A 114,653-nucleotide genomic window follows, 5' to 3' on the forward strand; every position below is an offset into this window, starting at 1 on the left:
GGCCCTTGTAGAAGCTGACGTAGACGGTGTCGAACAGCCCGGCGATCTCGGCCGGCGTGCGGTCGTAGCCGGCGGACGCCTCCCACAGGCGCGCGCCGGCCAGGTGCGCGGCCGGGCCCCCCGCCCGCGCCCACCCCCCCACCCCCCCCCCCGCCCCCGCCCCCGGCCCCCGCGCGGGGGGGGGGGCGGCGCCCCCCCCCCCCCCCCCCCCCCCCCCCCCCCCCCGGACCGATCTCCCGGCCGGCACCCCTGCCCGCCGTCCCCCTCCCCGAGGAGCACCCCCATGTCCACCCCCGCTTCCGCGCACGGCGACGACACCGGCGTCGGCCCGGACGGAGCGCACGTCACCCGCGGCGCCGGCCGTGACGCCGTCGACGCGCAGCACTCCCGCTACGGCGGCATCAAGTGGGGTGCAGCGTTCTTCGGCTGGCTCTCCGCGAACGGGCTGGCCGTCCTGCTGATCGCGCTGATCAGCGCCGCCGGTGTCGCCGTCGGCCTCACCGAGGGCGTCCCGACGGTCGAGGAGGCCACCGAGCAGGCGAGCACGATCGGCATCGTCGGCGGCATCGTCCTGCTGGTCGTCCTCTTCCTCGCCTACCTGGCCGGCGGCTACGTCGCCGGCCGGATGGCGCGCTTCGACGGGGTCCGCCAGGGCATCGCCGTGTGGGTCATCGGCCTGCTCGTCGTCCTGGCGCTCGCCCTGGCCGGCCTGCTCTTCGGCTCCGAGTACAACGTGCTCCAGCAGCTGAACCTGCCGCGCATCCCGATCGACGAGGGCACCGCCACGACCGGCGGCATCATCGCCCTGGTCGCGGTCCTGGTGCTGACGCTGGTCGGCGCCATCCTCGGCGGCAAGCTGGGCGAGCGGTACCACCGCAAGGTGGACCGCGCCGGCTTCGACGCCGTCTGACAGCGGGTCCCTGCCGCGGCGCAGGGGCCCGAGCGCCCACGACGACGGGGGCCGTCCCACCCGGGGCGGCCCCCGTCGTCGTCGGTCGTGGTCGAATTCGGGGGTGACCCCTCCCGGCCCGATCGTCCGGCGGATCGACGACCCGGACGAGCCCGGGCCCGACGTCCGCGTCGCCGAGCAGCGGGACGTGCCCGCCATCGCCGCCACGCTCACGGTCGCGCTGGCCGACTCCCGCTGGACCCGCTGGGCGCTGCCCGACGACGGGCGGATGCAGCGGCTGACCCGGCTGCACGAGCTGGACGCCGCCCACCGCGGGGTCTCCACCGGCACGGCCTGGGTCACCGAGGCGTTGGACGCCGTCGCCGTCTGGGAACCACCGGCCGGCGCCGCCGGCACCCGCCCGCTGGCCGACGACGTGCGCGCCGCCCTCGCCCGGGAGCTGCCGTACCTGAGCGGGCCGCGGGCCCGCGCGGTGGCCGAGACCGACGCCTTCCTCACCGCCGCCCGGCCCGACCGGCCGCACTGGTGGCTGCGCCACCTCGGGGTGCGCCCGTCGGCCCGCCGCCGGGGGCTCGCCGCTGGCGTCCTCGCGCCCGTGCTGGTGCGCTGCGACGAGGAGAAGACCCCGGCCGCCGCGGCCGTCTTCGGCTGGGCGAACGTGCGGTTCCTCCGCGGCTTCGGCTTCCAGGTGACCGAGACGACCCGCACCACCGACGACGAACTGCCGCTGTGGGTGCTCGTCCGCGAACCGCTCTCGCTCAGCTGACCGCTGTCCGGGACGCCGACCGCACCCCCGGCCTGACCGACCCCGGAGGTTCCGTGCCCAGCATTGCCGGCCGCCTGCTTCCCCCGCTGATGCGCCTGCTCCGCTTCCGGCGGGAGTTCGAGCACCCGGAGCTCATGCTGCGGGGCGTGCAGGAGCGCCTGCTGCGCCCCGTCCCGTACGGGCCGCCCCGCCGACTCGGCCCGGTGGAGGTCGTGGTGGACGTCGACCACGCGACCGGCTGGCCGGTCTACCGCGTGCTCCCTCGCGACCGGACGCCGGACCGCGCCGCCGTCTACGTGCACGGCGGCGCCTGGGTGAACCAGATCCACCCGTTGCACTGGCGCCTGGTCGCCCGGCTCGCCGCCCGCAGCGGCACCGCGATCACCGTGCCCGTCTACCCGCTGGCGCCCGTGGGCACGGCGGCGACGGTGGTGCCTCCCGTGGCGGACCTCGTCGGCGCGCTGGCCGACCGGCACGGCGCCGGGCGGGTCACCGCGATGGGTGATTCGGCCGGCGGTCAGATCGCGCTGTCCGCCGCGCTGCTGCTCCGCGACCGGGGCCTGCCACCGCTGCACCGGACGGTGCTCGTCTCGCCCGCGCTGGACCTGACCCTGGCCAACCCGGAGATCGACGTCGTGGAGCCGCAGGACCCCTGGCTGGCCCGCCCCGGCACCCGGGCGGCGATCGAGCTCTGGCGGGGTGACCTGCCGCTGACCGATCCGCTGGTCAGCCCGCTGTTCGGCGACCTGGCCGGGCTCGGCCCGCTGACCGTCTTCAGCGGCACCCGGGACATCACCAGCCCTGACACCCGGCTGCTGGTCGACCGCGCCCGAGCGGCCGGCGTACCGGTCGACCACCACGAGGAGGAGGGCCTCGTCCACGTGCACCCGCTGCTGCCGGTGCCCGAGGGCCGGCGGGCGCGGCGGTTGATGGCCGCCGTCCTCGCCGGCTGACGCCGCGCCGCGGCCGATCCCGCCAGCCGGTCCACCCCCGGTCGCTCCGGACGTGCTGGCGCCGCCGGTGCCCGTGCTGAGAAAGTCGCGCCACGGTGTCGATCAGGCCGGTCCTCGCTCGTACAGAGGGTGAGCGACCGGCACGGGCCGGCGCCCGGCCCCAGGAGGCAACCATGGCGCAGTACCTGCTCAACATCGTCCAGCCGGTCGGCGAGATCCCCTCGCCGGAGGACCTGGCGCCGGTGATGGCGGAGCTCGCGGCTTTGAACGCAGAGATGCAGGCGGCGGGGGTCTGGGTGTTCGCCGCCGCCCTCCACCAGCCGGAGGCGTCGACCGTCGTCCGCGCCGAGGGCGGCGACGTGCTCGTCACCGACGGCCCCTACGCCGAGGGCAAGGAGTTCATCGGCGGGTTCGACGTGATCGAGGCCGAGGACCTGGACCAGGCCCTGCTCTGGGCAGGCCGGCTCGCCCGCGTCCTCGGCGGCCTGCCGGTCGAGGTCCGGCCCGTCGCCCAGCGCTTCTGACCCCCGTGCCCGACGCCGTCGCCGAGATCGAGCGGGTCTTCCGCGAGCACCACGGCCGGGCGGTGGCCGTCCTGATCCGCCTCCTCGGTGACGTCGACGCCGCCGAGGAGGCGGTGCAGGACGCCTTCCTCACCGCCGTCGCCCGCTGGCCGGCCGACGGCGTCCCGCCCAGCCCGGCCGGCTGGATCATCACGACCGCCCGCAACCGGGCGATCGACCGCCTGCGGCGGGAGAGCACGCGCACGGACCGGTACGTGCAGGCCGCGCTGCTGCTCGACGACTCGCCCGCACCCGAGGAGGGGCCCGTGCGCGACGACCGGCTGCGGCTCGTCTTCACCTGCTGCCACCCGGCCCTGGCCGTGCCGGCCAGGGTGGCGCTGACCCTGCGGCTGATCGGCGGGCTCACCACGGCCGAGATCGCCGCCGCCTTCCTGGTGCCCGAGCCCACGATGGCGCAGCGCCTGGTCCGGGGGAAGGCCAAGATCCGGGACGCGCGCATCCCCTACCGCGTCCCCACGGACGCCGAGCTCCCCGACCGGCTGCCGGCCGTGCTCGCCGTCGTCTACCTGGTGTTCTCGGAGGGGTACGCCGCGTCCTCGGGGACGCACCTGGTGCGCGAGGACCTGTGCGCCGAGGCGATCAGACTGGGGCGGCTCCTCGCCGAGCTGATGCCCGACGAACAGGAGGTTCTCGGGCTGCTGGCGCTCATGCTCCTCACCGAGGCCCGCCGCCCGGCGCGGACGACCGCCGACGGCGACCTCGTGCTGCTGGCCGACCAGAACCGGTCCCGGTGGGACCGGGGGCTGGTCGTCGAGGGGCAGGACCTGGTGCGCGGGTGCCTGCGACGCAACCGGCCCGGCCCCTACCAGGTGCAGGCGGCGATCGCGGCGGTGCACGCCGACGCCGCCGATGCCGCGGCGACCGACTGGGCGCAGGTGGTGGCGCTGTACGACCTGCTGATGACCCTGGCGCCGAGCCCGGTGGTCGCCCTGCACCGCGCCGTCGCCGTCGCCGAGGTGGCTGGACCGGACGCCGGCCTCGCGCTCACCGAGGGGCTGGACCTGCCCCGCCACCACCTGCTGCCGGCCGTCCGCGCCGATCTGCTGCGCCGGTTGGGCCGCACGGCCGAGGCGCTGGCGTCCTACGAGGCGGCGCTGGCGCTGGCGGGCAACGACCGCGAACGCGCGTTCCTCCGGCGGCGCTGCGATGAGTTGTCGCCGCACCGAGGGTCGGTAGGGGTATGAGCAGCCCGATCCCCCTGGACCTCACGTTCACCGCGCCCATCGAGAAGGACGGCGCCTTCCCCACCTACCTGGTCGTGCCCGGCTCGGCCGAGCTGCTGGGCACCCGCCGGGCGGTCAAGGTGACCGGCACCGCCGACGGGCACGCCTTCGCGGCCACGCTCATGCCGTCGGGCACCGGCCCGCACTGGCTGCCGCTGCGTGCGGCGATCTGCTCGGCCATCGGCAAGAGCCGCGCGGGCCAGGAGGTCACCGTGCACCTGCAGCAGCGGCTGAGCTGACCGACTGACGGCGGGACGTCCCTGCGGAGACGTCCCGCCGTCAGTCCCAGCTGCGGCGCTGCTTCTTCAGCTGCCCGCGCTGCTTCTTCGCCTCGATCCGGCGTTCCTTCGACCCCCGGGTCGGCTTGGTACGGCGCCGGGCCGGAGCCGGCGGGGTGAGGGCGGCACGGAGGACGGCCGCCATGCGCTCGCGGGCGGCCTGCCGGTTGCGCAGCTGCTGCCGGTGCTCGCTCGCGACGACGGTCAGGACGCCGTCGACCATTCTGTTCTCGAGCCGCGCCGCCAACCGGGCGCGCTGGGGGTCGCCGAGGCCCGGGATGTCCAGCGGCGACACCGACAGCTCCACCCGGGAGTCGGCGGTGTTGACGCCCTGACCGCCGGGGCCCGACGACCGCGAGAACCGCCAGGTCAACGCGGCCGCGGGCACGACGAGGGAGCCGGTGACCGGGAGGTCACCGGAGGCGTCGTCGGTCCCGGGCACGGGGACAGTGTGGCCGACGCGGCTCACGCCCGGGACGCCAGCGGGCCCGGCGCCAGGTGCCGGGCGGTCCAGCCGGGCACCTGCCCGTCCCACTCGGCGCGCTCGTCGGCGTGGACACCCCGCAGGATCCGCCGCCAGGTCAGCGCACGCTGCAGCGGGCCGACCCGCAGGGCCAGGTCGCACAGCTCCCGGAGCTCACCGGGCGCGCCGAGGTCCCGCCGCTCCTCGAGGTAGGCGTCGCGCAGGCGGAGCAGGTCGGGGTCGCCGTCGGGCAGGCCGAGCACGCGGGCGGCGAACCGCAGCGTCACGACCAAGGTCAGGAAGGGGTGCGACACCGAGGAGTCGCCCCAGTCGAAGAACCGGTGGCGGCCGCCGGCGACGAAGACGTTCGCGTCGTGCAGGTCGTCGTGCTGAAGCGTGGCCGGCACCGGGCCGGCGGCCAGCGCGTGCCACGCACGCACATACCCAGGGAGGTCGGCGAGGACCCGGTCGCGGTCCGCGAGCGACAACCCGCCAGGGTGACCGGGGCGCTGGGCCTCGTCGTCGCCGAGCAGCTCCGCCACGAGCCCGGGCAGCCGTTCCGGCCGGTGGTCGGGCACGCCGAGCTCGAGCAGCGCCCGGGCGTGCGGCACCAGGGCGAGCTGCAGCCGCGCGCGGGAGCGGAGCATCGCCTCCCAGGCGGTCAGGTCCGCCGGGCCGGTCGCCCGCAGCGTGCGGCCTCCGTCGGGCAGGAGGAGCAGCCGCCGTCGCCGGTGCACCGCGAGCGGCACCAGGACGTGCCCGGGCACCCAGCGCCCGAGCGCCCCGGCCAGCGGCGGTTCGTGCGCCGAGCCCGGGCCGACCGACTTGAGCCAGACGGCACCGCCGCCGCGCAGCGGCAGCCGGAACGCCGTCGACCAGGCCCGGACGTGCGGCTGCTCCGGCGCTCCGTCGAGCTGCCGTCCCGTGCGGTCCAGCTGCTCGACGGCCCAGTCGAGGGCCGCCGAGCGCCAGCCGGGGTCCCGCCACGTCGCCACGCCGGCCGTGGCGTCGGTCTCCGCCTCGGACTCGGCCTCGGACTCGGCCTCGGAAGCGGGGATCACGGTCGGACCGTAGGCGAGGCCCACCGCCCGGCACAGCCGAGTTCCCGGCAGCGGGTCAGGCGGGCACCGGGTCGGCGCCGCCGGCCGCCCCCGGGCGGCAGCGGACCAGCCGGCGCAGGGTCAGCCAGGAGCCGCGCAGCGCGCCGTGGGTCTCCAGCGCCTCGATCGCGTAGGTCGAGCAGGTCGGGGTGAAGGAGCAGCACGGTCGCCGCTTCGGGCTGATCTCGCGCTGGTAGAAGCGGACGGCGGCCACCAGGCGGGCCGCCGCTCCGGTGCCCTGCTGACCGGCCCGGATCGCGGGCAGCGACCGCGGGGCGACGAGCATCAGCTCCAGTCCGCAGCCGACGGCGTTGGCCAGGCAGCAGCCGGTGTTGAGGAAGAGCAGGTCGCGCAGGCAGGAGTCGTTCCGCCGCCGGTTGCCGTAGCCGTACCCGGGTGGCCGGCCGTACCCGCGGCCGTAGTGGCCCGCGTAGTGCCCGCGATAACCGCCGCCGTAGCGCGGACCGCGCCGCCGTCGTCGCGGACCCATGCCACTGCTCCAGATGAACACCACGGCAGGGAGGTACCGCAGGAAGATGGCAGCCATGCCTGATCTCGCTGCCGCCTTGGCCGCCGGGACCGTCGTGCTCGACGGTGGATTGTCGACCGAGCTCGAATCACGGGGCGCCGACGTCTCCTCGGCGCTCTGGTCGGCGCGGCTGCTTCGTGACGACCCGGCTGCGATCGTGGCGGCACACGCCGCCTTCGCCGCCGCGGGCGCCCAGGTGGCGACGACCGCCAGCTACCAGGCGACCCTCGAGGGGTTCGTGGGCACCGGGCTGACCCGGCGGCAGGCGCAGGAGCTGATCGAGCGCTCGGTTCTCCTCGCCCGGGAGGGGCAGGGAGACGGCTGGGTCGCCGGATCCGTCGGCCCCTACGGCGCGATGCTGGCCGACGGTTCCGAGTACACCGGCGCCTACGTGGCCGAGGTGGGCGTCTCCGCACTGCGCGCCTTCCACCGGCCCCGGATGGAGATGCTGGCGCAGGCCGGCGCGGACGTGCTGGCCTGCGAGACCGTGCCCGCAGCCGCCGAGGTCGAGGCGCTGGTCGCCGAGGCGGTCTCCCTGGGTGCGCCCATCTGGCTGTCCCTGACCACCGTGCTCGACGACGCGGGGGTGCCCCGCACGCGCCGGGGTGAACGGGCGGCCGACGTGTACGCCATGGTGGCGGACGTCCCCGAGGTCGTCGCGGTGGGCGTCAACTGCACCGCGCCCGCCGCGGTCGGCCCCACGATCGCCGCAGCGGCCGCGGCGGGGAAGCCGGTCGTGGCCTACCCGAACAGCGGCGAGGTGTGGGATGCGACCACCCGCCGCTGGGCGGGTTCCCCCGGCGTCGCCCCGGACGCCGTCGTCGCCTGGATCGGGGCCGGCGCCCGCCTGGTCGGCGGCTGCTGCCGGGTCCGCCCGGCCGACATCGCCGCGCTCGCCACGACGATCAGGTGACCTGATCGCTGGTGGTCCTGGCTCGGCACCGGTGGTGAGCCAGGACCCGGAACGATCAGGTCACCTGATCATCAGCGACCTGCGTCAGAGGATCGGCTTGCCGCCGGTGACGGCGATGCGCGCGCCGGAGACGTAGGAGGACTCGTCGCTGGCGAGCAGCACGTAGACCGGCGCGAGCTCGGCCGGCTGCCCGGGCCGGCCCAGGGGCACCTGCTGGCCGAAGCTCTCCACCTTCTCCTCGGGCATCGTCGAGGGGATCAGCGGCGTCCAGATCGGCCCGGGCGCGACGCTGTTGGCCCGGATGCCCTTCTCTGCGTAGAGCTGGGCGAGGCTGGCGGTGAAGTTGGCGATGCCGGCCTTCGTCATCGCGTAGGCGATGAGGTTCGGGCTGGGGTTGTCGGAGTTCACCGACGACGAGTTGATGATCGAGGCGCCCGGCCGCATGTGCGGGATCGCGTCCTTGGTGAGGGTGAACATCGCGGAGAGGTTCGTGGCGAGGGTGTGGTCCCACTCCTCGTCGGAGATCTCCTCGAGGGAGTCGTGGCTCATCTGGAACGCGGCGTTGTTGACCAGGACGTCGACCCGGCCGAACTCCTCCACCGCCTTGGGGATGATCGTCTTGGCGTGCGCGCGGTCGGAGAGGTCGCCGGGGACGAGGACGCACCGGCGACCGGCGTCCTCGACGTACTTCGCGGTGTCCTGCGCGTCCTCCTGCTCGTTCAGGTAGGAGATGAGGACGTCGGCGCCCTCCCGGGCGAACGCGATCGCGACGGCGCGGCCGATGCCGCTGTCCCCGCCGGTGATGACCGCGACCTTGCCGGCGAGCCGGCCGGAGCCGGTGTAGCTCTCCTCGCCGTGGTCGGGCTTGGGGTCCATCTCCCCCAGCGTGCCGGGCGGGGTCTGCTGCTGGACGGGCTGCGATTCGGGACGGGGCGACGACATGGTTCTCCTCCGGTGCGGTAGGGCGGGCCGGCCCGGGCTGTGCTCACCGGGACCGGCCTCCGCGCGCTACCCGCCGGAGCCCGCGAGGAACCTGCGCGTCGCGGGTGTCAGGCGGCGCGGGCCAGCGACTCCGTGGCCGGGGCGCCGATCGGCAGCTGCCACCGCATCTCGAACCGACGTCGCCCCGCCTTGTCGACGACCTGCACCCACCGGCACTCCGGGCAATCCTGTCCGCGCATGTTCCCGCCACCTCTCGTTCACCTGTTGTTCACCTTCTCCCCACATCGGCGGGCGGTATCCGTTCTCCCAGGTTCCGTTATCGATCCGTGACCTGGCGCGGACCGCCGGTCGGGTGCGGGAAGGCAGGAGGCGTCGGGCACGCTGTCGCTCACGATGACCGCCCCGCCGCTGATCGACGACCCGACCGACCTCTCCGCGCTGCGCGCGAGAGGCGGCGATCCCGACGAGCTCTTCGCCTCCTTCGCCGCCTGGGCCGAAGCGGGCGGCACGACGCTGTACCCGGCGCAGGAGGAGGCGCTGATCGAGCTGGTCAGCGGCGCCAACGTCGTCCTCGCCACCCCCACCGGCTCGGGCAAGTCGCTGGTCGCCACCGGCGCGCAGTACGCGGCCCTCGCCGCCGGCCGGCGCAGCTACTACACCGCCCCGATCAAGGCCCTGGTCAGCGAGAAGTTCTTCGCCCTGTGCGGCGTCTTCGGGGCGGCCAACGTCGGGATGCTCACCGGTGACGCGAGCGTCAACGCCGGTGCGCCGATCATCGCCTGCACCGCGGAGGTCCTGGCCAACATCGCGCTGCGGGAAGGGGCCGACGCCGACATCGGCCTGGTGGTCATGGACGAGTTCCACTTCTACGGCGACCCCGACCGCGGGTGGGCCTGGCAGGTGCCGCTGCTGGAGCTGCCGAGGGCGCAGTTCCTGCTGATGAGCGCCACCCTCGGCGACGTCACGTCGCTGCGCGAGGACCTGACCCGCCGCACCGGCCGCCCGACGGCGCTGGTCGCCAACGCCGAGCGCCCGGTGCCGCTGCACCACTACTACGCGACGACGCCGATGCACGAGACGATCCAGGAGCTGCTGGACACCTCGCAGGCGCCGGTCTACGTCGTCCACTTCACCCAGGCCTCGGCGCTGGAGCGCGCGCAGGCGCTGATGAGCGTGAACGTCTGCAGCAAGGAGGAGAAGGCCGCGATCGCCGACATGATCGGCGGCTTCCGGTTCTCCTCCGCCTTCGGGACGACGCTGTCGCGGCTGGTGCGCCACGGCATCGGCGTCCACCACGCCGGCATGCTGCCCAAGTACCGGCGGCTGGTCGAGCAGCTGGCGCAGGCCGGGCTGCTCAAGGTCATCTGCGGCACCGACACCCTGGGCGTCGGCATCAACGTGCCGATCCGCACCGTCGTCTTCTCGGCGCTGTCCAAGTACGACGGGACGCGCACCCGGCTGCTCCAGGTGCGCGAGTTCCACCAGATCGCCGGCCGGGCCGGCCGCGCCGGCTACGACACCGCGGGCACTGTCGTGGTCCAGGCGCCGGAGCACGAGGTGGAGAACCTCAAGCAGTTCGCCAAGGTCGCCGACGACCCGAAGAAGCGCCGCAAGCTGGTGCGCAAGAAGGTGCCCGACGGCATGGTGCCGTGGAGCGAGTCGACGATGAACCGCCTGGTCGAGGGCGAGCCCGAGAAGCTGACCAGCCACATGCGGGTGACGACGGCGATGGTCCTCGACGTCGTCGACCGGCCGGGTGACCCGTTCCTCGCCATGCGTCGGCTGCTCACCGAGAACCACGAGCCGCGCCCGAAGCAGCTCAAGCTGATCCGCGACGCCATCGGCATCGCGCGGTCGCTGCTGCAGGCCGGCGTGCTGGAGCGGCTGCCCGAACCGGAGCCCGACGGCCGCCGCTACGACCTGACGCTGGACCTGCCGCCGGACTTCGCGCTCAACCAGCCGCTGTCGACGTTCGCGCTCGCGGCGATCGACCTGCTGGACCCCGAGTCCGACACCTACGCCCTCGACGTCGTCAGCGTCATCGAGGCGACCCTCGACGACCCCCGGCAGATCCTCTCGGCGCAGCTGAACAAGGCCAAGGGCGAGGCAGTCGCGCAGATGAAGGCCGAGGGCATCGAGTACGACGAGCGGATGGAGCTGCTGGAGGAGGTCAGCTACCCCAAGCCGCTGGAGGAGCTCCTCGGGCACGCCTACGACGTCTACCGGCAGAGCAACCCGTGGGCGGCCGACGGGCAGCTGTCGCCGAAGGCCGTCGTCCGCGAGATGTGGGAGCGGGCGTTCACCTTCCGGGAGTTCGTGAACACCTACGGGCTGACCCGCGCCGAGGGCGCCGTGCTCCGGTACCTCTCCGACGCCTTCAAGGCCCTGCGGTCCGGCGTGCCCGCCGCGGCGCGCACCGAGGAGGTGACCGACCTCGTCGAGTGGCTCGGCGAGCTGGTGCGCCAGGTGGACAGCTCGCTGCTGGACGAGTGGGAGCAGCTCACCTCGCCGGACCAGCCGCTCGACGTACCGGTCGCCGTCCCCGCCCGCCCACGGCCGCTGACCGGCAACGAGCGCGCCTTCACCGCGATGGTCCGCAACGCCCTGTTCCGCCGGGTGGAGCTGTGGGGCCGCCGCCGCTGGTACGACCTGGGCGAGCTGGACGCCGGCTCCGGCTGGGACGCCGACCGCTGGGGCGAGGTGGTGCAGGCCTACTTCGCCGAGCACGCGGAGGTGAACACCGGCGCCGACGCCCGCGGGCCCGCGCTGCTCATCTGGGACAAGGCCGAGCCCGGCGTCTGGAAGGTGCGGCAGATCGTCGACGACCCCGCGGGCGACCACGACTGGGGCTTCGACGTCGAGGTCGACCTCGAGGCCTCCGACGAGGAGGGCGCCGCGGTGATCCGCCTCGTGGACGCCGGCCGCAAGGACTGAGCGTGCGGCACCGGCAGACCCCCCGGCTCACCCTGGACGCGGTCGTCGAGGGCGACCTCGACGAGCACGTCGCCCTGATGTCCGACCCCGGCGTCTGGGCGCACCTGCCGTCGGGCCGGCACACCTCGGCGGAGCAGACGATGCGGGGCATCCGGCACTCGCTGGGCCACTGGCAGCGGGACGGCCTGGGTTACTGGACGGCGCGGCTGCGCGCGGACCTGCCGGGAACGGACCTGCGTGCCGGTGACGTCGTCGGCACCGGCGGGTGCGCCCTCCGCGTCGGGACGGCGTGGTGGAACCTCTACTACCGCTTCACGCCTGCGGCCTGGGGCACGGGGCTCGCGGCCGAACTGGTGAGGGCGGCGATCGACGCGGCCCGCACCGTCGCCCCGGAGCGGCCGGTCGTGGCGTACCTGCTGGAGCACAATCTGCGGTCCAGGGGCCGGGCCGAACGGGCCGGGCTCTCGCTGGCCTGGCGCGGGCCCGACGCCGGCAACCCCGACCCCGACGCCGTCCGGCTGGTCTACACCGACCGCGACCTGGACGACGGGCTGCTGGCCCGCGTCGCCGCGCACGGCTGACCGGCATGACGGGGTGGGAGATGGTCGCCGTGGCGGCCGCCGGGTTCGCCGCGGGCGGGATCAACGCCGTCGTCGGCTCGGGGACGCTGGTCAGCTTCCCGGTGCTGCTCGCCGTCGGGCTGCCGCCGGTGACCGCCACGATCAGCAACTCCCTGGGGCTGGTGACGGGCAACCTGAGCGGCTCGATCGGCTACCGGCGGGAGCTGCGCGGCCAGCGGCGGCTGCTCCTGCGGCTGATGCCCGCCTCGCTGCTCGGCGCGCTGACCGGCGCGTTCCTGCTGCTCCACCTCCCCGCCGCCACCTTCGAGGCGGTGGTGCCGGTGCTCATCGGCATCGCGGTCCTGCTCGTGGTGGTCCAGCCGCTGGTGGCGCGCCGGCTACCGGCCCGGGGTACGGACGAGCCGGCACCGGTCACGGGTGGGCGGCTGGCCGCCCTGTTCGCCGGCGCGTACGTCACCGGCACCTACGGCGGCTACTTCGCCGCGAGCCAGGGCGTGCTGCAGATAGGCATCTTCGGCCTGCTGCTGCGCGAGTCGCTGCAGCGGCTCAACGCGCTCAAGAACGTGCTGACCCTCACCGTGAACGCGGTGGCCGCCGGCGCCTACGTCGTCGTGGCCACCGACCGGATCCACTGGGGCGCCGCCGGGCTGCTGGCCGCCGGCGCCCTCGTCGGCGGGGCGGTCAGCTCCCAGTACGGCCGCCGGCTCCCCGCCGCGGTGCTGCGGACGGCGATCGTCGTCCTCGGCATCGTCGCCATCGCGGTGCTGCTGACCGGATGAGCGCCCTCGAGTTCGGCTTCCTCCTGCTGGCCGGGGTCGGCGCGGGCCTGTCCGGCAGCATCGCGGGGCTCGCCTCCCTGGTGAGCTACCCCGCGCTGCTGGCCACCGGGCTGTCGCCGGTCACCGCGAACGTGACCAACACCGTCGCGCTGGTGCTGAGCGCGGTGGGCTCGGTGAGCGCCTCCAGACCGGAGCTCGGCGGGCAGGGCCGGAGGCTGCGGCCGCTGCTGCTGGCCGCCGTGCTCGGCGGCGTCACCGGAGCGGGCCTGCTGCTCCTCACGCCCCCGGACGCGTTCGAGCGGCTCGTCCCCTGGCTGATCGGCGGGGCCTCGGTGGCCATCCTCGTGCAGCGGCCGCCGCGCGAGCTGGCCGCCGCCGGGGCGCAGCACGCGCCCGCGCCCGACCCGCGGTGGCTGCCGCTGGGCACCTTCGCCGTGGCGGTCTACGGCGGCTACTTCGGCGCCGCCGCGGGGGTGCTATTGCTCGCCATGTTCCTGCTGGCCACCGGTGAGGGCCTGCCGCGGGGCAACGCGATGAAGAACGTGGTCCTCGGGGTCGCCAACGGCGTGGCGGCCATCGGGTTCGTCGTCCTCGCCGACGTCGCCTGGGCGGCGGCGCTGCCGCTGGCGATCGGCTTCTTCCTCGGTGGCCGGCTCGGCCCCCGGGTGGTGCGCCGGGCCCCGCAGGCCGCGCTGCGCACGGTCATCGCCGTCGCCGGGCTCGCCCTGGCGGTGCACCTGGGTGTCCAGGCCTACACCTGACGCGCGCTCCGCCCCGCCCACGCCATCGGGGCGTGGGACGGGGCGGCACCGGCTCCGTCAGCCGCGGCTGACGTAGGCGGACAGGAAGAGCACGAACGCGCTGACCAGCAGCAGCAGCCGGGCCGGCGTCAGGCCGTTGACCAGCGTCGCGGTCGACTCGACCCACTGCGGCCGGACGCCGGCCTCCCGCGCGCGCTGCCGCACGATGCGGACCTCGTCGGCGAGCAGGACGCCGGCGGCCCCGAGCAGGCTCAGCCCGACGACGGCGAAGGCGAGGGCCAGCCGGTCCTCGAAGACGTCGGCCGAACCCCCGAGCACGAGGACGACGATCAGCCCGACCAGCAGCCCCAGCAGCCCGCCCGCGACCGGGGCCCACGGCCCCATCACCGTCAGCGGTCCGCGGCGCGGCATGCGCGGCATGCGCGGCCGGGGGCGGCTGCTCACCGGCGCCGTCGGGTGCATGCCGGGGACGACGTCGTCGCCCTCCCCCGCGGGGCCGGCCGCGCCCTCCGGCGCGGTCGCCGCCTCGGACGTCGGCGCGGACGTCGGCGCGGTCGCCGGCTCGGGCACCGGAGGTGCTGTCTCCGTCGCCGGGGCGGCGGGCCGCACGACCGGGATCTCGGCGGTCCCGGGGCCGGCGGCGGTACTTCCGTTGCGTTCACTCATGAATCGATCACCTCGTACGCCACGCTAGGCCCACCCACCCCAGGAGCGGGGGACGCCGCCCCGGCGGGCTCCTCACGCACCGTGATGCCGCGCCGGAGCCTGCCCACGCAGCTGGCTACGCTCCCCCGGTGAACGCGGCTGCGCTGGTCCTGCCGGAGTTCGCGCTCCTCCTCATCGGCCTGCTCCTGCGCCACTTCGCCTGGCGGTCACCGGGCTTCTGGGTCGACCTGGAGCGCCTGGTCTACTTCGTGCTCTTCCCCGCCCTGCTTCTCCGCACCACGCTGTCGGCGGACCTGGCCGCGGCCGGCTCCGGAGGGGCGGTGCTGGCCGCGCTGGGGGCGCTCGCCGCCGGCGCCCTGCTGGGTGCGGTGGTCCGGTGGCTCCCGGGCGTCGACCGGATGACGGCGGCCTCGGGGTGGCAGACGGCGTTCCGCTTCAACACCTTCATCGCCCTGGCGCTGGTCGACGACCTGGGCGTCCCCGCCCTCGCGCTCATGGGCGTGCTGCTCGGGGTGACGGTCCCGCTGGTCAACGTCCTGGCGGTCACGGCGCTGGCGCGCAGCGCGCCCGGCGGAGCGGCCGGCGGGCACGGCCCCCGGGTGCTGGCCGCCGTGGCCCGCAACCCGCTCATCCTCGCCACGGTCGCGGGCCTCGGCGGCAACGTCCTCGGGCTCACGCTGCCCTCCCCCGTCGACGCGACGCTCTCCCGGCTGGCCGCCGCCGCGGTGCCCCTGGGCCTGCTCGCGGTCGGCGCGGCCCTGCGCCTGACCGGCCTGCCGCGCGGGCAGCGCCTCATGGCCGTCTACCTGGGCGCGGTCAAGCTGCTGGCCGTGCCCGCGGTGGCCCTGGGTCTCGCGGCACTGCTCGGGGTGGAGGGCGACCAGCGGTTCGTCGTCCTCGCCCTCGCCGCCGTGCCCCCGGCCACGGCGGCCTACGTCCTGGCCGCGCGGATGCAGGGCAACGGCGCGTTCGTGGCCGCCCAGGTGTCGGCGACGACCACGGCCGCGCTGCTGACCCTGCCGCTGTGGCTGGCGCTGACCGGCTGACCCCCCGCCGTCGGGCGTCCCGGGCCGGCGCCCGCCCCGCTCACAGCAGCCGGCGGCTGTCCTGCCCGACCACGCGCAGCCAGCGGTAGCCGTACCCCTCCAGCGCCATCTCCGCGGCGCCGTCGTCCCCCAGGGCGGTGCTGCCGGAGGTCAGCAGGTCCTCCAGCCGGTGCCCGGCGTCGCACCCGGGAACGGTGATTGGCACCGTCCGCGGCTCGGGCCCGAGGTTGTGCAGGGTGACCAGCGCGGCGTCGTCCCACGTGCACAGCAGGGCCAGCACCCCGGGGTGCGGCTGGTCGAGGACGGCGAACTCGCCCCAGCCGAGCTCCGGGGACTCCCGGTAGCGCCGGACGAGCAGCTTCATGAACGACAGCAGCGACTCCGGGTCCCGGCGCTGGTCGGCGACGTTGACGAACTCCGGGCCGAAGCCGCCGTCGACCACCGGCCGGGTCAGCTCGTCGGCCGGGGCGCGGGAGAAGCCGCCGTTCGCCTCGCCGGTCCACTGCATGGGGGTGCGCACCGACAGCCGGCTGCCGGCCGAAAGGTCCTCCCCCATGCCGATCTCCTCGCCGTAGAAGAGCACCGGGGTGCCTGGCAGGGCGAACAGCAGGCTGTAGACCATCCGCACCCGGCGCGGATCGCCGGACAGCATCGGGGGCAGCCGCCGGATCAGGCCCCGGTCGTAGACCTGCATCCGCGGCTCGGGGCCGAACGCGGCGAAGACCTCCGCGCGCTCGTCGTCGGTGAGCTTGTCGAGGGTGAGCTCGTCGTGGTTGCGGACGAAGGTCCCCCACTGGCTGTCCGGGGAGATGGCCGGGCGGGCGGCCAGGGAGGCGGCCAGCGGCCCGGCGTCCTCGCGGGCCAGCGACAGGTAGGTCTGCTGCATCGTGTTGAAGTCGAACTGCATGGTCAGCTCGTCGCCGTCGTGGCCGCCGAAGAAGCGCACCTGCTCCTCGAACGGCAGGTTCACCTCGCCGAGCAGCACGCCGGAGCCGGTCCGCCGGCCGAGGAAGGCGCGCAGCGAGCGGAGGTACCCGTGGGGGTCGGGCAGCTGCGCGGCGGTGTCCTCGTCGAGCCCCGCCGTCTCCAGCAGGAACGGCACGGCGTCCACGCGGAACCCGGACAGGCCCAGCTGCAGCCAGAACCCCATGATCTTGGCGATCTCGTCGCGGACCTTCGGGTTGGCCACGTTGAGGTCGGGCTGCTCGGAGTAGAAGCGGTGCAGGTACCACTCGCCGGTCTCCGGGCTGTGCGACCAGATCCCACCCTCGGCGTCCGGGAAGACCACCTGGTCGCTGGTGTCCGGCGGCTCGTCGCCGCGCCACACGTAGAAGTCCCGGTACGGGGAGTCCTTGCTCGCCCTCGCCGACCGGAACCACGGGTGCTGGTCGGAGGTGTGGTTGACCACCAGGTCGGCGATCACCCGCATCCCCCGGTCGTTCGCCGTCCGGATCACCTCGACGAGGTCGCCGTGGTCGCCCAGCCGGGGGTCGACCCCGTAGTAGTCGGTGATGTCGTAGCCGTCGTCGCGTCCGGCGGTCGGGTAGAAGGGCATCAGCCACAGGCAGGTGACGCCGAGGTCGGCGAGGTGGTCCAGCCGCTGCGCCAGGCCCTGGAGGTCGCCCACCCCGTCGTCGTTCCAGTCCATGTAGGTCTGGACGTCGAGGCAGTAGACGACGGCGTTCTTCCACCACAGGTCGCTGGTGTCGGTGATCCTCATCGCTGCACCGCCACCGCCGGGGACGGCGCGGTCACGCCGAGCTGCGGCAGCACGTGCGCGCCGAAGGCGTCGAGGAACGCCCGCTGCTCGACGCCGACGTGGTGCAGGTAGATGTGGTCGAACCCGAGGTCCACGTACTCCTGCAGCCAGGCGGTGTGCTGCCCGAGGTCGGCGGAGATGCGGACCGGGCCGGCCATGTCCTCCGGCGTCACGTGCGCGCTGGCCTGCTCGAACGCCTCCGGGCTGTCGAGGTCCCAGCACAGCGGGGGCGGGAAGACGTTGCTGCGCCACTGGTCGTGGGCGATCCCCAGCGCCCGGTCGGGGTCGGGATCCCAGGACACGTGCACCTGCAGCGCCAGCGTCCCCTGGCCTCCGGCGTCCCGGTAGGCGGCGATCACCTCGCGGAGCTTGTCGTGCGGCTGGTTGATGGTGACCAGGCCGTCGGCCCAGGCGGCGCCGTTCCGGGCGGTGGCCGCGCTGACCGCGGGGGCGACGAGGGCCGGCTGCTGCTCGGGGGTGGTGTAGACCTTGGCGCGGTCGACGGTGACCAGCCCGTCGTGGCTGACCTCCTCCCCCGCCAGCAGCGCGCGGATGACCGCCACGCACTCCAGCAGCCGGGCGTCGCGCACGTCCTTGCGCGGCCACTTGTCACCGGTGACGTGCTCGTTCATGGCCTCGCCGCTGCCCAGGGCGACCCAGAAGCGCCCCGGGAACATCGCGCCGAGGGTGGCGATCGCCTGGGCCACGATCACCGGGTGGTAGCGCTGGCCGGGAGCGTTCACCGCACCGAACGGCAGGGACGTCGTGGCCATCGCCGCGCCCAGCCACGACCAGGCGAACCCCGACTCACCCTGCCGGGGGTTCCAGGGGGTCAGGTGGTCCGAGCACATCGCGGCGGTGAAGCCGACCTCCTCGGCGTGCCGGACGGCGTCCAGCAGTGCGGTGGGGTGGACCTGCTCGTGCGAGTTGTGGAATCCGATCACCGGCATGGCCGATGCCTACCGGACCGTCGGCGCTCCGGCCAGCGGGGACGTCGGCGTCAGGCCGTGGCGCCGTCGCCGGCGGCCGTCGTCGGCGCCGGTCGGGCGAGCAGGAACAACTCGGCGTCGTCGGCCCCCATGGGGGCGGCGAACAGGTACCCCTGGGCCAGGTCGCACCGGGCGTCGCGGAGCCGGTCGCGCTGGACGTCGAGCTCCACGCCCTCCGCGACGATCTCCAGGTCGAGGGTGCGGCCCAGGTCGATCAGCCCCCGGACGATCGGCGGCAGCGCCGCCCCGTCGATGGTGGCGATGAAGGAGCGGTCGATCTTGAGCACGTCGACGGTGAACTGCCGGAGGTGGCTCAGGGACGAGTAGCCCGTGCCGAAGTCGTCGAGCGCCAGGCGCACGCCGAGGGCCCGCAGGACGGCCAGCCGCTCGGCCGTGCCGTCCGGGTCGCGGACCAGCGCCGTCTCGGTCACCTCGAGCACCAGAGCGCCGGCGGGCAGCCCGCTCACCGCCAGCGCGTCGGTGACCTGTGCGACGAAGTCCGGCGCGGACAACTGCACCGCCGACACGTTGACCGCCATGGTCAGCCCGGCCGCCGCCGGGTACCGGGCGCGCCACCGGGCGGCGGCCGCGCACGCCTCCCGGAGCACCCAGGAGCCGATCCCACCGATGAGGTCCAGGTCCTCGGCGACGGGGATGAACCGGTCGGGCGGCACCGTGCCGAGCACCGGCGAGTGCCAGCGCAGCAGGGCCTCGAAGCCGACCACCGAGTTCCCGGCCAGGTCGACGACCGGCTGGTAGACCAGCCGCAGTTCCCCGCCGGCCAGGGCGCCCTGCAGCTGGCCCTCCATCGCCCGCTGCTCCAGGACCGCCGCGCGCATCGCCGGGTCGAAGACGGCGACCTGCCCGCGCCCGGCGGACTTCGCGCTGTACATGGCGATGTCGGCGTCCCGGACCAGCGAGTCGCTCGTCGAGGCGGGATCGCTCAGCGCGACGCCCACGCTGCCCGAGACGGTGACCGCCTGGCGGCCGATCAGGACCGGTCGCTCCAGCTCGGCGAGCAGGCGGTCTCCCGCCGCGGCCGCCTCGGCGCCGTCCCGGACGTGCTCGACCAGGACGGCGAACTCGTCGCCGCCGAGGCGGGCCAGCGTGTCCTCCTCGCGCACCGCCGCCGCCAGCCGCCGCGCCACCTGCTGCAGCAGCGCGTCCCCGGCCTGGTGGCCCAGGCTGTCGTTGACGGCCTTGAAGCCGTCGAGATCGATGTAGACGACGGCGGCGGTCTCGCCGTGCCGGGCGTTCCGGCGCAGGGCCTGCTGGATCCGCTCGGTGAACAGCGCCCGGTTCGCCAGACCGGTCAGCCCGTCGTGGAAGGCCTGGTGGGCCAGCGTCTGCTCGGCCCGCTTGCGCTCGGTGATGTCGGTGGCGTGGACGACGACGCCCTGCACGTCCGGATCGGCGGAGAGGTCGACCAGCCGGACGCCGAGCCACAGCTCCTGGCCGTGCCACTGCCGGCGCAGTTCAGCGCTCACCACCGCGCCGTCGGCCACCAGCGCCTGCCGGAAGACGTCCCGAGCCGCGGCCACGTCCAGCCCGGCCCCGCGCACCAGGTCACCGCCCATGAAGCCCGGCGTCACCTCCACCCCGAGCAGGGTGGCCAGCTGCGTCGGGTCCCCCCGGAGCCGGCCCCCGCGGTCGATGACGACGACCGCGTCGGAGGAGTGCGCGGCGAGGGCCGCGAAGTGCCGTGCCTGCGCCCGGACCAGGGCGCGCGCCTCCGCCTCCGCCGTCAGCAGCCGGGCGGTGCGCGCGAACACCAACAGGACGAGCAACAGGGTCGCCCCGAAGAGCGTCAGCGGGGTCTCGTCCCGGCCGGTCAGGTCGTGGGCCAGCTCGAGGCCGCCCGGGACGAGCAGCGCAGCGAGGCACACCGCGAGCCGGCCGTGGCCGGCCCGTCCCGCGCTCGGGCCGGGCTCGGTCCCGGCCGGGGCCGGCCGGGACCGAGCGGCCACGGCCAGCAGCACGGCGCCCAGCATCCAGCCGGTCTCCAGCGCCGCCGGGGTCGACTCCGGGTCGGCGGCGAGCAGGTAGGCGACGTCGGAGGCCAGCCAGCAGGCGGCACCGGCGGCGACCGCCAGGGCTCCCCGGTCCTGGCGCCCGCTGCCGGCCATCACCCGGAACACCAGCGCGATGAGCGCGGCGTCCAGGGCCGGGTAGAGGGCCCACACCAGGCGGGCGGCCAGCGGCTGGGACGAGTCGGCCATGGTCTCGGCGACGGTGAGGTCCCACATCACGAGCAGCACGGCGACGAAGACGACGACGGCGTCGATCCAGCCGTCGAAGCGGCGCCGGGAGGACTGCCCCTGGGTGCCCGCCATGCTGGTGAGCGCGGCGGCGAGGACGACGTAGGAGGCCAGGTACGGGATGTCGGCCACGGAGAGGTCCACGTCCGCGCCGAGCCGGGCCAGCAGCTCCCAGAGCACGTCGCCGAGGGCGGAGGCGGTCAACCCGAGCGCGATCAGCAGCCGGGCGGGCCCCCCGGGGCCCCTGCGGACGCCGGACCAGGCCGCGGTGGACGCGCCGAGGAGGACGACGAGGTAGAGCAGCTGCGCGAACGGCGTCCCGTCCAGGGCCAGGTGCGCGCCCAGCACGAGGACGGCGACGACCAGCCAGCCGCCCACGCGGGCGCGCCGGCCTGACCATCGCGGAGCTCCGTCGGCCATCGGTACCGCCCTCTCCCGGTCCCCGGGGTCTTCGACGGCGGGGCCGGGCGGCTGAACCGCGGGACGACCCGCGCTCCCCCAACGGGTGAGCGCCGGGGCACCGCCGGCACCGTCCCCGCGGCGGACCGGATCCACGCGAGACTGGACCCGTGCTGCCACCGCCCGGGACGCCCGGCACCGATCTGCCGGTCCGCTCCGCGCTGCCCGCGCTGGCGGACGCGCTGTCCGCCCGTGGGAGCGCCGTGCTGGTGGCCCCGCCCGGGACCGGGAAGACGACGCTCGTCCCGCTCGCCCTGGCCGGTGCGGTGGCCGGCCGCGTCGTCGTCGCCGAGCCGCGCCGCGTCGCCGCCCGCGCCGCCGCCCGCCGGATGGCCGCGCTGCTGGGCGAGCCCGTCGGCGGACGGGTGGGGTACAGCGTGCGCGGGGATAGCCGGCGCAGCGCCGCCACCCGCGTCGAGGTGGTCACCACCGGCCTGCTGGTCCGTCGCCTGCAGGCCGATCCGGAGCTGGCCGGCGTCGACGGGGTGGTCCTCGACGAGTGCCACGAACGGCACCTGGACACCGACCTGGCGCTGGCGTTCTGCCTCGACGTGCGCGACACGCTGCGCCCGGACCTGCGGCTGCTCGCCATGTCGGCGACCGCCCAGGCGGAACGGCTGGCCGCCCTGCTCGGCGGGGACGGCGCACCGGCCCCCGTCGTCGCGGCGACCGGGGCGCTGCACGAGGTCGACGTCCGCTGGGCCCCGCCTCCCGGCCCGGTCGATCCACCCCACGGCCTGCGGGTCGACCCGCGCCTGCTCGACCACGTCGCCGCGACCGTCCGCCGGGCGCTGGCGGAGCAGGCCGGGGACGTGCTCGTCTTCCTGCCGGGCGCCGGCGAGATCGGCACGGTCGCCGGCCGGCTGGGCGGACCGGACGCCGACGTGCTGCCCCTGCACGGCCGGCTGCCCGCCGCGGCGCAGGACGCCGCGCTGCGACCGGGGCCCCGCCGCCGGGTGGTCCTGGCCACGGCGCTGGCGGAGAGCAGCCTGACCGTGCCCGGGGTCCGCGTCGTCGTCGACGCCGGGTTGTCCCGGGTGCCGCGGGCCGACCTGTCGCGCGGCCTCGGCTCGCTGGTCACCGTGCGGGCCTCCCGCGCGGCCGTCACCCAGCGGTCCGGCCGCGCCGGCCGGGAGGGGCCCGGTGCGGTCTACCGCTGCTGGACCCCCGCCGAGCACGACCGGCTCCCCGCCCACGACGAACCGGAGGTGGCCGTCGCCGACCTCACCGCCTTCGTGCTGGAGCTGGCGTGCTGGGGAGCGCCCGGAGGGACGGGCCTCGCCCTGCTCGACCCGCCACCGGCGGCGGCCCTGACCGTGGCCGGGCAGACGCTGCACGACCTCGGCGCGGTGGACGACGACGGCCGGGCGACCGCCCGGGGCCGCACGCTGACCGCCGTCGGGGTGCACCCCCGCCTGGCCCGCGCGCTGCTCGACGGTGCTCCACTCGTGGGCCTCCGCCGGGCGGCGGAGGTGGTCGGGCTGCTCTCCGCCGACCTCGCGTTCCGCAGCGACGACCTGGTCGCGACCTGGCGGGGACTGCGGGCAGGGAGCGACCGCGGCGCCACCGGCCGCTGGCGGGAGGAGGTCACCCGCCTGGAGCGAGCCGTCCCGGACACGGCAGCGCCCCGCCTTCCCGACGACACCGTGGCCGGCCTGGTGGTCGGCCTGGCCCACCCCGAACGGATCGCCCGGCGCCGGCCGGGGACCACCGGCACGTACCTCATGGCCGCCGGCACCGGCGCCGAGCTGCCGCCCGGCACGGCGCTCACCGCGGCGCCGTGGCTGGCGATCGCCGTCGCCGACCGGTCCCCCGGCCGGCGCGACGCCCGGGTGCGCGCGGCCGTGGCCATCGACGAGGCGACCGCGCTGGAGGCCGCCGGGGCGTTGCACCGGGAGCAGGACGAGGTGTCCTGGCGCGACGGGGACGTCCGCAGCACCCGCGTGGAGCGGCTGGGCGCGATCGTGCTGACCGAGCGCCCGCTGCGCGATCCCGACCGCGCCGACGTGGCCGCCGCCGTCGCCGAGGGGCTGCGCCAGGAGGGCCTCGGGCTGCTCCGCTGGACCCCCGCCGCCCGACGGCTGCGCGAGCGCCTGGCGGCGGCCCACAGCGGGCTCGGGAGCCCGTGGCCGGCCGTCGACGACGCGGCGCTCCTGGCCGCCGTCGACGTCTCCGGTGCGCGCAGCCGGGCCGACCTGGCCCGCATCGACGTCGTCGCGGCCCTGCGGGCGCTGGTGCCCTGGCAGGTGGCCGGCGAACTGGACACCGTGGTCCCCGACACGGTCCCGGTACCCACCGGATCACGGATCCGGGTCGACTACACCGATCCGGACGTGCCCACCCTCTCGGTGCGGGTCCAGGAGGTGTTCGGCTGGACACGGGCCCCGCTGGTGGCCGGGCGGCCGCTGCGGCTGCAGCTGCTCTCCCCCGCCCAGCGACCCGTGGCCACCACCGCGGACCTCGCCGGCTTCTGGGTCACCGGGTATCCCACCGTCCGCAGCGAGCTCCGTGGCCGCTACCCCCGGCACCCCTGGCCCGAGGACCCGGCGGCCGCTCCGGCCACGAAGCGAGCGACGTCACGCGCCCGGCCCCGCACCTGAGGCTGCGGGCTTCCTCCGCCCCGGCGAGGATCGCGGGGTGACGACGAAGCCGACGACCGACGACCGGGGCATCGACGCGAGCTGGCTCGACGCGCTCGACGAGGAGCACCAGGTAGCGCAGGAGACCATCGAGAAGCTGCGGGCGATCATCGGCGAACCGCCGGCCGACCTCGAGGAGCGGGCGCCGATCGTGGCCCGTCCCGGGGACGTGCTGGAGATCGACGAGGCCGACGTCGTGTGCGAGGACGGCGAGGTCCGGCACGTCGACGGCGAGCTGCCCGACGACTTCCCGCTCGGGTACCACTGGCTGCAGTCGCCGCAGGGCCACCGGCGCCGGCTGATCGTGTCGCCGGGCCGCTGCTGGCTGCCCGACGACCGGGCCTGGGGCTGGGCCGTGCAGCTGTACGCCGCTCGCGGCCGGGACAGCTGGGGCATCGGCGACCTGGGCGACCTGCGCAGCATCCGGCACATGGCCGCCGAGCAGGGCGCGGGGTTCGTGCTGATCAACCCGCTGCACGCCGTGGCGCCGATCGCCGAGCAGGAGGCGAGCCCCTACCTGCCGGCGACCCGCCGGTTCCGCAACCCGATCTACCTGCGGGTCGACGAGGTGCCCGGCGCCGAGGGCGTCGACCTGGAGCCCGACGCCGGCCGGGCCCTGTCCGACGGCGCGCTGATCGACCGGGACGCGATCTGGGCACGCAAGCGCGAGGTGCTCATGCGGATCTTCTTCGCCCACGGCGGCGGGGAGGCCTTCGCCCGCTGGCGGGAGGAGCAGGGGCCGACGCTGCAGGACTGGGCCACCTGGGCGGCGATCAGCGAGGAGCACGGCGCCGACTGGCACACCTGGCCGGCCGATCTGCGCCGGCCCGACGGCCCCGGCGTGACCGCCTACGCCGAGCAGCACGGGGCGGTCGTCGCGTTCCACGCCTGGCTGCAGTGGGCGCTGGAGCTGCAGTTCACCGCGGCCACCGACGGCATGACCGTCATCCAGGACCTGCCGATCGGGTTCGCCGGCGGCGGCGCCGACGCCTGGGCGTGGCAGGAGGTGCTCGCCGACGGCGTCAGCGTCGGTGCACCGCCGGACGCGTTCAACTCCGCCGGCCAGGACTGGGGCTCCCCGCCGCTGATCCCCTGGCGGCTGCGCGACGCCGACTACGAGCCGTTCGTCCAGTCCATCCGGGCCACCATCGCCGGCGCGGGCGGGCTGCGCATCGACCACGTCATGGGCCTGTTCCGGCTGTGGTGGGTGCCGTCGGACGGCAGCGCCGCCGACGGCGCCTACGTCCGCTATCCGGCCGAGGACCTGCTGGACATCGTCGCGCTGGAGAGCCACCGGGCGCAGGCCCTCGTCGTCGGCGAGGACCTCGGCACCGTCGAGGACGGCGTCCGCGAGGCCATGGCCGAGCACGGGGTGTTGTCCTACCGGCTGCTGTGGTTCGAGGACGACGCCCCCGCGCAGTGGCCGGCCGAGGCCATGGCCGCGATCACCACCCACGACCTGCCGACCGTCGCGGGGCTGTGGACCGAGGCCGACGTCGACGAGCAGCGGGAGCACGGGACCGGCACCGACGAGGAGCTCGAGCGCGGGCGCAGCTCGCTGCTGGCGCACCTGCCGGGGCTCTCCGACGACGCCACGGTGGAGCAGGCGGTGGAGCAGGCGCACGCCCTGCTGGCGACGGCGCCGGCGTTGCTGCTGTCGGCGACGCTGGACGACGCCGTCGGCGAGCAGCGCCGGCCGAACATGCCCGGAGCCGGGGACCGGCCCAACTGGTCGCTGCCCCTCCCGGTCCTCGTGGAGGACCTGCCGGCGCACCCCCTGCTGCAGACGGTCGCCCGCACCCTCGCCGAGGGCCTGGCCAGCGACTGACCTCCCGAACGCGACCGGCGCGGCACCTCGACGAGGTGCCGCGCCGGCGCGCGTCAGGAGCTGGTCAGGTCAGGACTCGGCGCCGTCCGGCGTGTGCGTGCCGGTCCCGCGACCCTGCTCGAGCCGGTCGGTGCCCGGGCCACCGACGAGCACGTCGTCGCCGTTGCCGCCGTAGAGCACGTCGTCGCCGAAGCCGCCCGACAGCACGTCCTCGCCGTTCTCACCGGCGAGCCGGTCGTTGCCGGCGCCACCGCAGATGACGTCCTCCCCGTTGCGGCCGCGGATCTCGTCGTTCCCGCCGAGGCCCATGATCACGTCCCGGCCGTTCCCGCCGGAGAGGACGTCCTTCCCCTCCGTGCCGAGAATGGTCGGCAGCAGCCCCTGGCAGCGCTCCTCCAGGTCGATCCCCAGCACCAGCGGGTCGTGGTCGCTGGAGCGGTACGGGGTCGGGGCGTAGAGCGCCGGGTCGCCCGAGTACTGGTAGGCGAACGACTCCACCGAGTTGATGTTCCAGTGCGCGACCTCGGTCACCTTGGCGGTGAGCTCGGCCGTGGCCAGCGCGTGGTCCAGCGAGCCGGAGAGCGCGTCGAACACGTAGCTGTAGCGGCCCGGGTCGAACTGCTCACCGAGGTCGACGAAGCCCTCCTCGCGCAGGGTCTCGATCGGGTCCTCCTGGGTGTAGGCGTTGAAGTCGCCCATCAGCAGGACGTCCGGGTCACCGGTCTGCGCCTCCAGCTGGTCGGCGAAGGCCGCCAGCGACTCCGCCTGCCGCACCCGGTCGCCGTTGAAGCTGCCCTGGCCGGTGTCGGCGTTGTCACCGGTGCCGGTGCCGCCCTTGGACTTGAAGTGGTTGGCCACCACGGTGAAGGCGTCGCCGTCCTTGGTGAACGTCTGGGCGATCGGCTCGCGGGCGTTGCCCCAGACCGTCTCGTCCACGAGGCCCACCGGGTCGCCGACCGGCAGGACGACGTCGTCCTGGTAGATGATCGCGTTGCGGATCACGTCCCGCTCGACCGCGTACAGCTCCTCGGGGAACGGCACGTAGGCCCACTTCTCGGAGCCGGCGTCGGCGTTCAGCCGGGCCACCAGGTCGGCCAGCGCGGTGTCCGCGTTCCCCGGGGTGAGGCCGCTGGAGTCGGTGTCCTCGATCTCCATCAGCGTGACGACGTCGGCGCCCAGGGCGTTGATCGCCGGCACGATCTTGCCGGCCTGCTCCTCGAGCTCGGCCTGGTTCGGGGCACCGCGGCCGACCCCACCGAAGGTGAGGAAGTAGTTCAGCACGTTGAACGCGCCCACCTGGACGTCACCGCCCACCGCCTCCGGTGCCGCCGGGCGGGTGTTCTGCGGCGCGAAGACGCCGTCCGCGGTGCCGTCGGCCGGCTGCAGCCGCCAGGCGTCGAACCCGTAGCCGAGCACCAGCGGCTCGGTGAAGGTCAGCTCGTCGCCGACCCGGACCGGGGTCTCCGGCGACAGGTAGGGGGCGGTGGTGACGCTGACCCGGCTGCTCACCGCGTCGTCCAGGGTGATGCTGCGCAGCGCGTTCTCCGCCGCGATCGCCTCCGCACCGGCTCCGGGACGGGCCAGCTCGGTCGGCTGCACCAGCAGGCCGCCCTCGGACAGGGTGAGCTCGCCGTAGCTGGTGAGGTCGTAGACCTCGCTGACGGTCAGGGTGTCGGCCGGGGCGACGCGCATGCCCTCGAGCCGCTCGCGGGCGGCGTCGTCCGCGGGCAGGTCCAGCGGGGCCGGCGCCGGCAGGTCCGCGGCGGTGCCGTCGGCGCAGACGCCGACGGCCGACCCGGCGCTGACCTGGGTCTGCTCGTAGTACTCCTCGGCAGCTCCGGTCACCGCGACCGTGTCGCCGAGGTCCACCTCGACCGAGGAGAAGACGAAGACGCCGTCGGAGGTGGCGTCGTCGCCGTCACCGTCGACGTCCTGCAGGTAGAAGCCGGAGAGCCCGGGGACGTCGCCCACGACGACGCCCTGCACGGTCACCGTGGAGCCGGCCAGCGGGGTGGTCGCGCCGGTGCCCTGGACCTCGCCGATCTCGTGGCTCACGGGGGTGCCGCAGACCTCGCCGGCGGCCGGCGGCGGCTCGACCGGGGTCGGTGCGGCGTTCACCGCACCCGGGGTGGCCGCGGCCGGGCCGGACCAGACGAGGGCGTCGGTGGCGGCGTCGTAGCTGCGGGACAGCGACTGCCCGACCGGCTCGCTGCCGGCCTCGCTGACGCCGATCTCGGTGCTGGTCGTCCCGTCGGCCGGACCGCCGACGGCGGTCATCGTCCCCTCGTAGGAGAGGAACTCGAGAACGGTGCCGTCCGCGGCCACCAGGGCGAGGCCGTCCGGGGCACCGTTCTGGACGCCGTTGGCCGGGTACTCGACGACGGCGACGGCCGGGGCGTCCGCGGGCGCGGTCACCACGGGCAGCGCGTCGGTGTCGTACACCGCGCCGTTGTTGCCGTTGTAGAGGACCACGGACAGCCCGGCCGAGGTGGTGCCGGCGGGGAGCTGCACCTCGACGAACTCGCCGGCGTCGGTGCCGGTGTTGTCGTAGTGGAGCTCGGAGATGAACGGGGTGGTCGGCGGCGCCGCCAGGGCGAAAGCGGGCAGGCCCACCACCGCCATGGAGGCGGCGAGGGAGCCGAGAGCAGTGCGGCGCGCGACGACGCGCGGACTGCCGATGCGTACGAGCACGGAGTAGTCCTTCCGGACGGTCGGGGAGACGCCGAGACGGTAAGCCGATCGGGTGACGAGCCGCACCACGGAAGGTGACGTTCACGTGACGGAACGGTCCTGCTATGCAATGCATCACAGATCGTTAACCGGTCATGCGCCGTTCACCTTTCGGTGTGACGCTCGCCCCGCCTGCCCCACCGACCTCGGAGCGTCATGTCCCTGACTCACCTGCGCCGCGGCACCGTCGTGGCGACCGTGGCTGCCGCCGCCCTCGCCGGCAGCGGCCTCGCGGGCACCGCCACGGCCGCGCCCGCTGCAGCCCCCCAGCCCGACTTCACCCTCACGCTGCTGCACGCCAACGACCTCGAGTCCGCGCTGCTGCCCACCACCGAGGACGGCGAGACCTACGGCGGCGTCGACCGCTTCGTCGAGCTGATCCGGCAGCAGCAGATCCTGGCCCTGACCGGCCCGCGGACCGAGGGCCAGGCCAAGAAGCGCGGCGTCGTCACCATCTCCGCCGGCGACAACTTCCTCCCCGGGCCGCAGCTGGCCGCCAGCGAGGACTCCCGGCGCCCGATCTACGACGCCACCGCGTTCAACGCGGCGCGCTTCGACGTGTCGATCCCGGGCAACCACGACTTCGACCTCGGCCCGGACTTCTTCGCCGAGTGGATCGGTGACCTGCGCCCGCAGACGACGATCGTCTCCAGCAACCTCGGCTTCGCGGACGAGCCGGCCCTCCTGGCCCAGGTCGAGGACGGCACCATCGTCACCTCGCACGTCGTCACCGAGCGCGGGGAGCAGATCGGCTTCATCGGCCTCACCACGCCGGAGCTGCCCCGGCTCACCAGCTCCCGCGGCGTGACGGTGGACCCCGACCTCGCCGCGATCGCCAACGCCCAGGCCGCCGCGTACGAGGCCGCCGGCGTCGACAAGGTCGTGCTCGTCTCGCACCTGCAGGACATCGACAACGAGGTGGCCCTCGCCGGCCAGCTCAGCGGTGTCGACGTCATCGTCGGCGGTGGCGGCCACGAGCTGCTCGCCGACGAGGGCGACCCGCTGGCCCCCAACGGGGGAACGCCGTACGGCTCCTACCCGCTGACCCCGACCGACGCCGACGGCGAGGTCGTCCCGGTCGTCACCACCAACGCGCTCTACAGCTACGTCGGCCGCCTGGTCGTGACGTTCGACGCGGCCGGCGAGCTCCTGACGGTGCACGACGACGTGTCCCGCCCGATCCCGGTGGTGGCCCAGGGACCGGACGCCGTCGCGCCGAACCAGGGTGTGCTCCGGCAGGTCGTCCGGCCGGTGGAGGAGTACGTCGCGGACCTGGCCGAGCAGGTGGTGGCCACGTCGGAGGTCGACCTCAACGGCATCCGCGACGACGTCCGCAGCCAGGAGACCAACCTCGGCAACCTCGCCACGGATGCCCTGCTCGCCGCCGGTCAGCGCGAGGCCGACGCCCTCGGCGTGACGGCACCGGTCGTCGCCCTGCAGAACGGCGGCGGCATCCGCAACGCCTCGGTCATCCCGGCCGGCGAGATCACCGCTCTGGACACCTACACGGTGCTGCCGTTCTCCAACTTCGTCGGCGTCGCACCGGCCATGCCGGTCGAGACGTTCATCGCCGGCGTCGAGCACGGCCTCTCCGGCGGCGTCACCGACGGGGTCCTGCAGCCGGCGGGTTCCTTCGCCCAGGCGGCCGGCTACCAGGTGAGCTACGACCCCGCGCAGCCCGCGGGCTCGCGGATCGTCGACCTGGTCCTGGACGACGGGACCGTCCTGGTGGAGAACGGCGCGCCCACCGGCGCGCTGGCGACCATCTCCGTCGCCACGATCGACTTCCTGCTCCGCGGCGGTGACGGCTACCCCTTCGACGGCGTCGAGTTCACCGTCCTGCCGGTGACCTACCAGGAGGCCCTCGAGACCTACCTGGTCGAGGACCTCGGCGGCCTCGTGAGCGCGGCCGACTACCCCCTCGGCGGCGAGGGGCGGATCACCCCCGTCTCCTGACCCGCTGACCCGGACACGGGCGCCCTCCGCACTGTGCGGAGGGCGCCCGTTGCCGTTCCGGGGCACGACGGGACGTCGTCGAACGTGTGTTCGATCGACGTGCGAGACTTCCTCCATGGCAGGCGGGATGCAGCGGGGACGCGGCGGCCGGTCCCTGGGCGAGCGGGCGGCGGAGTCGGGGGTCGGTCCGCAGCTCCCGCGCCCCGCGCTGCCGGAGCCCCCACCGCTCCCCGCCGCGACCGGCCGGCCGGTGGGCGGGGGCGGCGAGGGCCGGCACTGCTGGGTGCACGACCCGCCGGAGGCCCCGGGCACCTGGCCCGGCCTGCTCGTGGAGTGGCAGCAGCGCGACGGCGGCTGGCAGGGCCGCGTCACCTACGCACTGAGCGGCCCGCACGGACCGGCACTGGTGGAGGCCTGGCTGCCGGCTGCCCGGCTGGAGCCGAGGTGATCGTCCTCCCGGTTAGCCGGGGCGGGTCGCGGCTATGGCCCCTCCCGACCCACATCCCGACAGACCGGAGGACGCCACGATGACCGGCCCCCACGACACCCCGAACCTCGACGACGTCATGGAGCCGCAGGAGCACCCGACCCGCGACCGCACGCAGCACGCGAAGGACCCGCACCCGAACGACGAGGTGCTCGAGCACCGCACCGAGCAGGAGCGCCAGGCGGTCGGGTCCGACGACGCCGACCCCGCCGGCGCCGAGCTGCACTCGGCCACCGACTGAGCGCGGCGCCCGGGTGGTGCGCTCCCGGCCCGCGTGCGCCGGGACCGCACCACCGGCGCACGGGGGGCTGACGACGTGGCCCGGCTGACCCCGGGGGACGTCGCCTGCTGGGTGCTCAAGACCGCCACCGACCCCCGGGAGCTGTCCCCCGGGTGGCGCGCCGGGGAGGAGCGGCTGCTGGACCGGTGCGTCCGTCCGTCCTACCGGCTCGACCTCCTGACGCCGGGACAGCCGTGCCTGCTGTGGCTCAGCGGCCGGCAGCGCCCCGGCGTGCACGCCCTCGGGACCGTGGCCGACCACGTGGACGAGGGGCCGGGCGGCCCGTCCGTCGCCGTCCGCGTGCGGCTGCTCGACGAGCCGGTCCCCCGGGCCGAGCTGCTGGCCGACCCGGCGTTCGCCGGTGCGGAGGTCGTCCGCATGGCCGCCGGCAGCAACCCCTCCTGGCTGTCGGCGGGCCAGTTCGCCGCGGTCCTCGCCCGGGTGGGCGGAGCCCGCCTGGGACCATGGCGGGCGTGATCCCGAACCGCCTGCGCTGGGGCGCCCTCGTCTGGCTGCTGACCCTCCAGTTCTTCGTCGTGGAGGCCGTCGCCCAGGCCCGCTACGCCGGCCCCTACTCGCGCATCGACGACGTCATCAGCGCGCTGGGCGCGAGCGACTCCGCGGCCCGGCAGCTGATGAACGCCTCGTTCGTGGTGCAGGCGGCGCTGATCCTGGGCGGCGCCCTGCTGCTGGGCCCCGCGCTGCGCGGCAGCGCGGCCCGGGCGGTGCCGGTCCTCCTGGGCGCGTCGGCCCTGGGCGTGCTGCTGGTCGGGGTGTTCCCCACCGACGGCAACAGCACGCTGCACGCCGTCGGCGCCGTCCTCTACCTGGTGGGCGGCGGGCTGGGTCTGGTGACGCTGGCCTACGCGGTCCGGCCCCGGTCCGAGGCCGTGGGCACGATCGTCGTCCTGCTCGGCATGGTGGCGATCGCCGCGACGATCTTCTTCCTGACCGGCGTCACCGGGTTCCTCGGCGAGGGCGGCACGGAGCGCGCCGCGGCGTACCCGCTGCCGCTCGGGCTCGCGCTCACCGGGGGCGCGCTGTGGTGGCTGGCCCGGCGCGGCGACGCGGCGCCCGAGGAGTCGTCGATGCGGGCCGAGCGGGAGCGGGAGCAGCTCCGCCGGTCCGAGGAGGCCCGTGCGCGCGATGCCGCGCTGGAGAATGCCGCGCTGGAGAACGCCGCGGGACGGGGCGCGGGGGCGTCCCGGGTCGGGGACGCCCCCGCCGGCGGAGCCCGCACCGGGGAGCCCGGGCCGGACGACATCGATCCGGACGACCCCTGGGCGCCCGCTCCCCGGCAGCGGTGACCGGAGCCCTCCGGATCAGCCGGCGGGCTCGTAGCGCAGCACGTCACCCACCGGCCGCCGGCCGCTGACCGCGGGCGGCGGCGCGTCCGGGTCGGGCTGCCGCGGGTACCCCATGCGCAGCAGCATCTGGGGATGGCCGACCAGGGACAGCCGGGACTGCATCCGGGTGCGGGTTGCCGGCCAGTCGAGGGCTTGGGTGAGCGGCGAGGCGACCAGGCCGGCGGCGGTGAGCTGCAGCAGCACCCGGCCCAGCGCCCGCCCCGACCGCAGCCAGGCAGCGCGGTCGTCGCCGTCGGTGCCCATCAGCACGACAGCCGGGCGTTCCACCTCCGGCGGCGGGGCGGCGGGGTCGCCGGCGGCCCGGAACACGTGCTGCTCCCGGTGGCCGGCGACGAAGTCCCGGATCAGCCAGTTCGAGGCCCGCTCGTGCGGGTCCCCGCTCGGCACCGCCCCGAGCGGCACCCCGTCCACGGCGGCCGGGTCGGTGCGCAGCCAGCTCTCCAGCTCGGCCAGGTAGGCGGGGTCGCCCTGCTCCATCTCCTCGGCCCGGGAGATCAGGAAGACGGTGGCGACCTCCTCCTCGGAGCGCGTGATCGGCTTCAGCCACGCGCCGAAGGCGCGTGCCTCGCCCTGCAGCCGCGCCACCAGGTCGTCGGGCACGGCGCGGGCCTCGAACGGCGCGCGCACGGTGTGCCGGTGGTCGATCGCCTCGGCCAGCGCCCGGTCGCCGGGAGACGCGTCGCCCCCCAGCGCCACCCGGACGCTCGCGAGCCGGGTGGGCTCGGTGGCGTCGGGCAGCTCCTCGACGTCGGCGGCCCACCCCCGGACCGCGAGGGCGACCACCGCGAACTCCAGGGCGATGCCGCAGCTGATGACCTGCTGCCGCGCGCTCGGGTCCAGCACCGGTAGCGCGCGGTCCGGGTCGAGGAACAGCTCGAGCCGGTCGGGCCGGGCCACGAACCGCCACGGCTGCGTGTTGTGGATCGACGGCGCCCGCGTGGCCGCCGCCACCACCTGCGCCCAGTCCTGCTCCTCCACCACGAACCTCCCGGCCGCTCGCCTCGATCGGCCATCGACGATGACCCCGGTGCGTGCCTACCCCATCGCTCCGGCGTCCTGCACACCCGGTCGCCGAACCGCGCCCGCCTACCTGGGATCGGCGGCACCGGCCCGGGCCGGGGGCGCACCCGCCGCCGGGACCAGCGGTCGGGGCCGCCGGCGCGACACCGCCACCCCGGCCAGGCACACCGCTCCCCCGGCCAGCGCCAGCGCCGGCGGCGTCTCCCCCAGCAGCAGCCAGCCGAGCAGGATGACCAGCGGCGGCACCAGGTAGGTCGTGACGCCCAGCCGGCCGGCGTCCATCCGGGACAGCGCGTAGGCCCAGGTGCTGAAGGCCAGCGCCGTCGGCACGACGCCCAGGTAGACCATGCCGGCCACCGAGGCCGCCGGCGCAGCGCCCAGGTCGGCGACCAGGGCGCCGGCCCACGGCAGGCAGCACAGCGCCCCGATCGCGCAGGCGGTGAAGGTGACCTGCAGCCCGGGCAGGCGGCGCAGCAGCGGCTTCTGCGCGACCACGCCCACTGCGTAGGTGACCGCGGCGACGACGCAGAGGACGACGCCGGCCAGGTCGGCCTCGGCGCCCCGGGTCGCGGCGCCGATCAGCAGCACGCCGCCGAACGCGACGGCGAGCCCGACCACCAGCCACCGCGGGAACCCCTCGCCGAGCCACAGCCCGGCGAAGACGGCGATGAGGATCGGCCCGATGTTGACCAGCATCGCCGTCGTCCCGGCGTCGAGGTGCTGCTCGGCGGCGTTGAGCGCCACGTTGTAGACGGCGAACCAGCCGACGCCGCAGACGGCGAGCAGGCGCCAGTCCCGCGCCGTGGGCCGCACCCAGCCGCGGCGGGCGACCAGCAGGCCCAGCACGAGCGTGCCGACGAGCAGCCGGCCCAGCGCGAGCGCACCGGGCGAGAGGTCGTCCCCGACGGCGCGGATGCCGACGAAGGCCGAGGCCCAGGCGAGCACGGTGACGACGACGGCGAGGAGCGTGCGGCCGTCGGGAGCGGCTGCGTCGGGGCTGGTCACGACCGGACCCTAGGACGGGCGGACGACGGAACACCGGCGGTTTCCGGACACCGCATCCGGGCTGGCGCACCTGCTCCGGGGACTGGCAGGAACGCTGCGGTCGGGGGGGGCTCAGCCGTGGAGGTGCTCGGCCCAGGTGCGCCGGCCGCGGGCACCGCGCACGGGCAGCGCCGCGCCGTCGCGGAGCGCGGCGCCCAGCCGGCCCGGCACCGGGGTGGCCACGACCCGCGCGTTCGGTGCCCGCACCTGGGCCCATGCCCGGGCGAGGTCGGCGACCGTGTGCTCCTCGGGGCCGGCGAACTCCACCACCCCGCCCGAGGGCGCCGCGGCCGCCAGCCCGGTCAGGTGCGCGGCCGCCTCGGCGACGTCGACCGGGCACACCCGCCACCCCATGGGCACCGGCAGCAGCCGGCCGCGCCGTGCGGTGCCCAGCAGCTCGTCGACGAACCCGTGGAACTGGGTGATCCGCACCAGCGTGACCGGCAGCCCGGAGGCCAGCAGCACCTGCTCGGCTGCGTACTTGGCCCGGTAGTAGCCGAGCGGCACCCGGTCCACGCCGACGATGGACACGTGGACCAGGTGGCGCAGCCGGGACCGGTCGACGGCCTCCACCAGGCGACGGGTGCCGGCGACGTCGACCTCCCACGGGTTCCCGCGGGGATCGCTGGCCGCGTGCACGACCACCTCGGCACCGGCGAGCGCCGCCCCGAGGTCGCGTCCCGTGGCCAGGTCGCCCCGCACCCCGCCCGGGCCGGTGCCCCGGCGTGACATCTGCCGAACCACGTGCCCGGCGTCCCGCAGCTGCGGCACCAGGTGCCGCCCGAGGCGGCCCGTGCCGCCGGTGACCAGTACGTCCACCGCAGCAGTGTCCCGCGGTCCGGTCCAGCGGCGCACGGGCCCGCCGGGCAGGTTGCCGCGATCGCGTCGTCGCTCCGGGCCGCGGAGGAGGAGCTGGACGGCCCCGGCGTGGACAGCGACGCCGGCGTGCACCGCCGCACCTACCGTCGGGTGTTCGCCCGGCTGGGGCTGGACGACGCCCTGGCGGAATCCCTCTACGCCGTGGAGTCCGACCCGTTCCGCAACGCCTTCGCCACCGACGTCCCGGAGACCCTGCGTGCCCTGCGCGCCGGGGGGCTGCGGCTCGCGGTGGTGAGCGACGTGCACGTCGACATCCGTCCCGCCTTCGCCGCCGCCGGCCTGGATGGGTGTGTCGACGTCTTCACGCTCTCGTTCGAGCAGGGCCTGCAGAAGCCCGACCCGCGCATGTTCACCCGCACGCTCGACGCGCTCGGCGTCCGTGCCGCCGAGGCGGTCATGGTCGGTGACCGGTCCCGGCCCGACGGGGCAGCCGTGGACGCCGGGGTGCCGACCCTGCTGCTCCCGCCCCTGACCGGGCCCGGTGACCGGCGGCTGCACCTGGTGACCGCGCTCTGTGGCGTGCAGCCCTCATCTCAGCTGTGAGATAACGTGACGCGGTGCACCCTCTCGACTCTGCGTCCGACACCGGCATGCGACGGATCGGGGCCCTGGTCCGCGACGCCCGCCGGCATCGCGGGCTCACCCAGCAGCAGCTCGCCGACCGGCTGAGCACCAGCCAGAGCGCCGTCGCCCGGATCGAGCAGGGCAGCCAGAACCTCACCCTCGACTTCCTCGGCCGGCTCTCCGCGGCCCTCGACAGCGAGCTGATCAGCCTCGGCCCGGCCGGCCCCGCCCACCTGCGGGTGACCGGCGGGCGGCCGCTGCGGGGCCGGGTCGCGGTGAAGTCGTCGAAGAACGCCGCCGTCGCCCTGCTGTGCGCCGCGCTGCTCAACCGCGGCCGGACGACGCTGCGCAACGTCTCCCGGATCGTGGAGGTCGAGCGGATCCTCGACGTGCTGCGCTCGATCGGCGTCTCGGCGACGTGGGACGAGGAGGGGCACGACCTGACGCTGCTCGTCCCCGAGGAGCTGGACCTCGACGGCATCGACGCCGACGCGGCCCGCCGGACCCGCAGCATCATCATGTTCCTGGGCCCGCTGCTGCACCGGGAGGCCACCTTCCGGCTGCCCTACGCCGGCGGCTGCGACCTGGGCACCCGCACCGTCCAGCCGCACATGATCGCGCTGCGCCCCTTCGGGCTGGAGATCGAGGCGCACGCCGGCGAGTACCAGGCACGCGTCGAGGGTCCGGGCGCCGCCGACCGCACGATCGTCCTCACCGAACGCGGGGACACCGTCACCGAGAACGCCCTGCTGGCCGCGGCCCGCGCGGACGGCACGACGACCATCCGCAACGCCAGCTCCAACTACATGGTCCAGGATCTCTGCCTGTACCTGCAGCTGCTCGGCGTCGGGGTCGAGGGGCTGGGCTCCACCACCCTGGTCGTGCACGGCCGCCCCGTGCTGGACGCCGACGTCGACTACACGATCAGCGAGGACCCGGTGGAGGCGATGAGCCTGCTCACCGCCGGCATCGTGACCGGGTCGGAGTTGACCGTGGCGCGGGCGCCGGTGGAGTTCCTCGAGGTGGAGCTCGCGGTGCTGGCCGAGATGGGCCTGCGCTACGACCTCTCCCCGGAGTACCTGGCCGACAACGGGCACACCCGGCTGGCCGACATCACCATCCACCCGTCGGAGCTGAAGGCGCCCATCGACAAGGTGCACCCGATGCCGTTCCCGGGCCTGAACATCGACAACCTGCCGTTCTTCGCCGTGATCGCGGCGCAGGCGCACGGCTCGACGCTCATCCACGACTGGGTCTACGACAACCGGGCGATCCACCTCTCCGACCTCACCCGGCTGGGCGCCGACGTCCGGCTGCTCGACCCCCACCGGGTGCTGGTCACCGGCCCGACGCGGTGGTCGAGCGCCGAGGTGGTCTGCCCGCCGGCGCTGCGGCCGGCCGTGTGCATCCTGCTGGCCATGCTGGCGGCGAAGGGCACCTCGGTGCTGCGCAACGTCGACATCATCGCCCGCGGCTACGAGCAGCTCTACGAGCGGCTGGTCGAGATGGGCGCCGACATCGAGGTCTTCCGCGACTGACCCGTGATGATCAGGTGACCTGATCACCACGGGTCCTGGCTCACCACCGACCCTGAGCCAGGACCCCACCAGGTGAGCCAGGACGCCCTGGAGCGGGCTCAGCGCTCCTGGTCGGTGGGGCGGACCAGCACCTCGTTGACCGCCACGTGCGGCGGCTGGGTGACCAGGTAGAGGACGGCCCGGGCGATGTCCTCGGCGTGCAGGGCGCGCATGCTCGTGTACATCCGCTCCGAGGCCGCCTTGGCCTCCGGCTGGGTGATGTGCTCGGTGAGCTCGGTGCTGACCGCGCCCGGCTCCACCAGCCCGATCCGCACGCCGCGGCCGGTGACCTCCTGCCGCAGCGACTCGCTGAACGCGTTCACCGCCCACTTGCTGGCGTTGTAGACGCCGGCGCCCTTGCGGGCCTGCCGTCCGGCGACGCTGGACATGTTCACGATGTCGCCGGAGCCCTGCTCGACCATCCCGTCGAGGGCCGCGTGGGTCATGTACAGGACGCCCATGACGTTGGTCTGGATCATCCGGCGCCAGTCCTCGGTGTCCGCACCGGCGATGGTGCCCAGCAGCATCACGCCGGCGTTGTTCACCAGGACGTCGAGGCCGCCCAGCTCCGACCGCGTGCGCGCGACGGCGTCGGCGCAGGCCCGCTCGTCGGTGACGTCGAGCGCCAGCTGCAGCAAGGACGCGCCCTCGTCGCGGAGCCGCCCGGCCAGGGCGTCGAGCCGGTCGGTGCGCCGGGCCCCGATGGCGACGGCGGCACCGGCCCCGGCGAGGGCGACCGCGGTCGCCTCCCCGATCCCCGACGACGCCCCGGTCACCAGGGCCACCTTGCCCGCGAGCGGACGTTCGGCCTCGGTCATGCGGATCTCCTCCCGGGCCGCCCCGTGCGGCACCCCGCACCACCCTGCCCGGCCCTTGGCCGCCCCGCTCCCCGGGCACGGCCCCGCGGTGGCCGGGCGCTCAGACCAGGGCCTCGAACCCGTCGTCGGGCAGCGCCAGCCCGCCGTCCAGCGGCGGCCGGGCCGGCTGGTCCAGACCGCGCATCCGGGCGGCGTGCAGCGCCAGCAGCAGGTTCAGCCGCAGGGTCGGGTCGGTGGTGAAGGGGCCGAGCATGCGCTCGAGCTTCCCGATCCGGTACCGCATGGTGTTGTAGTGGAAGTGCAGCCGGCGGGCCGACTCCGCGACGTTGAGGTTGGTCTCGAGCAGCACCCGGAGCGTCTCGCGCAGGTCGGCGGAGTCGGCGTCGCCGGCGTCGGCCAGCGAGCCGAGCACCTCGTCGACGTAGGAGCGCAGCTCGGTGCTGTCGGGGATCAGCGACAGCAGCCGGAACACCCCGAGCTGGTCGAAGTGCGTGACCGCGGAGCCGCCGTGGATCTCCTGGCCGACGCCGAGCGCGCGCTGCGCCTGCCGGTGCGCCTCGGCGAGCTCCGACAGCGAGCCGCCGGGGCGGCCGATACCGGTGCCGAGCAGCCGGCCCACCCGGCGCAGCCGCCCGTTGACCCGGGAGGTCACCGCCGACACCAGGGCAGACAGCTCCTCCGGCGTGCGGCCGTCCAGCGGCAGCAGCGTCACGATCTCGGTCGCCAGCCCGGCGACGGCGGCCCCCGCCACCTCCGACTCCAGGGCCGCCCGCCAGCCGTCGGCCAGCCGGTCGAGCACGTCGAGGGCGCGGGTCGGGTCGGCCGCCGCGTCGGCGACGGTCTCCGTCGCGGTGACGAGGACGGCGACCGGCCCGTCCAGGCGCCAGCCGAAGGAGCGGGTGTAGGCCAGGGTCCGCTCGGTGTGCCCGACCGAGCCGCCGACCAGCCGGCGCACCAGGTCCCCCTGGAACCGCAGCTCGACCGAGTGCACCGCCTGCAGGCGGATGACCGACAGGGCGGCGATGACGGCGGCCCGCTCCAGCACACCGCCGGCGCCCAGCATCATCGCGCCGGTCCGGTGCACCGCGACCAGCCAGCCGTGCCGCTGGTCCCCGGCCATGATCGGCGCGACCGCGTACTCCCCCACCCCGCCGGGCAGCTGGTGGTGGCCCGGCACGAGCAGGATGCCGTCGGCCGGCGAGAGGTCGGCGTCGGCGAGCACGTCGGCCGGGGTGACGACGGTCTGGTCGGCCCGGACGCCGGAGAGCCGGCGGGACGGGGTCAGCTCGGCGAGCGCGTCGTCGGCGGCAGCGTCGAGGAGCCACAGCCAGTCGCTGATCTCGGCGACGTCCTCCCGCGGGCCCGCGCTGGTGACCACCTCGCGGTCGGGCCCCAGGCCGAGCACGGCCGCGCCCTCGAGCATCACGGCCAGCCGCTGGGTCACCTCGGCCAGCCCGCCGCCGGTGAGGGCCACCCCGATGAACTCGTGGTCCATGCGCGAGGACAGCGCGAGCGCCTGCCCCTGCTTGGCGACCACCGCGCCGAGCACCGCGGAGACGATCTCGTCCAGCCGGGCGTTCGGGGGCAGGGCCAGCACCGGCAGGCCGCGGCGGTCGGCCTCGGCGAGCACCTCGGGGGGCAGGGGCACGGGCCCGTCGGTGCGCCGGTAGGCCAGCGCCGCGGTACCTGCGACGTCGAGCCGCTCGACCAGGGCCCGGTAGTTCGCCGGGTCGGCCGGCGGGAGGCGGGCGCCCAGCACGACGAGGACGTCGGGACCGGCGGCGGCCAGCGGCTCGGCCGGGTCGTCGACCACCATGTGCCGGATCGCCCGGCTCAGCCCGGAGGCGCCGGCGGTCACGGTGGCGCCCTGGAGCACCGCGAGCCCGAGCGCCTCCTCGACGGTGAGGCCCATCCGGTGCTGCCAGCTCGCGCGGTCGTCGCGCGGCTCGATCCGCGGCGACTCGGCGACAGCCCAATTGCGACGGAACGGGGCGGTTCCATTACCCTGAGTCGCTGTTACGTCCGACACGTCACTCCGGGTCACGAGGCATCCCCTTCCAGTCGTCGTCCAGGGTGCCACACCACAGGATCCTGTCAGGTGTCCCTGGACGCCGAAGCCCATTCTTGGCGACATCCGCCATAAGAGGGCGTGCGACGCGCCGCTTAGGTTCGACCTCGATCCACCCGCTCGCTGGATGGTAGGCGCTCCGTCAGCGGTCGCGCGCATCGTCCCGGCAGGCGGGGTGGACCGAGGAGCGGGGGCCGATCCACCGGTCTCCGTCGTCCCGTCGGGTGGAGGGCGACACATGCGCGCGATCGACGACACCGAAGTCCGTACCGGCCCCGACTCGGGCCCGGCACTCCGAGGCCGCGCAGCACGCGCCGGGCTGCCGACGATCCCCCTGCCCCGCGAGTCGGCCCGTGCGGCGGCACGGATGGCAGCGGCGGCCGGGACCCCCGCCGCGGTCCCGGCCGCGGCGAGCACGGGCGTCGCAGAGCTGCTGCGGGGCCCGGTGCGCCCCGCGCGGGTGCTGCTCACCGGGCCGGCCGCGGTCTACGTCCAGGTCACGGGCGAACGCGGCGGCGGCGACGTCGTCGGCATTCTCACCAGCGACGCCGCGCGCCTCCCCCTGGGCTGCGTGCTCTTCCGGCCGAGCAACGGCCGGCCGCTCGTGGCCGTGCCCACCGGCGCGCCCGCCGAGGTGGGGGCCGGACGGGTCGTCGTGGGCGACCTCGCGGTCAGCGCGGCCGCGTGGTGGGACCCGCGGCCCCGGCTGCCCGGTGGCCGCCCGGCGCTCCTGCCCGAGGGGGTGCGGCAGCTGCGCACCACCCTCTACGGCGAGGGCGTGCCGCACAGCTCGTTCACGCTGCCCGGGCTCCCCACCGGTCCCGGTGGCCCGCTGGCGGCCCTGCGCGGCGCCGTCCGCCGCGCCGACCTCGAGGCCGCCCTGCGCACGGCCACCCGGCTGGTCGGGCTCGGGCCGGGGCTCACCCCCGCCGGTGACGACGTCATGGCCGGCACCATCGCGGGGCTGGTCCTGCTGGGGCACCCGGCGGCCGACCGGTTCGCCGCCGGTGTCTGCTCGCTCGCCGCCGGCCGCACCACGGAGCTCTCCCGGGCGCTGCTGCGGCACGCGGCCGCCGGCCAGGTGAGCGGCGAGTACGCCGCGGTCCTGCGCGGGCTGGTCGGCGAGCGCCCGCTGGCACCCGCGATCGAGCGGCTCCTGGCCACCGGGGCCACGAGCGGCCGCGCCATGGCTCTGGGCCTGTGCACCGCGATCGACCTCGTCGACCGGACGATGCGCACGCGCTGAGCGCCCCGCAACCGGTCAGCCCAGCGGCGCCGGGAGACCCCCCACGGCGCCGTCCCCGCCGACGTCGACGGGGAGGACCGGTCCGAAGCTGTCCCACTGGGTGATCCGGCAGCGGTCGACGCGGGAGAGCTGGAGGTCGACCGGCTCGCCGCGCCACCGGCCGGTGATGTGGGCGGTCTGCGGACCGCCGTACTGCTCGGTGCACATCATGTCCTCCGGCAACGGGGCGAACGGCTCCGTCATGCCGTCCAGGTGCGCGCACGCCGCCTCCGGCTCCGGGTGGCTGCCCTCGGCGACGCCGACGCAGGTGAGCGTCCACGTCCGGGGCGGCGTGCCGTCGCCGAGGTCCACCTCGATGCGGAGGTCGGTCTCGGCCTGCGCGATGCCCGATCCGGCGCCGTCGTCGGTCGCGGTGCCGCCAGCCGACGAGCCGGTGCTGGTGCCGGTGGAAACGTCGTCCCCGCCCTCCGTCCCGGCGCCGCAGGCGCCGAGCACGAACGCCGGGAGCAGGAGGGCCAGGAGCAGCACACGTCGCATACCCCACCGACGTCCCGCTCCGCCGCGGGGTTCCACCGCTGCCCCCACGGGGGTGACGAGCAGCGCGGCCCCGTCCCTCGGGACGGGGCCGGCTAGATGCGGGAGGCGTGGATGCTGGTGACCAGGATGGCGCGGGCCCCGAGCTCCCACAGCTCGTCCATCACCCGGTTGGTCTCGGTCCGGGCGATCATCGCGCGCACCGCCGACCAGCCCGGCGTCTGCAGTGGGCTGACCGTGGGGCCCTCGATGCCCGGGGTGACGGCGGTGGCCTTCTCGAGCAGGTCGTTCGGGCAGTCGTAGTCGAGCATCACGTACTGCCGGGCGACCAGGACACCGCGCAGCCGGCGACGCAGCTGGGCGACGGCCGGGATCTCCTCGGCGCCCTCCCGGCGGACGAGCACCGCCTCGCTGGTGAGCACCGGGTCCCCGATGATGTGCAGCCCCGCGGCCCGCAGCGTCGTCCCGGTCTCGACGACGTCGCAGACGGCCTCGGCCACCCCGAGGCGGCAGGCGGTCTCCACGGCGCCGTCGAGCTTGACCACGCCCGCGGAGATGCCGGCGTCGTCCAGGAAGCGCTGCAGCAGCACCGGGTAGGCGGTGGCGATGCGCTTGCCGGCCAGCTGGTCGACCCGCTCGATGCCCGACTCCACCGGGGAGGCGAAGCGGAACGACGAGCGGCCGAACCCCAGCGGCATGACCTCGACGGCGGCCGGACCCTCACCGTCGGCCGGCGCGGTCTCCAGCAGCATGTCGCGGCCGGTGATGCCGACGTCCAGCGTGCCGGCGGCCACGTACACCGCGATGTCGCGCGGCCGCAGGTAGAAGAACTCGGTGTCGTTCTCCGGGTCGAAGACGGCGAGGTCCTTGGTGCTGCGGCGCTGGCGGTAGCCGCTCTCGGTGAGCATCTCCGCCGCAGGCTCGCTCAGGACGCCCTTGTTGGGCACGGCGATGCGCAGCACGGCAGAACTCCTCGGACGGGGACGGCGGGCGGGATGATCAGAGGTGAGCGTAGACGTCGTCCAGCGTCAGGCCCCGGGCCAGCATGAGCACCTGCACCCGGTAGAGGAGCTGGCTGATCTCCTCGGCCGTGCGGTCGGCGCCCTCGTGCTCGGCCGCCATCCACGACTCGGCGGCCTCCTCCACGACCTTCTTGCCCGCGGCGTGCACGCCGTCGCGCACGGCGGTGACGGTGCCCGACGCGGGATCACCGGCCGCGACCTTGCCGGCCAGCTCGTCGAACAGGGTGTCGAAGGTCTTCACGGACGGGCCTCCTGGCCGGCGGGGATCGCGGAGAAGCCGGTCTGCCGGGGCGCGCCGCGCAGCTCGCGCAGCGTCAGGGCGGTGGCCAGGGCGGCGATCGCCGCCTCCCAGCCCTTGTCCTCGGCCGATCCGGGCAGGCCCGCGCGGTCGCGCGCCTGCTCCTCGGTGTCGCAGGTGAGGACGCCGTTGCCGACGGGCTTGCCGGCGTCCAGCGCCACCCGGGTGAGCCCCGCCGTGACGGCGTCGCAGACGTAGTCGAAGTGCGGTGTGCCGCCGCGGACGACGACCCCGAGCGCCACCACGGCGTCGTGCCGCTCGGCCAGCGCCTGGGCGACGACGGGCAGCTCGACCGCACCGGGCGCCCGGACCACCGTGGGGGCCGGGATGCCGCTGGCCCTCGCCGCCTCGACCGCGCGGGCCAGCAGGGTGTCGGTCAGCTCGGCGTGCCAGGTCGTGGCGACGATGCCGAGGGTCAGGCCGGCGGCGTCGACGGCACCGACCTGCGGTGCGCCGGCGCCGCTCACGACGGCTGCTCGTTCCGACGGAGCGGGACGTCCGTGCCGGGCACCGTCGTGGCCCCGGGGGCGTCGGCCGGCGCGGGCACCGGGCTGTCCGCCGGGCCGGACTCGGTCTCCGGCTCGATGATGTCGAGCAGGTGGCCCATGCGGTCCCGCTTGGTGCGCAGGTAGCCCAGGTTCTCCGCGGTCACGTGGCTGGGCAGCGGCACCCGCCCGAGGACGCGCAGGCCGTAGCCCTCGAGCCCGGCGCGCTTGGCCGGGTTGTTGGTGAGCAGCCGCATGGTGTGGATGCCGAGGTCGACGAGGATCTGCGCGCCGGTGCCGTAGTCGCGGGCGTCGGCCGGCAGGCCGAGGTCGAGGTTGGCGTCGACGGTGTCCGCACCGAGGTCCTGCAGCTGGTAGGCCTGCAGCTTGTGCAGCAGGCCGATGCCCCGGCCCTCGTGCCCGCGGATGTAGAGCACGACGCCGCGGCCCTCCTGGGCGACGGCGGCCAGCGCGGCCTGCAGCTGGGGGCCGCAGTCGCAGCGCAGCGAGCCGAACACGTCGCCGGTGAGGCACTCGGAGTGCACCCGGACGAGCACGTCCTCGCCGTCGCCGATCTCGCCGTAGACGAAGGCGACGTGCTCCCGCTCGTCGTAGGAGCTGCGGTATCCGACGGCGGTGAAGGTGCCCGGGGCCAGCGGCACGATCGCCTCGGCCTCGCGCTCGACCAGCTTGTCGAAGCGCTTGCGGTAGGCGATCAGGTCGGCGATGGAGATCAGGCACAGGTCGTGCTCGTCGGCGAAGACGCGGAGCTCCTCGCTGCGCGCCATCCCGATCGGATCCTTCTCGCTGACGATCTCGCAGAGCACGCCCGAGGGACGCAGGCCGGCCAGCAGCGCCAGGTCGACGGCGGCCTCGGTGTGCCCGGGGCGGCGCAGCACGCCGCCGTCCCGAGCCCGCAGCGGGACGACGTGCCCGGGCCGGGCCAGGTCGGCCGACGTGGTCTCGGCCGCGGCCAGCGTCCGGATGGTGTGCGCCCGGTCGGAGGCCGAGATGCCGGTCGTGACGCCCTCGCGGGCGTCCACGGTGACGGTGTAGGCGGTGCCGAGCCGGTCCTGGTTCACCCGGTGCATCGGGGGCAGGTCGAGCCGGTCGGCGTCGGCCTCGGTCACGGCCACGCAGACGTAGCCGGAGGTGTACCGGACCATGAACGCGACCAGCTCGGGGGTGGCGAGCTCGGCGGCGAAGATCAGGTCGCCCTCGTTCTCGCGGTCCTCGTCGTCGACGACGACGACGGGCCTGCCGCTCTTGATGGCGGCCAGGGCCGACTCGATGGAGTCCAGCCGGGGACCCTCGCTCATGCGCGGGCCTCCAGCAGACGCTCCACGTACTTGGCGATCACGTCGACCTCCAGGTTGACGGGCTCCCCCGTGGCGCGCGCACCGAGCGTGGTCTCGCGGAGGGTGGTGGGGATGAGGCTGACCTCGAACCAGGGCTCGGGGTCGGCCAGGGAGCTGACCGCGCTCACGGTGAGCGAGACGCCGTCGACGGCGATGGAGCCCTTCTCAACGACGTAGCGGCCGAGCCCGGCCGGCAGGCCGATGCGGACGACCTCCCAGTGCTCGGCGGGGGTGCGGGACACGACCCGGCCCACGCCGTCGACGTGGCCCTGCATCAGGTGGCCGCCGAGCCGGGTGTGCGGGCTGACGGCGCGCTCCAGGTTGACCGGCGCGCCGTCGGTGACCGAGCCCAGGCTGCTGCGACGCAGCGTCTCGGCCATGACGTCGGTGGTCCACTCGCCGGCGCCGTCGGCGTCGGGCCGGACCCCGGTGACGGTGAGGCAGACCCCGTTGACCGCGATGGAGTCGCCCAGCGAGACGTCCTGCAGGACGGTGCGGGCGCGGATCCGGAGGACGGCGGAGTCGCCCTGGTCCTCACGAGCCGCCAGGGTGCCCATCTCTTCGACGATGCCGGTGAACACCTCAGCTCCTCCCGTCCGTGCTGCCCCCGCTGGTGCGGGCCACCCCACCAGTGTGCCGGGTGGGGTGCAGCCGGATCTGCACGTCCCCGCCCAGGGGGGTGAGATCGGTGACCGAGTAGGACAGCGCCGAGCCGATCCCGCTGATTCCCAGGTCGCCGACCAGCGACGGGCCGGCGCCCAGCAGCTTCGGTGCGAGGTGCACGACGGCCTCGTCGACCAGCCCGGCCCGCAGGAAGGCCGCGGCGAGCGTCGGCCCTCCTTCCAGCAGCACCCGGCGCACGTCGCGGGCGAACAGCTCGGCCAGCAGCGCCGCCGGCTCCGCGGCCCGGCTCACATGGGTCTGCGCGGCGTCGTCCAGGACCCGCGCGGTGGCCGGCAGCCGGTCCCGGCGGTCGACGACGACGCGCAGCGGCTGCCGCACCGTGTCCCGGCCATCGGCGTCGCGGACGGTCAGCTGCGGGTCGTCGGCGAGCGCGGTGCCCGAGCCGACCACGACGGCGTCGCAGCCGGCCCGCAGCCGGTGCACCTCGGCGCGCGCCTCGGGGCCGGTGACCCAGCGGCTGCTCCCGTCGACGGCGGCCACCCGCCCGTCGAGGGTCGCGGCCACCTTCCAGATCACGTAGGGGCGCTGCTCCCGGACCCCGGTCAGCCAGCCGGCGAGCGCCCCTCGTTCGGCGGCCTCCTGCTCGACGCCGACGACGACGTCCACCCCGGCGGTTCGCAGCCGGTCCGCTCCCCCGCCGGCCAGCTCGGTCGGCTCGGGGACGGCGACCACGACCCGGGTGATCCCGGCGGCGAGGAGGGCCTCGGCGCACGGTCCGGTGCGGCCGGTGTGCGCGCAGGGCTCCAGGGTGACGACGGCGGTGCCGCCGCGGGCCCGCTCCCCGGCCTGCGCCAGCGCGGCGACCTCCGCGTGCGGGCCACCGGGCGGGGCGGTCGCCCCCTCCCCCGCGACGCTGCCGTCGGCGGCCAGGACCACGGCTCCCACGGCCGGGTTGGGGCTGGTCGTGCCGAGCACGGTCGTGCCGAGCTCCCGGGCGCGCCGCATCGCCTGCAGCTCGGCCGGCAGGACGCTCATCCGCGCATCGCCGCGGCCGCCTGCGCGCGCAGCGCGGCGATGGCCCGGGCGGGGTCGTCGGCCCCGTAGACCGCGGACCCGGCGACGAACATGTCGACGCCGGCCTCGGCCGCCTGCTCGATGGTGTCGGCGTTGATGCCGCCGTCGATCTCGACGAGCAGCCTGAGCTCCCCGGCGTCGACGAGCTCGCGGGCCCGCCGCACCTTGGGCAGGACGTCGGCGATGAAGGACTGGCCACCGAAGCCCGGCTCGACGCTCATGACCAGCAGGGTGTCGAAGTCGGTCAGCACGTCGAGGTGGTCCTCGAGCGGTGTCGCCGGCTTGATCGCCAGCCCGGCCAGCGCCCCGGCGGCCCGGATGTCGCGGGCGACGGCGCGGGGGTCGGTGCAGGCCTCGGCGTGCACCGTCACGTTGCGCGCCCCGGCCTCGGCGTAGCCGGGTGCCCAGCGCTCCGGGTGCTCGATCATGAGATGGCAGTCCAGCGGCACCGGGCTGACCTGCTGGATCGCCTCGACGACGGGCAGGCCGAGGGTCAGGTTCGGGACGAAGTGGGCGTCCATCACGTCGACGTGCAGCCAGTCGGCGTCGGCCACGCGCGCGACCTCGTCGGCGATGCGGGCGAAGTCCGCGGACAGCAGGCTGGGCGCGATCATCGGTTGCCGGGACACGTCCGCGAAGTCTAGGTGCGCAGGTCGGCGGAACCCGAGCCGACCGCCGGTCGTCAGGCGTTCAGGAGCACGACCGTCGTCGCCACCCTGTGCGCACCCGGAGGAGCTGCCATGCCGACGTCCGCCGTCATCGCCCTGGTCGTCGTCGTCTGGATCGCGATCGGCTGGAGCGCCGCGCTGTTCCTCGGCCGCCGGGGGTACCGCGATCCGCAGTGGTACTTCCTGGGGGCCGTCCTGGGGCCGCTCTTCCTGCCCATGGCGCTGGAGCGCGGACGGCGCCAGCACCGGGTCGTCGAGCGCACCCCCCGCGCCGACGGGGACGTCCCGCCGACCACCGGGTCGGTGACGGCGGTCGTCGGGGTCGACGGGTCGGCGGAGTCCGACCGCGCGGTGCGGGACGCGGCGGCCCTGCTTCCCGGCGAGGGCACCCGGGTGGTGCTGGTCATGGCCGTCGACCCCGACGTCGTCGAGTTCGCCGACGACACCGAGCAGGCCCGGTGCCGGACGCTGCTGACCGACCGGGCCGGCTGGTTCCCCGGGGAGTCGCCGGTCGTCGAGCTGGTCAGCGGTCAGCCCGGCACCGCGTTGCTCGACGTGGCGCGGCAGGAGGGCGCCGACGTCGTCGTCGTGGGCCGCCGGGGCCGGGGGCTGTCGCACCGGGTGCTCGGCAGCGTCGCCGAGCACGTCACCCACCACTCCCCCGTGCCCGTGCTGCTCGCCGGTCCCCCGACCGGCTGATCCCCTCCGCGAGCCGCGTCGGCGTGCGGACCGGCGCCCTAAGCTGCGCCGGTGAGCGGGACGCCCCGGAGCACGCCGATGACGGACGACGACACGGGCGCTGCGGTGCGCGAGCGGGCGCGGCAGGAGCTGCGCCTGCTGGCCGTCACCGTCCCCTCGTTCCTCGCCGGCTTCGCACTCCTCCGGCTGGAGCCGGGGAGCTGGTCGGCGGCCGGCTGGTTGATCGCCGGGGTCGTCCTGCTGGGCCCCGCCGGCCTCGCCTGGGCCCTGCTCGGCACCGACCGCGGCCGACGTCTGAACACGGATCGCTACGTCACCGAGCACGCCGTCCTCCACCACGTCGACCCAGGGCCCGGCCGCCGCCAGCGCGCCGACCGGGACGCAGCGGCCATGGCCAGGCAGCCGTTCGCCGCCTGGCTGATCGCGCTCGGTCTGCTGCTCCCCCAGGCCGCCCTGGCCGAGTGGGACGACCCGCGAACGGCCGTACCCGGGGCGGTACTTCTCGTGGTCGGCGTGACCGCGTTCCTGGTCGACGCCCACCGGCGGGCCCGCGCTGGGCGGCGGTGGCGCGCGGACCCGCCCGGTCCGCCGCGGGACTGAGCCGATCGTCCCTGCCGTGCGTGTTCGTGGCACACGACCGGGTAGGGCCCGATGCATGGCTTCCGACTCCTCGGCCCCCGCCCCCTACGACGGCTTCGACCGCATGCCGATCGGCGACACCTGGCGCGCCGGCAACGCGGGGAAGACCGCCACCGACACCGACCCCTACACCGGCGAGACGCTCACCGAGATCCCCCTCGCGAACGCCGACGACCTCGACGAGGCCTACGCGACCGCCAAGCAGGCGCAGCGCGAGTGGGCCGCCCGACTGCCCAGCGACCGCGCCGACGTGATGCGCCGCGCCGCCCGCATCATGGAGGCGCGCAAGGACGAGATCGTCGACTGGCACATCCGGGAGAGCGGCGCCGCTGCGCCGGCCGCCGAGTTCGAGTACGCGATCACCCTCCGCGACTTCCACGAGGCGTCGTCCTACCCGTACCGGATGGAGGGCCGGATCCTGCCGGCCGACATCGAGGGCAAGGAGAGCCGCGTCTACCGCCGTCCGGTCGGGGTAGTCGCCGTGATCAGCCCGTGGAACGTGCCGATGCACCTGTCCAACCGCTCGGTCGCGCCGGCGCTGGCGCTCGGCAACGCCGTCGTCCTGAAGCCGGCCGGTGACACCCCGGTGACCGGCGGCCTGCTGCTGGCCAAGATCTACGAGGAGGCCGGGCTGCCCCCGGGCGTGCTCTCGGTGGTCATCGGCGCCGGCCGCGACATCGGTGACGCGATCGTCAGCCACCCCACCCCCCGCGTCGTCTCCTTCACCGGGTCCACCCCGGTGGGCAAGGGGATCGCCGAGAAGGCGGGGCTCAAGAAGCTCTCGCTGGAGCTCGGCGGCAACGGCCCACTGGTGGTGCTGGACGACGCCGACCTGGAGTACGCGGTGGACGCCGCCGTCTTCGGGAAGTTCTTCCACCAGGGCCAAGTCTGCATGATCACCAATCGCATCGTGGTGGACGCCGCGGTGCACGACGAGTTCGTCGACCGCTACGTCGAGCGGGTGCGGGGGCTCAAGGCGGGCAACCCGACCGAGGCCGACACCGTGATCGGCCCGATCATCAACGCCAAGCAGCTCGAGGGCATCCAGGAGAAGGTCGCCCAGTCGATCTCCGACGGCGCCGAGCAGCTGCTCGGCGGCGACCCCACGGGCCCGATCGGCTCGGTGCTGCCGCCGCACGTGCTGCTGGGCACCAACGACGTCGCGACCGCCCGGCAGGAGGTCTTCGGCCCGGTCGCGACGATCATCCGGGCCCGCGACGAGGCCGAGGCGCTGAGCATCGCCAACGACACCGAGTACGGGCTCTCCAGCGCCGTCTTCACCCGGGACACCCTGCGCGGGGTCAACTTCGCCCTGCAGGTCGAGGCGGGCATGACGCACGTCAACGACTCGCCGCTCAACGACGAGAACAACACCGCGTTCGGTGGCGAGAAGGACTCGGGGCTCGGTCGCTTCGGCGGCGAGTGGGCGATCGACGAGTTCACCACCGACCACTGGATCAGCGTCCAGCACACCCGGCGGCAGTTCCCCTTCTGAGCCGCCCGGGCGGGTGGCAGGACTGACCGGCTGATCCGCGGGTGCCCGACCCGCGAGAAGTGTCGTACCCCCTGCCTAGCCTGCGGGTATGTCGTCGGGTGGCGGGTTCGCGATCGGGGTGGCCGTGGTGCCGGTGAGCCCGCCGTCGGGGTGGGAGCTGCTGGATCCGGAGCCGTCGCCGGCGCTGGGTGAGCCGCTGAGTGCCTGGTTGCCCGTCCGGCGGAGCGCTGCGGAGGCGGCGGGGTTGCTCCAGCAGATCGTGGCGGCCGAGGCGCAGCTGGCCGCGCTGCGGGCGGAGCTGGTGACGGATCTCGCCGCCGCCCGCCCCGCCCCGGCCGATCCGCCGCCCGGGGGCGAGGGGGCCGGGGCACACGGGCCGGCCGGTACGAGCGAGTTCGTGCCCGATGAGCTGGCGATGGTGCAGAACTGCAGCCGGGCGGCGGCGGTCACCCTGCTGGAGCACGCCGGGCTGCTGACCACGGTCCTGCCACGCACGTTCTCCGCGCTGCGGACCGGCCGGCTGGACTGGCCCCGGGCGCGGGCGATCGCGGCGGAGGTCGCCGCGACCGGGGCCGACACCGACCCGGGCGTGATCGCCGCGGTGGAGGCCGCGGTGCTGCCCCGGTCCACCGAGCTCTCGGTCCGCCGGCTGCGGGAGGCGGTCCGGGCCGAGCTCGTCGCGCGCGACGCCGCCGCCGCGGACCGGCGGCGGGCGCAGCGCCGCCGCGGGGCGGATGTGACCGTGCGCCCGGTCGGGGACGGCATGAGCGAGTTCCGCGCGCTCATGCCGCATCCCGAGGCCCGGGCCTGCCGCGACACCGTCGACCGCCACGCCCGCGCCGCGAAGGACGCCGGCGACCTGCGCCCGATCGGGATGCTGCGCGCCGGGGCGGCGGCGGACCTGATGCTGCGCCCCTGGCAGGAGCAGCCGTCGGTGACCGCCCAGCTGACCGTGGTGGCGCCGCTGGGCGCGCTCACCCCGGCCCGCCTCCTGGCCGCCGGTGCGCCACTGCCCGCCGAGTTCACGGTCGCCGGCGCGTCGCCGGGGACCCCCGCCCCGGTCGGGGTGGTCGACGGGGAGCCGATCACCGCCGCCCACCTGCGCGAACTGCTCACCGCACTCGACGCCGCCGGCGTGCGGGCACCGGCCGGCGGCCGCCTGGAGATCGCGATCACCGACGCCACCGGGGCGCTGCTGGCCCTCACCACCCCCGGCGAGGCGGCCCGGCTGGCCCGCCGCGGCTGCCCCGACCACCCCGACCACCCCGACGGCAACGGCGGCTGCGGCTGCCCGGTGCTCGGGGTGCCAGGCCCGGTCGACCGCTACCGACCCTCGGCCACCCAGCAGCGGTTCCTGCGCGACCGCGACCGCACCTGCCGCCACCCCGGCTGCACCGCACCGGCCGCCCGCACCGATCTGGACCACGTTCTCCCACACGCCGACGGCGGCGAGACCGCCTGCGACAACCTGTGCTGCCTGTGCCGCCGCCACCACCGGCTCAAGACCTTCGCCCCCGGCTGGCAGCACACGATGAGCGACGACGGCGTCCTCACCGTGATCACCCCGTCCGGCGTCACCCGGACCAGCCGGCCACCCGGCTACCGGGTGCTCAGCGAGCCACCCCGACCACCGAAGCCCGACCCGGAACCGGCGGAGGACCCACCACCCTTCTGACCCGACCGTCAGGACGGGCAGCGGCCGCGTCGGTCAGCTGGTGCGGCGGAGCAGCGCCATGAACATCGCGTCGGTGCCGTGCCGGTGCGGCCACAGCTGCCCGAAGTCGCCCCGCCCGATGCCGGGGACCTCGGGGAACAGCGGGGCCACCGGGAGCACCTCCACGTCGTCACGGGCGGCAGCGGCGTCCACCACCGCCACGGTCTCCGCCGTGTGCGGCGAGCAGGTCACGTAGGCGACCACCCCGCCGACCCGCACCGAACGCAGGGCGCTGTCCAGCAGCGCCGTCTGCAGCTCGGCCAGCGGGGCGACGTCCTCGGCCGTCCGGCGCCAGCGCACCTCCGGACGGCGGCGCAGCGCGCCGAGCCCGGTGCACGGCGCGTCCAGCAGCACCCGGTCGAACGAGCCGGGCTCCCACGGCGGCTGCGTGCCGTCGGCGGCCAGCACCTCGACGTCGTCCTCACCGCGCAGCGTCTGGGCGACCAGCTCGGCCCGGTGCGGCGCCCGGTCCGCAGCGGTCAGCCGCACCCCCTCGGGCCGGGTGACGGCGAGCAGCCCCGCCTTGCCGCCGGGCCCCGCGCACATGTCCAGCCACGCGCGCTCCGGCCCCTCCACCGGCGCACGCGCCAGCAGGAGGGCGGCGAGCTGGCTGCCCTCGTCCTGCACCGCCGCGCGCCCCGACCGCACCGACGCCAGCCGGCCGGGGTCGCCCCCGCCCAGGCGCACCGCGAACGGCGACCACGGACCGGGCTCACCGCCGGACTCCTCGGCGAGCTCCTCGCGGGCCACGCGCCGGGCGACCAGGTGCACCTCGGGGGCGACGTCGTCGGCCAGCAGCGCGGGCTCCAGCTCCGCCTCGTCGCCCAGCGCGTCCCGCCAGGCATCGACGATCCACCGCGGGTGGTCGGTGGCCAGCGCCAGCCGCTCGTCGCCCTCCGCGCCGAGCACGGCCAGCCACGCCGCCCGGTCCCCGCCGCCGGCGACCTTGCGCAGCACCGCGTTGACCAGCCCGGACGCGCCCGTGCCGACGATGCCCCGGGTCAGGTCCACGGTGGTGTCCACGGCCGCGTGGGAGGGCACCCGCAGGTCGATGAGCTGGTACGCCCCGAGCCGCAGCAGGTCCAGCACGCGCGGGTCCAGCTCGGTCAGCGGGCGCGACACCAGCCCGGCCAGGACGGCGTCCAGGGTGCCCTGCGCCCGCAGCGTCCCGTAGGCCAGCTGGGTGGCGAAGGCGGCGTCCCGCGGATCCAGCTGCCGCTCCCGCAGCAGCTGAGGCAGCAGCAGGTTGGCGAACGCCTCGCGCGAGGAGACGGCGTCCAGCACGTCGTAGGCGGTCAGCCGGGCGCCGTCGAGCACCGGCCGCCGGGTGGCGGGGTGCCGGCGCCGTCCGGAGCCGCCCTTCCGCGGCGGGCGGGTCACTCGCCGCCCAGCCGCTCGCCCGGGGCGGGGCGGGCCCCGCGGGCCCAGTCCGCAGCCGGGAACATCCGCTTGCCCGCGGGCTGCACCTGGTCCAGCCGCACCGGGCCGGTGCCGGTGCCCACGAGGACGCGTCCGTCCTCGACCAGCAGCCCACCCGGTGCCAGTGACGGGCCCTCCGGCTCCGGGACGACCGGCCCCAGCCGCATCCGCTCCCCCCGCCACGTGGTCCACGCACCGGGCGCCGGCGTCACCCCGCGGACCCGCCGGTCGACGACGTGCGCGGGCAGCGCCCAGTCCACCCGGGCGTCCGCGGTCTCCACCTTGGGCGCCAGGCTGACGCCGTCGGCCGGCTGCGGCTGCGGCTCCAGCGCGCCGGCGGCGATGCCGTCCAGGGTGGCCACGAGCAGCGCGGCGCCGCTGACCGCCAGCCGGTCGAGCAGGTCACCGGCGGTGTCCCGGGGACCGATGGCCTCGGTGAGGGTGCCGTAGACCGGCCCGGTGTCGAGCCCGGCTTCCAGGAGGAACGTCGAAGCGCCGGTGATCTCGTCACCGGCCATGATCGCGTGCTGCACCGGCGCGGCGCCGCGCCAGGCCGGCAGCAGCGAGAAGTGCAGGTTCACCCACCCGTGCCGCGGCAGGTCCAGGGCCGCCCGGGGCACCAGGGCGCCGTAGGCGACGACCGGCGCGCAGTCGACCTGGAGAGCGGCCAGCTGGTCCAGGAACTCCGGCTCCCGGGGCGAACGCGGCTGCAGCACCGGGAGGCCGGCGGCGTCGGCGTGCTCGGCCACCGGGGAGCGGCTCACCTTCCGGCCGCGGCCGGAGCGGGCGTCGGGCCGGGTGAGGACGGCGACGACCTCGTGGTCGGAGGCGAGGAGCGCCTCCAGCGAGGGGACGGCGGGCGCCGGGGTGCCGGCGAACAGGAGCTTCAGTGGGGGCTCACCTTCACGACGGGGAGGTAGCTGCCGTAGCCGGCCCACTCGGCGGCCTGGATCTCGGCCAGCGCGGCGGTGCGGTCGACGTCGGCGAGCCGGTCGACGAACAGGACGCCGTCGAGGTGGTCGGTCTCGTGCTGGATGGCGCGGGCCAGCAGCTCGGAGCCCTCGACCCGCACCGGGTCGCCGTGCATGTTCCAGCCGGAGGCGACCACGTGCAGGTGCCGACGGCAGTCGTAGCGCAGGTCGGGGATGGACAGGCAGCCCTCCGGGCCGTCCTGCACCTCCTCGCCGACGGGGACGACGTCGGGGTTGACCAGGTGGCCCACCTCGCCGTCGACGTACCAGGTGAACACCCGCAGGCCGACGCCGATCTGCGGTGCCGCCAGCCCTGCGCCACCGGCCGCCTGCATGGTCTCGGTCAGGTCGGTGACGAGCTGCCGGAGCTCCTCGTCGAAGTCGACGACCGGCGCCGCGGGCCGGTGCAGCACCGGGTCGCCGAACAGCCGGATGGGGGTGACGCTCACCCGGTGATCGTAGGCGGCCGCCGGTTCACACCAGGATGAGCGGGTCCAGCTGCACCCGGACGTGCTCGGGCACCTTGCGCGCGCTGCGCACGCCCTGCACCTCCGCCAGCGCGTGCGCCAGCGCCGCGCCCTCGGTGCGCGGCACCCGCACCAGGTATCGCTCCCGCTCGCCCCCCTGCCCCTGCCGAGGCGGCTCCGGGACCGGCCCCAGGAGGTCGGCGTCGGCGGGCAACCGCGCCGCGGCCAGGAATTCGCCCAGCGCGGCCGGTGACCCGACCAGCGACGCCATGCGGGTGACCGGCGGGAAGCCGAGCTCGCGGCGGTCGGCCAGCTCGCGCTCGGCGAGCCAGCCCGGGTCCCAGCGCACCAGCGCCTGGACGACGGGGTGCCCGGCGTCGGCGGCCACGACCACCTGTCCCCCGGCCGAGGCGGGCCGCACCAGCGACGCGGCGTTGGTCCACCGGCGCAACGCCTCCTCGCCGGCGCGCAGGTCCGCCCGGCCGAGCAGCGCCCAGGAGTCCAGCAGCAGCGCGGCGCCGTACCCGCCGTCGGCCACCGGCTCGGCACCGGGCGTGGCCACGACCAGCGCGGGACCCGCCGGCACCGTGGCCAGGACGCCGGAGGTGCTGCCGGAGGTGCGCACCGTCGTGCCGGCGAAGGCCCGCGCGAGCTCCTCGGCGGTGCGCGACTCCCCCACCACCGAGGCCCGGAGCTTCGTCCCGTGGCAGTGCGGGCAGTCGAACGTGGCGGCGGGGCGGGCGCACCAGCGGCAGGCCGGGATCCGCCCGCCGCCCGGGCCCGGCCGCGGCGAGATGCCCAGCGGGCCGGCGCAGGCGGCGCACCGGGCCGGCGCCCGGCAGCGGGCGCAGGCCAGGGACGGGACGTAGCCGCGCCGGGGAACCTGCACGAGCACCGGTGCGCCGGCGGCGAGCGCCTTGCGCGCCACGTCGTAGGCCAGCGAGGGCAGCCGCGCGGTGCGGGCCGCGGCGTCGCGGGCCAGCTCGAAGTCCTCCCCCAGCGCCTGGACCCGGGGGGCGGCCGTGCGGAGCACCGCTCGGTCGGCGACCAGCTCGTGCGCCCACCCGGACTCCACCAGCAACGCCGCCTCGGCGGTGCGCGACGTGCCGGCGACCACGGAGGCGCAGGAGTCCAGCCAGGCCCGCTGGACCAGCACGTCGCGCGCGTGCGGGTAGGGGGCGCGCTCGTCGGAGTGCAAGTCGTCGCCGTCGTCCCAGACGACGACCAGCCCGAGCTCCCGGACCGGCGCGAACATCGCCGCCCGGGTGCCCAGCACCACCTGCGCGGCGCCCCGCGAGGCGGCGAGGAACCGGCGGTAGCGCTTCTCCGGCGAGTCGTCGGCCCGCAGCACGGTGAACGAGTGCTCGGGCAGCAGCCGCTCCGCCGCCGCGGTCAGCCGGTCCAGGTCCCTGCCGTCGGGCACCACGACGAGCGCCCCACGGCGGCCGGACAACGCCGCCCGGCACAGCTCGACCAGCCGCGTCGGCCAGTCCTCGCCGGGCAGCGCCGTCCACACGGCGCGCGCCGGCCGCCCCTCGGCCAGCGCATCGAGGAGCGCGGGGCCGGCCGGGTAGCGGGCGAAGCCGGCCGGGTCGGGTGGCCCGGGCAGCTCCTCGGGGGTGGGCGAGGGCCGCTTCTCGGCGGCGGCCCGGCGCGGCGGCAGGGCCAGGCGCAGCACGTCGCTGGCGGTGCCCGCGTACCGGTCGGCGACGGCGCGGACCAGGCGCGCGACCTGCGGGGTGAGCACCGGCTCCCCGGAGGGCACGTGGGACAGCGGCTGCAGCCTGCCGGCGAACTCGGTGGTGTCCGTCAGCTCCCACACCACGCCGTCGACCAGCCGGCCGTGGAACCGGACCCGTACCCGGCAGCCGGGCTGCACCGTGTCGGCGTACTTCTCCGGGACCGCGTAGTCGAACGGCCGGTCCAGGTGGGCCAGCGGGACGTCGACGACGACCCGGGCGACCTGCACCGGGCCAGTCTCCCCGGCCCCACCGACAGGACCGCGCTCCTCCCCCGGCCCCGCGGCGGGCGGGCGGGGCCGGGGGGCGGGCTCGGTCCTCAGGCCCCCACGGCCGAGCGCAGCGCCTCGACGCGGTCCAGCCGCTCCCACGGCAGGTCCAGGTCGCTCCGGCCGAAGTGGCCGTAGGCGGCGGTCGGCCCGTAGATGGGGCGCAGCAGGTCCAGGTCGCGCACGATGGCGCCCGGGCGCAGGTCGAACACCGAGCTGACCGCCTTCTCCAGCACCTCGTCGGCCACCGTGCCGGTGCCGTGGGTGTCGACGAAGAGGCCGACCGGGTGCGCGGCGCCGATCGCGTAGGCGACCTGCACCTCGCAGCGGCGGGCGAGCCCGGCGGCGACGACGTTCTTCGCCACCCAGCGCATCGCGTAGGCCGCCGAGCGGTCGACCTTCGACGGGTCCTTGCCGGAGAAGGCGCCGCCGCCGTGACGGGCCATGCCGCCGTAGGTGTCCACGATGATCTTGCGGCCGGTCAGGCCGGCGTCGCCCATCGGGCCGCCGATGACGAACTTGCCGGTCGGGTTCACCAGCAGCCGGTGGCCGGTGGTGGGCAGGCCGAGGGCGGCCAGCTCCGGCTCGACGACGAGCTCCTCGATGTCGGGGGTCAGCAGCGTCTCGATCGAGATGTCCTCGGCGTGCTGCGAGGAGACGACCACGGTGTCGACCGCGACCGGCCGGTCGTCCTCGTAGACGACGGTGACCTGGGTCTTGCCGTCGGGCCGCAGGTAGGGCACCGAGCCGTCCTTGCGCACCGCGGACAGCCGGCGGGAGAGCCGGTGAGCGAGCGCGATCGGCAGCGGCATCAGCTCGGGGGTCTCGTCGGTGGCGTAGCCGAACATCAGGCCCTGGTCACCGGCGCCCTGGCGCTCGATCGCGTCGTCCTCGGAGCTGCCGCCCGTGCGCGACTCGTACCCGGTGTCGACGCCCTGGGCGATGTCCGGCGACTGGGCGCCGATCGACACGCTGACGCCGCACGACGCGCCGTCGAAGCCCTTGCGGGAGGAGTCGTAGCCGATGCGGAGGACCGTCTCGCGGACGATGGCCGGGATGTCGACGTAGCCGGCGGTCGTGACCTCACCGGCGATGTGCACCTGGCCGGTGGTGATGAGGGTCTCGACGGCGACCCTGCTGCGCGGGTCCTGCGTCAGCATCGCGTCCAGGATCGAGTCGCTGATCTGGTCGGCGATCTTGTCCGGGTGGCCCTCGGTCACCGACTCGGACGTGAAGAGGCGGCGTGGCATGTCGGTACTCCTGGGTCGCGGGACACGATTCGGCGAGCCGCTCGGTGCCACGACTCGTGGAGGGACGTTACCCGGGCGAGACCGGGCGCCCCTCGGCGCGGGTGGACCCGTGCCAGGGCCTCGGCGCCGGCGCCTCCGCGCCGCAGTGCGCCCGCGTCCGCGTCCGTGCGGGAGCCCGACCCGGTCCGCGCCGGACCCCGCCGAGGAGGCGGCCCCGCCCCGGTCGCGTGAAACCACCGGGGGCGGGGCCTGGGCCCGCCGCTCATGGCGAGTGGGCGGAGGACCTGGACCCGACCGTACGTGCCGACGGCCCCGCCCGTGGACGGGTGGGGTCGGGCACGGGAACGCGCGGTGGCGGGAGAACGCGCCCGGCACGGTGACTAGACAGAGCGTCTGAGTAGAGCCACTATCGAGTCATGACCGGCTCCGCCCAGCCCAGTGAGTGGCTGCGCGGGGTCCTGGAACTGTGCGTGCTGCGCGTCATGGCCGACGGACCGACCTACGGCTACGCCATCGCCAGCGAGCTGGCGGCCGCCGGTTTCGGGGACGTCAAGGGCGGCACGCTGTACCCACTGCTGGCCCGGCTGGAGAAGAACTCGCTGGTCACCGTGGCCTGGCGGACGGGAGACGGGGGGCCGGAACGCAAGTACTTCACGCTCACCGACGCCGGGCGCCGCGAGCTCGAGCACGGCCAGGACCGGTGGCAGAGCTTCTCCGCCCGGGTCACCGACCACCTGTCGGCCGCCGACGCCATCCCCCCGAGGAGCAGATCGTGAACGAGACCCCGCGCGTCCAGGAGCCGCACCAGGAGGTCTGGCAGCGTCCCTTCGTCCTCGCTCAGCAGGAGTGGTGCGGCGCGTTCGTGCTCGAGCTGCGGCTGCGCGACGTCCCCGGTCCGGTGATCGGGGAACGCCTGGCGGAGGTGGAGCGGCACTGCGCGGAGAGCGGCGAGACGCCAGCCGAAGCGTTCGGCGATCCGACGTCCTACGCCCGGCAGATCGACACGGAGAGCTCGCCCGAGCGGGTGTCCGGGGTCTGGACGGTCGCGGCGCTGGGCGCGGCGCAGGTCGTCGCCCTGATCGTGGGCACGGCAGCCACGCGGACCTGGGCCGAGGGTGGCGTCCTGACCTGGAACGGCGTCCAGGTCGGCTGCCTCGCCCTGGTCCTGCTCGTGGTGCTGGCCGTCCCCCGACTGGTCCGTCCGCTGATCACCCACACGTGGGTGGTCGGCCCCGCCGCGGTTGCCCTCGTCGTGCTGGCCTCGCTGGGCTCGGCGGTGTCCGGCCGGTTCGTGACGTCGTCGGTCCTGCCCGTGCCGGCGGCCGTGGTGGCCGTCGGGTTGTTCGGCGTGGTCGTGGTCCTGGCCTGGCTCGAGTACCGGGAGCTGGCGAACGACGACCTGGTCACCTCACCGCTGCCCCCCGCTGCGGGCGACGGGGCGCAGCAGGTCCGGCGTCGCTGGAACGCGCTCGTGCCGACAGCGCTGGTCCCGGTCTGCTACCTCGCCCTGGGGGCCGCTCCCTGGTTCGTGGGCTGAGCCTCGTCGCCGGGCCCCCCGGGCGAGCTCCGGGCCGTGCTAGGCCCACCGGACGGGTCAGCGGCCCGTCAGCCGGGCTGCCGCCACGGTCCAGATTCCGGCGGCGATGCCGTCCTTGGGGCCGAGCGCGATCTCGGTCGCCGACCCGTCGGCGGCGAGGACCACCACGGCGTTGTTCGCCTTGCCGAACACCTGCCCGGCGGAGACGTCGTTGACCACCAGCAGATCGCAACCCTTGCGGGCCAGCTTCGCGCGGGCGTGGGTGAGCACGTCGCCGTCGTCGTCACCGGTCTCGGCGGCGAAGCCGACCACGAGCCGGCCCGGCGCGCGTTCGGCGACCAGCTCGGCCAGGACGTCGGGGTTCCGGACGAGCTCGACGGCGCTCGGCTCGCTGGCCGCGCCCTTCTTCAGCTTGGTGGCGGCGACGCCGGCCGGCCGGAAGTCGGCGACCGCGGCGCTCATGACCACGACGTCGGCGGCGCTCGACTCCGCCAGCACCGCCGTCCGCAGCTCCTCGGCCGTCCCGACCGGCACCACCCGGACGCCGAAGGGCGCGGGCAGCTCCACGTTGGCGGCCACCAGGACGACCTCCGCGCCGCGGGCGGCGGCGACCCGCGCCAGGGCCCAGCCCTGCTTGCCCGACGACCGGTTGCCCAGGTAGCGAACCGGGTCCAGCGGCTCGCGGGTGCCGCCGGCGCTGATGACGACCCGGCGGCCGGCGAGGTCCTGCGGCAGCGCGTCGGCGCCCCCGTCCAGCACGACCGCGGCCAGCGCGGCGATGTCGGCGGGCTCGGGCAGCCGACCGGGGCCGGAGTCGGGACCGGTGAGCCGGCCGACGGCGGGCGGCAGGACGACCGCGCCGCGGCGGCGAAGCGTGGCCACGTTGTCCTGCGTGGCGGGGTGCAGCCACATCTCGGTGTGCATGGCCGGGACGAACACCACCGGGCAGTGCGCGGTGAGCAGCGTCGCGGTCAGGAGGTCGTCCGCCCGGCCCGCCGCGGCGCGGGCCAGCAGGTCGGCGGTGGCCGGGGCGACGACGACGAGGTCGGCGGTCTGGCCGATCCGCACGTGCGCCACCTCGGGGACGTCGGACCAGACGTCGGTGGTGACCGGGTTGCCCGACAGCGCCTCGAACGTCGCCGCGCCGACGAAGTGCAGCGCGCCGGGGGTGGGGACGACGCGCACGTCGTGCCCGGCCTCGGTGAGGGCGCGCAGCAGCAGCGCGGCCTTGTAGGCGGCGACGCCACCGCTGACACCCAGCACGATCCGACTCACGCGGTCATCCTCCCGACACGAGAACGCACCCGGCAGCGCCTGCCGGGTGCGTTCTCATCAGTTCTGGGGTGCCCGCCCAGGCGGGCGGACGAGATCCTGCCTCAGTTCTCGCCGGCGGTGTGCGCCAGGAGCCCCTCGTTGATCTCGCGGAGGGCGATCGACAGGGGCTTCTCCTGCGGCGCGGTGTCGACCAGCGGGCCGACGTACTCCAGCAGGCCCTCGGAGAGCTGGCTGTAGTAGGCGTTGATCTGGCGCGCGCGCTTGGCGGCGAAGATCACCAGCCCGTACTTGCTGCTGGTGCGCTCGAGCAGCTCGTCGATCGGCGGGTTGGTGATGCCCTCGGGGGCGGGTGCGACTCCGGACACGGGCGGGCGTGCTCCTCATTCGATAGCGGGAGGAAGGCGCCGGCGGGTCCACCGGCGAGGCTCTTCCTCGTGGGCACTACTCCCCCGGCACGAGTCCGGGTGAGGGCGCAGTCAGCAAGCCTACCAACTCGTCCGCGGCGCGGGCCACGTCGTCGTTGACCACCACCACGTCGAACTCCCCGGAGGAGTCCAGCTCGGCCTGCGCGATGGCCAGCCGGCGCTCCTGCACGGCGGCCGGCTCCGACCCGCGACCGGCCAGCCGGCTGACCAGCTCGGCCCACGACGGCGGCGCCAGGAAGACCAGTTGTGCCTCCGGCGCCCGGGCCCGCACCTGACGGGCGCCCTGCAGCTCGATCTCCAGCAGCGCCGGCCGGCCGGTGGCCAGCTGGGCGCGGACGGGCGCCACCGGGGTGCCGTACCGGTTCCCGGCGTACTCGGCCCACTCCAGCAGCCCGTCGGCGGCCACCAGCCGGTCGAACTCGGCGTCGTCGACGAAGTGGTAGTGCACCCCGTCGACCTCACCCGGCCGGGGACGACGAGTGGTGGCCGACACCGACACCCACACGTCGGGGTGCCGCCGCCGGACCTCGGCGACCACGGTGCCCTTGCCGACCCCGGAGGGTCCGGAGAGCACGGTCAGCCGTGCCGGTGTCGCTGCAGCCACTCGTCGTCCTCGCCCGCGTTCGTCGGCGGCGCCGGCGACTCCTCAGACGGAGCCGTCGGCAGGAACCTGCTCGGCGACGACCTGGTCGCCGCCGAACTCCGATTCCAGCGCCCGCCGCTGGTTGGCGCCCAGTCCCCGCACGCGTCGCGTCGGGGAGATCTCCAGGCGTTCCATGATCTTCGCAGCCCGGGCCTTGCCGACACCCGGCAGGGATTCCAGCACCGCGGAGACCCGCATCTTGCCGATGACTTCGTCGGTCTCGCCCTGCTTGAGGACGTCGCCGACCGTGGCGCCCTTGCTCTTGAGTCGCTCGCGCAGTTCGGCACGTGCCTTGCGAGCTGCGGCCGCCTTCTCCAGGGCGGCCGCCCGCTGTTCCGGGGACAGGTCAGGCAGGGGCATGGTGCAACCCAATCGTGTCGTCGCCGGCCGTGTTCCGGCCGGCCGTCGTTCGGTTCGTCGAGACGTGGTGCGCCTCCGTTCCGAGCCTCACGGTCTGTCTGGTTCCCGGCAAATCCGCTGGTCACGCACGGACTGGGAGATCACCTGGCGCGCCGTCCCACGTGGGCTCGCCACCGTAGCCACGCATCGCATCACCGTGCGTAATCGGACCAGGTCAGTGCGCCCATGCGGACGGTCTCGTTCCGTCGGCCCGGGTCACGCGCCTGGTCGGCACGCCGCCACCGACACGCCGACGACACGACACGCCGGACCGTCGAGCCCGCCGGGCTCAGCCCCCCGCGGGCGGCGCCCCGCCACCCTCGGACCGGGGCCGGACGGCGACCATCGCCACGTCGTCCTGACCACCGCGCGGCACCATCCGGGCGAGGACGGCGTCGCAGAGGTCGTCCAGCTCGTCGCCGGCGTGCCGGTCGACCGCCGCCAGCAGCGACCGCAGCCCGTCGTCCAGGGTGTGGCTGCGGCTCTCCACGAGACCGTCGGTGTAGAGGAGCAGGGTGGCGCCCCGGGGCAGCTGGACCTCCGCGGTGTGCCGCGCCGCCCGCGGGTCGACCCCCAGCAGCAGGTCGGGCCGCCGGGCCGGGTACTCCAGCAGTCGCGGGGGGCCGTCGACCGGGACGAGTACGGGCGGCGGGTGGCCGGCGTTCGACCACCGCACCCGCGCACCGCCCGGCACGGGCCGGATCACGGCGAGCACCGCGGTCGCGAGGGTGGACAGCTCCAGCCCCTCGACGGCCTCGTCGACCACGCTGAGGACCTGCCCGGGCGTGCCGGCGGTGGTGTAGCCGATGCCGCGCACCAGCGAGCGCAGCTGGCCCATCGCCGCCGCGGCCCGGATGTCGTGACCGACGACGTCGCCGATGACGACCGTGAGGTCGCCGTCGCGCTGGCGGAAGGCGTCGTACCAGTCGCCGCCCACCTGGGCCTCCCGCGCCGCCGCGACGTAGCGCACGGCGACCTCGGCGAACGGGAGGGCCGGCGGGTCGGTCAGCAGGCTGTTCTGCAGCTCGGTGGCCAGGTGCCGCTGGCCGGTGTAGAGCCGGGCGTTGTCCAGCGCGATGCCCGCCCGCCGGCCGACCTCGCGGGCCACGGGCAGGTCACGCTCGCCGAACTCCTCGGCGTCGGCGCCGCGCACCAGCAGAACCGAACCCAGGACGCCTTCCCGGCCCGGCACGGGGACGGCGAGGACGCTGGCCGTACCGAGCCGCGCCGCCAGGTCGCGGAGCTCGGGATCGGGCACCTGCTCGGCCAGCGCCTCCTCGTCGAGCACCGGGAGCAGCACCGCTTCCCCGGCGGATGCCCGGCGGCTGGCCCGGCTGCCGGCACCCCGTTGGGCGACGGCCTGCTCGAGCCGGCGTACCAGCGGGGCCAGCGCCGGATCGCGGTGCCGGGCGACGTGGGCGGCGAGCTGATCGCGCTCCCCGCGGACCTGGATGCTCACCCAGTCGGCCACGGCCGGCACCAGCGCGCCGGCCAGCCGGGCGATCGACTCGTCGACGTCCAGCGACCCCACGAGGGACTCCGACACCCGAGCGAGGAGGCCGACCTGGCCGGCGAGCCGGTCCCGCTCGCGCTCGGCCTCCCGCCGCGCGGTCACGTCCACGGCCAGCAGCAGCACGACCGGCCGCCCGTCGTCGGTCCGGCTGCGCACAGCCGTCAGCTCGACGTCGACCCGGCCGCCGACGAGGACGTGGGCGGCCGCCGGCGCGGCCTCGGGCACGCGGTCCGGGCCATCGGGTGCGACGACGGGCGCCATGACGGCGGTGGCACCCGGGAGGACGGCGTCCACCGGATGCCCGGTCGGCGTCCGGGCCAGGTCGAACAGCACCTCCGCGCGGCGGTTCCAGCCCAGCAGGGCGCCACCGGGGTCGACGACGAGCGCGGCGATCGGCGCGTTCTCGAGCAGTGCCCCGACATCGGTCGTGCCGCGGGGGACGACGTGGTCGCCGCCGGTGGCCCGCCGCACGACCGCGGCCAGCACGGCCCGGTGCCGGCGCCGGTCGGCCGTCGTCCGGCGCACCTCGCGGAGCCGGGCGATCAGGTCGGGGGCGTCGGGCTCCGCGACCAGCAGCTCCAGGGGCACCCCGGGTGCGTAGGACGCCTGCCGTCGCACGGCGACCGGGTCGGTGGTGAGCACGGCGACACCCGCCTCCGGGGCGAGCCGGTGGACCCGCTGGGCCAGCGCCACCGGACTCGGGGCCTGGGACCCGACGACGACCAGGTCCACCGGCTCCGCCGGGTCCTGGAGCCGGGTCTCCAGCTCCCCCGGGGAGATGTGGTCGGCGCCCGGGAGCGCCCGGAGCAGCGCCAGCTCGGCGGTGGACGGGTCGAGGAGGACCCAGCGCCCCTGGCCGTCGGGGCCGCTCACTCGCCCAGCAACGGCAGCCCCAGGGCCGCCCGGCCGGTCCAGGTGCGCAGGATGTCCGTCGTCGGGCTCATCACGTCCGCCGCCCGGGCGTCGCGCAGGTGCCGTTCCAGCGGTGAGCGGTCGCGGTAGCCGATGCCGCCGACCAGGGTCATGGCCTCGTTCGTCACCTCGACGACGCACCGGGCGACCTCCGCCTTGGCCGACGTGAGACCGGGCAGTGCTGCGGGGCCGCCGGCGTCGCCCTCCTCCGCCGCCCACAGCACCAGCCGGCGGGTGCGCTCGACCTGCGCCCACAGCACGCCCAGCCGGTGCTGCAGCACCGGATCACCGGCCAGCCGCCGCCCGGTGTGCGCGTGGGCCCGGCGGGACAGGTGGGCGGTCGCCTCGTCCAGGGACGCCTGCGCCACCCCCAGGTAGGTGCCGGCCATGGCCATCAGGAAGTACGGCGCCACGACCTCGAAGACGTACCAGATCTGGTCGCCCTCGGTGCCGAGCAGGTGGTCCGGGCCGAGCCGGACGTCGTCGAGGCGGAGTCCCCGGGAGGAGTTGCCCCGCATCCCGATGCCGGTCCACTCGTGACCCCATACCAGCCCGTCGGCCGCCGCCGGCACCAGGACGCAGGAGAACTGCCCGACCGGTGCACCCGGGTCGGCGGCCACGGTGCTCACCACGTAGGAGTCGGCCTGCGACCCGTTGGTCACGAACGATTTCTCGCCCGAGACGACCAGCTCGCCTCCGTCGCGGGTCATCCGGGTCTGCGGCAGCCAGAACTGCGCGCCCGTCCCGGGCTCGGAGAGCGCCAGCGTGGTCAGGTGCTCGCCGGCGACGATCGCGTCGAGGAACGCCGTCCGCTGCCGGTCGGTGTGCTTGGCGGCCAGCACCGCGGTGGCCACGGAGTGCATCCCGAAGCACAGCGCCGTCGAGGCGCACACCCGGCCCAGCGCCTCGCAGACCGCGGCCACCCCCCGCAGGCCCAGCCCGGCGCCGCCGACGGCACGCGGCGCGGTCAGCCCACCGAGCCCCGCCGCCTGCAGGGCGCGCACCGCCTCGGCCGGCCAGACACCGGAGTCGGTGCGCTCCACGAGCGGCGCTGCGACGGTGCGCGCCACGTCCTCGGCACGGGCGACGGCGTCCGCGACGCTGGTGGGGATCGTCGTCACGGTCGCCGAGGATAGGCCGACGGGCACGGGAGGTGATCACACCCGGCCGTCCAGCTCGCCCGCGCGGGGGCGCGACGGGCAGCCGTCACGCCGTCAGCGCCTCCGCCCAGCGCTCGGCCGCGGCCCGCAGCGCAGCCGCGTCCGGGCCTGCGCCGAGGACGTCGCGCGAGACGGTCGGGACCACCGCCGCGCCCGCGCCGAACAGCCGCCGCAGGTCGCTCGCGGTGCCGCCCTGCGCACCGAGCCCGGGTGCCAGGACCGGTCCGCCGAACCCGGTCAGGTCGACGTCGAGCTCCCGCAGCGTGGCGCCGACCACCACCCCGAACGACCCGGTCGGTGTCCCCTCGTTCCAGCCGCGCACCGTGTCGACGACGACCTGGGCGACCGACCGCTCCCCCACCACGGCGTGCTGCAGCGTGCTCGCGTCCGGGTTGGACGTGCGGGCGAGGACGAACAGACCGCCGCCGGAGGCCGTGGCCGCGGCGACCGCCGGTGCCAGGGACTCCGGGCCCAGGTACGGGCTCACGGTCATGGCGTCCACCTGCATCGGGTGGTCGTTGCGCAGGTAGTCGGCGTAGGCGGCCATCGTCGAGCCGATGTCGCCGCGCTTGGCGTCCAGCAGCACGAGTGCCCCCGCCGCCCGGGCCCGGGCCACGCCTTCCTCCAGCGCGGCGAGGCCGCGGGAGCCGTACCGCTCGTAGAAGGCGATCTGCGGCTTGAGCACGGCGACGCGGCCGGCGAGCGCGTCGACGACGGTGTCGGTGAAGCGCCGGAGCCCGTCGAGCGAGTCGCCGACGCCCCAGTCGAGCAGCAGCTCCGCGTGCGGGTCGATCCCCACGCAGAGCGGGCCACGTGCGGCGACGGTCTCGGCCAGGCGCTGCCCGAAGGGCGCGGTCACGGGGCCTCCACGGCTCTCGGCAGGGTGTCCCCCAGCGCGGCGATGCAGTCGCGCGCCAGGAAGGGGGCGGCGAAGGCGCCGGAGGCCGACTGCACCGCGTCGGCGCCGAGGGCGAACAGCGCCGCGAACGAGCCGGGGTCGGTGACCCCGCCCATCGCCAGGACGTCGAAGGGGACGCCGCCGGCCTCTCGCAGCGCCACCAGACGCCGGGTGAAGTCCAGCGCCGGGTCGCGCACCGCGATGCCGGAGAGCCCGGCCAGCTCGCGGCCCGGGAAGGTCGGCTGCCCGTCGCTGCGACGCACCCGGCTCTGCACCGTGTTGATGCCCGCGATGCCGTCGACCAGGGGCGCCAGCCGAGGCACCAGCGCGGCCAGGGCCGGCTCGTCCAGCCAGGACAGCTTCGCCACCAGGCCGGTGCGGTCGTCCAGCGCCCGGCGCACCGCCGCCACCACCGCGACGGTCGCGTCGGGGTCCAGGCACAGCGGGGGCTTCACGCCGGACGACGACCGGTCGAGGGTGTTCGGGCAGGAGAGGTTGAGCTCGACGACCGGGGCGCCGGCCTCCTCGGCCAGCCGCGCGGTGCGGGCGAAGTCGTCGGCCAGGCCGGTGCCCTCGGGGTCCTCCCCCATCACGCTGACCAGGAGCAACTGCTCGTCGCCCACGGCGGCCACCGCGCGCGACAGGTCGGCCATCCACTCCTCGGGGTCCGGGGACGGGACGCCGAAGGAGTTGACCGAGCTGACCGTCGTCGAGCCGGGCGCCACCCAGTCCCACGGGTCGGAGACGACGTCGGCGGCCTCGCCGGGGGCCAGGCTCGCCGTCCGGTGCGGGGCGAAGGTCCAGTTCGGCTGCTCGTTGGGCGGGTGGGCCCGGCCCCGGACGGTCTTGTACGTGAGCACGTTCCAGCCGTTGGCCACGTTGTGCCGCACCCAGGCCTCGCTGCCGTTGAGCACGCACGCGGGGACGCCGATCGGGAAGCCGACCGTCCGGCCGAGCAACCGCCACCGCCGTCCCCCGGCGGAGGGGCGCTCGGCCGCCCGCGGGCCCAGCGGCCGGGCGAGGTTCTCCCGGAAGGAGCCGAGCACGTCGTAGGCCGGGGTGGGCAGCCCGTGCGCCGACAGGAGGTCCGCCTGGCCGGCGAAGAACAGCACGCGGGTCAGCAGCGGCCCGTCCGCCTCGCCGACGTCCCCGGCGGCGAGCCGCGCTGCCAGGCCGGCGGCGGCCGCGGAGAGCTCGTCGAGCTCCGCCTGCGGCGGCCGGGCGAAGCGGGTGACTCCCGCTGTGAACGCCGCGGGCAGCCCCTCGACCAGACCGCGGGCGACGAGGTCGTCCCGCAGCCGGGCCACGGCGCCAGGTGGCACCGAGGTCACTCCCCCGTCCCGGCGAACGTGCTGGGGCCACCGTGCGTACCGCCGGCCAGGGCCGCGTGCACCTCCTGCAGGCTCCGGACGCCGATCCCGCCCTGGCGGAGCGCCTCGATGCCCTGCACCGCGGCCGCCATGCCCTGCACCGTGGTGATGCACGGGATGCCGGCGCTCACGGCGGCGGTGCGGATCTCGTAGCCGTCCAGCCGCGGTCCGCTGTTGCCCGGTGCGCCGAACGGGGTGTTGAACACCAGGTCGACCTCGCCGGCCTGGATGCGCTCGACGATGTTGCCGGGGCCCTCGCTGAACTTGCCGACCACCTCGGCGGCCACCCCGTGGCGCCGCAGCACCTGCGCGGTGCCGGTCGTGGCCAGCAGGCGGAAGCCGAGGTCGGCCAGCCGCTTGATCGGGAAGACCGCCGAGCGCTTGTCCCGGTTGGCCAGCGAGACGAACACCGTGCCCTCGGTCGGCAGCGATCCGTACGCGGCGGCCTGCGACTTCGCGAACGCGGTCCCGAACTCGGCGTCCAGGCCCATCACCTCGCCGGTGGACTTCATCTCCGGCGACAGCACGGTGTCCACGCCGTGCCCCTCGACGGTGCGGAAGCGGTGGAACGGCAGCACCGCCTCCTTGACCGCGATGGGGGCGTCGTCGGGGAGGTCGGTGCCGTCGCCGGTCGGCGGCAGCACCCCGGCGGTGCGCAGGTCGGCGATCGTCTCCCCCACCGCGATCCGCGCCGCGGCCTTGGCCAGCTGCACCGCGGTGGCCTTGGAGACGAAGGGCACCGTCCGGCTGGCCCGCGGGTTGGCCTCGATGACGTAGAGGATGTCGTCCTTGATCGCGTACTGGACGTTCATCAGCCCGCGGACGCCGATCCGGGCGGCGAGCTTCTCGGTGGCCGCCCGGATCTTCAGCAGGTCCGCCGACCCCAGCGTGATCGGCGGCAGGGCGCACGCCGAGTCGCCGGAGTGGATGCCGGCCTCCTCGATGTGCTCCATGACCCCGCCCAGGTAGAGGTCGGTGCCGTCGTAGAGCGCGTCGACGTCGATCTCGACGGCGTCCTCCAGGAACCGGTCGACCAGCACCGGGTGGTCGACGCTGACGTCGGTCGCCTTGGCGATGTAGGCCTCGAGCGTGGCGTCGTCGTAGACGATCTCCATGCCGCGGCCGCCGAGCACGTAGGACGGCCGGACCAGCACCGGGTAGCCGATCCCCGTGGCGATCCGGTGCGCCTCGGCGAACGTCGTCGCCGTGCCGTGCTTCGGGGCGAGCAGGCCGGTGTCGGCCAGCACCCGGGAGAAGGCCCCCCGGTGCTCGGCGTCGTCGATCGCCTCCGGCGAGGTGCCCAGCACCGGCACCCCGGCGTCCTTGAGCCGCTGCGCCAGGCCCAGCGGGGTCTGCCCGCCGAGGGTGCAGATGACCCCGGCCACCGGGCCGGCCGCACGCTCGGCCTCGACCACCTCGAGGACGTCCTCGAAGGTCAGCGGCTCGAAGTACAACCGATCGGCGGTGTCGTAGTCGGTGGAGACGGTCTCGGGGTTGCAGTTGACCATCACCGCCTCGTAACCGGCGTCCTGCAGCGCCATGACGGCGTGCACGCAGGAGTAGTCGAACTCGATGCCCTGGCCGATCCGGTTGGGCCCGGAGCCGAGGATCAGCACCGCCGGCTTCTCGCGCGGCTGCACCTCGGTCTCCTCGTCGTAGGAGGAGTAGTGGTACGGCGTGCGGGCGGCGAACTCCGCGGCGCAGGTGTCGACGGTCTTGTAGACCGGCCGCACGCCCAGCCGCCAGCGCAGCATGCGGACGCCGTCCTCCCCGGCGAGCTCCGGCCGCAGCGCGGCGATCTGCCGGTCGCTCAGTCCGTGCCGCTTGGCCCGCCGGAGCAGCTCCGGGGTGAGCGACGGCGCATCGCGGACGGCGACCCCGACCTCGCGGACCAGGACGATCTGGTCGACGAACCACGGGTCGAAACCGCTGGCGGCCGCGACCTCCTCGACCGTCGCACCGGCGGCGAGGGCCTGCTCGGCGGTGTACAGCCGGCCGTCCACCGGCGTGCGCAGCGCCTCGAGCAGCTCCTCGGCCGAGCGGGTCTCCGCCTGCCCCGTCCAGAAGCCGGCGACCTTGGTCTCGGTGGAGCGCATGGCCTTGCCCAGCGCCTCGGCGAAGTTCCGGCCCATGGCCATGATCTCGCCGACGCTCTTCATCGTCGTGGTCAGCCGCGGATCGGCCCCGGGGAACTTCTCGAACGCGAACCGCGGGATCTTCACCACGACGTAGTCCAGCGTCGGCTCGAAGGCCGCCGGGGTGACGCCGGTGATGTCGTTGGTGATCTCGTCCAGGGTGTACCCGATGGCGAGCTTGGCGGCGATCTTGGCGATCGGGAAGCCGGTCGCCTTCGACGCCAGCGCGCTGGAGCGGGAGACCCGCGGGTTCATCTCGATGACGACCAGCCGGCCGGTCTCCGGGTGGACGGCGAACTGGATGTTGCAGCCACCCGTGTCCACGCCGACCTCGCGCAGCACGGCGATGCCGACGTCGCGCATCTGCTGGTACTCGCGATCGGTCAGCGTCATCGCCGGCGCCACGGTCACCGAGTCGCCGGTGTGCACGCCCATCGCGTCGATGTTCTCGATCGAGCAGATGACGACCACGTTGTCGCTGCGGTCGCGCATCAGCTCCAGCTCGTACTCCTTCCAGCCCAGCACCGACTCCTCGATGAGGACGGTGTGCACCGGGGAGTCGGCCAGGCCGTGGGCGGCCATCCGGCGGAGCATCGGCTCGTCGGTGGCGATGCCGGAGCCCAGCCCGCCCATGGTGAAGCTGGGCCGGATGACCACCGGGTAGCCGACGTCGGCGGCGGTGGCCAGCGCCTCCTCGACGGTGCCGCAGACCGTGGACCGCGGCGCGTCGGCGCCGATCGACCGCACGATGTCCTTGAACAGCTGCCGGTCCTCGCCGCGGTTGATCGCCTCGACGTCGGCGCCGATCAACTGGACGCCGTACTTCTCCAGGACGCCGTTCTCGTACAGCCCGATCGCGATGTTGAGCGCCGTCTGCCCGCCCAGGGTGGCCAGCAGCGCGTCCGGCCGCTCCTTGGCGATGACCTTCTCCACGAACTCCGGCGTCAGCGGCTCGATGTAGGTGGCGTCGGCGACCTCGGGGTCGGTCATGATCGTCGCCGGGTTGCTGTTCACCAGGCTGACCCGCAGGCCCTCGGCGCGGAGGACCCGGCAGGCCTGGGTGCCGGAGTAGTCGAACTCCGCCGCCTGCCCGATCAGGATCGGCCCGGAGCCGATGACCATGACGTGCTTCAGATCGGTGCGCTTGGGCATCAGGCCGTCTCTCCCGTGCTGGACTGGACCTGCAGCGCCGGTCCCCCGGCGGAGGCCTCCCCGGTGCGCGCGGACTCCATGAGGTCCACGAAGCGCTGGAACAGCGGCGCGGCGTCGTGCGGACCGGCCGCGGACTCCGGGTGGAACTGGACGCTGAACGCCGGGACCTCCAGGCAGCGGAGGCCTTCGACGACGTCGTCGTTGAGCCCGACGTGACTGACCTCGACCTGCCCGTAGGGGGTGTCGGTGGGCCGGTCCAGCGGGGCGTCGACGGCGAAGCCGTGGTTGTGGCTGGTCACGCGGACGGTGCCGCTGACCCGGTCGAGCACCGGCTGGTTGAGCCCGCGGTGCCCGAAGCGCAGCTTGTAGGTGCCCAGCCCCAGCGCCCGGCCGAGGATCTGGTTGCCGAAGCAGATGCCGAACAGCGGCCGGCGGGCGTCGAGCACCCCGCGCACCGCCTCCACCGCGTAGTCGGCGGCGGCCGGGTCGCCGGGGCCGTTGGACAGGAAGACCCCGTCCGGGCCGGCCGCCAGCAGCTCGTCGGCGGTCGCCGTCGAGGGCAGCACGTGGGTCTCCACGCCGAGCTCGGCCAGGTGCCGGGGCGTCGCGGTCTTGATCCCGAGGTCGAGCGCGGCGATGGTGAACCGCTTCTCCCCCACCGCCGGGACGACGTAGGCCTCACCGGTGCTCACCTGCGGCGCCAGGTCGGCGCCGGTCATGCTCTGCGCCTCCACCACCTGCGCGAGCAGCGCGTCCCGGTCGGTGAGCACGCTGCTGATCCCGACCCGCATGGCACCCCGGTCGCGCAGGTGCCGGGTCAGGGCGCGGGTGTCGATGCCGCTGATCCCGACCACGCCCTGCCCGACCAGCTCGTCGTCCAGGCTGCCCGTGGCCCGCCAATTGGCCGGGCGGCGGGCCGGATCGCGGACGACGAGCCCGGCCACCCACATCCGCCGGCTCTCGTCGTCCTGGCGGTTCACGCCGGTGTTGCCGATGTGCGGGGCGGTCATCACGACCACCTGGCGGTGGTAGCTGGGGTCGGTCAGGGTCTCCTGGTAGCCGGTCATCCCGGTGGCGAACACCGCCTCGCCGACCGTCGTCCCGATCGCCCCGTAGGCCTCGCCCCGGAACGTGCGCCCGTCCTCCAGGACGAGCAGTGCCTCTGTCACCGTGTTGCCTTTCCGTCCAGAACTGTCGGCGTTCCCCGCAGGAACGTCGCGACCACCCGGCCGGGGAGCTCCCGGCCGGCATAGGGGCTGTTGCGGCTGCGGCTGGCCAGCGCGGCGGGGTCGACCGTCGACCGGCTCGCGGGGTCCAGCAGCAGCAGGTTGGCCGGCTCGCCCGGCGCCAGCGGCCGGCCGTGACCGTCCAGCCGGCCGATGGCCGCAGGGCGGACCGACATCCGGTCGGCGACGCCGGCCCAGTCGAGGCGGCCCGGCTCGACCATCGTCTCGATGATCACCGAGAGCGCCTGCTCCAGCCCGAGCATCCCGGGCCGGGCCTGCGCCCACTCGCTCTCCTTGTCCTCCACCGCGTGGGGGGCGTGGTCGGTGCCGACCGCGTCGATGGTGCCGTCGGCCAGGCCGGCCCGGAGTGCATCGACGTCGGCGTCGGTGCGCAGCGGCGGGTTCACCTTGAACACCGGGTCGTAGGACTCGGCACACGCGTCGGTGAGCAGCAGGTGGTGCGGGGTCACCTCGGCGGTCACCTGCACGCCGCGGGACTTCGCCCAGCGCAGGATCTCCACCGATCCCGCGGTCGAGACGTGGCAGACGTGCAGGCGGGCGCCGACGTGCTCGGCGAGCAGCACGTCGCGGGCGATGATCGCCTCCTCCGCGGCGGCCGGCCAGCCGGTCAGCCCCAGCCGGGCGGAGCGGTCGCCCTCGTGCATCTGCGCGCCGGCGGTGAGCCGCGGCTCCTCCGCGTGCTGGGCGACGACGCCGTCGAAGGCCTTCACGTACTCCAGCGCCCGGCGCATCAGCGCGGGATCCGCGACGCAGTGCCCGTCGTCGGAGAAGACGCGCACCCGGGCGGCGGAGTCGGCCATGGCGCCGAGCTCGGCCAGCCGCTCACCCTTCAGCCCGACGGTGACGGCGCCGACCGGGACGACGTCGACCAGCCCGGCCTCCTGGCCCAGCCGCCACACCTGCTCGACCACGCCGGCGGTGTCGGCGACCGGGTCGGTGTTGGCCATCGCGTGCACGGCGGTGAACCCGCCGAGCGCCGCGGCGCGGCTGCCGGTCTCCACCGTCTCGGCGTCCTCGCGGCCCGGCTCGCGCAGGTGGGTGTGCAGGTCGACCAGGCCGGGCAGCGCGACCAGGCCGTCGGCCTGGACGACCTCGGCGCCGGTCGCCGACAGCGAGTCGCCGATCGCGGCGATCCGGCCGTCCTTGATCAGGATGTCGGCCGCCTCGCCGCCGTAGGGCTTCGCGCCCTTGATCAGGTAGTTCGTCATGCTGGCGACCCTCCGAGCAGCAGGTACAGGACGGCCATGCGGGTCGAGACGCCGTTGGCGACCTGCTCGACGATCGTGGAGCGGACCGAGTCGGCGACGTCGGCGGCGATCTCCATGCCGCGGTTCATCGGTCCGGGGTGCATGACGATGGCGTCGTCGGGCAGCGCGCCCATGCGCCGGCCGTCGAGGCCGTAGCGGCGGCTGTACTCCCGGGCGCTGGGGAAGTACGAGGCGTTCATCCGCTCGGCCTGGACGCGCAGCATCATGACGACGTCGCTCTTGGGAAGGGCGGCGTCCAGGTCGTAGCCGACCTGAGCCGGCCAGCTGCCCACCCCGACCGGCAGCAGGGTCGGCGGCGCGACCAGGGTGACCTCCGCGCCGAGGGTGTGCAGCAGCCCGACGTTGGAGCGGGCCACCCGGCTGTGCAGCACGTCGCCGACGATCGTCACGCGGACGCCCTCGAGCCGGCCCAGCCGCTGCCGGATCGTGTAGGCGTCCAGCAACGCCTGCGTCGGGTGCTCGTGGGTGCCGTCGCCGGCGTTGACGACGCTGCCGCGGACCCAGTTCGCCAGCCGGTGCGGGGCGCCCGAGGAGCCGTGCCGGACGACCACGGCGTCGCTGCCCATCGCCTCGAGGGTGAGCGCGGTGTCCTTGAGGCTCTCGCCCTTGGAGACGCTGCTGCCCTTGGCGGAGAAGTTGATGACGTCGGCGGAGAGCCGCTTGGCGGCCAGCTCGAAGCTGATCCGGGTGCGGGTGGAGTCCTCGTAGAAGAGGTTGACCACCGTGCGCCCGCGCAGCGTCGGGAGCTTCTTGACCTCGCGGCCGGCCAGCGCCTGGTCGATCTGCGCCGCCGTGTCGAGGACCAGCGTCGCGTCGTCCCGGTCGAGGTCGGCCGCCTCCAGCAGGTGCCGCCTCACTGCGCCTCCCGCCCGGTGCCGCCGTCGGTGACGAGCACCTCGTCGTCCCCGTCGATCTCCGCGAGGTGCACCTTCACCTGCTGGGTGCGCGACGTCGGCACGTTCTTGCCGACGAAGTCCGCCTTGATCGGCAGCTCGCGGTGCCCGCGGTCGACCAGCACCGCCAGCTGGACGGCGCGGGGGCGGCCCAGGTCCCGCAGGGCGTCGAGCGCCGCCCGGACCGACCGACCGGAGAAGAGGACGTCGTCGACGAGCACCACCAGCCGGCCGTCGATGCCGGCGTCGGGCAGGACCGTGGGCTCCAGCGCGCGGACGCCGCGGAGCCGGAGGTCGTCGCGGTAGAGCGTGATGTCGGCGGTGCCGACGTCGACCGGGCTGCCGGTGAACGCCTCGATGCGGGTGGCCAGCCGGCGGGCGAGCGGGGCGCCCCGGGTGGGGATGCCGACCAGGACCAGGTCGGACAGCCCTCCGTCGGGCGACCCGGGATCGCCGGTCGCGGCCCGTTCGATGAGCTGGTGCGCCATGCGGTCGACGACGCGGGCGACGTCGGCGGAGGAGAGCAGGGTGCCGGGAGACGGACTCCGGGCAGGCTCGGGAGCGCGGGCCATGAGGCCTCCTTCCCCGCCTCACTGGACGGGTCGTTAAAGGAGTGGTCGGACCGGGGACGACGGTACTGCACCGCCGCGGCCGGCCATCGGGCACCCGGGTGGCGCCGACTCCGGCCGGTCACGGCTTCAGGGCCCTCACCTGCCCGATCGTGTCGCCCCGCCTGTTGTGATCCCCGCGTTCCACGTACGCTGCGTGACGACCAGCAGCGATCGGAGACGACGGACAGTGAGCAGACAGCGATGAGCACCGACTACTCGCGGGCCCTCGGCGCCCGGCTCCGCGCCATCCGCAACCAGCAGGGCCTCTCCCTGCAGGGCGTGGAGGACAAGTCCCACGGCCGCTGGAAAGCGGTCGTCGTCGGCTCCTACGAGCGGGGGGACCGCGCCGTCACCGTGCAGCGCCTCTCCGAGCTCGCCGTGTTCTACGGGGTCCCGGTGTCCGAGCTGCTGCCCGACCCGCGACCGAGCTCCGCGGTCACCTCCACGAACAAGATCGTGCTGAACCTGGAGTCACTGGGCTCGCTGCCCGCCGACGAGGCCGGCCCGCTGGCTCGCTACGCCTCGACCATCCAGGCGCAGCGGCACGACTACAACGGCAAGGTCCTGTCGATCCGCGCCGAGGACCTGAAGTCGCTGGCGATCATCTACGACATGAGCCCCGACGAGCTGACCTCCCGGCTCATCGAGTGGGGGGTGCTCTCCCCCGGCATGGAGGGCATCGTCAGCAGCGGCGGCGACGAGGACCTCGAGGACGATGTCGACGAGTCCGCCTGGGGTGACCGCCGGCGCGCCCCGCGCTGACGACCGGCTCCACCCAGCGAGTCACCAGGGCCCCCGCCGATCGGCGGGGGCCCTCGTCGTTTACGGCCCGGCCCGGTCTCGACACGCAGGTCAGGACACTGTTCCCGCAGCACCGCGTGTGCCACTGTGCTGCCAGCCGGGTGCCCGGCCCGGACGAGCAGGGAGGCCGCATGGCGGCGGTGCAGATGGCGGGGGTCACCAAGACCTACCGCGGTAAGGGCGGCCAGCCGCACAAGGCGCTGGACGGGCTGGACATGACCGTCGACGCCGGCGGCGTCCACGGCCTCCTCGGCCCGAACGGCTCCGGCAAGACGACGTCGATCCGGGCGCTGCTCGGGCTGGTGCGCATCGACGCCGGTGACATGCAACTGCTCGACCGCCCGGTGCCCGCCGGCCTGTCCGGCGTGATCGGCGACGTCGGCGCCCTGGTCGAGACACCGCTGTTCTTCCCCGGTTTCTCCGGCCGGCGCAACCTGCGCCTGCTGGCCGAGACCGCCGGCGTCACGCGGGCCCGCGTCGAGGAGTGCCTGGAACTGGTCGACCTGCGCGAGCGGGCCGACGACCGGTTCAAGGGCTACTCCCTCGGCATGAAGCAGCGCCTCGGCATCGCCGCCGCGCTGCTCAAGGCTCCCCGGCTGCTGATCCTCGACGAGCCGAGCAACGGGCTGGACCCCGCCGGCATCCGCGACGTCCGCGAGCTCATCCGGCGGCTGGGGTCCGACGGCCGGACGACGGTGCTCGTCTCCTCCCACCTGCTCGCCGAGATCCAGCAGGTGTGCGACTCGGTGACGATCCTGGCCCGCGGCCGGCGGGTGGCCTCCGGGCCGGTCGCCTCGGTGCTCTCCCAGGCCGGCACCGGCGACGTCCGCGTGGCGGTCCCCGACCCGGCGGGCGCGGCCGCGGTCCTCAGCGCCGCCGGGTTCAGCGTCTCCCCCGCGCCCGACGGCCAGGTGCTCGTGCACGGCGCGCCCGCGACCGGAGAGATCACCCGCGTGCTCGCCGAGCACGGCCACTACCTCGAGGAGCTTGTCCGCGTGACCCCCGACCTGGAGAGCGCGTTCCTCGCCATCACCGGGAGCCAGGCATGAGCGCGGTGACCGAGCAGCCGACGGCCTCGCCCGAGCCGACGTCGGCCCGGCGGGGCGGCAGCCTGTTCCGGGCCGAGCTGCACCGGTTCACCGCCCGCCGGTTCATCCAGGTCCTGCTGGGGCTGGCCGTCCTCGGCTGGCTGGCCGCGATCGTCATCGGGTTGCTCCAGTTCGGCGAGCCGACGGACGCCGACTACGCCGCCGCCCGCGAGCGCATGGACGAGATCATCGCCAGCGAGGAGGCCTGGCGCGCGGACTGCGCGATCGAGGCCGAGAACGTCGGCGAGCCGGTCGACCAGTTCTGCGGCCCACCGCTGGATGCCTCCACCTGGCGCGTCGAGGACTTCCTCGACAAGGCCCCCTTCGACCTCGGCGCGCTCGGGGAGCCCGGCGCGATCGGCTTCGCGGCCGCCGCCGCGGTGCTCGCCTTCCTCGTGGGCGCCACCTGGATCGGCGCGGAGTGGTCCACCCGGACCATCGTGGCGCTGCTGTTCTGGGTGCCGAACCGGCTGCGGGTCATCGGCACGAAGATCGGCGTCCTGGCCCTGGCCGCGCTGGTCATCGGCGTGGCGGCCCAGGTCGCCTGGCTGGTCATGGCCTGGGTCCTGCGGACCTTCGTGGGCACCGACCAGGCGCTGCCGGAGGGGTTCTGGGGAGAGCTGCTGGCCGCGCAGGGGCGCGGGGTCCTCCTCGTGGTGCTGATCGCACTGATCGGCTTCGGGCTGGCCAACCTGGTCCGCAACACCGGGGCGGCGCTCGGCATCGGGTTCGTCTACTTCGCGATCGTCGAGACCGCGCTGCGGATCTACGACCCGATGCTGGAGCGCTGGCTGCTGTCGACCAACGCGGTCGCCCTCGTCGTCCCCGGCGGCGTCCCGGTCATCGACTACAGCGTCATGAGCACCGGGCCCGAGGGACCGCCGACCTACCTGGTCACGAACCTGCAGGGCGGCCTGGTCGTCGGCGCGTTCGCCGCGGTGATCCTCGGCGCCGGCATCTGGCTCTTCGCCCGCCGCGACCTGCAGTGACGGTCAGGCGGTGGGGACCTCGGCGGTGAGGATGGCGCCCAGGACGCCGTTGACGTAACGCGGGGACTCGTCGGTGGACAGCGCCTTGGCCAGCTCCACCGCCTCGTCGATGACGACCGCGTCGGGCACGTCGTCGGCCCAGAGCAGCTCGTAGGTCGCCATCCGCAGGATCGCCCGGTCCACGTCGGGCAGGCGGTCCAGCGACCAGCCGGCGGTGTGCGTCTCGATCAGCTCGTCGATGCGCGCGCCGAACTCGTCGACACCCTCGACCAGGCGGATCGCGTGGTCCGGCACGGGCGGGTTGCCGTCGGCGACCCGCTCCCGGAGCAGCTCCATCCGGTCCCGGCCGCGGACGTCCGCCTCGTACAGGACGTCGACGGCGCGCTTGCGCGCCTTGGAGCGGGCAGCCATGGGATCAGCCGGCGCTCAGTTGACGCGGCCGAGGTACCGGCCGTCGCGGGTGTCGACCTTCAGCTTCTCGCCGGTGGTGATGAACAGCGGCACCTGGATCTGCGCGCCGGTCTCCAGCGTCGCGGGCTTGGTGCCACCCGTGGAGCGGTCGCCCTGCAGGCCCGGGTCGGTGTGCTCGACGACGAGCTCCAGGGTCACCGGGAGCTCGACGTACAGCGGGGTGCCGTCGTGCACCGCCACGACCACCTCGGTGTTCTCCAGCAGGTAGTCCGCACCCCCGCCGACGGTCTCGGCAGGCACGTAGATCTGGTCGAACGTGTCGCCGTCCATGAAGACGAAGTCGGTGCCGTCCTTGTACAGGTACGTCATGTTCCGCTTGTCCACGTTGGCCGTCTCGACCTTGGTGCCGGCGTTGAAGGTCTTGTCCACGACCTTGCCCGACAGCACGTTCTTCAGCGTCGTCCGCACGAAGGCGCCGCCCTTGCCGGGCTTGACGTGCTGGAAGTCCGTGACGGTCCAGAGCTGGCCGTCCAGGTTGAGGACGATGCCGTTCTTCAGGTCGTTGGTGGTAGCCATCTAGAGAACCAGCAGTTCCTTGCTCGTGAGGGTCAACAACTCGGGCGCGTCGTCGGTGACGATCAGCGTGTCCTCGATCCGGACACCGCCGTGGTCGGGCAGGTACACGCCCGGCTCCACGGTGACGGCCATACCGGCGGCCAGCCTACCCGCGCCCTGCTGGCCGATGCCCGGCGCCTCGTGGATCTCCAGGCCGACGCCGTGCCCGAGGCCGTGCGTGAAGTGGTCCCCGTGGCCGGCCGCGACGATGACGTCGCGCGCCGCGGCGTCCACCGCGACGACGTCCGCACCGACCGCCAGCGCGGCCCGTCCCGCCGCCTGGGCGGCCGCCACCAGCTGGTAGATCTCCCGCTGCCAGTCGGCCGCATGCCCCAGGACGACGGTCCGCGTCATGTCCGAGTGGTAGCCGTCGACCGTCGCCCCGAAGTCGAGCTTGAGGAAGTCGCCGGCGCGCAGCTCGGTGCGGTCGGGCCGGTGGTGCGGGATCGCCGAGTTGGCGCCGGTGGCGACGATCGTCTCGAACGACGGCGCCTCGGCACCGAGCGCCAGCATGCGGGCGTCCAGCTCGCGGCCGACCTCCAGCTCGGTGCGCCCCGGCCGCAGGGCGCCCTCGGCGGCCAGCTCCGCGAGCGCCTGGTCGGCGACGGCGCAGGCGCGGCGCAGCGCCTCGATCTCGTCGTCGTCCTTGATGGCGCGCTGGCCCTCGACGGCACGCCGGACCGAGGCCAGCTCGGGGACGGCGCCGCCGGCAGCGGCGTCGGCGAGCACCCGCTCCAGGCCGTGCAGCCCGTCGACGGTGAGGTCGTGCGACTCGTAGCCGATCCGCCCCGCGCCGCGCTGCACCGCCGCCCGGGCCAGCGCGGGCGTCGTTGCCCGGTCGACGACCAGCTCCACGTCGGGCACCTGGACCCCGGCCTGCGTGGTGTACCGGCCGTCGGTGCCGAAGACGTCCCCGCCGTCGACCCGCACCAGCAGTGCGCCGTTGGAGCCGGTGAACCCGGTCAGGTAGCGGACGTTGAGCAGGTTCGTGACCAGGACGGCGTCCAGCCCGCGCTCGGCGGCGGTGGCCCGCAGGACGTCGCGCCGGGCGGCGGTGCGCTCGCTCACCGGTGCCCCCGCAGCGACATCCACTGGAGCGCCAGCACGTACCCCTCCACGCCCAGCCCCGCGATCACGCCGTCGGCGACCCGGGAGACGTAGGAGTGCTGCCGGAACTCCTCGCGGCGGTGGATGTTGCTGATGTGCACCTCGAGGACCGGCGCGGTCACCGCGGCCAGTGCGTCGTGCAGCACCACCGAGGTGTGCGACCAGCCGCCGGGGTTGACCACGATCGGGTCGCCGGCGTCGGTGGCCTCGTGGATCCAGCGCAGCAGCTGCCCCTCGTCGTCGGTCTGGCGCACCTGCACCTCCATCCCGAGCTCGCGCGCCGCCGTCTCGATGAGATCCACCAGCTGGGCGTGGGTCGCCGAGCCGTAGATCTCCGGCTCGCGGGTGCCGAGCCGGCCGAGGTTGGCCCCGTTGAGCACCTGGATGGTCATGCCTTCTCCTCGCGCACGGCGTCCCAGGCGGCGTCGAGCCAGGCCTGGTCGGGATCGGTCAGGATCGTGGGGGCGCCCAGCCCGTCGAGGACGACGAACCGCAGCGACGCGCCCCGGGCCTTCTTGTCCACCCGCATGACCTGCTGCAGCTGCGCCCAGTCGCCGGCGTACCGGGTGGGCAGGCCCATGGCGGCGACCAGGTCGCGGTGCCGGGCCACCTCCGCGGAGGTGAGCAGGCCGGCCTGCCCGGCCAGCTCGGCGGCGAAGACCAGCCCGACGGCGACGGCCTCACCGTGCCGCCAGCCGAAGTCCTCCACCCGCTCGATGGCGTGCGCGAGGGTGTGGCCGTAGTTGAGGAACTCGCGGACACCCGTGTCGAGCAGGTCCTCGCCCACCGCCGCGGCCTTGACCCGCACCGCGCGCTCGATGAGCTCCGCGGTGTCCCGGCGCCCGCTGGGGTCGGCGTCGAGCAGCTCGAGGATCCGGGCGTCGGCGATGAACCCGCACTTGACGACCTCGGCCAGCCCCGAGCGGAACTCCACGTCCGGGAGCCCGGCCAGCAGGTCGGTGTCGGCGAGCACCGCCGCCGGTGGGTGGAACGCGCCGACGAGGTTCTTGCCGGCCGCGGTGTTGATGCCGGTCTTGCCACCCACGGCGGCGTCCACCATGCCGAGCAGGCTGGTGGGCACCTGCACGACGCGGACGCCGCGGGTCCAGGTGGCGGCCAGGAAGCCGGCCAGGTCGGTCACCGCTCCCCCGCCCACGCCGACGACGGCGTCCGCGCGGGTCAGCCCCAGCCGGCCGAACTCCTCCCAGACCTCGGCGGCGACCCGGGCGGTCTTCGCGGCCTCGCCGTCGGGGACGACGACGGCCTCCGCGGCCACGCCGGCGGTCTGCAGCGTCTCGACGGCCGCACCCGCGGCGGCGGCCAGCGGCGGCGCGTGGACGACGGCGACCTTCGGGGTACCGGCGAGGACCAGCCCGAGCTCGGCCTGGGCCCCGGGCCCGATCCGCACCTCGTAGGGCCGCTCCCCCGCGACGGGGACGCGGCGGATCACCGGGCCCCCTCCGGCGTCAGGACGGCGAGCACCTCGGCGACGACCTCCTCCGGGGAGCGCCCCGCGGTGGCCACCGGGTGGGTGGCCACCTCCGCGTAGAGCGGGGCGCGCTGTTCGAGCATGGTCCGCAGCATGGCCCGCGGGTTGACGGCCAGCAGCGGGCGGTCGCGGGACAGGCCCACCCGCCGGGCGGCGGAGGCGACGTCGACGTCGAGCCAGACGACCGTCCCGCCCGCCCGGCCGTAGGCCACGAGCAGCTCCCGCGTCGCCGCGCTGGTGACCGCGCCCCCGCCGAGCGCCAGGACGCCGTCGTGCTCGTCCAGGGCGCGGGCGACGGCCCGCTCCTCCAGCGCGCGGAAGTGCGGCTCACCGCGCTGCACGAACAGGTCCGCGATGCTGCTGCCGGTCTCCAGCTCGACGTCCCGGTCGGTGTCCCGGAAGGGCAGGTCGCGGGCGGCGGCGACGGCCGTGCCGACCGTCGTCTTGCCGGATGCCGGGGGGCCCACCAGGACCAGTGCCGGGGAGGTCATCGGTAGGGCAGCGCGTCGAGGTAGGCCTGCGCGTTGCGCCGGGTCTCGGTGACCGAGTCGCCGCCGAACTTCTCCAGCACGACGTCGGCCAGCACCAGCGCCACCATCGCCTCCATGACCACGGAACCGCGGGGCACCGCGCAGGCGTCGCTGCGCTGGTTGATCGCCACCGCGGCCTCCCCGGTGGCCACGTCGACGGTCTGCAGCGCCCGGGGCACCGTGCTGATCGGCTTCATGGCGGCGCGGACGCGCAGCACCTCGCCGTTGGTCATCCCGCCCTCGATGCCGCCGGCGCGGTCGGTGAGCCGCTGCACCCGCGTCCCGCCGTCGGCCAGCACGATCTCGTCGTGGGCCACCGAGCCCCGGCGGCGGGCGGTCTCCAGCCCGTCACCGACCTCCACGGCCTTCACCGACTGCACGCCCATGAGGGCGGCGGCGAGCCGGGCGTCGAGCCGGCGGTCCCAGTGCACGTGCGTGCCCAGGCCCGGGGGCAGGCCGTGCACCACGACCTCGATGACGCCGCCCAGGGTGTCACCGGTCTTCCGGGCGTCGTCGATCTCGGCGACCATGCGCTCGCTGGTCGCCGGGTCGGCGCAGCGCACCGGGTCCTCGTCCAGCCGCGGGTTGTCGTCCGGCCCCGGGAGGAGCCCGTCGGGGGCCACGACGGGGCCGATGCCCACGACGTGGCTGACCACGGAGACGCCGAGCGTCTGCCGCAGGAAGGCCTGCGCGATCGCGCCGAGGGCCACCCGCGCCGCGGTCTCCCGCGCGCTGGCCCGCTCCAGCACCGGCCGGGCGTCGTCGAAGCCGTACTTCTGCATGCCGGCGAGGTCGGCGTGGCCGGGGCGCGGCCGGGTGAGCGGCGCGTTGCGGGCCTGGCTGGCCAGCACGTCGGCGTCGACCGGGTCGGCGGACATGACGGTCTGCCACTTGGGCCACTCGGTGTTGCCCACCTGGACGGCGATCGGGCCGCCCTGGGTGCGGCCGTGCCGCACCCCGCCGGTGAGCGTGACGAGGTCCTGCTCGAAGGACATGCGGGCGCCCCGCCCGTGCCCCAGCCGGCGGCGGGCCAGCTGCAGGTCGAGGTCGGAGGTCTGCACCTCGACCCCGGCCGGGAGTCCTTCGAGGATGGCGGTGAGCTGCTGGCCGTGCGACTCACCGGCGGTCAGCCAGCGCAACATGCCGGGGATTGTGCCAGGCCGCTCCCGAGCGCCCCGCCGGGATCGCTCACCCGGGTGGGACACCACCGACCAGGAGGGCGAGCACGGCGCCGACGAGCAGCGGCGGGCCGAAGGGGACGGAGCTGCGCCAGCCCGCGCGGCGGCTCGCCACCAGGGCCACCGAGACCACGGCGCCGGTGAGCAGGCCGAGGAAGACCCCGGCCAGCAGGACCCCCCAGCCGAACCAGCCCAGCACCAGCCCGATCAGGCCCAGCAGCTTGACGTCACCGAAGCCCAGGGCCGCGGGAGCCAGCAGCCGCGCCGCCGCCGGGATCGCGAACGCCGCGGCGCCCGCACCCACGGCCCGCGCCAGCGGCAGCCAGGTGCCCAGCACGGCGGCGTCGGCCAGCAGGGCCGCGCCGCAGACCCCCAGCGCCGGCAGGAGCACCCGGTCGGGCAGCCGGTGGGCGGCCAGGTCGACCGCGGCGAGGACGACGGCGGCGCCCGCCGCCCAGGCGAGGGCGACCGTCGCCGGCCGCACCCCGCAGAGCAGGACCGCCCCGGCGAGCCCGGCGGCCAGCAGGCCGGTCGCCAGCGCGGTGGTCCCGGGTGCGGCCCGGGCCCGGACATCGTGGGCGGCCAGCCGGGCGGCGGTGCGCGCCAGCCAGGGGCCGACGCCCAGCGCCACGACCAGGGCCGCGCCGACCAGGAGCGGGCGGGAGACCTCCACGGTGGCGGTCAGCGGGCGTCGAGCGCGGCCCGCATGGCACCGATCGGTGCCGGCTGCCCGGTCATCAGCTCCACCTGCTCGGTGGCCTGCCAGAACAGCACCTCGAGGCCGCTGACGACCGTCCCGCCGGCCGCGGTCACCCGGTCGGCCAGCGGTGTCGGCCACGGGGAGTACAGGACGTCCAGCACCGTCTGGCCGGGCCCCCACTCCAGCGCCGCCACGGCGGGCTGGCCGTCGACGGGCACGGTGCTCACGACGACCGGGACCTCGACCCGCGCGCCGGCCAGCGGGAGGACGCGGCTGCCCACCCCGAGGGTGTCCAGCACGCGCACCAGCTCACCGGCCCGGGACGGGTCCCGGACGACGACGTCGACCCGGCGGGCGCCGAGCGACGCGAGCGCCACGGCGGCGGCCGCGGCCGTGCCCCCGGCGCCGAGGATCGCCGCGTCCTCCACCTGCTCGACCCCGGCCAGCTGCAACGCCATGCCGACGCCGGTGACGTCGGTGTTCTCCGCGCGCCAGCCGGCCTCGGTGCGGACCAGCGTGTTGGCCGCCCTCAGCAGCCGCGGCAGCGGCTCGACCACGTCGGCGACCTCGACCGCCGCCTGCTTGCACGGCATGGTGACCGAGAAGCCGCGCCACTCCTCGCCCAGCCCGGCCAGCAGCACCGGCACGTCCTCCGCGCCCACGTCGAGGGCGTCGTAGGTCCAGTCGAGGAGCCCCAGCTCCGCGTAGGCGGCGCGGTGCAGCAGCGGGGACAGCGAGTGGGTCACCGGCCGGCCGAGGACCGCCGCCCGCTGGTGCCGCTCAGCCACCGCAGCCGAGACCGGCCGCGGCGCACCGCTGCCGGGCGGCCTGGAACTCGCTGTAGTCGCTGGTGAAGAAGTGCGCACCCTCCTCCGACTCCAGCACGTAGTACAGGAGGTCGCCGCTGCTCGGGGCCAGCGCCGCCTCCAGGCTGGCCTCGCCGGGCGAGCTGATCGGCGTCGGCGGCAGGCCCTGGCGGTTCCGGGTGTTGTACGGGTTGTCGGACGCCAGATCGGTCACCGTCAGCTCGTTGCCGCTCTTGTCCAGCCCGTAGGCCAGCGTGGCGTCGATGCCGAGGGCGATCCCCTGCTCGAGCCGGTTGTAGATCACCTGGGCCACGTCGGGACGCTCCTCGTCCAGCCGCGTCTCCGACTGGACCATCGACGCGACCGTGACGACCTCGTACGGGGTGAGGCCCAGCGCCGCGGCGCGCTGCTCGAGCTGCAGCCGGCCGGCCGTCGCGGTGAACGTGTCGACCATCTGCTGCAGCATCTGCTGCGGCGTGGTGTCGGGCTCGAAGTCGTACGTCGCCGGGAACAGGAAGCCCTCGAGCTGGCCGTTGGCGTACCCGGGCAGGGTGAGGGCCGCCGGGTCGGCCGCCGCCGTCAGCTCCTCGATCGGCCTGCCGGTCTCCTCCGCCAACCGGGCGAGGATCTGGTCCACCGTGAACCCCTCGGGGACGGTCACCCGCGACACCTGGCGCGCGGCCGGGTCCAGCAGGAGGTCCAGCGCCGCCTCGCCGCTCATCTGCAACCGGACCGTGTAGACGCCGGGCTGGATGCTGGTCGCATCGGGATTGGCCGACGCCGCGTCGATGAACGGTCCGGTGGAGGCGATGACGTCGGCCTCCTGCAGCGTGCGGGCGATGTCGCTGAGGGTGTCCCCCTCCTCCACGCGCACGTCCACGCTGCCGGTACCCGTACCGGCGTAGTCCTGGGAGGCGGGGTCGATCAGGGACAGCAGCTGCTGGCCGCCGAGCACGATGCCGGCCACGAGGCCGCCCAGCACCAGCAGCGCCGCGGCGATGGCGAAGGGACGACGGCGCCGGCGACGACGGCGACGGTCGCCGCGGGGGTCGTAGGGCGCGATCGGGATCTCGTCGTCGGTCAGCGCGCCGTCGTCGGCGGTGCCGTCCGAGGCGCCCAGCAGGTCGTCGTCGGAGGCGAGGACGTCGTCATCCGGGTGGGGGCCGGCGTCGTCGGCGGGGACGGGGGCGGCGGCGCCGCGCCGGCGGCGCAGGCCACGCCGGCGGGGGCGCTCCTCGTCCACGTTCGCACCGATCACGTCCAGCCCGCCGGTCTGCTCCTCCCAGATGGAGGAGCCGGCCGGGGTCCCGGCCTCGTCGGGGTGCTCGCCGTCGGGGTGCTCGTCGTGGGGACCGCTGCCCAGCCGGGGGGTGGCGACGGTGGCGTCGTCGTCGCCCGGCTCCGGGCGCGGGTGCAGCCGGCCCCAGGTCCCGGTGGGCAGCGGCGGGAGCGGTGCCGAGGGGTGCTGGCGGCCGGGGTCGTCGCCCTGCCGCGACGTGAGCGGGTGGCCGGGGCGGTCGCCGGAGCCGGCGGACCACCAGTCCGGCTCGACGAGCGGACCGGTCTCGTCCGCGCCGTGGTCGACCGGGCCGCGGTCGGACGGGTGCCGCGAGGGGTACGCGGAGGGGCCCGGCGGGAAGCCGCCGCCTGCGGGGGATCCCGGGGCCGTCCAGGACGGCGACGCACCTGCGCCGCCGTCGAAGGAGTGCCGGCCCCGCCGCGGCGGCCCGCCGGGCGCGCTCACGAGGGCGCCTGCCGACTGTCGAGATACTGCTGGAGGATCACCACGGCAGCCGCCTGGTCGATCACTGCGCGCTGGCGTCGGCTGTCGATGCCGCCCTCGCGGAGGTGGCTGGCTGCGGTCACGGTGGAGAGCCTCTCGTCGATCAGGTTCACCGGCACATCCGGAATGCGGTCGGCCAGTTCCTGAGCGTAATCGGCGGCATCCTGGGCGGAGCTGCCCGAAGCACCGGACAGGTGCACCGGCTCCCCCACGACCACCTCTGTCACCTCGTGTTCCACCACGAGCGCGGCGAGCTTGTCCAGATCGGCCTTGTCCTTGGCCCGCCGGAGGGTCTCCAGCGGGCTGGCGAGCATCCGCGTCGGGTCGGACAGGGCCACGCCGACCCGCACGGTGCCGACGTCGACACCCAGCACCCGGCCACGGACGCCGGAGGCGTCCGGCCGGCGCGGCGGCACCTGCAGGTGCCGCGGCCAGCCGCCGGACAGGTCGATCTCGGTGGTCTCGTGCTTCACCGGTGGGAAGCCCTGGCTGAGGTCGATCTCGGTCGTCGGGTGGTAGCTGGGCTGCTCACCCGTGGACGGCCGGGGCCGCGCCGGTGGCACGGCCGGCAGCTCGCGCCGCCGGCCACCGACCGGGCCGGTGTCCTCGGGGCTGTGCTCGGATCCGGACACGTTGGTCTACCTCCCACTGGCGGCCGCGACCGCCTGCTCGCCGGCCTGCAACGCCGCGGGGATACCCGCGGCGTCGGTCCCGCCACCCTGGGCGACGTCGGACTTCCCGCCACCGCGGCCGCCGACGGGGGCCGAGGCCGCTTTGAGGACGTCGTTGGCCGACAGCCCCTGTGCAACCGCGGCCGGATTCAGCGCGGCCACCAGTGCCACCTTGCCACCTGTCTCCGATGCGAGCAGCACGACCGCCGGCCGGTCGGCTCCGAGCCGCCCCCGGATGTCCAGCGCGAGGGTGCGCAGATCGCCGCCGCCCAGACCCGCCGGGGAGCCGGTGACGACGGCGACCCCGCCGACGTCCCGGGCCGAGGCGGCCAGGTCACCGGCCGCGGCGACGCTCTGCTGGGCGCGGAGCTCGGCCAGCTCCCGGTCCAGGTCGCGCAGCCGGGCGACCATGCCGCTCACCCGGTCGACCAGCCCGTCCTGGGGGGACTTGAGGATGTCGGCGAGCTGGCGCACCAGGTCCCGCTCGCGCGCCAGGTACCGGAACCCCTCGAGCCCGACGACCGCCTCGACGCGGCGGGCACCCGAGCCGACCGAGGACTCCCCGGTGAGCGCGAGGGTGCCGATCTGGGCGCTGCCGCGCACGTGCGTGCCACCGCAGAGCTCCCGCGACCACGGGCCGCCGATCTCCACGACGCGCACCTGCTCGCCGTAGGTCTCGCCGAACAGCGCCAGGGCACCGAAGGCCTGCGCCTCGGGCAGCGTCATCCAGGACGCCGACACCGCGTGGTCGGCGCGCACGGCGGCGTTGGCGACGTCCTCGATGTCGGTGCGCTGCTGCTGGCTGAGCGCGCCCTGCCAGGCGAAGTCCAGCCGCAGGTACCCGGGCCGGTTGTAGGAGCCGGACTGCAGCGCCTGCGGGCCGAGCACCTGGCGCAGCGCGGCGTGCACCACGTGGGTGCCCGAGTGCGCCTGGCAGGCGGACAGCCGCCACTCGCGGTCGACCTCGGCGGTCAGCTCGGCGCCGTCGCGCAGCTCGCCCTCCAGGATCCGCACCTGGTGGGCCACCAGGCCCTTGACCGGCCGCTGCACGTCGATGACCTCGGCGCGGCCGCCGTCCCAGGTCAGGATGCCGGCGTCGGCGACCTGGCCGCCGGACTCGGCGTAGAACGGCGTCCGGTCCAGGACCACGCGGGTGATCTCCCCGGGGCCGGCCGGCCGCTCGCCCTCGTCCTCGCCCTCGCGCACGATGCCGAGGACGCGGGAGTCGGTGCGCAGCGTCTCGTAGGCCTGCCAGTCGGTGGGCCCGTGGTCGGCCAGCAGCCGGCGGTAGGCCAGCACGTCGACCGAACCGGTGCGCTTGGCGCGGGCGTCGGCGCGGGCCCGGTCCCGCTGCTCCGTCATCAGGGCGCGGAACCCCGCCTCATCGACGGTGACGCCCTGCTCGGCGGCCATCTCGAGGGTGACGTCGATCGGGAAGCCGTAGGTGTCGTGCAGGCTGAAGGCCTGGTCGCCCGAGAGCTTCGGGGTGCCGGCCTGCTTGGCCTGCCGCACCGCCGTGTCGAACAGCGCCGTGCCGGAGGTGAGGGTGCGGCGGAACGCCTCCTCCTCCGCGTAGGCGACCCCGGAGATCCGGGTGAAGTCGGTGGCCAGCTCCGGGTAGCTGGCGCTCATCGCGTCGCGGGAGACCGGCAGCAGCTGGGGCAGCGTGGCCTCGTCGACGCCCAGGAGCTTCATCGACCGGACGGCCCTGCGCAGCAGGCGGCGGAGGATGTAGCCGCGGCCCTCGTTGCCCGGGGTGACGCCGTCACCGATGAGCATCAACCCGCTGCGCACGTGGTCGGCGACCACGCGCAGCCGCACGTCGGCGTCCCGGTCCTTGCCGTAGGTGACGCCGGCGAGCTCGGCGGCGCGGCGCAGCACCGGGGCCACCTCGTCGATCTCGTACATGTTCTCGACGCCCTGCAGCAGGTAGGCGACCCGCTCCAGGCCCATGCCGGTGTCGATGTTCTTCTTCGGCAGCTCGCCGACGACCGTGAACTCCTCCTTGCCCCGGACGTCGGTCAGCTCGTACTGCATGAACACGAGGTTCCAGATCTCCAGGAACCGGTCGCCCGCGGTGTCCACCAGGGGGCCGCCGTCGGGGCCGAACTGCGGCCCGCGGTCGAAGTAGATCTCCGAGCACGGTCCGCCGGGACCGGCGGCCCCGGTGTGCCAGTAGTTGTCCTTCTTGCCCAGCCGCTGGATCCGCTCGACCGGCAGCCCGGCGATGCGGCGCCAGGCGTCGGCGGCCTCGTCGTCGTCCAGGTAGACGGTGACCCAGATGCGGTCGGGGTCGAAGCCCAGCCCGCCGTCGGCCACCCGCCCGGTGATCAGCTCCCAGGCGTGCTGGATCGCCCCTTCCTTGAAGTAGTCCCCGAAGGAGAAGTTGCCGTTCATCTGGAAGAACGTGCCGTGGCGGGTGGTCTTGCCCACCTCCTCGATGTCGAGGGTGCGCACGCACTTCTGCACGCTGGTGGCCCGCGGGAACGGTGCGGGCTCCCGGCCGGTCAGGTACGGGATGAACGGCACCATGCCGGCGACGGTGAACAGCAGCGACGGGTCCGGGGAGACCAGCGACGCGCTGGGGACGACGGTGTGGCCGCGCTGGGCGAAGTGCTCCAGGAAGCGGCGGCGGATCTCGGCGGTCTGCATCAGGTCTTCTCGGTGTCGGGGGCCGGCGCGGTGCTCGAGCCGGTCCCGGGGGTCAGAGGTCGGCGGCGTGGGCCCCGCCGCGGCCACCGGGCAGCTGCGCCTGGTCGCCGGTGGGCAGGGGGGCGTCCAGGCCGGTGCCGGCGCGCAGCTCCAGCTCCCGCTCGCTCATCGCCTCCCGGACGTCGGCGCCGAAGTCACCGATCGCGTCGGCCAGGTCGCGCAGGCCCTCGGCGATCGAGGCCCCGATGCCGGCCGGGGTCATCTTCTCGGCGGCGGCGGAGAGCTTGCGGACGACGAGCGCGCCGATCGTGACCCCCATGGCGAGCCAGAACAGCCGGCGCATCAGGCGGCCCGCCGGGCGGCGCGGCGGCTGCGGCGCTCGGCCTTGTCCCGCGCGGCGGCGTCGGCCAGCGCCTGGCCCTCGCGCTTCTTCCGCGTCGCGCTGCGCACGCCGTAGCTGAAGGCGGCCACCTTGATCAGCGGGCTGCCGATCGTGGCGGCGACGACGCTGGTCAGCGCGGCGACGTTGCTGGAGACGCTCGCCGCGTTGCCGGTGATGTCGTCGACGCGCTCCAGGTTGCTGTTCACGTGCGCGACCGTGGTGCTGGCCTGGCCGAGGATCGGAGCGCTCTGCTCACGCACCTGGCGGATGGTCAGGGTGGTCTCGTCGAGCGTCCGGCCCAGCTTGAGCAGCGGCACGGCAACGAGCACCACCAGCAGCACCAGGGCGCCGGCTGCGATCAGCCCGGCGATCTCTCCTACGGACACGCGTGCTCCTGTTCTGAGGGGACTCGGCGCCGGGAGCGGACTCCGGCCTCGTCACAGTAGTCGCGGCCCCCCGCCGCCGTCCGTGCCCCGCCGGGCGGTCACCGCCGGCGCCGGATGATCGCCCGGAGCTTGGCCAGCCGTTCTCCGAGCCGCGCCTCGGTGCCGCGTCCGGTCGGCCGGTAGTAGTCCTTCCCGACGAGCGCGTCCGGCGGGTACTGCTGCGGGACGACGCCGTCGGGGTGGGCGTGCGGGTAGACGTAGGTGGTGCCGTGGCCGAGCTTCTTCGCCCCGCCGTAGTGCGCGTCCCGCAGCCCCGGCGGCACCGGCCCGCCCAGGCCGGCCCGGACGTCGGCCATCGACTCCCCCATTGCCGCGGTGATCGCGTTGGACTTCGGCGCCGTGGCGAGGTGCACCACGGCCTGGGCCAGCGGGAAGTGCCCCTCGGGCATGCCGATGAAGGCGACCGCGTCCGCGGCGGCCACCGCGGTGAGCAGCGCCGTCGGGTCGGCCATGCCGATGTCCTCGCTGGCGCTGATGACCAGCCGCCGGGCGATGAATCGGGGGTCCTCCCCCGCCGTCACCATGCGCGCCAGGTAGTGCAGGGCGGCGTCGACGTCGCTGCCGCGGATGCTCTTGATCAGGGCGCTGGCGACGTCGTAGTGCATGTCGCCCTGCCGGTCGTAGCGCACGGCCGCCTGCGCGACCGCCGTCTCCAGCGTGGCGAGGTCGATCTCCGTCGCGCCGGCCGCCTGCGCGGCGCCCGCGCCGGACTCCAGTGCGGTGAGCGCCTTGCGCGCGTCGCCGCCGGCCACCCGCACCAGGTGGTCCTCGGCCTCGGCGTCGAGCGTCAGCGCCCCCGCCAGACCGCGGTCGCTGGTGAGCGCCCGGTGCAGCACCGCGCGGATGTCGTCGTCGGTCAAGGGCTGCAGCGCCAGCACCAGGCTCCGGGACAGCAGTGGGCTGACGACGGAGAAGAACGGGTTCTCGGTGGTGGCGGCGATCAGGCTGACGATCCGGTCCTCGACCGCCGACAGCAGGCTGTCCTGCTGGGTCTTGGAGAACCGGTGCACCTCGTCGATGAAGAGCACGGTGCGGCGGCCGGCGTAGGTCAGCTCGCGCTTGGCGCTCTGGATGACCGCGCGGACCTCCTTCACGCCGGCGTCCAGCGCGGAGAGCTGCACGAACTGCCGCTTGGTGGCCAGCGAGATGACGTGCGCCAGCGTGGTCTTGCCGGTGCCGGGCGGGCCGTACAGCACCAGGGACATCGGCTCGTCGGACTCGACCAGCCGGCGCAGCGGGGCGCGGTCCCCGAGCAGGTGCTGCTGGCCGACGACCTCTTCCAGCGCGCGCGGCCGCATCCGCACGGCCAGCGGCGCCCCGGCGTCGACGGCCGCCTCGGCAGCCGCCTCCACGGGGTCGTCGAACAGCGAACTCACGGTTCAGACGCTACCCGCGGGGCACGACAGGCCCCGTGCAGCAGCGACGCATCGGGAACACGACCGTGGGCGCCATCGGGCTCGGCGCCATGCCCCTGTCCACGAAGGACGGCCGCCCCTCGCACGACGACGCCGTCGCCGTGGTCCACGCGGCCCTCGACGCGGGGGTGACGTTGGTCGACACCGCCGACGCGTACTCCCGCGACGAGGCGGAGTTCGGGCACAACGAGGCGCTCGTCGCCGACGCCCTGCGGTCCTACGGCCCCGGCGCCGCCGACGTGCTGGTCGCCACGAAGGGCGGCCACACCCGGCGGGGCACCGACTGGGAGCTCGACGGGTCCCCGGCCTACCTGCGGCGGGCCTGCGAGGCGTCGCTGCGCCGGCTCGGCGTGGCCGCCATCGGCCTCTACCAGTTCCACCGACCCGACCCCGCCACGCCGTGGGAGGACTCGATGGGGGCGCTGCGAGCGCTTGCCGACGACGGCCTGGTGCGCACGGTCGGCATCTCCAACGCCGACATCGCGCAGATCGACGCCGCCCGCTCGATCGTCGGGGAGGCGCTGGTCAGCGTGCAGAACCAGTTCTCGCCCGGCTGGCGGCACTCCGCCGACGAGCTGGCGCACTGCGCGCGGCAGGGGCTGGCCTTCCTCCCGTGGAGCCCGTTCGGTGGCGTCTCGGCGGCCGGATCCCTCGGTTCCAGCGCCCCCGCGTTCGCCGAGGTGGCCGACGAGCTGGGGGTGTCGGTGTACCGGGTCACGCTGGCCTGGCACCTGGCGCAGGCCGACGTCGTGGTGCCGATCCCGGGTGCGTCCCGCCGGGAGTCGGTCATCGACTCCGCCGCGGCCGCCCAGCTGACCCTCTCCCCCGACCAGCTCGCCCGCCTCGACGCCGCCTGAGCCCCGCCCCGGCCATGGCTGGAGACGGCCGGCCGGTGCTCAGGAAGTCTCCCGGCCGACGGAGCGGCTCGACCGTACGACGCACACCAGCGCCGCGACGACGACGGCGGCGATCCAGGGGGCGACCAGCTGGGAGTGGCCCGGTTGCGCGGCCTGCCAGAACGTCCGCCCCGCGGCGGCCAGGGCCTCGGGCAGCGTCTCGGGGAAGCCGGGCATGCCGGGCACACCTCCCCAGAGGTAGATCTCCAGGCCGACGACCGCGGTCGATGACGGTCCCACGAACCAGGCGCCCACCAGCACCACCGCCCACCACGCCAGCCGCGCCGCCGGACGGGCGCCGATCACCACGAGGGCCGCCGCGAGCACCACCGCCCCGGCCCACTGGCTCCAGCGCCAGTCGAGGACGAACACCCCGACGCCCTGCGTCGCATTCAGCAGCGCCAACTGCACCGCGTCGAGCCAGCCGGTCACCACGGTGGCCAGCGCGGCCAGGGAGACGCCCAGCCCGACCCGACCGAACACCCAGGCCGAGCCGAGGGCCCAGCCGACGCAGCCTGCGACGATCGTGAGCAGGCACAGGCCGGCGATCACCCGGCCCTCGCCGGAGGGTACCGGCTGGTCGGCGATGAACCGCCCCACCTGCAGCAGCGTCACCGCCATCCCCGTGGCCACGCCGGCGCCCGTCGCGGCCACCGCCGTCCGACGTCGCCCCGGGCGGGCGAGCCGGCCGAGGAGGCCGGCCACGACACCGCCCCAGAACGCCCCCATCCACAGGACGCCGGAGCTGGAGGCCAGCAGGGGCACCACCGGCCAGCCCCGGACCGGGTGATCGGTGAGCACGTCCTGGAGCAGCGACGGGAAGAACCCGACCAGCCACCAGCCGAGCGCCGCTACGGGGACCAGCGCCCAGGGCGGCAGCTGACGGAACGACCGGTCGTCCGACCCCTCCCGCTGCGAGACCTCCGGGTACAGCATGTGGTGGAGTCTGCCGCACGCCGCGTCGTGGCAGGGCCGGCATCACGCGAGCGCCCGGGCGTCAGCGGTCGACGACGTCCTTCGGTGCGGTCAGCTCCTCCGGCTGCTCGACCCGCGGACCCGCCGTCGGCCGCAGCCGCGGGCGGACGACGACCACCGCTGCGGCCACCGCGATCGCGACCAGCCACGGCAGCAGGTCCCGTCCCGCCGGCAGCGACGCCAGGCCGAACACCTGCCAGGCCGCGTCGAGTGCGTCCGGGAGCGTGGCCGGCAACCCGGAGCCCGGCCGCAGCAACTGCTCGAGGTAGCTGACCGCGGTCAGGGCCGGGGCGACGAACCACGCGAGGAGCACCACGGCCGGCCACCACGCGAGCCGGGCGACCGGGCGGGCTCCGACCACCACCAGGGCCGTCACGAGCAGCGCGGCACCGAGCCAGGGCCCGAGCCGCCCCGGCCCGGAGACCATGCCGTCGATCCCGACGAGGGCGATCACGCCCTCCGACGTCCACCAGGGGGCCGCTCCGGCCAGCACCGCCAGCCCCGGCGCGGCGCCGGCGGCGCCGAGGGCCGCCGGCGCGCCCAGCGCCCAGCCCGCTCCCGAGACCAGCACGACGACCGCGCTGAGCCCGAGGACGACCGCCGGCTCCGTCTCGAACGTGTCCGGGGCGTTCGTCCGGAGCGTTCGCACCGTCGTGCCCAGCGCGAGGACGACGGCCAGCGCGGTGCCCCCCGAGGTGGCCAGCACCCCGGCCGCCCGGCGCGCCGCGGCCCCGGAGAGCAGCCCTGCGGCCACGCCTCCCACCAGAGCCCCGAGCACCAGCGACCCGATCATGGACGGCGCGAGCGGGAGCGCCGTCCGGGCCCCGACCGGCAGCATGCGCAGCCCGCCGAGCAGCCAGAACAGGTACCCACCGACCCACCAGGCGGCAGCCGAGAGCGGGACCAGCGCCCACCACGGCACCCCCCGCCGGGCCCGGCGCTCGGGGACGACGTGGGCCACGGGCACCTCCTGGTTGCGGAACGATCCAGGACCCTAGCGCCCGAGGACCGCCTTCAGCGCCGACAGCACGAGCGCCACCTTGGCCGGCGAGGCGTTCGGCCCCATCAGGCCGATCCGCCAGACGCTCGAGGCGTAGGCGCCCACTCCCCCGCCGATCTCCAGGTCGAACCGCTCCAGCAGCTCCGCCCGCACGGCGGCCGAGTCGACGCCGTCGGGCACCTGCACCGTGGTCAGCTCCGGCAGCCGGTGGCCCTCGGCGGCGAAGAGCTCCAGCCCCAGCTCGGCCAGCCCCTCGTGCAGCAACCGGCCGGCCTCGGCGTGCCTGGCGTGGACGGCGTCCAGGCCCTCCTCGAGGATGCGGCCCAGCCCGGCGTGCAACGACACGACCATCCCCGTCGGGGCGGTGTGGTGGTAGGTGCGCCCGCCGGTGCCGGCCGCCTCGCCCGCGTAGCCGCCGAGCATGCCGAGGTCGAGGTACCAGCTCTGCGGCTTCTCGATCCGCCGCTCCCAGGCCCGGTCGGAGATGGTGAACGGCGCCAGCCCGGGTGCGACGCCCAGGCACTTCTGCGACCCCGAGTAGGCCAGGTCCACCCCCCAGTCGTCCAGCTCCACCGGGATGCCGCCGAGCGAGGTCACGCAGTCGGCCAGCAGCAGCGCGTCGCCCTTCCCGGCGGCCAGCGACGTCAGGTCCGACCGCACACCGGTCGAGGTCTCGGCGTGCACGGCGGCGATCAGCTTGGGCGCCGGGTGCGCGGCCAGCACCCGCTCGGCGTCGACCGGCTGCCCCCACTCGTGCTCGACCGCGACCACCTCCGCGCCGCACCGGGCCGCGACGTCGGTCATCCGCTGCCCGAACAGCCCGTTCACCGCGACGACGACGACGTCCCCGGGCCCCACGGTGTTGACGAACGCCGCCTCCATGCCCGCCGAACCGGTCGCCGACAGCGGCAGGGTGCGCCGGTTCGCCGTCCCGAACACCTGCCTGAGCCGCTCGGAGGTCTCGTCCAGGATCCCGAGGAACACCGGATCGAGGTGCCCCAGCAACGGCTGGGCGAGGGCGGCCTGCGCCTCCGGGTACGGGTTGGACGGGCCGGGACCGAGCAGGGTGCGGGCGCGCAATGGCATGCGGGGACGCTACCGCCGCCACCCCACCGCCCGCCGTCGTCGGTCGAGAGGACCGACATCGGGCTGGCAGGTGTTGCCAGGTTGTGACGCCTGAGGCGCAGGTTGCCACAGGCGCGTGTCGCACACTCGGCGTGAACCCGGACGGATCGGTCTCGTTTAGCTTCTCGCCCGTGACCACATCCCCGAACGTCGCCCGCCGGCTGCGGTGGCGGCGGAGCACGTCCGCCCTCGCGGTCCTGGGCACCGGCCTCGCCCTGGTGGCGACCGGCTCGCCGGCCCTGGCCGCGCCGGCGACCAGCACGCTCACCGACGAGACCTTCGCCGGCGCCACGACCGGCTCCGCCGACTGGTTCCTCCCGTCGCCGGGCTCGAACCGGGCCTGCCTCACCGCCGGCACCAGCACGGCCCAGCAACCGATCCGCGCCTGTTCCGCGACGGCGATCGACGCCGCGGGGAGCGGCACCCTGCGCCTGACCAGCAACCTCAACGAGCAGGTGGGCAACGCCTACAACGCGGTCAGCCTGCCCACAGCCCGCGGCCTGGACATCGCGTTCGACACCTTCCAGTACGCCCGGGACCTGACCACCGGCGGCGGCTACGACGCGGGTGCCGACGGGATCAGCTTCATCCTCGCGGCGACCGACCCGGAGAACCCGGCGCCGCCGACGACCCAGGGCGCCACCGGTGGAGCGCTCGGCTACAGCAACCTCGGCGGCGGGACCCCGGGCGTCTCCTACGGATACCTGGGCTTCGGCATCGACGTCTACGGCAACTTCACCAACGGCGACTTCGGCGGCACGGACTGCGGTGAGGCGCGCCAGCGCAACACGGCGCCGCAGAACGTGGGCGTGCGAGGCCCCGGCTCGGGCACCCGGGGCTACTGCCTGCTGGAGCACGCCAACCTGGTGAACGGCGACCTCGACAAGCCGGGCCAGACCACCCGACCGACCGCCGTCCCGGTCCGGGTCGCGATCAACCCCTCGGACGAGCCGATGGTCACGGGCGGCGGTCTCACCGTCCCCGCACGCAGCTTCGCGCTGAGCGTGACCACGTACGTGTCGGGCGTCCGGACCCTGACCGGTCCGCTGCCGACCATCGACCCGGGCCTGGGCTTCCCGGCCGACTGGATCAACCCGGCCACCGGGCTGCCCTACCAGCTGAGCTTCGGCTGGGGCGCCTCCACCGGAGGCAGCAACGAGATCCACGAGGTGGGCGGGCTGAGGACAGCCACGCTGAGCGGCCAGCTCCCGGCCTTCACGGCCGACGTCGCCGGCGGCCCGATCGCAGCCGGCGGCCAAGGCACCGTGCAGGTCACCCCCGAGGTTGCCGCCACCGGCGGCCCGGAGGCCGAGCGGACGACGGTGACCACGACGTTCCCCGCCGCCCTCGTCCCGCAGGCGGGCTCGTTCACCACGGCCGAGGGCTACGCCTGCACGACGGCCGCAGCGGTGACCACCTGCCGCTACACCCCCGGATCACCGATCGCGGCCGGTGGCTCGCTGCCGGTCCTCCGCATCCCGGTGACGAGCGCCGATGGCACCACCCCGGGCAGCTACGCGGTGACGACCAAGGTCTCCTCGATCGACGCCCGTCCCGCCACGGCCCGCGGCTCGGTGTCCGTCACGCCGCCTCCCCCGGGTGCGCCGACGGCCCTGACCGCCGTCCCCGACGCCTCGGCCGTGCGGGTCGCCTGGCAGCCCCCGACGGGCGGAGAACCGGCGGCGCGGTACCGCGTCACCTCCAGCCCCGGCGCGGCGACCTGCAGCACGACCGGCACGTCCTGCGTGCTGGGCGGCGTCGCAGGCGTCGGCTATACGATCACCGTGGTGCCGATCAGCGCCGACGGTGTCGAGGGCACGCCGGCGACCGTCACCACGCGCGGCGGCGTCGCCGCCCCGGTCGTGCCGGCCACACCGCCCGCGGACGCCGAGCTCACGCTCACCACGACCGACGGGGACATCACCGAGGCCGAGGCCGGGCAGGAGATCACCGTCATCGGCACCGGCTTCCTCGCGCACTCGACGGTGACCATCGTCATCCACTCGACGCCGATCGTCCTGGGCACGGTCACCACCGACGCCACCGGGAGCTTCCGCAAGGCGGTCACCGTCCCTCTCACGCTGGAGGCAGGGACGCACTCGTTGGTCGCCTACGGGGTCGATCCGCAGGGCGATCCGCACGCCCTCCGGCTGGACGTCGTCGTCGAGGCTGCCGCAGCTCCCGCGGCGGGGGCTCCCAGCGGCGGGGACGGGGCACTGGCCTACACCGGCACCTCGATCGACCCGTTCCAGGTGTCGCTGATCGGCGCCGGCCTGGTGCTCGCCGGTGCGCTGGCGCTCGTCGGGGTCCGCCGCCGACGTCGGCCCGCGGGCACCTGACCGGCCCCTGACACCGGACAGCGCGACGGCGCCCCGTCCTCCCGGCTGCCGGGAGGGCGGGGCGCCGTCGTGCGTGCGGTCTACTTCGTCGGGTCGGACGGGCCGGGCGCCCCGGGCTGCCCCGGCGTCGGCGGCTCCTCCGGCGTGGCGTCGATGCCCGCCTCCTTGCGCTGCGCGTCGGTGATCGGGGTGGGCGCACCGGTCAGCGGGTCGAACCCGGCGCCCGTCTTCGGGAAGGCGATCACCTCGCGGATCGACTCCACCCCGGTGAGCAGCGCGGTCAGCCGGTCCCAGCCGAGCGCGGCACCGGCGTGCGGAGGCGGGCCGTAGGCGAACGCCTCGAGGAAGAACCCGAACCGCTCACGGGCCTCCTCGCGCGACATCCCGAGCGTCTCGAACACCCGCTCCTGCAGCTCGGCGTCGTGGATACGCACCGAGCCGCTCATGACCTCGTTGCCGTTGATCACCATGTCGTAGGCGTCGGACAGCGCCGCGCCCCTGTCCTCGGCGAACCGGTCCCGCCACTCGGGGGTGGGCGAGGTGAAGGGATGGTGCATGAACGTCCAGTCGCCGTCCTCGGTCTCCTCGAACATCGGGAAGTCCACGACGAACAGGAACGACCAGGACCCGGGCTCGATGAGCTCCAGCCGCTTGGCGATCTCGTTGCGGGCGGCGCCCAGCAGCTCCTGCGCCGAGCGCCGTGCCCCGGCGGCGAAGAACACGCAGTCACCGGGCTGCGCGCCGACGGCCTCGACCAGGCCGGCCCGCTCGGCGTCGGAGATGTTCTTCGCCACCGGCCCGCCGAGGGTGCCGTCCTCGGCGATCGTCACGTAGGCCAGGCCGCGGTAGCCCCGCGACTTCGCCCAGTCCTGCCACGCGTCGAACGCCCGGCGTGGCTGCGACCCGCCGCCGGGCATGACGACGGCGCCCACGTACGGGGCCTGGAACACCCGGAACGGGGTGTCGGCGAAGTAGGACGTCAGCTCGGTGAGCTCGACGCCGAAGCGCAGGTCGGGCTTGTCCGAGCCGAACCGGTCCATCGCCTCGCGGTAGGTCATCCGCGGGATCTCGGGCACCTCGTAGGAGGCCAGCTCCCGCCACAGCGCGCGGACGACGTCCTCCGCGACGGCGAGCACGTCGTCCCGCTCGACGAAGCTCATCTCGAAGTCCAGCTGGGTGAACTCCGGCTGCCGGTCGGCGCGGAAGTCCTCGTCCCGGAAGCAGCGCGCGATCTGGTAGTACCGCTCCAGCCCGCCGATCATCAGCAGCTGCTTGAACAGCTGCGGCGACTGCGGCAGGGCGTACCACTTGCCCTGCTGCAGCCGCACCGGCACGAGGAAGTCGCGGGCACCCTCGGGCGTCGAGCGGGTCAGGTTCGGCGTCTCCACCTCGGCGAACCCGTGGCGGTGCATCACCTCGCGCGCGACCCGGCTGACCTCCGACCGCAGCCGGATGGCCCGCGCCGGGCCCTGCCGCCGCAGGTCCAGGTAGCGGTACCGGTAGCGCACGTCGTCGGACGCCGCCTGGTCGGTCTCGATCGGGAAGGGCAGCGGCGCCGCGGCCGACAGCACCCGCAGCTCCGAGGCGGCGACCTCGATCTCGCCGGTCGGCAGCTCGGGGTTCTCGTTGCCCTCCGGACGGCGGCGCACCTCACCGGTCACGAGCACGCAGTACTCGTTGCGCAGGTGGTGGGCCTCCTCCTCCCGGACGACGACCTGCACGTACCCCGAGGCGTCGCGCAGGTCGAGGAAGACCACCCCGCCGTGGTCGCGGCGGCGGGCCACCCAGCCGGCGAGGGTGACGGTGGTACCGGCGTCGGACGCGCGCAGCGTTCCGGCGTCGTGGGTGCGAAGCAAGGTCGGGCCTCTCAGGACAGGGGGTGGGTTACCAGCGGTCGTGCACGTGCGGGCGGATGCGCTCGTCGTACAGCCGCTCGAGGTCGGCGAGCTGGGCGTCGGACAGCGGGGCCATGGTGGCCGCCGCGACGTTCCCCCGTACCTGGGTGACGTTGCGCGCCCCCGGGATGACGGTGGTGACCCCGGGCTGGTCGATGACCCAGCGCAGCGCGAACGCCGCCGTGGGCACGGCGTCACCGGCGATCGCGGCGACCTCGCGGGCCGCCTCGACGCCGACGTCGAAGGGCACGCCCGCGAACGTCTCGCCGACGTCGAAGGCCTCGCCGTTGCGGTTGAAGTTCCGGTGGTCGTCGGCCGGGAACGTCGTCGTCTCGTCGTACTTGCCGGTCAGCAGCCCGCTGGCCAGCGGCACGCGCGCCAGGATCCCGACGCCGGCCTCGCGCGCGGCGGGCAGCAGCTCCTCCAGCGGCTTGCGCCGGAAGATGTTGAGGATGACCTGGATCGTCTGGACGCCCTCGTGCTGCAGCGCGGTCAGGCCCTCCGCCACGGTCTCCACCGACACCCCGTAGGCGGCGATCGAGCCGTCGGCCACGAACCCGTCGAGGGTGTCGTACACCCGCTGGTCGGAGTAGACCGCGGTCGGCGGGCAGTGCAGCTGCACCAGGTCGAGGGTGTCGACGCCGAGGTTGCGGCGGGACCGGTCGACCCAGGCCCGCAGGTTCTCCGGCGTGTACTGGGCGGCCTCGAACGGGTCGGCACGCCGGCCGGCCTTGGTCGCCACGAAGGGCCGGTCGGCCCGCGGCGCCAGCGCCTTGCGGATGCGCTCCTCCGAGCGACCGTCGCCGTAGACGTCGGCGGTGTCCAGCAGGGTCACGCCGGCGTCGAGCGCGGCGTCGAGGACCTCGCCGGCGGTGTCCTCGTCGACGTCCCCCCAGTCACCGCCGAGCTGCCAGGTGCCCAGGCCGATCACGCTGACGTCTGCCCCGGTCCGGCCCAGTGGCCGCTGCTCCATGCTCATGCCTCCACAGTTCCACGCACGGTCTCGAACAGCTCATCGACCGGGACCGACCGCTGCTCACCGGTGCTCATGTCCTTCAGCTGGCCCACGCCCTCGGCGAGGTCCCGCTCACCGATCACGACGACGTGCGAGGCGCCCGACCGGTCGGCCGCCTTCATCGCGCCCTTGAGCCCGCGGTCGCCGTAGACGGTGTCGGCCGCGACGCCGGCCTGGCGCAGCTGCCCGACCAGCCGGACCGCCAGCCGCTTGGCCTCGGACCCGAGCGGGACGACGAACGCCTGCACGCCGGCCACCGCACCGATGTCGAGGCCCTCCGCCTGGACGGCCAGCAGCGTGCGGTCGACGCCGACGGCGTAGCCGATGCCCGAGACGTCGGGGCCGCCGAGGGCCGCGGAGAGCCCGTCGTAGCGCCCGCCGCCGCCGATGGCCGACTGCGCGCCGAGGCCGTTGTGCACGAACTCGAACGTCGTCTTCGTGTAGTAGTCCAGCCCGCGGACCAGCCGGGGGGCCTCGGTCCAGGTCACGCCGAGATCGGTGAGGTGCTGGCGGACGGCGTCGTAGTGCGCCTTCGTGGAGTCCGACAGGTGGTCGACCATCAGCGGGGCGTCGCCGAGCTGGGCCTGCACCTCGGGCCGCTTGTCGTCGAGCACCCGCAGCGGGTTGATCTCCGCGCGCCGCCGGGTCTCCTCGTCGAGGTCCAGCTTCTCCAGGTAGGCCACGAGCAGCTCGCGGTACTGCGGCCGGCAGGTCGCGTCGCCCAGCGAGGTGAGCAGCAGCTCGAAGTCCGTGAGCCCCAGGTCGCGGAACCCCTGGACGCCGAGCGCCACCACCTCGGCGTCCAGCGCGGGGTCGTCGACGCCGAGCGCCTCCATGTCCACCTGGGTGAAGTGCCGGTAGCGCCCGGCCTGCGGCCGCTCGTAGCGGAACGCCGAGCCGACGGTCCAGAGCTTCACCGGCAGCGCGCCCTGGTGCAGCCGGTGCTCGATGAAGGCCCGCATCAGGCCGGCGGTGAGCTCCGGGCGCAGGGTCAGCGAGCGGCCGCCGCGGTCGTCGAAGGTGTACATCTCCTTCGTGACGACGTCGGTCGACTCCCCCACCCCCCGGGCGAAGACGGCGGTCTCCTCGAACACCGGCGTCTCGACGTAGCCGTACCCGGCCCGCCGCAGCGGCGCGGTCAGCGTGTCCCGGACGGCGAGGAAGCGCGCCGAGTCCGGGGGCAGCGTGTCGAAGGTGCCCTTCGGCGCGGTCAGGCCGCTCACAGCCCTCGTCCCTTCGGCGCGGCAGCCGCCTCGGCCAGGTAGGGGTTGGTGGCCCGCTCGCGGCCGATCGTGGTCGCCGGGCCGTGACCGGGCAGCACGACCGTCTCGTCGTCGAGCGGGAGGACGACGTCCCGCAGGGAGCGCACCATCGCGTCCCACGAGCCGCCGGGCAGGTCGACCCGGCCCACCGAGCCGGCGAACAGGACGTCCCCGGCCAGCAGCCCCGGCGCCTCGCCGAGGTCGAGGGAGAACACCACCGAGCCCTGGGTGTGGCCGGGCGCGTGCCGGACGGTCAGGTCCACACCGGCCAGCGACAGCACTGCGCCGTCGTCGAGCCTGCGGACGTCCGACGGGTCCGGGAGCCGCACCCCGGTGATCAGCGGGGCCAGCTGCGGCCCGTGCCAGCGCGCCGGGTCCGACAGCATGCCGTGGTCGTCGGGGTGCAGGTAGGCGGGGATGTCGTAGCCGTCGCACACCGGGAGCACCGAGAAGGTGTGGTCCAGGTGCCCGTGGGTCAGCACGACCGCGACGGGCTTGAGGCCGTCCTCGGCGAGCATGCGGGCCAGGGGCTCGACGGCGTCCATGCCGGGGTCGACGACGACGCACTCCTGCCCGGGCCCGGAGGCGACGGCGTAGCAGTTGGTGCCGAACGCGCCGGCGGGGAACGAGCGGATGAGCACCCGTGCAGGTTACGCGGGGGCGCACGGGCGTTCCGGCGCTGCCAGGGTTCCCCCAGCTCGGCCACCTAGACTCGCACCCCGACCTGCGCCGCGGCTGCCCGTCCGCACCGCCGCCGAGGCCGCCCACCGCGCCCCCGTCCGCCCGAGGAGTCCGCACCCGTGCCCACGAACAAGCAGCGTCGCGAAGCCGCGCAGCGCCACCTGCAGCGTCAGCTGGAGCGCCGCGCCGAGCAGGGGAAGAAGCGCCGCCGCAACCTGGGCCTCCTCCTCGCCGCGGTCGCCGTCGTCGTCGTGGTCGGTGCGGCCCTGCTGATCACCGGCGTGTTCGGCGGCGACGACGGCACCGACGACCAGGCCGCCGGCACCACGACGCCGACGACCGCGGCGTCGACCAGCTCGGCGGCACGCACCACCAACGCCGACGGCACCGTCAGCTGCGAGTACCTGCCCGACGAGTCGGGGAACACCAACCTCACCGACGTCGGCACCCCGCCGAACCCGGAGGCGACGCCCACCCAGGGCACCGCCACCCTCCTGATGGCGACCAGCCAGGGCGACCTCACCCTGACGCTGGACCGGGCGCAGGCCCCCTGCGCCGCGGCCAGCTTCGTGTACCTCACCGAGCAGGGCTTCTACGACGGCACCTCCTGCCACCGGCTGGTCAACGCGGAGACCTTCGGGGTGCTGCAGTGCGGCGACCCGACCGGCACCGGCGCCGGCGGCCCCAGCTACAAGTACGCCGAGGAAGTGACCCCGGAGACCACCTATCCCAGGGGGACCATCGCCATGGCCAAGACCGCGGCGCCCAACAGCACCGGCGGCCAGTTCTTCCTGACCTTCGTCGACACCGAGCTGCCGCCGGAGTACACCGTCGTCGGCACGATCGACGAGGCCGGGCTGGCGGTCCTGGACGAGGTCGCGGCCGGTGGCGTCGAGGGCGCCGAGGGCCCCGGTGACGGCGCGCCGGTCATCCCGGTGACCATCGAGGACATGGCCGTCGTCGGCTAGCAGCCGCCGACCGCCCAGGCATAGGAGGCTTTGCCTACGGTTCCCGCCTGGAAACCGTAGGCAAAGCCTCCTATGCCGAACTGAGCCGAGACAGCTTGTGGCCCGGCCGATGCAGTGCGGTGCCGTTCCTTACGCGGTGACGCGCTCGACGTCGAAGACGCCCTCCACGTTGCGCACCGTCTGCAGGACGGCGCCCAGGTGGGCGGGGTCGGCGAGCTCGAAGGTGAACCGGCTGATCGCCACCCGGTCGCGGCTGGTCTGCACCGACGCGGACAGGATGTTGACCCGCTCGTCGGCCAGCGCCTTGGTGACGTCGGAGAGCAGCCGGTGCCGGTCGAGGGCCTCGACCTGGATGGCGACCAGGAACACCGAGCCCGGCGACGAGGCCCACTCGACCTCGACCAGACGTTCAGGCTTGCTCCGCAGGTCCCCGGCGTTGGTGCAGTCGGTGCGGTGCACGCTCACGCCGCCGCCGCGGGTGACGAAGCCGAGGACCTCGTCGCCGGGCACCGGGGTGCAGCACTTGGCGAGCTTGGCCCACACGTCGGTCATGCCGTGGACGATGATCCCCGGGTCCCCGCCGGCCGACCGGCGGGCGACCGGCCGGCGGGTGGGGATCGCGGTCTCGGCGATGTCCTCGGCGGCACCCTCGCTGCCCCCGAGCGCGGCCATGAGCTTCTCGACCACGGACGCGGCCGACAGCTGGTTCTCCCCGACCGCCGCGAACAGGGCGGTGACGTCGGCGAAGCGGAGGTCCTTGGCCAGGGTCGACAGCGCCTCCCCGCCGAGCAGCCGCTGCAGCGGCAGGCCCGCCTTGCGCATGGCGCGGGTGAGGGCCTCCTTGCCGGCCTCGACCGCATCCTCGCGGCGCTCCTTGGTGAACCACTGCCGGATCTTGGTGCGCGCCCGCGAGGAGCCGACGAAGGTCAGCCAGTCCTTCGACGGGCCGGCGGTGGGCGACTTGGACGTGAAGATCTCGATGACGTCGCCGTTGGTGAGCTTGCTGTCCAGGGAGACCAGCGAGCCGTTCACCCGGGCGCCGATCGTCCGGTAGCCGACCTCGGTGTGCACCGCGAACGCGAAGTCGACCGGCGTCGCCTCGCCGGGCAGGCTGACGACGTCGCCCTTCGGCGTGAAGACGAAGACCTCCTGCGGGCCGAGGTCGTAGCGCAGGGTCTCGAGGAACTCCCCGGGCTCCTGGGCCTCGCGCTGCCAGTCCAGCAGCTGGCGCAGCCACAGCATGTCGTCGGGCGAGCCGGCCTTGGGCGGGGCGCCGAACTCCCCGGCGCTCGGCTTGCCCCCGGCGCGCGCCTTCTCCTTGTACTTCCAGTGCGCGGCGATGCCGTACTCGGCGGTGCGGTGCATGTCGTGCGTGCGGATCTGCAGCTCGACCGGCTTGCCCTGCGGCCCGATGACCGTGGTGTGCAGCGACTGGTACATGTTGAACTTCGGCATCGCGACGAAGTCCTTGAAGCGGCCCGGTACCGGCTGCCAGTGGGCGTGCATGATGCCCAGCGCGGCGTAGCAGTCCCGCACCGAGTCGACCAGGATGCGGATGCCGACGAGGTCCCAGATGTCGGTGAAGTCGCGGCCGCGGACGATCATCTTCTGGTAGATCGAGTAGTAGTGCTTGGGCCGGCCGGTGACGACGGCGTCGATCTTGGCGGCCTTGAGCTGCTCGTTGACCGTCGAGGTCACCTCGGCCAGGTAGGTGTCCCGGGACGGGGCGCGCTCTGCCACCAGCCGCACGATCTCGTCGTAGCGCTTGGGGTAGAGCGTGGCGAACGCGAGGTCCTCCAGCTCCCACTTGATCGTGTTCATACCCAGCCGGTGGGCCAGCGGGGCGAGGATCTCCAGCGTCTCGCGCGCCTTCTTCTCCTGCTTCTCCGGCGGGAGGAAGCGCAGCGTGCGCATGTTGTGCAGCCGGTCGGCGAGCTTGATGACCAGCACCCGCGGGTCGCGGGACATCGCGACGATCATCTTCCGGATCGTCTCGGCCTGGGCGGCGTCGCCCAGCTTCACCTTGTCGATCTTGGTGACGCCGTCGACGAGGTGGGCCACCTCCGACCCGAAGTCGGTGGTGATCGTCTCCAGGGTGACGCCGGTGTCCTCGACGGTGTCGTGCAGCAGCGCCGCGATCAGGGTGGTCGTGTCCATCCCGAGCCCGGCCAGGATGGTGGCGACGGCGAGCGGGTGGGTGATGTAGGGATCGCCGCTCTTCCGCTTCTGCGCGGAGTGCGCCGCCTCGGCGACGTCGTAGGCCCGCTGGAGCAGCGCCAGATCGGCCTTGGGATGGCTCTGCCGGTGCAGCGCGGCCAGCGGCTCGAGCACCGGCCGGACCAGGCCGCTGCGCTGCCCCGCGACGATGCGCCGGGCCAGTCGGTCGCGCACCCGGCGCCGCGGCGCACCCGACTCCGGGTCGAGGGGCTCGGCGCCGACGTCGTCGGGACGGCGCACCGCCGGGCGCTCGGGCAGCGGGCTGCGGGTCGGCGGCTCCCCCGCCGCATCCGGCGCGGTCGGCGGGGCTGCGGTGACCGGACCGGGCCGCGCCGCAGCCGTGTCGGCGGCTACTTCGGAAGCCACGGCGACTCCTGCGGCTGGCAGAGGGGGGACCCTGCCCATGCTAGCGGGACCGGGTGCGCCCACGCCTGGCCCGGCGGGACCTTCTCCCTCGGTCAGGTGGTCCAGAGGGCGTGGACGGCGTGCGGCGCCAGGACCTGCCGGCCACCCAGCGCGGCGAGCTCGACGACGACCGAGATCGCGGCGACCACACCGCCCAGCTGCTCGACCAGGGCCACCGCGGCCGCCAGCGTGCCGCCGGTGGCCAGGACGTCGTCGACGACCAGCACCCGCTGCCCCGGGCGGATGGAGTCGGAGTGCAGCTCCAGCGTCGCGGTGCCGTACTCGAGCACGTACTCCGCGGAGATCCGCTCGCGCGGCAGCTTCCCGGCCTTGCGCACCGGGACGACGCCCACGCCGGCGTCCAGCGCGACCGCCGCGGCGAGCAGGAAGCCGCGCGCCTCGACACCGACGACGACGTCGAAGTCGCGCGGGCCCGACCGGCTGTCCGCCAGGGCGGCCGCCCGGGGGTCGGACACCGCCGGTGCCGCCAGCCCGTCCACCATGCGCCGGAACGCGGGTCCGTCGGCGAACACCGGGGTGAGGTCCCGGAAGACGACCCCGGGCTCGGGGTGGTCCGGGACGTCGACGGTGAGCGAGGCGATGAGCTCGTCGAGCGGCTGCCCGGCCGGAGTGCTCACCTCCGCCGCTTGCCCGCGGGCCGGGTGCGCCCGTCGGGGCGCTGCGGGCGGGCGCCCGGACGCGGGGCCGCGGTGGCCCCCCGGGGCGAATCCGGCCGCACCGACGACGGCGACTCGACGACGACGTCGGCGGTCACCGTGCCCGGCAGGTCCCCCACCACGGAGGCGGCGGTCGAGCCACCGGGGCGGCGCCGGCGGGCGCTGGCCACGGGACCGGCCGGGACCCCGCCGGCGCGCGCCGCCGAGGAGCGCCGGGCCAGGACCCGGCGACGCAGCGCCGCCTGGGCCGGCTCGCGCTCCTTCAAGTCGGCCACGATCGGCGTCGCCAGGAAGATCGACGAGTAGGTGCCGGCCGCCAGGCCCACGAAGAGCACGAGCGCCAGGTCCTTGAGCGTGCCGACGCCGAGCAGTCCGGCCCCGACGAAGAGCAGGCCGGCGACCGGCAGCAGGGCAATCACCGAGGTGTTGATCGACCGCATCAGCGTCTGGTTGACCGCGAGGTTCGCCGCCTCGCCCCACGTCATGCGGGCGCTGCGCTCCAAGTCGCGGGTGTTCTCGTCGACCTTGTCGAACACCACGACGGTGTCGTACAGGGAGAACCCGAGGATGGTGAGGAACCCGATCACGGTCGAGGGGGTCACCTCGAAGCCGATCAGCGAGTAGACGCCGGCGGTGATGATGATGTCGTGCGCGAGGGCGCCCATGGCGCCGACGGCCATCTTGGGCTGGAAGCGCACGGCCAGGAACAGCACGACCGCGACGAGGAAGACCACCAGGGCCACCAGCGCCTGGCTGGTGATGTCCTCGCCCCACTCGGCGCTCACCGACTCGGGGCTGACCTGGTCGGACTCGATACCGGTCGCGTCGGCCAGCGCGTCGACGACGGCGCGCTCGGTGTCGTTGTCCAGCTGCTCGGTGCGGATGAGCAGGCTGTTGCCACCGACGACCTGGGCGGTGGCCACCTCGGCCCCGGCGTCCTCCGCCGCGGCGCGGGCGTCCTGCAGCTGCTGCTCGGTGCCGGGCAGCCGGAAGCTGTTGCCGCCCGCGAAGTCGATGCCGAAGTTGAACCCCCGGAAGACCATCGAGGCGAGGCACAGCAGCACGACCACCGCGGTGATCTTGTAGATCAGCCGGCTGCGCCCGACGACGTCCAGCCCGACCTCGCCGTTGTACAGCCGCGAGCTGAGGCCGGCGCGCCGGCCCTGTCCCGGTGCGGCGGGCGCGGAGACCTCGTCGCCGCCCGGGTCCTGGGGCAGCCCGGCGTCGGCGAGCGCGTTCTCGCCGGTGCCCACCGGCGACTCCTCCGCCGTCGGCTCCTCCGGCGTCGGCTCCTCCGGCGTCGGCTCCGCCGGGTCGGTGGGGCGGGTCATGAGGTGCTCCTGTCCTGACGGCCCGGCCCGGAGGCGGCGCCGACGAGCTCACGGCTGGGGGCCGGTGCACCGGTGTCCGGGCGGCGGGTGTGCTGGACCTGGCCGAGACCGGAGAACCGGTTCCTGCCGAAGCCCTTGAGCCGGGACAGCACCGCCATGAGCGGGTGGGTGAAGAGGAAGACGACGACGAGGTCGAGGACCGTCGACATGCCGAGCGTGAACGCGAAGCCCTTCACGTCGCCGATCGCCAGCACGTAGAGGATCGCGGCGGCGAGGAAGCTGACCGCGTCGGCGGAGAGGATCGTGCGGCGGGCGCGGACCCAGGCACGCGGCACCGCCGAGCGCAGCGAGCGGCCCTCGCGGATCTCGTCCTTGAGCCGCTCGAAGTAGACGACGAACGAGTCCGCGGTGATGCCGATGGAGACGATGAACCCGGCGATGCCGGCGAGGCTCAGCGTGAAGCCGATCTCGCGGCCCAGCACCACCAGGACGCCGTACACGACCACCGCCGACAGCGCGAGGCTGGCGATCATGACCAGGCCGAGCAGCCGGTAGTAGAACAGCGCGTAGACGAACACCAGCGCGATGCCGAGACCCCCGGCGATCAGGCCGGCCTCCAGCTGCTCCTCCCCGAGCTCGGTGGAGATCGACTGGGCGGTGGCCTGGGTGAAGGTCAGCGGCAGGGCGCCGTACCGGAGCTGGTTGGCCAGCTCGGTGGCCGATTCCTGGTCGAAGTCGCCGGTGATCGTGGTCTGGGTGCTGATCGCGCCCTGGATGGTGGGGGCGGAGACGACCCGGCCGTCCAGGGTGAAGGCGACGTTGGCCCCGACGTTGGCGGCGGTGTAGGCCGCCCAGGTCGCGCGGCCCTCGCTCTGGAAGTCCAGCAGCACGATCCAGCTGCCGTCCGTCGGGGAGGTGGCGGCGCTGGCGTCGTCGATCTCGGTGCCCTCGATGATCGTGGGGCCGAGCAGGTACTTGACGGCGCCGTCCTCGCTGCACGCGGCCACGTAGGACTCCGGCCGGTCGACGTCGCCGGTCACGTTCTCCGCCTCGCAGGTCAGCGTGGCGAACTCCGCGGCGGCCTCCTCCTGCGTCACGGCCGGGGCGTCGGGGTCGGGCAGCGCCGGGTCCTCGACGGCGTCGCCGGTCGCCGCGTCGTCCGTCGCCGCGTCACCGGTTGCCTCGGCGGCGTCCCCGGTCGCGTCGCCGTCGGCGGTCTCGGCGCCCTCGGTCAGCTCGGCGTCCTCGGTCACCTCGGTGTCCTCGGTCGCCGCGTCCTCCGCGGGGACGGCTGCCCCGACGTCGATGACCGGGCGGAAGCGCAGCTGCGCCGTGGCGCCGAGCTCGCGCGCCTGCTCGCCGTCCTCCCCGGGCACGGAGATGACGATGTTCGAGTCGCCTTCGGTGACCACCTCGGCCTCGGCGACGCCGAGGCCGTTCACCCGCTGCTCGATGATCCGGCGGGCCAGCTCCAGGTCCTCCTGGGCCGGTGCCTGGCCGTCGGGCGTGCGGGCGGTCAGGGTGACGGTCGTGCCGCCGCGCAGGTCGAGCCCGAGCTGCGGTGTCCGGGTGTCTCCGGTGAAGAAGACCAGGCCGTAGAGGAGGGCGACGATCAGCGCGAACGCGCCGAAGTAGCGCCCCGCGGGGAGCGAGCGGTTGGCCACGGGGTTCCGCCGGGTCAGACGGTGCCGTCGGCCGGACGCGACGGGTCGTCGCCGACCGTGTCCGCACCGGCCGGGCGCCGCACCTCGAGGATGGCCTGGCGGGCGAAGGTGACGACGACGCCCGGAGCGATCTCCAGGTCGACCGTGGTGTCACCCAGCGCGGCGACGGAGCCGTGCAGGCCGCTGCTGGTCATGACCGGGGTGCCGATCGTGAGCGACGCCTGCATGGCGGCGTTCTGCTCCTGCATCTTCTTGCGCTGCCGGGCGGGCAGCACGAACAGCACGACGGCCAGCAGGGCCAGCATGATCAGCGGGAAGTACTCCACGACAGGTGTGCCTCTCTTCCGCGTCTGGTGCTCCGCGGTGGGTGCGGTCCGGGACGGGACCGCGTCGGGTACGTCGGCACCGGCACGCGCGGTGACCAGACGGGACGCGCACGTTCCGGCCTGCGAGTTGCGCGCCAGCGTCCGGGAGTCTAGGCGTCGAACAGCGCTTCTGACGACGGCCCCGGTGCCTGTGGGTCTGCTGTGACCCGCCCGAGGGGGACGCCGCCCCGGGGCAACGGCTGCCCGAGGTGCTGCCAGGCCGCCTCGGTGGCGACCCGCCCGCGCGAGGTGCGGGCCAGCAGCCCCGCGCGCACCAGGAACGGCTCGCACACCTCCTCGACGGTGTGCGGCTCCTCCCCCACCGCCACGGCGAGGGTGGCGACGCCCACCGGCCCGCCGCCGAACTTGACGACGAGCGCCTCGAGGACGGCGCGGTCGAGCCGGTCCAGACCCAGGTGGTCGACGTCGTAGAGCGCCAGCGCGGCCTCGGCGACGTCGCGGGTGACCCGGCCGTCGCCCTCGACCTCGGCGTAGTCGCGCACCCGGCGCAGCAGCCGGTTGGCGATCCGGGGGGTGCCCCGCGAGCGGCCCGCGATCTCCGCGGACCCCTCGGCAGTCAGCTCCACGCCGAGCAGGTCGGCGCTGCGGGCGAGCACCCGCTGGAGCTCGGCCGGCTCGTAGAACTCCATCTGGCCCACGAACCCGAACCGGTCGCGCAGCGGGCCGGTGAGCAGCCCGGCGCGGGTGGTGGCGCCGACGAGCGTGAACGGGTTGATCTCCAGCGGGATGGCGGTGGCGCCCGGTCCCTTGCCGACGACGACGTCGACCCGGAAGTCCTCCATCGCCATGTAGAGCAGCTCCTCCGCGGGGCGGGCGATGCGGTGGATCTCGTCGATGAACAGCACGTCGCCGGCCGCCAGGTTGGAGAGCATGGCGGCGAGGTCACCGGACCGCTCGATCGCCGGGCCGCTGGTGATCTTCACCGACGTGCCGAGCTCCGAGCCGATGATCAGCGCCAGGCTGGTCTTCCCCAGCCCGGGCGGGCCGGAGAGGAGCACGTGGTCGGGGGTGCGGCCACGCCGCTTGGCCCCTTCCAGCACCAGGCCGAGCTGGCGGGCGACCTTGGGCTGGCCGATGAAGTCGTGCAGCGAGTGCGGGCGCAGCGCCGATTCGACGACCCGCTCCTCGTCCCCCGCCTGCGGCGACACCGTCCACTCCTGCGCCGCGTCGCCGGCCAGCTCCCCGGTCAGCGACCGGTCGAACGGCGCGCTCACGACCTCACCCGCCCGGTCACGAGCGGCCCAGCAGCTGGAGGGCCTGGCGCAGCAGGACGGCGACCTCGACGCTGCCGGTCGCGACGATCTGCTCGTCGGCCACCGGGGCGAGCTGGGTGACCGCGCCCTCGGCCTCCTTGGCGCTCCAGCCCAGGCCCACGAGGGCCGACGTCAGCTGGTCGCGCCACGGCGCCACCGGGGTGACCGGCAGGCCGGCGGGTGCCGGGGCGTCGAGGGAGGTGTCGGTGCTGGCCGAGCCGAGGCGGTCGCGCAGCTCGAGGATGAGCCGCTCAGCGCCCTTCTTGCCGATGCCCGGCACCTGCATGAGGGCCTTGACGTCGGCCATCGACACCGCCCGCCGGACCTCCCGCGGCGGGTGGATGGCCAGCACCGCCTGGGCCAGCCGCGGGCCGACGCCGTTCGCCGTCTGCAGCAGCTCGAACAGCTGGCGCTCGTCGTCGTCGGCGAAGCCGTACAGGGTGAGCGAGTCCTCGCGCACGACCAGGCTGGTGGCCAGCCGGGCCGCCTCGCCCACCTGCAGCCGGGCGATCGTGCCGGGCGTGCACTGCACCGACAGCCCGATCCCGCCTACCTCGACGACGGCACCGTCGGGCCCCACCGCCGCCACCCGGCCGTGGACGCTGGCGATCATCGGGCCGCCACCCCCGTCCAGCGCGGCAGGGTCGTGGCGCGCACCGGCGCACCGATGCCGCCGGCGATGGCCGCCGTCCGCAGCCGCTGCTGGGCCGGACCGCGCCAGGCGTGGCAGACCGCCAGCGCCAGCGCGTCGGCGGCGTCCGCCGGCTTGGGGGCGGCGGCAAGCCCGAGAACCCGGGTGACCATGAGGGTGACCTGCTCCTTGTCCGCGCGGCCGTTGCCGGAGATGGCCGCCTTGACCTCGCTGGGCGTGTGCCAGGCGACCGGCCGGTCGGCCTGCGCCGCGGCGAGCGCAGCCACTCCGGCCGCCTGCGCCGTCCCCGTGGCGGTGCCCTTGTTGTTCTGGGTGAAGACCCGCTCGATCGCCACGACGTCGGGTCGGTGCTCCCGCAGCAGCGCCGTCACCGCGGTGTGCAGCTCGAGCAGCCGCAGCTCCAGGTCCAGCTCCGGCAGGGTACGGACCACGCCCACGCCGATCGCCGTGGGACGTGCGCCGGGACGCCCGTCGACCACACCCCACCCGCACCGGGTGAGGCCCGGGTCGATGCCGAGCACCCGCATGGAGAAGCCTTCCGCCGAACCGAACGCCTGTTCGACCTACGCTAACCGACCGGGAGACGCACCTGCCGCAACACGCCCGCGACGAGTTCGCCGACCGCGGACCGCCGGCCGGCGCCTCCTCAGCCGACGCCGATGGCGATCAGCGGCCGCGCGGCCGGGTCCAGCCACCGCAGCAGGGCGGTGAGGCTGCCCGCGTCGACGGCCACGCAGCCGGCGGTCGGAGCGCCGTTGCTGAGGTGCAGGAAGAAGGCCGAACCGGCGCCGGGGGTGCCCGCCCCGTTGTAGTCGATGACGACGGCGTGCGCGTAGGCCAGCTCGTCGGCGAGGTTCTCGCTGGCCGCCTCGGCGAAGTCGCAGGTGCCGCGGGCGCACTCCGCGTACTGGTTGTACCGGGGGCTCTGCACGTCCGAGACCCACCAGTCGTCGCCGTCGACGACCCGGTAGGGCAACGCCGTGCCCGGGTTGCCGGCGCGGCCGAACGCCTCGGTGAGGGTGTACGTCCCGGCCGGGGTGCGGGTGCTGGTCTCGCTGGCCGCGCCCACCCCGGAGGAGCCGATCCGGGCGGTCACCGGGCCGAGCACCGGCGTCCAGCCGGCCGGGCCCAGCTCCCAGGCGGTGAGCTGGGCGCTGGTCGACCTCGACGACGGCGCGACGACGGTGACCACCTGGCGGGAACCGCCGGGGTCGACGCCCAGGGGCAACGCGGCGCCGGTCGGCGCGGAGGATGCCGCCGGGGAGGGTGCCGCGGTCCGCCCGGACGACC

At 75.0% G+C, this 114,653-nt stretch carries 106 protein-coding genes (1 of these 106 running past the window's edge); 34 read left to right on the forward strand and 72 right to left on the reverse strand.

Going from position 1 to position 114,653, the window contains the following annotated elements:
* Positions 1-283 precede the first annotated feature (283 nt).
* The 6 genes from ACI79T_RS00005 (at position 284) to ACI79T_RS00030 (ending at position 4,675) form a co-directional block, all read left to right on the forward strand.
* Positions 284-910: a hypothetical protein gene (locus ACI79T_RS00005; RefSeq protein WP_456607987.1), complete on the forward strand. Its 627-nt coding sequence runs from the start codon at positions 284-286 to the stop codon at positions 908-910.
* Between the two features lie 103 nt (positions 911-1,013).
* Positions 1,014-1,676 (forward strand): N-acetyltransferase, encoded by a 663-nt coding sequence (locus ACI79T_RS00010; RefSeq protein WP_456607988.1) that lies wholly within the window; start codon positions 1,014-1,016, stop codon positions 1,674-1,676.
* 53 nt (positions 1,677-1,729) lie between these two features.
* Positions 1,730-2,629 (forward strand): alpha/beta hydrolase fold domain-containing protein, encoded by a 900-nt coding sequence (locus ACI79T_RS00015; protein WP_456607989.1) that lies wholly within the window; start codon positions 1,730-1,732, stop codon positions 2,627-2,629.
* A 173-nt stretch (positions 2,630-2,802) separates the two neighbouring features.
* Positions 2,803-3,153: a YciI family protein gene (locus ACI79T_RS00020; protein ID WP_456607990.1), complete on the forward strand. Its 351-nt coding sequence runs from the start codon at positions 2,803-2,805 to the stop codon at positions 3,151-3,153.
* Positions 3,154-3,158: 5 nt separating this feature from the next.
* Positions 3,159-4,397 carry an RNA polymerase sigma factor gene (locus ACI79T_RS00025; protein ID WP_456607991.1) on the forward strand — a complete coding sequence of 413 codons (1,239 nt, stop codon included), beginning with the start codon at positions 3,159-3,161 and terminating at the stop codon, positions 4,395-4,397.
* A complete protein-coding gene (locus tag ACI79T_RS00030) occupies positions 4,394-4,675 on the forward strand; it encodes a DUF1905 domain-containing protein (protein WP_456607992.1) in 282 nt (93 codons plus the stop codon). Before ACI79T_RS00025 ends, ACI79T_RS00030 begins: the two co-directional genes overlap by 4 nt.
* Positions 4,676-4,715: 40 nt before the next feature.
* On the opposite strand, the gene arfB is transcribed toward ACI79T_RS00030, so the two are convergent.
* The 3 genes from arfB to yidD are packed head-to-tail and all read right to left on the reverse strand — an operon-like array spanning position 4,716 to position 6,824.
* A complete protein-coding gene (arfB, locus tag ACI79T_RS00035; RefSeq protein WP_456607993.1) occupies positions 4,716-5,156 on the reverse strand; it encodes an alternative ribosome rescue aminoacyl-tRNA hydrolase ArfB in 441 nt (146 codons plus the stop codon).
* 23 nt (positions 5,157-5,179) lie between these two features.
* Positions 5,180-6,238: a hypothetical protein gene (locus tag ACI79T_RS00040; protein ID WP_456607994.1), complete on the reverse strand. Its 1,059-nt coding sequence runs from the start codon at positions 6,236-6,238 to the stop codon at positions 5,180-5,182.
* A 55-nt stretch (positions 6,239-6,293) separates the two neighbouring features.
* Positions 6,294-6,824 (reverse strand): membrane protein insertion efficiency factor YidD, encoded by a 531-nt coding sequence (gene yidD, locus ACI79T_RS00045; protein WP_456607995.1) that lies wholly within the window; start codon positions 6,822-6,824, stop codon positions 6,294-6,296.
* Here yidD and mmuM point away from each other — a divergent pair.
* Positions 6,823-7,719: a homocysteine S-methyltransferase gene (mmuM, locus tag ACI79T_RS00050; protein ID WP_456607996.1), complete on the forward strand. Its 897-nt coding sequence runs from the start codon at positions 6,823-6,825 to the stop codon at positions 7,717-7,719. The genes yidD and mmuM overlap by 2 nt on opposite strands.
* An 84-nt stretch (positions 7,720-7,803) precedes the next feature.
* On the opposite strand, the gene ACI79T_RS00055 is transcribed toward mmuM, so the two are convergent.
* Positions 7,804-8,661 carry an SDR family oxidoreductase gene (locus tag ACI79T_RS00055; RefSeq protein ID WP_456607997.1) on the reverse strand — a complete coding sequence of 286 codons (858 nt, stop codon included), beginning with the start codon at positions 8,659-8,661 and terminating at the stop codon, positions 7,804-7,806.
* 107 nt (positions 8,662-8,768) lie between these two features.
* A complete protein-coding gene (locus ACI79T_RS00060; RefSeq protein ID WP_456607998.1) occupies positions 8,769-8,900 on the reverse strand; it encodes a hypothetical protein in 132 nt (43 codons plus the stop codon).
* A gap of 154 nt (positions 8,901-9,054) precedes the next feature.
* On the opposite strand from ACI79T_RS00060, the gene ACI79T_RS00065 reads away from it, so the two are divergent.
* Genes ACI79T_RS00065 through ACI79T_RS00080 form a run of 4 tightly spaced genes read left to right on the forward strand, consistent with a single transcriptional unit; the run spans position 9,055 to position 13,716 of the window.
* Entirely contained in the window at positions 9,055-11,595 is a 2,541-nt protein-coding gene (locus tag ACI79T_RS00065; RefSeq protein WP_456607999.1) for a DEAD/DEAH box helicase, read from the forward strand.
* A 2-nt stretch (positions 11,596-11,597) separates the two neighbouring features.
* A complete protein-coding gene (locus ACI79T_RS00070) occupies positions 11,598-12,176 on the forward strand; it encodes a GNAT family N-acetyltransferase (protein ID WP_456608000.1) in 579 nt (192 codons plus the stop codon).
* Between the two features lie 5 nt (positions 12,177-12,181).
* Positions 12,182-12,955, forward strand: a complete 774-nt coding sequence (locus tag ACI79T_RS00075; protein WP_456608001.1) for a sulfite exporter TauE/SafE family protein — start codon at positions 12,182-12,184, stop codon at positions 12,953-12,955.
* Positions 12,952-13,716, forward strand: coding sequence for a sulfite exporter TauE/SafE family protein (locus tag ACI79T_RS00080; protein WP_456608002.1), 765 nt, complete (start codon positions 12,952-12,954; stop codon positions 13,714-13,716). Before ACI79T_RS00075 ends, ACI79T_RS00080 begins: the two co-directional genes overlap by 4 nt.
* 57 nt (positions 13,717-13,773) lie before the next feature.
* Here the strand turns inward: ACI79T_RS00080 and ACI79T_RS00085 are convergent, their stop codons facing one another.
* Positions 13,774-14,382, reverse strand: coding sequence for a hypothetical protein (locus tag ACI79T_RS00085; RefSeq protein WP_456608003.1), 609 nt, complete (start codon positions 14,380-14,382; stop codon positions 13,774-13,776).
* A gap of 128 nt (positions 14,383-14,510) precedes the next feature.
* On the opposite strand from ACI79T_RS00085, the gene ACI79T_RS00090 reads away from it, so the two are divergent.
* A complete protein-coding gene (locus tag ACI79T_RS00090; protein ID WP_456608004.1) occupies positions 14,511-15,428 on the forward strand; it encodes an AEC family transporter in 918 nt (305 codons plus the stop codon).
* A gap of 40 nt (positions 15,429-15,468) precedes the next feature.
* Here ACI79T_RS00090 and ACI79T_RS00095 read toward each other — a convergent pair whose 3' ends face one another.
* The 3 genes from ACI79T_RS00095 to ACI79T_RS00105 are packed head-to-tail and all read right to left on the reverse strand — an operon-like array spanning position 15,469 to position 20,854.
* A complete protein-coding gene (locus ACI79T_RS00095) occupies positions 15,469-17,148 on the reverse strand; it encodes an alpha-amylase family protein (RefSeq protein ID WP_456608005.1) in 1,680 nt (559 codons plus the stop codon).
* On the reverse strand, positions 17,145-18,137 hold the full coding sequence (locus tag ACI79T_RS00100; protein ID WP_456608006.1) for a TIGR03885 family FMN-dependent LLM class oxidoreductase: 993 nt from the start codon (positions 18,135-18,137) through the stop codon (positions 17,145-17,147). The genes ACI79T_RS00095 and ACI79T_RS00100 overlap by 4 nt, the downstream gene beginning before the upstream one ends.
* A 50-nt stretch (positions 18,138-18,187) precedes the next feature.
* On the reverse strand, positions 18,188-20,854 hold the full coding sequence (locus ACI79T_RS00105) for a putative bifunctional diguanylate cyclase/phosphodiesterase (protein ID WP_456608007.1): 2,667 nt from the start codon (positions 20,852-20,854) through the stop codon (positions 18,188-18,190).
* Between the two features lie 149 nt (positions 20,855-21,003).
* Between ACI79T_RS00105 and hrpB the strand changes: the two genes are divergently transcribed.
* Positions 21,004-23,493 (forward strand): ATP-dependent helicase HrpB, encoded by a 2,490-nt coding sequence (gene hrpB, locus ACI79T_RS00110; RefSeq protein ID WP_456608008.1) that lies wholly within the window; start codon positions 21,004-21,006, stop codon positions 23,491-23,493.
* Positions 23,494-23,530: 37 nt separating this feature from the next.
* Positions 23,531-25,360 (forward strand): 4-alpha-glucanotransferase, encoded by a 1,830-nt coding sequence (gene malQ / locus ACI79T_RS00115; protein WP_456608009.1) that lies wholly within the window; start codon positions 23,531-23,533, stop codon positions 25,358-25,360.
* Positions 25,361-25,429: 69 nt separating this feature from the next.
* Here the strand turns inward: malQ and ACI79T_RS00120 are convergent, their stop codons facing one another.
* Positions 25,430-28,051, reverse strand: coding sequence for an ExeM/NucH family extracellular endonuclease (locus ACI79T_RS00120; protein ID WP_456608010.1), 2,622 nt, complete (start codon positions 28,049-28,051; stop codon positions 25,430-25,432).
* A gap of 195 nt (positions 28,052-28,246) precedes the next feature.
* Between ACI79T_RS00120 and ACI79T_RS00125 the strand changes: the two genes are divergently transcribed.
* From ACI79T_RS00125 to ACI79T_RS00145, 5 genes are all read left to right on the forward strand, one after another.
* Positions 28,247-30,046 carry a bifunctional metallophosphatase/5'-nucleotidase gene (locus tag ACI79T_RS00125; protein WP_456608011.1) on the forward strand — a complete coding sequence of 600 codons (1,800 nt, stop codon included), beginning with the start codon at positions 28,247-28,249 and terminating at the stop codon, positions 30,044-30,046.
* Between the two features lie 115 nt (positions 30,047-30,161).
* Complete coding sequence (locus ACI79T_RS00130; RefSeq protein WP_456608012.1) at positions 30,162-30,494, forward strand: hypothetical protein; 333 nt, start codon at positions 30,162-30,164, stop codon at positions 30,492-30,494.
* A 79-nt stretch (positions 30,495-30,573) separates the two neighbouring features.
* On the forward strand, positions 30,574-30,774 hold the full coding sequence (locus ACI79T_RS00135; protein ID WP_456608013.1) for a hypothetical protein: 201 nt from the start codon (positions 30,574-30,576) through the stop codon (positions 30,772-30,774).
* A 75-nt stretch (positions 30,775-30,849) separates the two neighbouring features.
* Positions 30,850-31,290: a hypothetical protein gene (locus ACI79T_RS00140; RefSeq protein ID WP_456608014.1), complete on the forward strand. Its 441-nt coding sequence runs from the start codon at positions 30,850-30,852 to the stop codon at positions 31,288-31,290.
* Complete coding sequence (locus ACI79T_RS00145) at positions 31,278-32,120, forward strand: DUF998 domain-containing protein (protein WP_456608015.1); 843 nt, start codon at positions 31,278-31,280, stop codon at positions 32,118-32,120. Before ACI79T_RS00140 ends, ACI79T_RS00145 begins: the two co-directional genes overlap by 13 nt.
* A 15-nt stretch (positions 32,121-32,135) precedes the next feature.
* On the opposite strand, the gene ACI79T_RS00150 is transcribed toward ACI79T_RS00145, so the two are convergent.
* From ACI79T_RS00150 to ACI79T_RS00160, 3 genes are all read right to left on the reverse strand, one after another.
* Positions 32,136-33,161 (reverse strand): Acg family FMN-binding oxidoreductase, encoded by a 1,026-nt coding sequence (locus ACI79T_RS00150; RefSeq protein WP_456608016.1) that lies wholly within the window; start codon positions 33,159-33,161, stop codon positions 32,136-32,138.
* Positions 33,162-33,266: 105 nt separating this feature from the next.
* Positions 33,267-34,205 carry a DMT family transporter gene (locus ACI79T_RS00155; protein WP_456608017.1) on the reverse strand — a complete coding sequence of 313 codons (939 nt, stop codon included), beginning with the start codon at positions 34,203-34,205 and terminating at the stop codon, positions 33,267-33,269.
* Positions 34,206-34,316: 111 nt separating this feature from the next.
* Positions 34,317-35,099: an SDR family oxidoreductase gene (locus ACI79T_RS00160; RefSeq protein WP_456608018.1), complete on the reverse strand. Its 783-nt coding sequence runs from the start codon at positions 35,097-35,099 to the stop codon at positions 34,317-34,319.
* Between ACI79T_RS00160 and ACI79T_RS00165 the strand changes: the two genes are divergently transcribed.
* Together ACI79T_RS00165 and ACI79T_RS00170 are read left to right on the forward strand one after the other, a co-directional pair.
* Positions 34,989-35,666, forward strand: a complete 678-nt coding sequence (locus ACI79T_RS00165; RefSeq protein ID WP_456608019.1) for an HAD family hydrolase — start codon at positions 34,989-34,991, stop codon at positions 35,664-35,666. The genes ACI79T_RS00160 and ACI79T_RS00165 overlap by 111 nt on opposite strands.
* 14 nt (positions 35,667-35,680) lie before the next feature.
* Complete coding sequence (locus ACI79T_RS00170; RefSeq protein ID WP_456608020.1) at positions 35,681-37,225, forward strand: helix-turn-helix domain-containing protein; 1,545 nt, start codon at positions 35,681-35,683, stop codon at positions 37,223-37,225.
* A gap of 98 nt (positions 37,226-37,323) precedes the next feature.
* Here the strand turns inward: ACI79T_RS00170 and ACI79T_RS00175 are convergent, their stop codons facing one another.
* Together ACI79T_RS00175 and ACI79T_RS00180 are read right to left on the reverse strand one after the other, a co-directional pair.
* Complete coding sequence (locus ACI79T_RS00175) at positions 37,324-38,082, reverse strand: SDR family NAD(P)-dependent oxidoreductase (RefSeq protein WP_456608021.1); 759 nt, start codon at positions 38,080-38,082, stop codon at positions 37,324-37,326.
* A gap of 100 nt (positions 38,083-38,182) precedes the next feature.
* The gene (locus ACI79T_RS00180) at positions 38,183-39,994 is read right to left on the reverse strand and encodes a PucR family transcriptional regulator (protein WP_456608022.1); all 1,812 of its coding nucleotides are present in this window, start codon (positions 39,992-39,994) and stop codon (positions 38,183-38,185) included.
* 523 nt (positions 39,995-40,517) lie between these two features.
* On the opposite strand from ACI79T_RS00180, the gene ACI79T_RS00185 reads away from it, so the two are divergent.
* Positions 40,518-41,396 (forward strand): DUF2877 domain-containing protein, encoded by an 879-nt coding sequence (locus ACI79T_RS00185; protein ID WP_456608023.1) that lies wholly within the window; start codon positions 40,518-40,520, stop codon positions 41,394-41,396.
* A 15-nt stretch (positions 41,397-41,411) separates the two neighbouring features.
* On the opposite strand, the gene ACI79T_RS00190 is transcribed toward ACI79T_RS00185, so the two are convergent.
* The 8 genes from ACI79T_RS00190 to rpe form a co-directional block, all read right to left on the reverse strand.
* Entirely contained in the window at positions 41,412-41,933 is a 522-nt protein-coding gene (locus tag ACI79T_RS00190) for an SSI family serine proteinase inhibitor (protein ID WP_456608024.1), read from the reverse strand.
* A gap of 92 nt (positions 41,934-42,025) precedes the next feature.
* Positions 42,026-42,892 (reverse strand): ATP phosphoribosyltransferase, encoded by an 867-nt coding sequence (gene hisG, locus ACI79T_RS00195; protein ID WP_456608025.1) that lies wholly within the window; start codon positions 42,890-42,892, stop codon positions 42,026-42,028.
* 37 nt (positions 42,893-42,929) lie between these two features.
* Positions 42,930-43,193 carry a phosphoribosyl-ATP diphosphatase gene (locus ACI79T_RS00200; protein ID WP_456608026.1) on the reverse strand — a complete coding sequence of 88 codons (264 nt, stop codon included), beginning with the start codon at positions 43,191-43,193 and terminating at the stop codon, positions 42,930-42,932.
* Positions 43,190-43,717: a 6,7-dimethyl-8-ribityllumazine synthase gene (ribH, locus tag ACI79T_RS00205; RefSeq protein ID WP_456608027.1), complete on the reverse strand. Its 528-nt coding sequence runs from the start codon at positions 43,715-43,717 to the stop codon at positions 43,190-43,192. The genes ACI79T_RS00200 and ribH overlap by 4 nt, the downstream gene beginning before the upstream one ends.
* On the reverse strand, positions 43,714-45,054 hold the full coding sequence (locus tag ACI79T_RS00210; RefSeq protein WP_456608028.1) for a bifunctional 3,4-dihydroxy-2-butanone-4-phosphate synthase/GTP cyclohydrolase II: 1,341 nt from the start codon (positions 45,052-45,054) through the stop codon (positions 43,714-43,716). The genes ribH and ACI79T_RS00210 overlap by 4 nt, the downstream gene beginning before the upstream one ends.
* Positions 45,051-45,674, reverse strand: coding sequence for a riboflavin synthase (locus ACI79T_RS00215; RefSeq protein ID WP_456608029.1), 624 nt, complete (start codon positions 45,672-45,674; stop codon positions 45,051-45,053). Before ACI79T_RS00215 ends, ACI79T_RS00210 begins: the two co-directional genes overlap by 4 nt.
* 1 nt (position 45,675) lies before the next feature.
* Positions 45,676-46,752 (reverse strand): bifunctional diaminohydroxyphosphoribosylaminopyrimidine deaminase/5-amino-6-(5-phosphoribosylamino)uracil reductase RibD, encoded by a 1,077-nt coding sequence (gene ribD / locus ACI79T_RS00220; protein ID WP_456608030.1) that lies wholly within the window; start codon positions 46,750-46,752, stop codon positions 45,676-45,678.
* Positions 46,749-47,420: a ribulose-phosphate 3-epimerase gene (rpe, locus tag ACI79T_RS00225; RefSeq protein ID WP_456608031.1), complete on the reverse strand. Its 672-nt coding sequence runs from the start codon at positions 47,418-47,420 to the stop codon at positions 46,749-46,751. Before rpe ends, ribD begins: the two co-directional genes overlap by 4 nt.
* 111 nt (positions 47,421-47,531) lie before the next feature.
* On the opposite strand from rpe, the gene ACI79T_RS00230 reads away from it, so the two are divergent.
* The 4 genes from ACI79T_RS00230 to ACI79T_RS00245 all read left to right on the forward strand — a co-directional run bounded on the left by ACI79T_RS00230 (position 47,532) and on the right by ACI79T_RS00245 (position 51,967).
* Entirely contained in the window at positions 47,532-48,158 is a 627-nt protein-coding gene (locus ACI79T_RS00230; protein ID WP_456608032.1) for a universal stress protein, read from the forward strand.
* A 51-nt stretch (positions 48,159-48,209) separates the two neighbouring features.
* A complete protein-coding gene (locus ACI79T_RS00235; RefSeq protein ID WP_456608033.1) occupies positions 48,210-48,758 on the forward strand; it encodes a hypothetical protein in 549 nt (182 codons plus the stop codon).
* Positions 48,759-48,813: 55 nt separating this feature from the next.
* Positions 48,814-50,292 carry an aldehyde dehydrogenase family protein gene (locus ACI79T_RS00240; protein ID WP_456608034.1) on the forward strand — a complete coding sequence of 493 codons (1,479 nt, stop codon included), beginning with the start codon at positions 48,814-48,816 and terminating at the stop codon, positions 50,290-50,292.
* Positions 50,293-50,380: 88 nt separating this feature from the next.
* On the forward strand, positions 50,381-51,967 hold the full coding sequence (locus ACI79T_RS00245; RefSeq protein WP_456608035.1) for a DUF222 domain-containing protein: 1,587 nt from the start codon (positions 50,381-50,383) through the stop codon (positions 51,965-51,967).
* 33 nt (positions 51,968-52,000) lie between these two features.
* Here the strand turns inward: ACI79T_RS00245 and ACI79T_RS00250 are convergent, their stop codons facing one another.
* From ACI79T_RS00250 to metK, 5 genes are all read right to left on the reverse strand, one after another.
* Positions 52,001-53,386 carry an RsmB/NOP family class I SAM-dependent RNA methyltransferase gene (locus tag ACI79T_RS00250; RefSeq protein WP_456608036.1) on the reverse strand — a complete coding sequence of 462 codons (1,386 nt, stop codon included), beginning with the start codon at positions 53,384-53,386 and terminating at the stop codon, positions 52,001-52,003.
* Entirely contained in the window at positions 53,383-54,363 is a 981-nt protein-coding gene (fmt, locus tag ACI79T_RS00255) for a methionyl-tRNA formyltransferase (protein ID WP_456608037.1), read from the reverse strand. The genes ACI79T_RS00250 and fmt overlap by 4 nt, the downstream gene beginning before the upstream one ends.
* Positions 54,312-54,845, reverse strand: a complete 534-nt coding sequence (gene def, locus ACI79T_RS00260) for a peptide deformylase (RefSeq protein WP_456608038.1) — start codon at positions 54,843-54,845, stop codon at positions 54,312-54,314. Before def ends, fmt begins: the two co-directional genes overlap by 52 nt.
* 25 nt (positions 54,846-54,870) lie before the next feature.
* Positions 54,871-56,832: a primosomal protein N' gene (locus ACI79T_RS00265; protein ID WP_456608039.1), complete on the reverse strand. Its 1,962-nt coding sequence runs from the start codon at positions 56,830-56,832 to the stop codon at positions 54,871-54,873.
* An 89-nt stretch (positions 56,833-56,921) separates the two neighbouring features.
* Complete coding sequence (gene metK, locus ACI79T_RS00270; RefSeq protein WP_456608040.1) at positions 56,922-58,121, reverse strand: methionine adenosyltransferase; 1,200 nt, start codon at positions 58,119-58,121, stop codon at positions 56,922-56,924.
* Between the two features lie 416 nt (positions 58,122-58,537).
* Here metK and ACI79T_RS00275 point away from each other — a divergent pair, with 416 nt between their 5' ends.
* Positions 58,538-58,897 (forward strand): PadR family transcriptional regulator, encoded by a 360-nt coding sequence (locus tag ACI79T_RS00275; protein WP_456608041.1) that lies wholly within the window; start codon positions 58,538-58,540, stop codon positions 58,895-58,897.
* A complete protein-coding gene (locus ACI79T_RS00280) occupies positions 58,894-59,658 on the forward strand; it encodes a hypothetical protein (RefSeq protein WP_456608042.1) in 765 nt (254 codons plus the stop codon). Before ACI79T_RS00275 ends, ACI79T_RS00280 begins: the two co-directional genes overlap by 4 nt.
* Before the next feature lie 57 nt (positions 59,659-59,715).
* Here ACI79T_RS00280 and coaBC read toward each other — a convergent pair whose 3' ends face one another.
* The 13 genes from coaBC to pyrR all read right to left on the reverse strand — a co-directional run bounded on the left by coaBC (position 59,716) and on the right by pyrR (position 75,520).
* Positions 59,716-60,933, reverse strand: a complete 1,218-nt coding sequence (coaBC, locus tag ACI79T_RS00285) for a bifunctional phosphopantothenoylcysteine decarboxylase/phosphopantothenate--cysteine ligase CoaBC (RefSeq protein WP_456608043.1) — start codon at positions 60,931-60,933, stop codon at positions 59,716-59,718.
* A 101-nt stretch (positions 60,934-61,034) separates the two neighbouring features.
* Positions 61,035-61,298 carry a DNA-directed RNA polymerase subunit omega gene (rpoZ, locus tag ACI79T_RS00290; protein ID WP_014376157.1) on the reverse strand — a complete coding sequence of 88 codons (264 nt, stop codon included), beginning with the start codon at positions 61,296-61,298 and terminating at the stop codon, positions 61,035-61,037.
* Between the two features lie 76 nt (positions 61,299-61,374).
* Entirely contained in the window at positions 61,375-61,962 is a 588-nt protein-coding gene (gene gmk / locus ACI79T_RS00295) for a guanylate kinase (RefSeq protein ID WP_456608044.1), read from the reverse strand.
* Between the two features lie 42 nt (positions 61,963-62,004).
* Positions 62,005-62,361, reverse strand: coding sequence for an integration host factor, actinobacterial type (gene mihF / locus ACI79T_RS00300; RefSeq protein WP_269194556.1), 357 nt, complete (start codon positions 62,359-62,361; stop codon positions 62,005-62,007).
* A gap of 328 nt (positions 62,362-62,689) precedes the next feature.
* On the reverse strand, positions 62,690-64,786 hold the full coding sequence (locus ACI79T_RS00305; RefSeq protein ID WP_456608045.1) for a SpoIIE family protein phosphatase: 2,097 nt from the start codon (positions 64,784-64,786) through the stop codon (positions 62,690-62,692).
* Entirely contained in the window at positions 64,783-65,946 is a 1,164-nt protein-coding gene (locus tag ACI79T_RS00310; protein WP_456608046.1) for an acyl-CoA dehydrogenase family protein, read from the reverse strand. The genes ACI79T_RS00305 and ACI79T_RS00310 overlap by 4 nt, the downstream gene beginning before the upstream one ends.
* An 85-nt stretch (positions 65,947-66,031) precedes the next feature.
* Positions 66,032-66,844 (reverse strand): orotidine-5'-phosphate decarboxylase, encoded by an 813-nt coding sequence (gene pyrF, locus ACI79T_RS00315; RefSeq protein WP_456608047.1) that lies wholly within the window; start codon positions 66,842-66,844, stop codon positions 66,032-66,034.
* Positions 66,841-68,205, reverse strand: a complete 1,365-nt coding sequence (locus ACI79T_RS00320; protein ID WP_456608048.1) for a dihydroorotate oxidase — start codon at positions 68,203-68,205, stop codon at positions 66,841-66,843. The genes pyrF and ACI79T_RS00320 overlap by 4 nt, the downstream gene beginning before the upstream one ends.
* Before the next feature lie 5 nt (positions 68,206-68,210).
* Positions 68,211-71,540, reverse strand: a complete 3,330-nt coding sequence (gene carB, locus ACI79T_RS00325; protein ID WP_456608049.1) for a carbamoyl-phosphate synthase large subunit — start codon at positions 71,538-71,540, stop codon at positions 68,211-68,213.
* On the reverse strand, positions 71,540-72,709 hold the full coding sequence (gene carA / locus ACI79T_RS00330) for a glutamine-hydrolyzing carbamoyl-phosphate synthase small subunit (protein WP_456608050.1): 1,170 nt from the start codon (positions 72,707-72,709) through the stop codon (positions 71,540-71,542). Before carA ends, carB begins: the two co-directional genes overlap by 1 nt.
* Complete coding sequence (locus ACI79T_RS00335; RefSeq protein WP_456608051.1) at positions 72,706-73,995, reverse strand: dihydroorotase; 1,290 nt, start codon at positions 73,993-73,995, stop codon at positions 72,706-72,708. The genes carA and ACI79T_RS00335 overlap by 4 nt, the downstream gene beginning before the upstream one ends.
* On the reverse strand, positions 73,992-74,912 hold the full coding sequence (locus ACI79T_RS00340) for an aspartate carbamoyltransferase catalytic subunit (RefSeq protein WP_456608052.1): 921 nt from the start codon (positions 74,910-74,912) through the stop codon (positions 73,992-73,994). The genes ACI79T_RS00335 and ACI79T_RS00340 overlap by 4 nt, the downstream gene beginning before the upstream one ends.
* Complete coding sequence (gene pyrR / locus ACI79T_RS00345) at positions 74,909-75,520, reverse strand: bifunctional pyr operon transcriptional regulator/uracil phosphoribosyltransferase PyrR (RefSeq protein ID WP_456608053.1); 612 nt, start codon at positions 75,518-75,520, stop codon at positions 74,909-74,911. The genes ACI79T_RS00340 and pyrR overlap by 4 nt, the downstream gene beginning before the upstream one ends.
* Positions 75,521-75,760: 240 nt before the next feature.
* Here pyrR and bldD point away from each other — a divergent pair, with 240 nt between their 5' ends.
* The 3 genes from bldD (at position 75,761) to ACI79T_RS00360 (ending at position 78,437) form a co-directional block, all read left to right on the forward strand.
* Entirely contained in the window at positions 75,761-76,321 is a 561-nt protein-coding gene (gene bldD, locus ACI79T_RS00350) for a transcriptional regulator BldD (RefSeq protein ID WP_456608054.1), read from the forward strand.
* Between the two features lie 170 nt (positions 76,322-76,491).
* Positions 76,492-77,409 (forward strand): ABC transporter ATP-binding protein, encoded by a 918-nt coding sequence (locus ACI79T_RS00355; RefSeq protein ID WP_456608055.1) that lies wholly within the window; start codon positions 76,492-76,494, stop codon positions 77,407-77,409.
* Positions 77,406-78,437, forward strand: coding sequence for a hypothetical protein (locus tag ACI79T_RS00360; protein WP_456608056.1), 1,032 nt, complete (start codon positions 77,406-77,408; stop codon positions 78,435-78,437). Before ACI79T_RS00355 ends, ACI79T_RS00360 begins: the two co-directional genes overlap by 4 nt.
* A gap of 3 nt (positions 78,438-78,440) precedes the next feature.
* On the opposite strand, the gene nusB is transcribed toward ACI79T_RS00360, so the two are convergent.
* From nusB to ACI79T_RS00435, 15 genes are all read right to left on the reverse strand, one after another.
* The gene (gene nusB / locus ACI79T_RS00365; RefSeq protein WP_456608057.1) at positions 78,441-78,848 is read right to left on the reverse strand and encodes a transcription antitermination factor NusB; all 408 of its coding nucleotides are present in this window, start codon (positions 78,846-78,848) and stop codon (positions 78,441-78,443) included.
* A gap of 15 nt (positions 78,849-78,863) precedes the next feature.
* Entirely contained in the window at positions 78,864-79,424 is a 561-nt protein-coding gene (gene efp, locus ACI79T_RS00370) for an elongation factor P (RefSeq protein ID WP_456608058.1), read from the reverse strand.
* A complete protein-coding gene (locus ACI79T_RS00375) occupies positions 79,425-80,531 on the reverse strand; it encodes a M24 family metallopeptidase (protein WP_456608059.1) in 1,107 nt (368 codons plus the stop codon).
* Positions 80,528-80,962 carry a type II 3-dehydroquinate dehydratase gene (gene aroQ, locus ACI79T_RS00380; RefSeq protein ID WP_456608060.1) on the reverse strand — a complete coding sequence of 145 codons (435 nt, stop codon included), beginning with the start codon at positions 80,960-80,962 and terminating at the stop codon, positions 80,528-80,530. The genes ACI79T_RS00375 and aroQ overlap by 4 nt, the downstream gene beginning before the upstream one ends.
* Positions 80,959-82,020 carry a 3-dehydroquinate synthase gene (gene aroB / locus ACI79T_RS00385; RefSeq protein WP_456608061.1) on the reverse strand — a complete coding sequence of 354 codons (1,062 nt, stop codon included), beginning with the start codon at positions 82,018-82,020 and terminating at the stop codon, positions 80,959-80,961. Before aroB ends, aroQ begins: the two co-directional genes overlap by 4 nt.
* Complete coding sequence (locus tag ACI79T_RS00390; protein ID WP_456608062.1) at positions 82,017-82,550, reverse strand: shikimate kinase; 534 nt, start codon at positions 82,548-82,550, stop codon at positions 82,017-82,019. The genes aroB and ACI79T_RS00390 overlap by 4 nt, the downstream gene beginning before the upstream one ends.
* Positions 82,547-83,731 carry a chorismate synthase gene (gene aroC / locus ACI79T_RS00395; RefSeq protein WP_456608063.1) on the reverse strand — a complete coding sequence of 395 codons (1,185 nt, stop codon included), beginning with the start codon at positions 83,729-83,731 and terminating at the stop codon, positions 82,547-82,549. Before aroC ends, ACI79T_RS00390 begins: the two co-directional genes overlap by 4 nt.
* Positions 83,732-83,777: 46 nt before the next feature.
* Positions 83,778-84,440, reverse strand: a complete 663-nt coding sequence (locus ACI79T_RS00400) for a prepilin peptidase (RefSeq protein ID WP_456608064.1) — start codon at positions 84,438-84,440, stop codon at positions 83,778-83,780.
* An 8-nt stretch (positions 84,441-84,448) separates the two neighbouring features.
* The gene (locus ACI79T_RS00405) at positions 84,449-85,255 is read right to left on the reverse strand and encodes a shikimate dehydrogenase (protein WP_456608065.1); all 807 of its coding nucleotides are present in this window, start codon (positions 85,253-85,255) and stop codon (positions 84,449-84,451) included.
* Positions 85,248-87,017 (reverse strand): endolytic transglycosylase MltG, encoded by a 1,770-nt coding sequence (gene mltG, locus ACI79T_RS00410; RefSeq protein ID WP_456608066.1) that lies wholly within the window; start codon positions 87,015-87,017, stop codon positions 85,248-85,250. The genes ACI79T_RS00405 and mltG overlap by 8 nt, the downstream gene beginning before the upstream one ends.
* Positions 87,014-87,529: a Holliday junction resolvase RuvX gene (gene ruvX, locus ACI79T_RS00415; protein ID WP_456608067.1), complete on the reverse strand. Its 516-nt coding sequence runs from the start codon at positions 87,527-87,529 to the stop codon at positions 87,014-87,016. Before ruvX ends, mltG begins: the two co-directional genes overlap by 4 nt.
* 165 nt (positions 87,530-87,694) lie before the next feature.
* Positions 87,695-90,379 (reverse strand): alanine--tRNA ligase, encoded by a 2,685-nt coding sequence (alaS, locus tag ACI79T_RS00420; RefSeq protein WP_456608068.1) that lies wholly within the window; start codon positions 90,377-90,379, stop codon positions 87,695-87,697.
* A 52-nt stretch (positions 90,380-90,431) separates the two neighbouring features.
* Positions 90,432-90,722, reverse strand: coding sequence for a hypothetical protein (locus ACI79T_RS00425; protein WP_456608069.1), 291 nt, complete (start codon positions 90,720-90,722; stop codon positions 90,432-90,434).
* Positions 90,722-91,147 (reverse strand): DUF948 domain-containing protein, encoded by a 426-nt coding sequence (locus tag ACI79T_RS00430; RefSeq protein WP_456608070.1) that lies wholly within the window; start codon positions 91,145-91,147, stop codon positions 90,722-90,724. Before ACI79T_RS00430 ends, ACI79T_RS00425 begins: the two co-directional genes overlap by 1 nt.
* A gap of 98 nt (positions 91,148-91,245) precedes the next feature.
* A complete protein-coding gene (locus ACI79T_RS00435) occupies positions 91,246-92,583 on the reverse strand; it encodes a replication-associated recombination protein A (protein ID WP_456608071.1) in 1,338 nt (445 codons plus the stop codon).
* A gap of 35 nt (positions 92,584-92,618) precedes the next feature.
* Here ACI79T_RS00435 and ACI79T_RS00440 point away from each other — a divergent pair, with 35 nt between their 5' ends.
* On the forward strand, positions 92,619-93,479 hold the full coding sequence (locus tag ACI79T_RS00440) for an aldo/keto reductase (protein WP_456608072.1): 861 nt from the start codon (positions 92,619-92,621) through the stop codon (positions 93,477-93,479).
* Positions 93,480-93,518: 39 nt separating this feature from the next.
* Here ACI79T_RS00440 and ACI79T_RS00445 read toward each other — a convergent pair whose 3' ends face one another.
* From ACI79T_RS00445 to ACI79T_RS00455, 3 genes are all read right to left on the reverse strand, one after another.
* Positions 93,519-94,454 (reverse strand): hypothetical protein, encoded by a 936-nt coding sequence (locus ACI79T_RS00445; protein ID WP_456608073.1) that lies wholly within the window; start codon positions 94,452-94,454, stop codon positions 93,519-93,521.
* A gap of 61 nt (positions 94,455-94,515) precedes the next feature.
* Positions 94,516-95,454, reverse strand: coding sequence for a hypothetical protein (locus ACI79T_RS00450; RefSeq protein ID WP_456608074.1), 939 nt, complete (start codon positions 95,452-95,454; stop codon positions 94,516-94,518).
* Between the two features lie 33 nt (positions 95,455-95,487).
* Positions 95,488-96,579 (reverse strand): pyridoxal-phosphate-dependent aminotransferase family protein, encoded by a 1,092-nt coding sequence (locus ACI79T_RS00455; protein ID WP_456608075.1) that lies wholly within the window; start codon positions 96,577-96,579, stop codon positions 95,488-95,490.
* 170 nt (positions 96,580-96,749) lie between these two features.
* Here ACI79T_RS00455 and ACI79T_RS00460 point away from each other — a divergent pair, with 170 nt between their 5' ends.
* Entirely contained in the window at positions 96,750-98,957 is a 2,208-nt protein-coding gene (locus tag ACI79T_RS00460) for a hypothetical protein (RefSeq protein WP_456608076.1), read from the forward strand.
* Between the two features lie 80 nt (positions 98,958-99,037).
* Here ACI79T_RS00460 and aspS read toward each other — a convergent pair whose 3' ends face one another.
* The 4 genes from aspS to ACI79T_RS00480 are packed head-to-tail and all read right to left on the reverse strand — an operon-like array spanning position 99,038 to position 103,770.
* Positions 99,038-100,813 (reverse strand): aspartate--tRNA ligase, encoded by a 1,776-nt coding sequence (aspS, locus tag ACI79T_RS00465; RefSeq protein WP_456608077.1) that lies wholly within the window; start codon positions 100,811-100,813, stop codon positions 99,038-99,040.
* 28 nt (positions 100,814-100,841) lie between these two features.
* Positions 100,842-101,831: an aldo/keto reductase gene (locus ACI79T_RS00470; protein ID WP_456608078.1), complete on the reverse strand. Its 990-nt coding sequence runs from the start codon at positions 101,829-101,831 to the stop codon at positions 100,842-100,844.
* A complete protein-coding gene (gene hisS / locus ACI79T_RS00475) occupies positions 101,828-103,090 on the reverse strand; it encodes a histidine--tRNA ligase (protein WP_456608079.1) in 1,263 nt (420 codons plus the stop codon). Before hisS ends, ACI79T_RS00470 begins: the two co-directional genes overlap by 4 nt.
* Complete coding sequence (locus ACI79T_RS00480) at positions 103,087-103,770, reverse strand: MBL fold metallo-hydrolase (protein ID WP_456608080.1); 684 nt, start codon at positions 103,768-103,770, stop codon at positions 103,087-103,089. The genes hisS and ACI79T_RS00480 overlap by 4 nt, the downstream gene beginning before the upstream one ends.
* Positions 103,771-103,929: 159 nt before the next feature.
* Between ACI79T_RS00480 and ACI79T_RS00485 the strand changes: the two genes are divergently transcribed.
* Positions 103,930-104,778: a peptidylprolyl isomerase gene (locus tag ACI79T_RS00485; protein ID WP_456608081.1), complete on the forward strand. Its 849-nt coding sequence runs from the start codon at positions 103,930-103,932 to the stop codon at positions 104,776-104,778.
* Between the two features lie 129 nt (positions 104,779-104,907).
* On the opposite strand, the gene ACI79T_RS00490 is transcribed toward ACI79T_RS00485, so the two are convergent.
* From ACI79T_RS00490 to ACI79T_RS00530, 9 genes are all read right to left on the reverse strand, one after another.
* Positions 104,908-107,361, reverse strand: coding sequence for a RelA/SpoT family protein (locus ACI79T_RS00490; RefSeq protein WP_456608082.1), 2,454 nt, complete (start codon positions 107,359-107,361; stop codon positions 104,908-104,910).
* A gap of 92 nt (positions 107,362-107,453) precedes the next feature.
* The gene (locus ACI79T_RS00495) at positions 107,454-108,038 is read right to left on the reverse strand and encodes an adenine phosphoribosyltransferase (RefSeq protein WP_456608083.1); all 585 of its coding nucleotides are present in this window, start codon (positions 108,036-108,038) and stop codon (positions 107,454-107,456) included.
* Complete coding sequence (gene secF, locus ACI79T_RS00500; RefSeq protein ID WP_456608084.1) at positions 108,035-109,408, reverse strand: protein translocase subunit SecF; 1,374 nt, start codon at positions 109,406-109,408, stop codon at positions 108,035-108,037. The genes ACI79T_RS00495 and secF overlap by 4 nt, the downstream gene beginning before the upstream one ends.
* A complete protein-coding gene (secD, locus tag ACI79T_RS00505; RefSeq protein WP_456608085.1) occupies positions 109,405-111,072 on the reverse strand; it encodes a protein translocase subunit SecD in 1,668 nt (555 codons plus the stop codon). Before secD ends, secF begins: the two co-directional genes overlap by 4 nt.
* A gap of 14 nt (positions 111,073-111,086) precedes the next feature.
* Positions 111,087-111,398 (reverse strand): preprotein translocase subunit YajC, encoded by a 312-nt coding sequence (gene yajC / locus ACI79T_RS00510; RefSeq protein ID WP_456608086.1) that lies wholly within the window; start codon positions 111,396-111,398, stop codon positions 111,087-111,089.
* A gap of 149 nt (positions 111,399-111,547) precedes the next feature.
* Complete coding sequence (ruvB, locus tag ACI79T_RS00515; protein ID WP_456608087.1) at positions 111,548-112,672, reverse strand: Holliday junction branch migration DNA helicase RuvB; 1,125 nt, start codon at positions 112,670-112,672, stop codon at positions 111,548-111,550.
* A gap of 16 nt (positions 112,673-112,688) precedes the next feature.
* Positions 112,689-113,324: a Holliday junction branch migration protein RuvA gene (gene ruvA / locus ACI79T_RS00520; protein ID WP_456608088.1), complete on the reverse strand. Its 636-nt coding sequence runs from the start codon at positions 113,322-113,324 to the stop codon at positions 112,689-112,691.
* The gene (ruvC, locus tag ACI79T_RS00525) at positions 113,321-113,890 is read right to left on the reverse strand and encodes a crossover junction endodeoxyribonuclease RuvC (RefSeq protein ID WP_456608089.1); all 570 of its coding nucleotides are present in this window, start codon (positions 113,888-113,890) and stop codon (positions 113,321-113,323) included. The genes ruvA and ruvC overlap by 4 nt, the downstream gene beginning before the upstream one ends.
* A gap of 119 nt (positions 113,891-114,009) precedes the next feature.
* Positions 114,010-114,653, reverse strand: the 3' portion of a protein-coding gene (locus ACI79T_RS00530; RefSeq protein ID WP_456608090.1) for a L,D-transpeptidase family protein. It continues 310 nt past the right edge of the window; 644 of the gene's 954 nt are visible here — the last part of the coding sequence; its start codon lies beyond the right edge, outside the window; it ends in the stop codon at positions 114,010-114,012.

The sequence above is a fragment of the Blastococcus sp. SYSU DS0619 genome (assembly GCF_054051035.1).

Excerpts from the sequence above, each read along its gene's own strand:
- ACI79T_RS00180 (WP_456608022.1), bottom strand. The coding sequence starts at position 39,994 with ATGGGCCTCACCGTCGAGGAGGCGCTCGGGCTCGCGGTGCTCCAGGGC.
- ACI79T_RS00335 (WP_456608051.1), bottom strand. The coding sequence starts at position 73,995 with ATGACGAACTACCTGATCAAGGGCGCGAAGCCCTACGGCGGCGAGGCG.
- ACI79T_RS00240 (WP_456608034.1), top strand. The coding sequence starts at position 48,814 with ATGGCTTCCGACTCCTCGGCCCCCGCCCCCTACGACGGCTTCGACCGC.
- ACI79T_RS00105 (WP_456608007.1), bottom strand. The coding sequence starts at position 20,854 with ATGGCCGACGGAGCTCCGCGATGGTCAGGCCGGCGCGCCCGCGTGGGC.
- ACI79T_RS00030 (WP_456607992.1), top strand. The coding sequence starts at position 4,394 with ATGAGCAGCCCGATCCCCCTGGACCTCACGTTCACCGCGCCCATCGAG.
- ruvC (WP_456608089.1), bottom strand. The coding sequence starts at position 113,890 with ATGCGGGTGCTCGGCATCGACCCGGGCCTCACCCGGTGCGGGTGGGGT.
- ACI79T_RS00130 (WP_456608012.1), top strand. The coding sequence starts at position 30,162 with ATGGCAGGCGGGATGCAGCGGGGACGCGGCGGCCGGTCCCTGGGCGAG.
- ACI79T_RS00230 (WP_456608032.1), top strand. The coding sequence starts at position 47,532 with ATGCCGACGTCCGCCGTCATCGCCCTGGTCGTCGTCGTCTGGATCGCG.
- ACI79T_RS00085 (WP_456608003.1), bottom strand. The coding sequence starts at position 14,382 with ATGAGTGAACGCAACGGAAGTACCGCCGCCGGCCCCGGGACCGCCGAG.
- efp (WP_456608058.1), bottom strand. The coding sequence starts at position 79,424 with ATGGCTACCACCAACGACCTGAAGAACGGCATCGTCCTCAACCTGGAC.
- mihF (WP_269194556.1), bottom strand. The coding sequence starts at position 62,361 with ATGCCCCTGCCTGACCTGTCCCCGGAACAGCGGGCGGCCGCCCTGGAG.
- ACI79T_RS00245 (WP_456608035.1), top strand. The coding sequence starts at position 50,381 with ATGTCGTCGGGTGGCGGGTTCGCGATCGGGGTGGCCGTGGTGCCGGTG.
- nusB (WP_456608057.1), bottom strand. The coding sequence starts at position 78,848 with ATGGCTGCCCGCTCCAAGGCGCGCAAGCGCGCCGTCGACGTCCTGTAC.
- ACI79T_RS00060 (WP_456607998.1), bottom strand. The coding sequence starts at position 8,900 with ATGCGCGGACAGGATTGCCCGGAGTGCCGGTGGGTGCAGGTCGTCGAC.
- pyrR (WP_456608053.1), bottom strand. The coding sequence starts at position 75,520 with ATGGCCCGCGCTCCCGAGCCTGCCCGGAGTCCGTCTCCCGGCACCCTG.
- ACI79T_RS00095 (WP_456608005.1), bottom strand. The coding sequence starts at position 17,148 with ATGAGGATCACCGACACCAGCGACCTGTGGTGGAAGAACGCCGTCGTC.
- ACI79T_RS00175 (WP_456608021.1), bottom strand. The coding sequence starts at position 38,082 with ATGACCGAGGCCGAACGTCCGCTCGCGGGCAAGGTGGCCCTGGTGACC.
- ACI79T_RS00445 (WP_456608073.1), bottom strand. The coding sequence starts at position 94,454 with ATGCTGTACCCGGAGGTCTCGCAGCGGGAGGGGTCGGACGACCGGTCG.
- ribD (WP_456608030.1), bottom strand. The coding sequence starts at position 46,752 with ATGAGCGTCCTGCCGGCCGAGCTGCAGGCGATGCGGCGCGCCCGGGAG.
- alaS (WP_456608068.1), bottom strand. The coding sequence starts at position 90,379 with ATGCAGACCGCCGAGATCCGCCGCCGCTTCCTGGAGCACTTCGCCCAG.
- bldD (WP_456608054.1), top strand. The coding sequence starts at position 75,761 with ATGAGCACCGACTACTCGCGGGCCCTCGGCGCCCGGCTCCGCGCCATC.
- aroC (WP_456608063.1), bottom strand. The coding sequence starts at position 83,731 with ATGTTGCGCTGGCTGACCGCCGGTGAGTCGCACGGCCAGCAGCTCACC.
- metK (WP_456608040.1), bottom strand. The coding sequence starts at position 58,121 with ATGCCACGCCGCCTCTTCACGTCCGAGTCGGTGACCGAGGGCCACCCG.
- ACI79T_RS00135 (WP_456608013.1), top strand. The coding sequence starts at position 30,574 with ATGACCGGCCCCCACGACACCCCGAACCTCGACGACGTCATGGAGCCG.
- ACI79T_RS00125 (WP_456608011.1), top strand. The coding sequence starts at position 28,247 with ATGTCCCTGACTCACCTGCGCCGCGGCACCGTCGTGGCGACCGTGGCT.
- ACI79T_RS00275 (WP_456608041.1), top strand. The coding sequence starts at position 58,538 with ATGACCGGCTCCGCCCAGCCCAGTGAGTGGCTGCGCGGGGTCCTGGAA.
- ACI79T_RS00390 (WP_456608062.1), bottom strand. The coding sequence starts at position 82,550 with ATGACCTCCCCGGCACTGGTCCTGGTGGGCCCCCCGGCATCCGGCAAG.
- ACI79T_RS00055 (WP_456607997.1), bottom strand. The coding sequence starts at position 8,661 with ATGTCGTCGCCCCGTCCCGAATCGCAGCCCGTCCAGCAGCAGACCCCG.
- aroQ (WP_456608060.1), bottom strand. The coding sequence starts at position 80,962 with ATGACCATCCAGGTGCTCAACGGGGCCAACCTCGGCCGGCTCGGCACC.
- carB (WP_456608049.1), bottom strand. The coding sequence starts at position 71,540 with ATGCCCAAGCGCACCGATCTGAAGCACGTCATGGTCATCGGCTCCGGG.
- ACI79T_RS00355 (WP_456608055.1), top strand. The coding sequence starts at position 76,492 with ATGGCGGCGGTGCAGATGGCGGGGGTCACCAAGACCTACCGCGGTAAG.
- ACI79T_RS00020 (WP_456607990.1), top strand. The coding sequence starts at position 2,803 with ATGGCGCAGTACCTGCTCAACATCGTCCAGCCGGTCGGCGAGATCCCC.
- yidD (WP_456607995.1), bottom strand. The coding sequence starts at position 6,824 with ATGGCTGCCATCTTCCTGCGGTACCTCCCTGCCGTGGTGTTCATCTGG.
- ACI79T_RS00080 (WP_456608002.1), top strand. The coding sequence starts at position 12,952 with ATGAGCGCCCTCGAGTTCGGCTTCCTCCTGCTGGCCGGGGTCGGCGCG.
- ACI79T_RS00190 (WP_456608024.1), bottom strand. The coding sequence starts at position 41,933 with ATGCGACGTGTGCTGCTCCTGGCCCTCCTGCTCCCGGCGTTCGTGCTC.
- ruvA (WP_456608088.1), bottom strand. The coding sequence starts at position 113,324 with ATGATCGCCAGCGTCCACGGCCGGGTGGCGGCGGTGGGGCCCGACGGT.
- ACI79T_RS00100 (WP_456608006.1), bottom strand. The coding sequence starts at position 18,137 with ATGCCGGTGATCGGATTCCACAACTCGCACGAGCAGGTCCACCCCACC.
- ACI79T_RS00360 (WP_456608056.1), top strand. The coding sequence starts at position 77,406 with ATGAGCGCGGTGACCGAGCAGCCGACGGCCTCGCCCGAGCCGACGTCG.
- ACI79T_RS00145 (WP_456608015.1), top strand. The coding sequence starts at position 31,278 with ATGGCGGGCGTGATCCCGAACCGCCTGCGCTGGGGCGCCCTCGTCTGG.
- ACI79T_RS00075 (WP_456608001.1), top strand. The coding sequence starts at position 12,182 with ATGACGGGGTGGGAGATGGTCGCCGTGGCGGCCGCCGGGTTCGCCGCG.
- ACI79T_RS00210 (WP_456608028.1), bottom strand. The coding sequence starts at position 45,054 with ATGAGCGAGGGTCCCCGGCTGGACTCCATCGAGTCGGCCCTGGCCGCC.
- ACI79T_RS00065 (WP_456607999.1), top strand. The coding sequence starts at position 9,055 with ATGACCGCCCCGCCGCTGATCGACGACCCGACCGACCTCTCCGCGCTG.
- ACI79T_RS00455 (WP_456608075.1), bottom strand. The coding sequence starts at position 96,579 with ATGCCATTGCGCGCCCGCACCCTGCTCGGTCCCGGCCCGTCCAACCCG.
- secF (WP_456608084.1), bottom strand. The coding sequence starts at position 109,408 with ATGACCCGCCCCACCGACCCGGCGGAGCCGACGCCGGAGGAGCCGACG.
- ACI79T_RS00185 (WP_456608023.1), top strand. The coding sequence starts at position 40,518 with ATGGCAGCGGCGGCCGGGACCCCCGCCGCGGTCCCGGCCGCGGCGAGC.
- ACI79T_RS00470 (WP_456608078.1), bottom strand. The coding sequence starts at position 101,831 with ATGAGCATGGAGCAGCGGCCACTGGGCCGGACCGGGGCAGACGTCAGC.
- ACI79T_RS00425 (WP_456608069.1), bottom strand. The coding sequence starts at position 90,722 with ATGCGCCGGCTGTTCTGGCTCGCCATGGGGGTCACGATCGGCGCGCTC.
- mmuM (WP_456607996.1), top strand. The coding sequence starts at position 6,823 with ATGCCTGATCTCGCTGCCGCCTTGGCCGCCGGGACCGTCGTGCTCGAC.
- ACI79T_RS00005 (WP_456607987.1), top strand. The coding sequence starts at position 284 with ATGTCCACCCCCGCTTCCGCGCACGGCGACGACACCGGCGTCGGCCCG.